The organism is Micromonospora sp. ALFpr18c (assembly GCF_008868155.1).
GTDB lineage: Bacteria > Actinomycetota > Actinomycetes > Mycobacteriales > Micromonosporaceae > Micromonospora.
In genome coordinates this window covers 57672-156124 of record NZ_WBKR01000001.1, presented here as the reverse complement: position 1 = coordinate 156124, position 98453 = coordinate 57672, and the positions used below count along the sequence as shown (strand labels likewise).

Sequence of the window (98453 nt, the reverse complement as noted above, 5' to 3'; positions counted from 1 at the left end):
TCTGTCCACCACCGACCGCCCCGTGCGCTGTCCGTGGACCGTCCCCTGATGTCCGTCGCCGACGCGCGTAAGGTGGAAGGTCGGCGCAGACATCGTTCGACAGGAGCTTTCATGACCAGCACCCTCCCGGCGTCCGCCAGCGGTACGCCGTCCGAGGCCCGGCCGAGCACGCTCGCCGAGGGCGACTTCAAGGTGGCGGATCTGTCGCTCGCCGAGTTCGGGCGTAAGGAGATCCAGCTCGCCGAGCACGAGATGCCCGGCCTGATGGCGATCCGTCGGGAGTTCGCCGAGGCGCAGCCGCTCGCCGGCGCGCGGATCACCGGTTCGCTGCACATGACCATCCAGACCGCCGTCCTGATCGAGACGCTGGTGGCCCTCGGCGCGCAGGTGCGCTGGGCGTCCTGCAACATCTTCTCCACGCAGGACCACGCCGCCGCGGCGATCGTCGTCGGCCCGGACGGCACCCCCGAGGCCCCCGCCGGCGTCCCCGTGTACGCCTGGAAGGGCGAGACGCTTCCGGAGTACTGGTGGTGCACCGAGCAGGTGCTCCTCTGGCCGGACGGCCACGGCCCGAACATGATCCTCGACGATGGTGGCGATGCCACCCTGCTCGTGCACAAGGGCGCCGAGTTCGAGAAGTCGGGGGTCGTCCCGCCGGTCGAGTCCGCCGACTCCGAGGAGTACGCGGTCATCCTCGAGCTGCTGCACCGTTCGCTCGGCGAGGACGGCCAGCGCTGGACGCGGATCGCCGCCGACATCAAGGGCGTGACCGAGGAGACCACGACCGGCGTGCACCGGCTCTACGAGATGCACCGCGCCGGCACCCTGCTCTTCCCGGCCATCAACGTCAACGACTCGGTGACCAAGAGCAAGTTCGACAACAAGTACGGCTGCCGGCACTCGCTCATCGACGGCCTCAACCGGGCCACCGACGTGCTGATCGGCGGCAAGATGGCCGTCGTGATGGGCTACGGCGACGTGGGCAAGGGCTGCGCCGAGTCGCTGCGCGGTCAGGGTGCCCGGGTCGTGGTGACCGAGGTGGACCCGATCTGCGCGTTGCAGGCCGCGATGGACGGCTACCAGGTCGCCACCCTGGACGACGTGGTCGAGCAGGCGGACATCTTCATCACCGCCACCGGCTGCTTCGACGTCATCACCAACGAGCACATGGCCCGGATGAAGCACCAGGCCATCGTCGGCAACATCGGCCACTTCGACAACGAGATCGACATGGCCGGCCTGGCGAAGCGTTCCGACGTCGAGCGGGTCAACATCAAGCCGCAGGTCGACCTGTGGCGCTTCGCCGACGGGCACGCGATCATCGTGCTCTCCGAGGGCCGCCTGCTGAACCTGGGCAACGCGACCGGGCACCCGAGCTTCGTGATGTCGAACTCGTTCGCCAACCAGACGATCGCCCAGATCGAGCTGTTCACCAAGACCGAGGAGTACCCGATCGGCGTCTACGTGCTGCCCAAGCACCTGGACGAGAAGGTGGCCCGGCTGCACCTGGGCGCGCTCGGCGCCAAGCTGAGCACGCTCACCAAGGAGCAGGCCGCGTACCTGGGTGTCTCCCAGGAGGGTCCGTTCAAGCCGGACCACTACCGCTACTGATCGACGTTTCCGGACCGGGTCGGCTGTTCGCAGCCGGCCCGGTTTCGTCGTATCCGGGTCAGGGGCGGCGACGCGCGGGCCGGAACCAGGTCCAGACGCACCAGGCCAGCCACGAGAGTGACACGACGGTGGCCAGTGCCCGCAGGCGCAGCGCGCTGAGCAGCAGCACCACGGCCAGGACGGTCAGCCACGGCAGGAATCCCTTCACGGCGGGATCCTCCCACAGTCGGCGAGAGTGAGCTTGTCATGAACGACTTGACGAGCGCCCTGAGCAGGGAGGAAGGTATGGCTGCCCTAAGTTAGCTGAGGCGTGCCTAACGAACACGGAGCCCGGATGTTCGCCACCTACCTGATCGGCCTGCGGGAAGGCTTGGAAGCGACCCTGGTGGTCAGCATCCTGGTGGCGTTTCTGGTGAAGTCGCAGCGTCGGGACCGGTTGCCGCAGGTCTGGGCGGGCGTCGGCCTGGCCGTGGCGCTCTCGGTGCTCTTCGGCTGGCTGATCGAGTACACGTCGACCTCGCTGCTGGCCCGCTCCGAGGACCGGGAGCTGTTCGAGGCGATCACGTCCGTCGCCGCCGTGGTCTTCGTCACCTGGATGATCTTCTGGATGCGCCGTGCCGCCCGGACCATCGCCGGCGAACTGCGCGGCAAGCTCACCGAGGCGCTGGCCGTCGGATCCCTCGCGGTCGCCGGCATGGCCTTTCTCGCGGTGATCCGCGAGGGCCTGGAGACCGCGCTGATCTTCTACTCCGCGGCCCAGGGCGCGGCCGGTGACAGCGGGCCGCTGCTCGCGTTGATCGGCGGCATCGTCACCGCCGTGGTGCTCGGCGCGCTGCTCTACGCCAGCGCCCTGCGGATCAACCTCAGCAAGTTCTTCACCTGGACCGGCGCGCTGCTGATCCTGGTCGCCGCCGGCATCCTCAAGTACGGCGTGCACGACTTCCAGGAGGCCGGCGTGCTGCCGGGCCTCAATGACCTGGCCTTCGACATCACCAGCGCGCTCGACCCGACCACCTGGTACGCGGCACTGCTGGCCGGGATGTTCAACGTGACGCCCGCGCCCACCGTGCTGGAGACCATCGCCTGGGTCGGGTACGCGGTGCCGGTCCTCCTGCTTTTCCTGCGCCCGACCCGGCGTAAGCCGACCTCCACCGCGACCACCGGCACCGAGCGCGGGGCCGACACCGGCACCGAGGCCGAGGCGGCGACCACGCCGCAGCCTGCCTGACCCCCACGAGGAGAGACAGCTCAGATGCGTACCACCCGCTTTTTCGCGCTGGCCGCCGCCGGCGTGCTGGCGACGGCCGGTGTGGCCGGTTGTTCCGACTCCGACAAGGGTGACGCGGCCGGCGCCGGCGGCCCGATCGTGGTCAAGGCCAGCGACACGGCCTGCGAGGTCGGCGCCACCGACCTCGACGCCGGCACCGCCACCTTCAAGATCACCAACTCGGGTGCCAAGGTGACCGAGTTCTACGTGTACGCCTCCGGCGACCGGGTGATGGGCGAGGTGGAGAACATCGCCCCCGGCCTGAGCCGCGAACTGCACGTCGAGCTGCCGGCCGGCACCTACGAGACGGCCTGCAAGCCGGGGATGAGCGGCAAGGGCATCCGGGGTGCGCTCAAGGTCAGCGGGTCGGCGCAGCCGCTGACCGCCGACGCCGCGCTGGCCGGCGCCACCGAGAACTACCAGCGCTACGTCAAGAGCCAGACCGACGCCCTGCTGGTCAAGACCGAGGAGTTCGTCGCCGCCGTGAAGGCCGGCGACGTGGCGAAGGCCAAGGCTCTCTACCCGGTCGCCCGCACCTACTGGGAGCGGATCGAGCCGGTGGCCGAGATCTTCGGCGACCTCGACCCCAAGATCGACGGCCGCGAGGAGGTCATCGAGGAGGGGATGGAGTTCACCGGCTTCCACCGGATCGAGAAGGACCTCTGGCAGTCCGGCGACATCAGCAAGGACGGTCCGATCGCCGACCGGCTGCTGGTCGATGTCAAGGAGATCGTGGCCAAGGCCAACGCCGAGAAGCTCTCCCCGCTGCAACTCGCCAACGGTGCCAAGGAACTGCTCGACGAGGTGGCCAGCGGCAAGATCACCGGCGAGGAGGACCGCTACTCGCACACCGACCTGTGGGACTTCGCCGCCAACCTGGAAGGTTCCAAGGCGGCCGTGTCGGCCCTCCGGCCGGCGCTGGAGCAGCGCTCGCCGGAGCTGGTCACGCAGTTGGACACCGAGTTCGCCAACGTCGAGGCGCTGCTCGGCAAGCACCGGGACGGCGACGGCTGGAAGCTGCACACCGCGCTGAGCAAGACCGAGCTCAAGGACCTGTCCGACGGGATCAACGCGCTCGCCGAGCCGATCAGCAAGGTCGCCGCGGCCGTCGCTCGGTGACCGGACCTCAGGGGGAGTCGAAACCGATGAGCGGGAGCAGGGTGACCCGGCGGCGGGCGATCACGCTCGCCGGCGCCGGGGTGGCCGGTGTCGCCGGAGTGGCGGTCGGTGCGGGAGCGCTGGTCAGCGGCTCCCGTGGCCCGGCCGCCGCGAGCGACCACCCGGCCGGGGCGGTGCCGTTCCACGGTGAACACCAGGCCGGCATCGTCACCCCGGCCCAGGATCGGCTGCACTTCGTCGCCTTCGACGTGATCACGAAGGACCGGGCCCGGCTGGTCGAGCTGCTCGAGGAGTGGACCGCCGCCGCCGCCCGGATGACCACCGGGCGCGACGCCGGTGTGCTGGGCGCGGTCGGTGGGATGCCGGAGGCGCCGCCGGACGACACCGGCGAGGCGCTGGGCCTGCCCCCGTCGCAGCTCACCCTGACCATCGGTTTCGGGCCGACGCTGTTCCGCGACGCCGACGGCCGGGACCGGTTCGGCATCGCCGACCGGCGCCCGGCCGCCCTCGCCGAGCTGCCCCGGTTCCCCGGCGACGCGTTGCAGCCGCAGATCTCCGGCGGCGACCTCTGTGTGCAGGCGTGCGCGAACGATCCGCAGGTCGCGGTGCACGCCATCCGCAACCTGGCCCGGATCGGCATGGGCGTGGTGAGCGTCCGCTGGTCGCAGCTCGGCTTCGGCCGGACCTCGTCGACCTCCCGCGACCAGGCCACCGCGCGCAACCTCTTCGGCTTCAAGGACGGCACCGCCAACCTCAAGGCCGAGGACACCGCCCTGCTGCGCGACCAGTTGTGGGTGCAGCCGGGCGACGGGCCGGACTGGATGACCGGCGGGTCGTACCTGGTCACCCGCAAGATCCGGATGCTCGTGGAGACCTGGGACCGGACGTCGTTGTCCGAGCAGGAGGAGATCGTCGGCCGGACCAAGGGCAGCGGTGCCCCGCTGGGCCGGACCGACGAGTTCGACGAGCCGGACTTCGCGGCGCGCGGCGCGGACGGCAAGCCGGTGATCGCCGAGCACGCCCACGTCACACTGGCCCACCCGAGCCGCAACAACGGCGCCCACCTGTTGCGTCGCGGCTACAACTTCGTCGACGGGTCGGACGGCCTCGGCCGCCTCGACGCGGGCCTGTTCTTCATCGCCTACCAGCGTGATCCACGCCGGCAGTTCGTGCCGATCCAGACCCAGTTGGCCCGCCACGACGTGATGAACGAGTACCTGCGGCACGTCTCCAGCGGCCTGTTCGCCTGCCCGCCCGGCGTCCGTGACGGGGGCGACCACTGGGGGCGGGCGCTCTTCGGCTGACCGCCGTCCGGATCACGACAGGGCGACCGGCTGGAGGCAGCGGTGGCGCTGGGCGGCGCCGACGGGGGATCATGGGGGCAGCCCGGCCCGGGATCCACCCGACGCCGGTCCCACCGAACTGAACGGGGATGCAATATTAATCCCATGAGAGCCCGGGTACTGGTGGTCGACGACGACCCCGCACTCGCCGAGATGCTCGGCATCGTGCTGCGCAGTGAGGGTTTCCTGCCCTCGTTCGTGGCCGATGGTGAGCGGGCGTTGGCCGCGTTCCGCGACAGCCGGCCCGATATCGTCCTGCTCGACCTGATGTTGCCCGGGATGAGCGGTATCGACGTGGCCCGGTCCATCCGGGCCGAGTCCGGCGTGCCGATCGTCATGCTGACGGCCAAGAGCGACACCGTGGACGTGGTGCTCGGCCTGGAGTCCGGCGCCGACGACTACGTGGTCAAGCCGTTCAAGCCCAAGGAGCTGGTCGCCCGGATGCGGGCCCGGCTGCGCCGGGGCGAGGACGTGGCGCCGGAGATGTTGACCATCGGCCCGCCCGGCAACCAGATCACCATCGACGTGCCCGCGCACACGGTGAGCCGCAACGACGAGGAGGTGAAGCTGACGCCGCTGGAGTTCGACCTGCTGGTCGCGCTCGCCCGCAAGCCGCGTCAGGTCTTCACCCGCGAGGTGCTGCTCGAGCAGGTCTGGGGCTACCGGCACGCGGCCGACACCCGCCTGGTCAACGTGCACGTCCAGCGACTGCGGGCCAAGATCGAGCCGGACCCGGAGCGACCGGAAATCATCCTCACCGTGCGGGGCGTGGGCTACAAGGCGGGGACCGGATAGCCTGGTCACACTGTGTTGACCTCGCCGCCCCCGCACCCCTCGACCACGGCTACCCGCCGGCCCACCGCCGGTGGGGAGTTCTGGCGTGCCGTGAGTGGTCGCGCCGCCCGGGTGGTGGCCCGGGTGCACCAGACGTGGCGTCGCTCGCTGCAGGTGCGGGTGGTCACCATCACGCTGGTCGCCTCCAGCCTGCTGGTCGGCGGGTTCGCGTTCCTGATCGCCGACAAGATCACCACGATCCTGCTGGACAACGCCCGCACCGACGTCCGGCTGCGCGTGAACAGCGGTGCCAGCTACGCCGCCAAGCAGGTCTCGCTGTACGGCCAGGCGCAGGAGGCGCAGCTCCAGGAGACCATCGACGGCACGGTCAACTACCTGGCCGGCGGCGACCCGCAGCAGACCAGTGGCGTGGTGGTGGCGATCACCGCGGACAACTACCCCAACGACATCCAGACCCGCACGGCACCGTCGGTGAACGTCCAGCCACTGATCAGCCCGGAGCTGCGGGCCGCGGTCGCCGACGGCAAGGTGGCCAGCCAGATCCGCACCGGCCGGCTCACCGGGCAGAGCACCAAATACCTGGTGTACGGCTCTCCGGTGCCCACCCGCTTCGGCCAGATCGAGCTCTACTACCTGGTGCCGTTGACCCGGCAGGACTCCACCGCCGCCGACGCCCGAGCCACCGTGGTGGCCACCGGCGTCGCCCTGGTGATCCTGCTCGGGCTGCTCGCCGCGCTGGTCACCCGCCTGGTGGTCAACCCGGTCCGGGTCGCCGCGCGTACCGCCCAGCGGCTCTCCGCCGGCCTGCTCGACCAGCGGATGGTGGTCAACGGCGAGGACGACCTGGCCCTGCTCGCCGCCTCGTTCAACCAGATGGCCACCAACCTGCAACGGCAGATCCTGCGCCTGGAGGAGATGTCCCGGTTGCAGCGTCGGTTCACCTCCGACGTTTCGCACGAGCTGCGTACCCCGTTGACCACGGTCCGGATGGCAGCCGACCTGATCTTCGCCGAGCGCGACGAGTTCGACCCCGCGGTGGCCCGCAGCGCCGAGCTGCTCCAGGCCGAACTGGACCGATTCGAGGAACTGCTCACCGACCTGCTCGAGATCAGCCGGTTCGACGCGGGCTTCGCCATGCTGGACGCGGAGCCGACCGACCTGGTGCCGGTGGTGCACCGGGTGGTCGAGCGGCTGGCCGGCCTGGCCGAGCGGGTGGGCGTACCCATCGAACTCGACCTGCCGGGTACGCCGGTGATTGCCGAGGTCGACCCGCGCCGGGTCGAGCGTGTGCTGCGTAACCTGGTCGGCAACGCCGTCGAGCACGGTGAGGCCCGGCCGGTGCTGATCACCCTCGGCATCGACGACACCGCCGTGGCGATCACCGTGCGGGACCACGGAGTGGGCCTCAAGGCGGGCGAGGAGAAGCTGGTGTTCAACCGGTTCTGGCGGGCGGACCCGTCCCGGGCGCGGCAGACCGGGGGCACCGGTCTGGGCCTGTCGATCAGCCTGGAGGATGCCCGGCTGCACGGCGGCTGGCTGGAGGCGTGGGGCGCTCCGGGTCAGGGTGCCCAGTTCCGGCTCACCCTGCCGGCCCGTGCCGGCGACCGGTTGACGACCTCGCCGCTGCGGCTGGTGCCGGCCGACGCCGCGTTGCCGTTCGGCGGCCCCCGCGACGGTGGCCCGCTGGCCATCGGCCCCGGCACCGGTGGGGCGTTGGCGATCGGCCCGGCACCGGCCGGGGACGGGCAGCGGGCGGAGGTGGGTTCGTGAAGCGGCCGGCCCTGCTCGGAACACTCGGCGTGGTGCTGATGGTCGGTGCCGCCTGCGGCATCCCGGCATCGTCGGACGTGCGGGTGGACGGCAAGGGCGGGGCCGCGACCGAGGCCGGCTCGGTCGACGGCCGGCGGAGCGAGCCGCCGTCGCGGACGGCCAGCGGCAGCTCCAACGAGGCGTTCGTCCGCAACTTCCTGTCCGCCGCCGCCGGCGAGCCGGACCGGGCGTACGAGCGGGTCAAGGCGTTCATCCTGCCGCAGGACCGGCCCCGCCTGCAGGACAAGAAGGGCAGCGAGGTCGCGCTGACCGTGGTCCGGTTGCGGGAGTCGGTCTACACGCTCAACAGCGACTCGACCACCACGGTGAAGATCACCGTGCAGCAGCTCGGTGTGCTGCGGGCCAACGGCACCCTGGCCCCGCCGGTGGCCACCGAGACGGAGTACGAGTTCCGGCTGCGCAGCGGTGCGGTCAACGGCGCCGGCACCGACGAGCGGGCCGGCCTGTACGTGCTCGACCCGCCGAACGTGCTGCTGCTCAGCGACATCGCCCTCCAGCAGTACTACAAGAGCGAGTCGATCTACTTCTGGAGTTCCGACCGCACCCGGCTGGTGCCTGATCAGCGCTACCTGCCCGAGGCGGTGCCGGAGGAGCGCCGGGTCAACGAGGTCGTGAAGTGGCTGGTCGGCGGCCCGTCCGACTGGCTGCGCCCCGGTGTCGTCGGGCTACCCGACCGCACCGAGCTGATCAACAACGCCACCGGCGCGAACGACCGGTGGGAGGTCAACCTGGACATGTCCGGCGATGACCAGAACACCATCGACCAGCTGGTCACCCAGCTCGCCTGGTCGCTGGGCGACCTCGCGGGCGAGCTGGAGTTGAAGATCCGCAACAACTCGCAGCCCGTGCAGGACCTGAGCGCCCGCCGGGCGGCACAGCGGCTCTACCCGATCAGCGAGAACCCGCAGCGGTTCTGCGTGTACGAGGGCACGATCCGTCCGCTCGACTTCGTCGGCGAGCTCAGCGGCGCGGTCCCGCTGGCGGCCGAGGTCAACCGTGGCATCGTCTCGGCCAGCATGGCGCGGGCCGACAACCGGATCCTCGCCGCGATGGTGCTGACCGGCGGCAAGAGTCGCCAGCGGCTCGCGGTGGGCACCGGGCCCGCCCCGATCACCACGATCACGCGCAGTACGAGCGAGTACGCCTCGATCAGTCGTCCGGTCTGGTTGCGGATGGCCGACTCCCGGCCCGGTCGGGGTCTGGTGGTGGCCGATGGCCAGCTCTACCGCTTCGACGAGGGCGCACGGATGTACCCGGTGCCGCTCAACCTGCCCTCGGCACCGGTCACCGCGGTGGCCGCCGCGCTGGACGGTCAGCGCGTCGCGTTGATCGCCGGCGGCCGGCTCTACGTCGCGGCGGTCAACCTCGACGGCGGTGGGGTCTCCATCGGCCCGCCCCGGCAGTTGATCACCTCGCTGTCCGGCCTCACGACGGTGGACTGGGGTCGGGAGGACCAGCTGGTGGTGGGCGGGTCGGCCGGCCAGCCGGCGATCTACGAGATCAGTGTCGACGGCGTCCTGGAGACACCGCTGCGCACCGACGTCGGTGCCAAGGTCAACCACCTGGCGGCGTACCCGACGAACCGCAGCGTGCCCCTGCCCAGCGGGGCGTACATGTACGAGGCGAACGGGGTGGCGTACCGCAGCAGCCCGTTGGAGCGGATCGGGCTCGAACGGGTACGCGACATCGCCCCGCCGTCGGCCGGCGTCCGGCCGAACAACCCGTCCGCCCCGTTCTTCCTCTACTGACGCCGTGCGCGGGCTCTGGGCGGACCTCACCGACCTGGTGCTGCCCGCCGACTGCGCGGGCTGCCGGGAGAGCCGGTCCGGCCTGCGGCACGGCGTCTGCCCCGCCTGCGTGGCGACGCTGAACGCGCTGCGTCCCGGGCCGGTGCGTCCCACCCCCGTCCCGGCGGGCATGCCACCGTGCGTCGCCCTCGGTCCGTACGCCGGCCCGTTGCGCGAGGCCCTGCTGGCGTACAAGGAGCACGGCCGGCACGGGTTGGCCCGTCCGCTCGGCGGGCTGCTCGCGGAGGTCGTCGCGACGGCGGTCGGCGACGTCCGCCGTCCGGTGGCGCTGGTGCCGGTGCCCGACACCGCCGCGGCGGCCCGGGCCCGGTACGGCGACCACCTGGACCGGTTGGCGCGGCACTGCGCGGCCCGGCTGCGCCGGGGTGGCTGGTCGGTCCGGGTACGCCGGCCGCTGCGCGCCCTACCCCGACCCGACTCGGTGACGCTGGACAGCGTGGGCCGGGCGGCGGCCGCCGAGGCGGCGTTCCGACCCCGCTCCCCGGTCGGTGCCGGCGCGGCGGTCGTGGTGCTGCTGGACGACATCGTGACCACCGGGGTCACGCTGGCCGCGGCGGCCCGCGTGCTGGGCGCGACCGGTTCGGCACCGAGTGTCGCGGCGGTGCTCGCGGCGACCGAGAAAAGACGCCGTTTGTAACCGACCGTGTTTCCGTTTCACCCGTTGGTGTATGAGCTGCGAAAATCCTGGGCGGTCTCGGCAACATGGGGTGACTGCCGGGCAAACAGGCGTTAGCGTTTTGCTGTCGGGGGTAGGAGGTCGTTCCACCCGCCCCCGGCGGTGAGAGGAGGCGTAGCCGTACTGACCGGTCGACGCCAGCGGGTCTCCCACGGCGCGCGACCGGGTTACCGGATCGAAGACCATCCGAACAAGGGAGGTCACGTGGACATCGTGGTCAAGGGCCGTAACGTCGAAGTGCCGGACCATTACCGGGTACACGTAGCCGAGAAACTCGCAAAGATCGAACGCTACGATCACAAACTGATTCGTGTCGATGTCGAGCTGTTTCACGAGCGCAATCCGCGCCAAGCCGACCACTGCCAGCGGGTGGAGATCACCTGCATTTCCCGCGGCCCGGTGATGAGGGCCGAGGCCTGCACGAACGACTTCTACAGCGCACTCGACGCCGCTATCGCGAAGCTCGACACCCGGCTGCGTCGCGCGGCCGATCGCCGCCGCGTACACCGGGGTCGGCACGCGCCGATCTCCGTCGCCGCCGCCACCGCTGGCCTACCGGTCGCGGACCTGGTGGCCGCTCCGCTCAGCGCGCCGGGTGACGGCGCCCGCGCCGGCACCGCCGTCGCGGAGCGGGTCGACGATGAGGGCGACGACCGGCAGCCGTGGCACATCGCCCGGGAGAAGGTGCACCCGGCGGAGCCGATGACGATCGACGACGCGTTGTTCGAGATGGAACTGGTCGGCCACGACTTCTACCTGTTCCAGGACAAGGAGTCCGGCCGCCCCAGCGTCGTCTACCGGCGCCACGCCTACGACTACGGGATCATCTCCCTCGCCACCTGACCGGTCGCGGAGCCATGTCGATCATGGAGTTGTGGTGGGCGACCACCACAACTCCATGATCCGGCGTCACCGGAGGTCGGCGGGCAGCAGCGCGAAGGTGAGGTCGTCCAGGCGGCCCCCGGCCAGGCCGGGGAGACTCGCGCGGTGCAGGGCCTCCCGGTGGAAGCCGGTCCGCTCCAGCACCCGGTGCGAGGCGGTGTTGTCCGGCACGGTGCCGGCGGTCAGCCGGGCGACTCCGGCCGAGCCGAACGCCCAGGCCGCGATCAGCCGGACCGCCCGGGTGGCGTACCCCCGGCCCCGCCAGTCGGGGAGCAGCGCGTAGCCCACCGACGCCTCGCCCCGCGCCACGTCGGTGTACGACAACCCGCAGCTGCCCACCGGCTCGCCGCTGGCCACGTCGGTGATCAGCAACCGGGCGATGTCACCGGTCAGCCACCCGCTCTCCGCGAGCCGGCAGCGCCGCTCGATCGCCTCCCGCGTCGGCGGTACCGGCGGCGCCTGGTTGGCGACGACCTCGGGCCGGCTGTGCAGCCGGTACATCAGCTCCGCGTCCTCGGGCGCCAGCCGGCGCAGGGTAACCACCTGATCGGTGAGCACCCCGCCGGGTAGGTCGGGCAGCAGCCGGGCGGCCGGGCCGGGCGGATCGTCGGCGAGGCGTACCCAGGCCAGCAGATCGTGCCGGTCGCCGCCGCGGCCGGACCCGGCCGACCGGCGCGAGCCCTCGTAGTGGAAGCCGGCGGCCAGTGCGACACGCTGGCTGGGGGCATTCGCCGGGTTGGTGAGCAGCTCCAACCGGACGGTTCCGGTGGCGAACGCGTGTTCGCTCAACGCGCGGGTCGCCGCCGCGGCGACGCCGCGTCCGCGCGCCGACGGCCGTACCCAGTAGCCGATCTCGGCCTGGCCTCGCGCGGGCACCGGATTGCTGAGACCCACCGTGCCGAGCAGGCGGTCGGTGGCCGGGTCGGCGACCGCGTACGCGGTGCCGCCGCCGGCCCAGGCCGCCGGGGCCCCGGCGTCGATCCACCGGCGGGCGTCGACCTCGGTGTACGGGGCCGGCAGGCCCGTCATGAACCGCTGGCTGACCGGGTCGGCCAGGCCGTCGACCACGTCGGCCGTGTCCTCGGGGCGAAACGGCCGCAGCCGCACCCCGTGCGCCTCGACGACCTCCTGCGGCGTCATGCCAGATCCTCGGCCAGCAGCGCGGCGATCCAGACGTCGGCCCGCTCACCCCGGTGCGGCACGCCACCCCGGGCGACCCCCTCGAACGTGAAGCCCGCCTTGTCCGCGACCCGGCGGGAGGCCGTGTTGCCCACGTTCGCCTTCCACTCGATTCGGGCCAGGCCCAGGGCGGTGAAGCCCCAGGCGCTCAGCGCGAGCAACGCGGCCGGCATGTAGCCCCGACCCCGGACCTCCGGGGCGGTCATGAACCCCACGTCGGCCAGCAACGGATCGCCGGGGGAGAGCCGCAGGTCGATGGTGCCGGCGTACCGGTCGTCCGGGTCGGCGATCGCGAAACACGCGGCGTCGCCGCGCGCCCAGAGCTCTCGACCGTATCCCTGGTACCACTGCGCGTCGGCATGGTCGTACGGGTCCGGCACGGTGGTCCAGCGGACGCTCTCCGGGTCCTGGCAGGCCCGCACCACGGCGTCCAGATCCTTTGCCTCCATCGGCCGCAACCGCAGCTCGCCGGCGCCGGCGGTGGCGAAGAGGGTCGGCTGCGGGCGGCCGAAGACGGCGGCCCGTCGGGCGGCCAGGGTGCCCGCTCCGGCCGGCCCGGTCGACCCCGGCTCGGGCACCTCGCCGGGCAGCAGCGAGCCGACCCAGCCGTCCGACGCTGGTGGGGAGAGCCGCAGCCGGCCGTCGATCCGGAAGCCGGCCCGGAGCGCGACCAGGCGGGAGGCGTGATTACCCACCTCGGCCCGCCAGAGCAGTCGGCTCAGCCCGAGCGTCCCGAACGACCAGCGGGCCACGGCCCGGGTCGCCCGGACGCTCACCCCCCGGCCCCGCGCCCACGGGGCCGTCCAGTAACCGACCTCGCCGGTGCCGGCACCGGCGATGGAGACCAGACCGCACGAGCCGAGCAGCTCGCCGGAGGCCGGATCGCAGACCGCGAACGGTGCGCCGGTGCCCTCCGTCCAGGCCCGTCCGCTCAGCTCGGTGACGAAGCCGTGAGCGTGTTCGGGCCGATATGGGCGCGGTACGCTCGTCCAGTGCTGAATGTCCGGATCCTGGCACGCTCGGTGTACGGCGTCGGCGTCGGCCTCCTGCCAGGGGCGCAGCAGCACGCCGTCCTCGATGATCTCCACGGGCTCCACTCGTGCATCGTGCCGGAACGTTCGCCGACGGCGTAACCGGATAACGTCCAGCGCACGGCCAGGACGTGACTTATGTCGGGTTCGGTGTGACGGACCACCGCCACCAGTGACCATGGCGCCGATGGAGCGCCTACGATGGTTCGAGACTGTCTAGGGGAGCGTTGATCCGTGTCGATTCTGGAAAAGGTCCTTAACGCGGGCGAAGGCCGCATGGTGCGCCGGCTCAAGGCCATCGCCAATGCCGTCAGCTCGATCGAGGACGACTACGTCAACCTCACCGACGAGGAGCTGCGCGGCATGACCGAGCAGTTCCGGGAGCGGCTCGCCGACGGCGAGACCCTCGACGACCTGCTGCCGGAGGCGTTCGCCGTGGCCCGCGAGGCGGCCGCCCGGGTGCTCGGCCAGCGGCCGTACGACGTCCAGGTGATGGGTGGAGCGGCGCTGCACTTCGGCAACATCGCCGAGATGAAGACCGGTGAGGGCAAGACGCTGACCTCGGTCATGGCCGTCTACCTCAACGCGCTCTCCGGCGACGGCGTGCACGTGGTCACCGTCAACGACTACCTCGCCCAGCGCGACGCGGCCTGGATGGGCCGGGTGCACGAGTTCCTCGGGCTGACCGTCGGCGTGGTGCTGCCCAACCGGCCGGCCAGCGAGCACAAGGCCGCCTACGAGTGCGACATCACCTACGGCACCAACAACGAGTTCGGCTTCGACTACCTCCGCGACAACATGGCCTGGTCGAAGGACGAACTGGTCCAGCGCGGCCACAACTTCGCGGTGGTCGACGAGGTCGACTCGATCCTGATCGACGAGGCCCGTACCCCGCTGATCATCTCCGGTCCGGCCGAACACTCGGCCCGCTGGTACGGCGAGTTCGCCGGCGTGGTGGCCCGGCTCCAGCCCGGCACCGACGGCGAGGGCGACTACGAGGTCGACCACTCCAAGCGCACCATCGCGGTGACCGAGCGCGGTGTCGCCAAGGTCGAGGATCGGCTCGGCATCGACAACCTGTACGAGTCGGTGAACACTCCGCTGGTCGGCTACCTCAACAACGCCATCAAGGCCAAGGAGCTGTACAAGCGCGACAAGGACTACATCGTCAGCGACGGTGAGGTCCTGATCGTCGACGAGTTCACCGGTCGCATCCTGCACGGTCGTCGCTACAACGAGGGCATGCACCAGGCGATCGAGGCAAAGGAGGGGGTGGAGATCAAGCAGGAGAACCAGACCCTGGCCACCATCACCCTCCAGAACTACTTCCGCCTCTACAACAAGCTGTCCGGGATGACCGGTACGGCGCAGACCGAGGCGAGCGAGTTCAACAAGGTCTACAAGGTCGGCGTCGTGAGCATCCCGACGCACCGCCCGATGGTCCGCGAGGACCGGCCGGACGTCATCTACAAGACCGAGAAGGCCAAGTTCAACGCCGTCATCGAGGACATCGCCGAGCGGCACCAGCTGGGCCAGCCGGTGCTGGTCGGCACCGTCTCGGTGGAAAACTCGGAGATCCTCTCCCAACTGCTGCGCCGCCGCGGCATCCCGCACAACGTGCTGAACGCCAAGTTCCACGCCCGGGAGGCCGAGATCGTCGCCCAGGCCGGGCGAAAGGGCGCGGTCACCGTGGCCACCAACATGGCCGGCCGCGGCACCGACATCCTGCTCGGCGGCAACCCCGAGTTCCTCGCGGCCAACGACCTGCGCCAGCGCGGTCTCGACCCGCTGGAAAACGAGGAGGAGTACGCCAAGGCGATGGAGGAGGTCCTGCCCACCTGGAAGCAGGCCTGCGACGCCGAGGCGGACGAGGTCTCCGCCGCCGGTGGCCTGTACGTGCTGGGCACCGAGCGGCACGAGTCCCGTCGGATCGACAACCAGCTGCGCGGTCGCGCCGGCCGGCAGGGCGACCCGGGCGAGTCCCGCTTCTACCTGTCGCTGCAGGACGAGCTGATGCGGCGCTTCCGGGCCGGCGCGGTCGAGGCGGTGATGGAGCGCTTCAACATCCCGGAGGACGTGCCCATCGAGTCGAAGATGGTCACCCGCCAGATCAAGAGCGCCCAGGCCCAGATCGAGGGCCAGAACGCCGAGATCCGCAAGAACGTGCTGAAGTACGACGAGGTGCTCAACAAGCAGCGCCAGGTCGTCTACGCCGAGCGGCTGCGGGTGCTCAACGGTGAGGACCTGTCCGACCAGGTCCGCAACATGATCGACGACACCGTCGAGGCGTACGTGCGGGGTGCCACCTCCGAGGGCTACGGCGAGGACTGGGACCTGGAGCAGCTCTGGTCCAGCCTCAAGCAGCTCTACCCGGTCGGCGTGACGATCGAGGAGCTGGAGGAGGACGCCGGCGGCTCCCGGGCCGGCATGGATGCCGACTTCCTGGTCGCCCGCCTCAAGGAGGACGCGAACGCCGCGTACGACCGCCGCGAGGAGCAACTCGGCACCGAGGGTGTGCGCCAGCTCGAGCGGATGGTGCTGCTGCAGGTCATCGACCGCAAGTGGCGCGAGCACCTCTACGAGATGGACTACCTCCAGGAGGGCATCAACCTCCGGGCGTACGCCCAGCGTGACCCCGTGGTGGAGTACCAGCGCGAGGGCTTCGACATGTTCGCCACCATGATGGACGGCATCAAGGAGGAGACGGTCGGCTTCCTCTACAACGTGGACGTCCAGGTGACCGAGCCGGAACCCGCGGAGTCGGAGGAGGTCACGCTGCTCGACAAGCCGGTGGAGATCCGGGCCAAGGGTCTCAACCGCGCCCCGCAGCGCCAGGGCCTGCAATACTCGGCCCCCACCATCGACGGTGAGGCCAGCCCGGGTGCGGTGGCGGTCGAGCAGGCCGAGCAGCAGGCGCCCGCGCTCGGTGTGGGCCGTCCGGCCCAGGCTGCACCGGCGGCGCCGGGGCAGACCGCACCGTCCGCCCCGCAGCGGCCGGCCTCCGGGCTGCGTGGCCCGGCGCTCCCGACCGCCGGCTCCCGACGTCCAGCGCCGAACCAGGCGGACGCCGGCAACGGCCCGTCGCGCAACGCGCCGTGCCCGTGTGGCTCGGGCCGCAAGTACAAGCGCTGCCACGGCGCCCCCAACGGCGGCAACTGACCGACAGCAGTCCCGACGGGCCCCGGCCGATCTGGCCGGGGCCCGTCGGCGTCTCCAGCCTCGCGCGCCCGGCCCGGCCCGGCCTCGCCGACTGGCCCCGCGTCGGTGTCGGCCGCTTGAGAAGTGCCCGCGTCGGAGGGCTCTCGAAGGGCCCGTCGGCCGGGGTGCTGGCCGTGGCGGCGGGCGGTCAGAGGACGTGTAGGGCGGTGCAGAGCCAGCGGCCTCGGCGGTGCTCCAGGCGGAGCGCCATTGCCCAGCTCCGCCCGCCGTCGCCGGTGAACACGGCGGCGGCCTCCACCGCCGCGTCCCGAGGTTCACAGACGCGAAGACGGAGCAGCCGGGCCAGCGGCCTCGTACCGCGGCGGCGGGGCGTCCCGGCCCGCCCGGACGCCCGTGCCAGTTCGATCAGCAGGTCGCCGGACCGGGTCGGGTCGAGCAGTGGCCGGACCTGTGCGGGCGAGCGGTAACCGTTGACCGCCTCCAGACACGTGCTGACGAAGCGGTGCGCGGCCCGGGTCGCCTCGGAGACCGTCGCGGACGGCAGCGGCGCACCCGGGTGGCCGGCGGGCCGACCGGGCACCGGACGCAGCGAGCGGCGGCGCTCCGGCGGTCGGGCCTGGTCCTGTCGGGACGCGGCGAACAGGTCGAGGGCGAGCTGGCCGTGGGTCGGCGCCGGCCAGTACGCTCCGTCGGCCTCGTCGGTGTACGGCGGATCGATGGGTGGGGCGGGGCGCAGCCGTACGGGTGGTCGGGACGGACGCTCACTCATCGCAGCCCTCTCGATCTTGCGTTTGCCTTCGTTTGCCTCCGACACCATAGATTGTGAGCGATGGGCGGCACCGGGGTCAATGGCAACAGTGGGGAGGGACGCGCCGTCGCAGCGCGTGATCCGCGTCGTTTCGCCAGTGGCGGGTTGTCCAGGCCGCGCGGATACCGCGACATCGGTGAGACGGAGTGGATTCTTACTCCGGATCGCGGTCGACCAGGGGATTGCTCTGCACCCACTCGGCGGTCTCGTCGTACTTGCGGGCTATGTACTCCTCCAGTCGAGCGCGCTCGACACGCCACTGGCCGCGCCCACCGATCTTGATCGCCGGCAACTCTCCGCTGCGCACCATGTGGTAGACCTGCGAGTCCGACACGTTCAGCTCGGTGGCGACGTCGGACAGCAGCAGGAACCTGGGCTCCACAGAAACTCCCGGGGTTGATGTCGTTTGGCTCAGTTTGCCACCGACAGCGCCGACCGCCCAGCACCGTAACAGCACCGGTCCCGGACCGGCGTCGGCGGACACACCGGCGGGGAGCTTCCGCCGACCGGAGGTGCGGTGTATGACGGTCACGGCGTGCGGCATGATCTGCGCCCGTGCCGGCGGCCGCCGGCGCAGGACCGAGCGGGGAGACGACCGGTGAACCACGAGCTTGTCCGGGTGTACGTAGCGGCGACCGTACCGATGCTGGCCCGGCTGCGTGAGCAGGGCCTGAGCGCCGACCAGGCGCACGCCGTGACCCCGGCGCTGCGCGAGTGGTACGCCGAGGGCGACGAGGAGGAGCTGGAGTACGTCGCGTTCACCCGGGCCGCCCAGGACGCGCTGCACCTGCTCCGGGACGACCCGAGCGCACCTCGCCGCCGGGTGGTCGTCTCGGCCGACCTGCCGCCGGCCGCGCTCGGGCGGGGCGACGGCGAGCTGGGATCCAGCACGGTGACGTTGGCCGACGTCGTGCCGGTCGGTGCCGTGGCGGCGATCCACGTGGACGGCGCGGACGCCGCCGAGGAGGTCGCCGCGGCGGCCGACGTGGTGGCCGAGGCCGCCGCCGGTGACCCGGACGCCCAGTTCACCGTCGACGGCGCCGAGGACCACGAGCTGGAGTGGTACGACGTGACGGAACTGGACCTGCTGCTGCACGCGGCCAGCTGAGCCGGCCGTCGGTCAGCGCGCCGGGTCCGTTTCGACGGCGTCGACCTCGCCCGCGTCGGTGGGGGAGTCGGCGGGTTCGTCGTCGGTGTGCGCCGGCCCGAGTGTGCGGCCGAACGCGATGAGCGCGGTCAGCGCGCCCACGAAGAGCACCCAGATGCCGTTGTCCACCCGCGAGGTGCCCAGCGAGGTCTGCGCCACCGCGTCCGCCTCGCTGAGCGCGCTGGCCAGGTCCAGCAGTGACCGGCCGCCGATCCGGATGATCACCTCGGCGACCAGCAGGAGCAGCCCCGGCCCGGCGCCGGCGAGCAGGTACGCCGGCCAGCGCGGCGCGGGCGTCGCCGGATCGCGGCGGACGACCCGCCGGCGTGCCCAGGTCAGGTAGCCGAAGGCGAGCAGTCCGGCGAGCAGTCCGGCGACGAGCGATTCGGTACGCGACACCCACTTTGCCGCGTTGACCATCGACTCCTGGCTGTCGCCCGCGCCGAAGAGGTCGAACAGCGGGTCCCGGGCCTGGCTGAACGCCACCACGAAGAGCAGGGTGCCCAGGGCGGCGGTCACCACGGCGCCGACCGTCGGGGCCGAGCGCGCGCCGGCGATCGCACCACCGATGACCGCGGCGGCGGCGGTGGTGCCGGCGATCACGTTGGTGATCGAGGTGTCGAAGTAGGTCAGGTTGATCGCCAGCGCGGCGGCCAGCCCGACCACCATTCCGACGCCGATCGCCCCGACGAAGCGCAGGGTGACCCAGTCGCCGTAGCGGCGGGCCAGCAGGTTGCCGCCGGCCAGCGCCATGGCCGCCCCGGCCACCAGCGCGGCCGAGATCACGCCGGGCAGGGCGAACGCGGAGAGGCTGATCGCGGTGATCCCGGCCGAGGCCGAGGTGATGGCCTCCCGGGTCGACCAGAGCATGGCGGTCAGCCAGCCCAGCGCCAGCAGCGCGAGCACCGCAGCGCCGGGGGCGGGTGCCGGACGGCCGTTGGGGATGGCCGCATCGACCGCCGCTTCGTTCGACTCCGCGGCCGTGACGCGGCCGGGCTGCTTGGTCATCGTCTTCCCTTCGACGCGGCAGGTCACCGACCACTCAGGGTACGCGGGCCCGCGGGCCAGTCCGTCGCCCCGGGACGGTCCGCGCCGGCTGGGAGCCCTCGGCGTGCCGGCCGGGCTGCCCGGCGTCCAGCGTCGGCCGGCCACCCGGCGTCCGGTGTGGGCCGGCCACCCGGCGTCCGGTGTGGGCGGCTACCCGACGCAGGGGCGGATCGTCGGATCGAGCCCGATCGGTAAGGAGAGAAGGGGTGGGCCGGTCCTTGGCCCAGGGAGGTGGCCCAGGTGGAGCGGGTGGCCTCGCATGGGAGAATCCTGGGAGGTCCCGCCGCTGCTCGGCCCTCCCGTGCGGCGTCCGGTGTCCGGCCGTCCGGTCGGTGCCCGCGGGTCCGGTTTCGCCACTGCTGTCGAGATCGCCAGGAGCCTTGATGGATGCCGTGTTCTCCGTACCCGAGCCGCGCAACGAGCCGGTTCGTAACTACGAGCCGGGCAGCACCGACCGGGAGCGGCTCCAGCGGCGGCTGACCGAGCTGGCTGCGGAGCGCGTCGACCTGCCGATGACCATCGGCGGCGAGCAGCGGATGGCCGCCGGCGATCCGATCAACGTGGTGCAGCCGCACAGGCACGCGCACGTGCTGGGCGTGACCGGGCACGCCACCCACGACGACGCCCGCGCCGCGATCAAGGCGGCCAAGGACGCTGCCCCGATGTGGCGGGCGCTGCCGTTCGAGGAGCGCGCGGCGATCTTCCTGCGCGCCGCCGAGCTGCTCGCCGGCCCGTGGCGCGACACCCTGAACGCCGCCACCATGCTCGGCCAGTCGAAGACCGCGATCCAGGCGGAGATCGACTCGGCCTGCGAGTTCATCGACTTCCTGCGGTTCAACGTGCACTTCGCCCGGCGCCTGCTCGAGGAGCAGCCGGCGTCGTCGCCGGGCGTCTGGAACCGCTTCGACCACCGCCCGCTGGAGGGCTTCGTCTACGCGGTCACCCCGTTCAATTTCACCGCGATCGCCGGCAACCTGCCGTCGGCGCCGGCCCTGCTGGGCAACACGGTGATCTGGAAGCCGGGCCCGACCCAGCAGTTCGCCGCGCACTTCACCATGCGCCTGTTCGAGGCCGCCGGCCTCCCGCCCGGCGTGATCAACATGGTCACCGGCCGGGGTGAGGAGGTCTCCGACGTCGTGCTCGCCGACCCGGACCTGGCCGGCATCCACTTCACCGGGTCGACGAAGGTCTTCCAGCAGTTGTGGCGGACCGTCGGGGAGAACATCGCCCGCTACCGGGGCTACCCGCGGCTGGTCGGCGAGACCGGCGGCAAGGACTTCGTGGTCGCGCACACCAGTGCCGACGTGGACGCCCTGCACACCGCGCTCATCCGCGGCGCGTACGAGTACCAGGGTCAGAAGTGCTCGGCGGCCTCGCGGGCGTACGTGCCGCGTTCGCTCTGGGAGGGTGGGCTGCGTGATCGGCTGGCCGCGACCACCGACTCGTTGACCTACGGTGACGTCGCCGACTTCAGCAACTTCGGCGGTGCGGTGATCGACGACAAGGCGTTCGCCCGGCACACCGCCGCGCTGGAGTTGATCGCCGGCGACGACAGCTGCCGGGTGCTGGCCGGCGGCACCGCCGACGACTCGGTCGGCTACTTCGTCCGGCCGACCCTCTTCGAGTGCGGCGACGCCGCGCACGAGACGTTCACGACCGAGTATTTCGGGCCGATCCTGGGCGTGCACGTGTTCGACGACGCCCGCTTCGACGAGGTGGTGGCGCAGGCCGAGTCGATCGCCCCGTACGCGCTGACCGGGTCGGTGTTCGCCACCGACCGGCAGGTGGTCGACGCGGTCGCCGAGCGGATGCGGTACGCGGCCGGCAACTTCTACATCAACGACAAGCCGACCGGCGCGGTGGTCGGGCAGCAGCCCTTCGGCGGTGCCCGGGCCAGTGGCACCAACGACAAGGCGGGCTCCTGGCTGAACCTGGTCCGCTGGGTGTCGCCGCGCACGATCAAGGAGACGTTCGTGCCGCCGACCGACCACACGTACCCCCACATGGGCTGACCGTCGACGACCCGCCGGCGGCGCGCGTGGCGCCGCCGGCGGTCGGCCGATCGTCCCAACTCATCGATAGTCCTCAACGGACAGTCTGCCGCCGACAGTGCACTTAGGAAGTCCTGTCGGGTGGCAAACTGCCAAATCCTGGACGCCGCGTGCGCAAAGTGGCAGCGTAGTGGCCATGGCGGAATCCGGAGTCAACCCTACGGCGGCGGCCCTTCTCGGCCTCCTCCACGAGGGCCCGATGACAGGCGGCCAGTTGATGGCCGCCGCTGAGCGCCGACTGGCGCCGTACTGGTCGATGACCCGCAGTCAGGTCTACCGCGAGTTGCCGGTGCTGGCGGAGCGGGGTTTCGTGCGGCTCGGCAAGCCGGGGCCGCGAATGAGCCAGCCGTACGCACTCACCGCCAGCGGGAAACGGACATTTTCTCGTTGGCTGGCGGAAAACCCGGGGCGGGACACCATCCGCAACCCGATAGCGCTCCGGATGGCCTTCGGCAACCTGCACTCCGCCAGCCAGTTGAAGGGCCTGTACGCCTCCGCCAACGAGTACCACACGGAGGCTCTCGCCCAGGTACGCGAACAGGTCAAAAACGCCAAACGGGACGGCGAGACCTACGACGCCAGCGCGCTGGAGTTCGCGGTCGCCTACCACCGGGCGGCCCTGTCGTGGCTGAAAACCGCCCCCGTCGGGTGACGATCGGCGGGTTCCCGCATACGCGACGAGCTGGGCTGCCTACGGCACAGTACGCTTGTCTGTCGTGACCGCTGCCGATTACGCCGAACAGCTCAAGGAACTCGACGCGACCCTGCGAAACATCGAGGCCGTCCTCAACATCGACCGTCTCCACGAGGACAAGGCCCGCCTTGAGCAGGAGGCGTCCGCCCCTGACCTCTGGGACGACCAGGCCAAGGCCCAGCAGGTGACCTCGCAGCTGTCGTACGTCAACGGCGAGATCAGCAAGCTGGGCAGCCTGCGCGCCCAACTCGACGACGCCCGGGTGCTGCTGGAGCTGGCCGAGGCCGAATCCGACCCGGGTGTGCTCACCGAGGTTGAGGCGGAGATCACCGGGTTGACCAAGTCGATCCAGGAGATGGAGGTCCGCACCCTGCTCTCCGGCGAGTACGACTCCCGGGAGGCGTTGGTCGCCATCCGGGCTGGTGCGGGTGGCGTGGACGCGGCGGACTTCGCCGAGATGCTGCTGCGGATGTACCTGCGCTGGGCGGAGCGCCACGGCTACCCGACCGAGGTCTACGAAACCTCGTACGCCGAGGAGGCGGGCCTCAAGTCGGCCACCTTCGCGGTCAAGGTGCCCTACGCGTACGGGACGCTCAGCGTCGAGTCGGGGACGCACCGCCTGGTCCGGATCAGCCCGTTCGACAACCAGGGCCGCCGGCAGACCAGCTTCGCGGGCGTCGAGGTTCTGCCGGTCACCGAGCAGACCGACCACATCGACATCCCGGAGAACGAGGTACGGGTCGACGTCTACCGCTCCTCCGGCCCCGGTGGGCAGAGCGTCAACACCACCGACTCGGCGGTCCGACTCACCCACATCCCGACCGGCATCGTGGTGACCTGCCAGAACGAGAAGTCCCAACTGCAGAACAAGGCGTCCGCGCTGCGGGTGCTGCAGGCCCGGCTGCTGGAGCGCAAGCGCCAGGAGGAGCAGGCCAAGCTGGAGGGGCTCAAGGAGAACGCCGCCGGCTCGTGGGGCGACCAGATGCGCTCCTACGTCCTGCACCCGTATCAGATGGTGAAGGATCTCCGAACCGAGCAGGAGACCGGCAATCCGAGCGCGGTCTTCGACGGCGAGTTGGACGGGTTCATCGAGGCGGGTATCCGTTGGCGCAAGCAGCGTCAGCTCGCTGGCGACGGTGCGTGACGGCTCGCGGGCGGAGCGCGTCGTCGATCTCCAGGTAGAAGCCTGATTCGACGACGCGCGCCGGATCTGTGGGGCGTGGGGCTTGGCTCAGTTGTTACACCGCGTAGACTCACCACCCGTGATTCAGCTTGAGCAAGTGACGAAGACGTACCCGAAGGCGTCCCGGCCTTCGCTCGACAACGTGTCCGTCTCGATCGAGAAGGGCGAGTTCGTCTTCTTCATCGGTCCATCCGGCTCCGGCAAGTCCACAATCATCAAGATGCTGCTGCACGAGGTCGCCCCCAACAAGGGCCGCGTCGTCGTCAACGGCAAGGACGTCACGTCGATGCGCTCGTGGAAGCGACCCCACTTCCGGCGTTCGATCGGCTGTGTCTTCCAGGACTTCCGGCTTCTGCCGAACCGCACCGCCTACGAGAACGTGGCGTTCGCTCTCGAGGTGATCGGCAAGACCAAGGCGGTTGCCCGCCGGGTCGTGCCGGAGGTGCTGGAGCTGGTCGGTCTCGGTGGCAAGGAGCACCGCTACCCGCACGAGCTCTCCGGTGGTGAGCAGCAGCGGGTCGCCGTCGCCCGGGCGTTCGTGAACCGTCCGCTGATCCTGCTGGCGGACGAGCCCACCGGAAACCTGGACCCGGACACCTCGATCGAGATCATGCGCCTGCTGGACCGGATCAACCGCACCGGCACGACCGTCGTGATGGTCACCCACGACTCCAACATCGTGAACCAGATGCGCCGCCGCGTCGTCGAGATCGAGAGCGGTCGCATCGTCCGTGACCAGGCCCGCGGCGTCTACGGGTGAGCCGGCGCTCCACCCCTGCGCAGCCTGACGACGAACACCTCATGCCGGAGACCCGGAGGAAATCCCGATGCGCGTGAAATACGTCCTGTCCGAGGTACTGGTCGGACTGTGGCGCAACGTGACCATGTCCATCGCGATGATCATCACGATGGCGGTCTCGCTGACCATGCTCGGCGCCAGCGGTCTCATGTACCGCCAGGTCGACGACATGAAGGACCTCTACTACAAGAACATCGAAGTCTCGATCTTCTTGAACCAGGAGGTGAGCGAGCAGGAGCGCACAGAGCTGCAAACCAAGCTCGACGGCGACCCTCTGGTGAAGGACGTCCTTTACGTCAACAAGGACGAGGCGTACAAGCGCTTCAAGGAGATGTACCAGGACGCTCCGGACCTGGTGAACGCCGTCAAGCCGGACCAGCTGCCCGAGTCGTTCCGGCTCAAGCTGAACAACCCGGAGCAGTACAAGGACATCTACGACCAGTACAAGGACACGGCGGGCGTCGACGAGATCGTCGACCAGAGCCGCCTGCTGGACAAGATCTTCAACATCCTCACCTCGATCCAGAACATCGCGCTGGCCGCGGCCATCGTGATGGCGATCGCCGCCCTGCTGCTGGTCGCGAACACCATTCAGGTGGCCGCGTACAGCAAGCGGCGCGAGGTGGCGGTCATGAAGCTCGTCGGTGCGTCCAACTGGTTCATCCAGGCGCCGTTCGTGCTGGAGGCCGTCGTGGCCGGCCTGATCGGCTCGCTGCTCGGTCTGGTCGCTCTCGTCGCGGCGAAGTATCTGCTCTTCGACGGGTCGCTCAGCGCGTTGCAGGGCCTGCTCTCGCCGATCAGCTGGGGTGACATCCTGTTCATCTTCCCGCTGATGGCCGGCGTCGGTGGCCTCGTGAGCGCCGCCACCGCCTGGATCACCCTGCGCTTCTACCTGCGGGTCTAGGCACCGTACGGGTCGTCCCGTCGTCTCCCGGGGACCCTCCCGCGGCCGGAAATAAACGGCGCGGGAGGGTCCTTGTCATTCAGGTAACATGATCGGTTGTCCGGCCGGGGTGACCCCGGCCGAGGACGACGCAGGAGAGGGGGTGGCACCGATGCCACGGGAAAAGGGGCGCAAGGTGGTCGCCTCCAACAAGAAGGCACGCCACGACTACTCGATCCTCGACACGTACGAGGCGGGCATGGCGTTGACCGGCACCGAGGTCAAGTCGCTGCGGGCCGGGCGGGCGTCGCTGGTCGACGCGTTCGCCCAGGAGCGCGACGGCGAGTTGTACCTGCACGCCATGCACATCCCGGAGTACACGCAGGGCACCTGGACCAACCATGAGCCCCGGCGTACGCGCAAGCTGCTGCTCAACCGTGTCGAGATCGACAAGCTCGTCGGCAAGACCCGCGAGGGCGGTTTCACCATCGTCCCGTTGCAGGTGTACTTCGCCGACGGCTGGGCCAAGGTGGAGATCGCCCTGGCCAAGGGCAAGAAGTCGTACGACAAGCGTCAGGACCTCGCCAAGCGGGACGCGGACCGGGAGATCGCCCGGGTGTCCGGTCGACGCGGTAAGGGAATGGACGACTGATTCATCCCGTTTGTCCTGGTCGGCACGCCCGGCCCGGGCCTCGGGATGAAAGGCGTTGCGGCAGGCGTTAGTCTTGTCAGTGCCGCCACATCGGTGGCCTGTCGAGGGGGTGACTGGTTTCGACTTCGTACGCAGCGACAGGGGAAGCGAGCCGAGGAAGCCGACGTCGTCTCGAGAATCGGTCGTCGGAAACTTATAAGCGCCAAGAACAATCGCGCTGACTTCGCTCTCGCCGCCTGAGGCGAGTAGCTAAGTCTGTCGGCCTGGGAACGCCTTCGTCCCAGTAGCCGGCATCAGCTAGAAGGCTGGCCAATCGGACCCGGTCGCGGGGTCCGTGCGGCGAGATCAATCAGCGACTGGGCCCGTCACACCAACTTGCTCGCGTGAGCGGTGGGGCCGAGTAGAGGCACAGCGAGCTGCGCTCGGAGAAGCCCTGACAAACCGGCGAAGGACCCGGGTTCGATTCCCGGCACCTCCACCACCTCGAGCGAAGCGCCCCGGCCCACGGCCGGGGCGCTTCGTCGTGTGGACGCTGGCCCTCACTCGCCTACGCTGCCGGTGTGACGAACCAGCAGCTGCGCCTGTCGGTCGGCGCTCCGCCCGGCCGGCGTGCCGTCGCGATGGTGGTCGGCGTCCTGGTGGCGGGCGTCGGTGCGGCGTTCGTGCTGCTGCCCCTGATCGCTGGCGGGCTACTGCGTCGGCTGACCGGCCCGGGTGACGCGCTCGCCTCCTACGAGGAGGCTCGCGACCTGCCGCCGGGGATGCTGCCGCCCGCGTTGCGGGAGTCCGGCGGCGGCTCGGGAGGCTCCGGCCCGTTCATCGGGCTGTGCGGCCTGCCGTTCGTCCTGCTCGGCGTCTACCTCGTGCTGCGGGTGCTCCGCACGGCCGCCTGGCTGGACGGCAGCTCGCTGCGGGTGCGCGGCGCGTTGCGCACCCGCACCGTCGACCTCGCCACGGCCCGGATCGAGGTCGCGTCGCACCGCGAGGCGGTCGACGACCCGCTAGCGCGCGGGCACCGGTCACCGAGCCTCGTCGCCACCGATCGGGACAGCGGGCGCCAGGTCACGGTGCCGCTGCGGGGCATGGGGCTGCCCACCCTGCCGCCGTCCGAGTTGCGGGCGCTGGCCGACGCGATCGCGGCGAGCCGACCCGACGACCGACCCGATGGCGACGTGGCCGGCGAGCTGCGCCGCCTGGCGGAGCGCCCGTCAGGCGACTGAGCGCATCGCCGGACCCGCTCGGCGGAAGGACGCGGGGACGGTGACCGAAGGAGCAGATGGGGGCTCTTGAGCCCCTGGACAGGGACGGCGGGCGGGTTCACCATCGCGGTATGGGGTAGCAGCGCCGCGCGGGAGGTGCCATGGTCACCGGTCCGGTCCACCAGCCGTCACACGTGCTCTCCGCTCCCGATCCGTACCCCGCTGGTCTTCCCGGCGAGCCCCGGCCCGCCGGGCTCGCCGGCGACGTGCACGCCCTCGCCCGGGCGGTCGCCGTCGCGACGTCCGAGCCGCGCTGGCGCGAGGACGTGCTGCTCCGCCTGCGACCGGTCGAGCAACGCTTCGCCGAGCACGTCCGGGTCACCGAGGGCCCGGCCGGTCTCTACCGGGAGCTGCTCGCCCACTCGCCCCGCCTGCACCACGGGGTACGGCTGTTGACCCGGGAGCACGCCGGGATCGTCGCCGCCCTCCGGGCCGTGCGACGGCTGGCCGAGCACTGCGACGCCAGCCCCGACGAGGTGCGGCACCGGGCCGGGTACCTGCTGCGGACGCTGGCCCGCCATCGGCGACGCGGCGCCGACCTGCTCTGGCAGGCGTACCAGACGGATCTGGGTGGCGAAACCTGAGCGTCGGCCCGGGAACCGGGGTGTCGACGGGCGCGTCGAACCGGCATGCGTCGACCGGCTCTGCTGCTCGTACTCCCGCTGCTGCTCGCCGCGGGCTGCGCCCCGACTGGCGCCGGCCCGGCGGTCGGGCCCACCGATCCGGCAGAGCGGTCGGCGGCGTTCGACCAGCGGGCCACCGAGGTCGCGCAGGCGTGGCGGCCTGACGCGAGCTGGCGAAGCGGGTACGTCCCGTTGCAGGGCCCGACCGTGCTTGTCGGCGATCCACGCTTCACTCCCGACACCGAGGCGGCGTTCCGGGCCGGCTGGTACCGCGAGCAGGTCCCGATCACGCCCATGCGGGTCGGCGGGGAGATCCAGTTCCCGGACGGTCGCCTCACCGTGCCGCTGGTCAACGCGGTCGAGGCGTACCGGCAACTCGACCAGGGTGATCCGCCACCCTGCCCCGGGCGACCGAAACGGCCCGGCCTGCCGAGCCCCGGTGGCCCCACCGTCGAACCAGGACCGGACGGCTGGGCCACCAGCACGACGCAGACCGCCTGCCTGCCGCTGACCGTCACCGGCGTCACGTTGGGGGCCGTGCCGGTCCACACCAGCCGGGGCGAGGCGCAGGTGCCGGCCTGGCTGTTCACGATCGAGGAACTGGCCGTCCCGGTGGCCCGGCTCGCCGTCGCGCCGACGGCGGTGACGGCGGTCCCCGAGCCCACCGTGCCGCCCCGGCCCCTGCCGGACGGGCTGGTCGGTGCGCAGGACCTGGTGGCCGTCGACGGGGCACGGGTGACCGTCCGGCTCGGCGTCGGCGCCTGCGACACCGGGATCACACCGCTGGTGCGGGAAGGACCCGACGCCGTGGTGGTCGGTGGCGCCGTCACCCGATCCACCGGAGTCTGCATCGACCTGCTCAAACTCGAACCGGTCACGGTGACCCTCGCGGCACCCCTGGGTGCCCGGCCGGTGCTGGACGCCTTCACCGGAGCTCCGCTGTCGATCGCCGCGCGCTGAGGTGGACCGGGTCAGAGGATGCTGGGCACGTCGGTGCTGATCGGCACCGGCAGGACGGTGGGACGGTCGGCGCGCAGCCCGGCGGCGAGCGCCGCGCCGAGCTGGTCGGGTGTCTCGGCCACCTCGGTGGCGCAGCCGTAGCCGGCCGCGATGGCGGTGATGTCCAGCCCCGGCAGATCCAGGCCGGGCACCCCGGGCGTCTCCTTCAGCTCGGCGAACGCCTTGAGGATCGCGTACTGCTGGTTGACCGGGACGACGACCACCACCGGCAGTGCCAGGCGCGCGGCCGTCCACAGCGCCTGCACCGAGTAGTGGAACGAGCCGTCGCCGATCACCGCCACCACCGGCCGACCCCGCCCGGTGTCCCGCTCGGCCAGCGCCACGCCGATCGCGGCCGGCAGACCGTAGCCGAGGCCACCACTGGCCATCGTGAAGTACGACGCGGGCCGGGTGACCCGCAGCTGGCGGCGCAGCGCGGCCAGGTTGGACGGTGACTCCTGCACCAGCACCCCGTCGGTCGGCCAGTGCGCGGCCAGCGCGGCGAACAGGGCGTCGGCGCTCAACGGCACGGTCACCTCCGGCGCCGCCGGCGTGGCGCGGGGTGCCGGGGCGGGCCGGTCGGTCTGCGGTATCCGGTCGAGCAGCGCGGCCAGGGTCAGCCCGGGGTCGCCGAGCAGGCTGTCGCCGACCGGCGCGCGGGCGGCCTCGTCCGGGTCGTCCGTGACGTGCAGCAGACGGGTGCCTGAGGGCAGGTGCTCGCCCGGCACGTACGGGTAGTAGCGGAACACCGGGGCGCCGACGACGAGCACCGTGTCGTGGCCGCTCAGCGCCTCGGCCAGCGGCCCGATCGCGAACGGCAGCACCCCACGAAAGTGCGGGTGGTCCTCCGGGAAGACGGCCCGCTCCGGTGCGGGCACCGACCAGACCGGTGCGGCCAGCCGCTCGGCCAGCGCGACCGCGCTCGCCCAACTGCCCGAACGGTCCACTCCCGGCCCGAACACCAGCACCGGGTCGCGGCTGCCGGCCAGCATCCGGGCGAACTCGTCGAGCCGCTGCGGATCCGGGCCGAACCGGGTGGCCACCGAGCGCTGCTCGGGCGTCGTGCCGGCCGGCTGGGCCCAGTCGTCCATCGGCAGCGAGAGATAGACCGGGCCGGCCGGCGGTTGCACCGCGGTGGCGTACGCCCGCAGCACCGCCGCCGGGATGTCCTGCGCCCGGGCCGGCTCGTAGGCCCACTTGACGTACGGCTGCGGCAGCTCGGTGGCGCGGCGGCTGGTCAGCCGTGGTTCGAGCAGCAGCATCTCCCGGGTCTGCTGGCCGGCGGTGACGATCAGTGGGGTCTTGTTGTGCCAGGCGGTGACCAGGTTGCCCATGCCGTTGCCGGTGCCCGGGGCGGTGTGCAGGTTGACGTGCGCGGGCACACCGGCGGCCTGGGCGTAGCCGTCGGCCATGGCGACCGCCGTCGCCTCGTGCAGGGCGTGGACGTAGTGGAAGTCGGCCGGGAAGTCCCGCAGGAACGGTTCCTCGGTGGAGCCGGGATTGCCGAAGACGGTGGTCATGCCGAGGGTGCGGAGCACGTCGTACGTGGCGTCCCGGACCGTTGCCATCGCCGCCTGCCTCCGTATCGCGCGCAGGGGCGACCGTGGTCGCCCTCCCGATCAACCGAATCTATCGGGATGTGACGGACCTTTCGGGCGTTTCCCGGGCGTCCGTGGCGACGCGCTCGTGGGCGCGTCGGCTCAGGGCAGCGCGAAGGGCAGGGTGATGCCGTCCAGCGCCCGGCCACAGGCGCAGTCCTGAGCGGCCGGCAACGCCGCCAGCGCGTCCAGCAGCACGTCCCGCAGCCGGTCGGTGTTCGCCGCGAAGACCCGGAACACCTCGTCCTGCGTCACCGACTCGCCCGCCTGCACCCCGGCGTCCAGATCGGTGATCAGCGCAATCGACGAGTAACAGACGGCCAGTTCCCGGGCGAGGACCGCCTCCGGGTGGCCGGTCATGTTGACGACAGTGCCGCCGATCGAGGCGAACCAACGCGACTCGGCCCGGGTGGAGAACCGGGGGCCCTCGACCACCACCACCGTGCCGCCGTCCACGGCTGAGACGTCCCGGCCCACCGCGGCGGTGAGCAGCGAACGCCGGCCGTTCGGGCAGTACGGGTCGGCGAACGGCACGTGCACCGCGCCCCGGTCGTAGTAGGTCTGCGCCCGACCGCTGGTCCGGTCGATCAGCTGGTCCGGCACCACGAACGTGCCCGGCCCCAGCTCAGGGCGCAGCCCGCCGACCGCGCACGGGGCGAGCACCTGGCGTACGCCCAGGGAGCGCAACGCCCAGAGATTGGCCCGGTAGGGGATCAGGTGCGGTGGATACCGGTGGTCGCGACCGTGCCGGGGCAGGAACGCGACCCGCCGCCCGGCGACCTCGGCGATGGTCACCGCATCCGACGGTGGGCCGTACGGGGTGTCCAGCTCATGCGTGGTGCCGTCGAGGAGCGCGTACAGGCCCGAACCGCCGATCACCGCCACGTCCGCCGTCGGTGCCATTGACCCTCCGTCTCAACTGTCCGATCACCTGCCGGTCAGACCTTAGCCAGCGCCCGGGACGCAGGCTATGGTGCCAGGCATGGCGTTGACAGCGCGGCTGATCCCGGTGCACCGTGCGGATCCGGTGGGTGACGGATCCCCGGTGCGGGCTCACGGTTGACGGGTGTGTGAGATGCAGGGAGAGGGCCAGGCGATCGGCGGACGAGCGATGGAGTCGATGACCGGGCGGCTGCTGGTCGCGACTCCGGCGCTCAAGGACCCGAATTTCGACCGTACGGTGGTGCTGCTGGTCGCCCACGAGCCGGGCGGCGCGCTCGGCGTGGTGCTGAACCGGGCCACCGAGGTGCCGGTGGCCGACGTGCTCGGCGACTGGAGCGACCTGGCCCGCCACCCGGCGGTGCTCTTCGAGGGCGGCCCGGTGCAGCCCGACTCGGCGATCTGCCTGGCCCGGATGCGGCACCCGATGCGCCGGGTCAAGGGGTTCCACCAGGTCTCCGGGGCGGTCGGCACGATCGACCTGTCGGTCGACCCGGAGCGGCTGCGGGAGAGCATCGGCGGCATCCGGGTGTTCGCCGGCTACTCGGGGTGGGGCAGCGGGCAGTTGGAGCAGGAGATCGCGGACGGCTCCTGGTTCGTGCTGGACGCGCTGCCCGGTGACGCCTTCGTCGACCGGCCGGACGACCTGTGGCCGATGGTGCTGCGCCGGCAGGGCGGGATGATGGCCGCCGTCGCCCACTTCCCTCCGGACGTGGCGCTGAACTGACCCCGGCCCGGCGGTGACCCCCGCGAGATGACCATGCCGGCCGGTCTGTGTATAGTTTCCCAGTGCCCGGGCGACCGGGACGACCGCAAGGGGCCGTGGCGCAGCTGGTAGCGCACCACACTGGCAGTGTGGGGGTCAGGGGTTCGAGTCCCCTCGGCTCCACCTTGCGAAGACAGGCCAGCGGCCCGGTTGATGATCATCAACCGGGCCGCTGTCTGTGCTGCACCCGACCTGCGGGTCAGGCGGGGCTGCCGGTCACCGACGTACCGGCCTTCGTCACGCGGTACGTGATCTGCGTGCCGCTCCAGAAGTGGAACGTCAGGGTGACCACACCGTCGTTGACCTCGGCGAAGAACTCCGGCTTCATGATGATCGTGTTCGCGCCGTAGTCGGGTTGGAAGCTGCTCCAGAACTCCTTGTACGAGGTCCAGTTGGCCGGGCCGGCGGGGCTGCCGTCGGCGTACGTGGCCTCCATGGTGGCGAGCTGGTCACCGCGGAACTGGGTGGGGATGACGAGTGAGCTGGTCGTCCCGTTTGCAGCGGTCTGCGTCGGGGGGTCGTAGGAGATGATGCTGATCGACCACGGCACACCCTGCGAGAAGGTCGCTTCCAGGCTGGCGTTGACGCCCGGCGCGCGGTTGCCGACCAGCCGGGTCAGCGCCGCGCTGGTCAGGGTCAACGTGTTGCCGGACACGGTGTAGTCGGTGCCGTTGGTCAGGACGGTGCTGCCGTGGCGCAGGCTCCGGAACGAGGCGCCGTTGAGGTTCAGCGTGAGGGACCTGCTGGTGATGGTGCCGCTCCGGCGTACGTAGATCTGGTCCGACGACGCCGTGGCCGAACGGGTGGTCCAGCTCGCCTTCATCAGCGCGTACAGGCCGGGGTCGCGCCACTGCAGGTCGTTGCGGTTGAGGAACGAGCCGGCGTCCCAGAGCATGGTGGTGAGCTTGCGGATCCGCGCCTGGTAGCCGACCGCCTCGAAGTACTTGAGCAGTTCGCCGCGTTCGATGATGCCGGGGCGGGTGTAGTCGTAGCTGAGCAGGGCCCACTCGCCGACGATCACGGGGATGCCCCGGGCGACGAGGGTGTCGTGCACCCGGTCGAAGCCGTCGACCATGTCCTGCTCGACGTTGGCGTCGTAGCGGGTGCCGCCGGCGATGTTGACGCTGAACGGCCACCATCCGTAGAAGTGGACGGTCGCCGCGATGTTCCTGTCGCCCAGCTGGCTGATCGTGGTCGCCAACGCGTCGAGCTGGGCCTGGTTGGAGTTTGTGTTCAGGGTGGGCAGCACCAGCAGCCGGGTGGCGTTGTTCCCGCCGGACTGGCGCAGGAGGAGGACGAACGCGACGTTCAGCTCGCGCAGCACCTCGTCGCTCTGGGCGTCGCCGGACGTGCCGGTGAACTGCGGTTCGTTGATGCTCTCGAACACGAGCTTCGATGAGTGGTTGCGGAACGTGGTGGCGATCTGGGTCCACAGCGCGGTGTAGCGGTTCATGACGGTCGTCCGGTCACCGGGATAGCCGTTGATCCACTGCCAGGAGTCGTGATGCAGGTTGACCAGCACGTACAGGCCCTCCGCCAGCGCCCAGTCAACGATCTGGCGTACGCGGCCCATCCAGGCCGCGTCGATGGTGTAAGTCGGGGCCGGTCCGTGGTGGTTGCTCCAGGTCACCGGGATCCGGATGCTGTTGTAGCCCTGCGACTTGATTTGGCGCAACAGGGCCTGGGTGACCAGCGGGTTGCCCCACGCTGTCTCGTCGGGAATGGCGTCGAGGGTGTTGCCGAGGTTCCAGCCGGGCTGCATTGCCGCCACCGTCGCCATCGCGTCACCGGCCGGTGGTGGGGGATCGGTGGGGGTCGGTGTCGGGGTCGGCGTGCCGACGGTCCCCGTGCAGGTGACCCCGTTGAGGGCGAACGACGTCGGTGCGGTGTTACCGCCCGACCATGATCCGTTGAAGCCGAAGGAGACCGTCGCGTTCGTGGCGATGGCCGCGTTGTAGCTCATGTTCCGCGCGGTGACCTGGTCGCCCGACGACGTTACCGTCGCGTTCCACGCCTGGGTGACCCGCTGGCCGGACGGGAACGTCCAGGTCAGGCTCCAGCCGTTGACCGCGTCGCCGAGGTTGGTGACCTTCACGTCGGCGGTGAAGCCACCCTGCCACTGCGACGGCACGGCGTACGTCACCTGGCAGCCGGCCGCCGCCTGGGCGTTGCCGGCGACCATCAGGCCCGCTGTGAGCAGCGCGAGCACCGCGCCGACGACGAGGGCGACCCGCCGGCGTGCTGTTCGGAGGTACTGCGAATTCATCAGGGAACTCCTCGCCATGGTGGCGCCTGTGATGGTGGTCCGGCCGTCCCGACGGCATGTGCCGTCGCGGCGGACCCGAGGGGGGTGTGCGGAGTTGGCTCGCGGTGAATCGGGCGGTCAGCCTGACCCGGTGGCGTGCGACGCCGACCGGGACGCCCGGAGTGACCTGCCGTGTTGCCCGTGGGCCGCGTCGGCGGCCGGTGCGGGCCCGGTGAAGCGTGGAAGCGTGCCCTTCGCCTCTGCGGCGACGGTAGCTGTTACCGCTAACATTGACAAGCCATCGATGGCTGTGACTGGATCCGCGAGGCCGCGCGGGCGCGGCCGGCACCTAGCGGATGATCGGTGACCACTCCCGCTGGCTGACGATCGTCACTCCCGAGGTGCGGTAATACGGGTCCTCGGCGACGATCGCGGCGAACGCCTCGGCGTCCGGGACGTCGAAGACGAGCAGCGCGCCGGAATCGTCGGAGAACGGCCCGGCCATCACGAGCAGGCCCTCCCCGTGCAGGGCCTGGAGACGCTCCCGGTGCGCCGGTCGGGCGGCGAGCCGGTCGGGGTCGTCGCCGAAGGACAGCTCCAAGATGAACACGAGGTCCCCCTCACCGGGCCGACTCTTCCGAGGCACCCTAGTTCGGCGACAGCGCCGTCGCCAGGGAGTTCACCGCGACGGCGTCGAAGAACCGGGTCTGGACGTACGCCGGGTTGCTGGGCCAGCCGTCGATGAGCTGCCGGATGCTCAGCGGGACCTGGGCCGGCGGCGACGTCCGGGCGTGGGCGGCGGCCGCCCGGGTCGACCGGCGTGAGACCCGCTGCTGGCCCAGGCGGACCAGGTGGGCGGTGGCGTCCGGGTCCAGTCGCAGCACGCGGGCGAGCGCCTCCAGGACCTGCACCGACGGGTTGCGGTCCCGGCCCTGCTCCAGCCGCAGGTAGTAGTCCGAGCTGATGCCGGCGAGCAGGGCGACCTCTTCCCGGCGCAGGCCCGCGCCGGCGCCGATGCCGACGTCGTCCGGCCGGACCAGCTCACGTCGGGCCCGGAGGAACTCCCCGAGCGGGTTGTCGCCGTCCATGCCACCAACGGTAGGTCTTTCCCCCGTTGTCACGGGCGTCCGGGTACGCGAAAACGCCCCGACCGGAGTGACCCGGTCGGGGCGTTCGTCGACTGTGTGTCCGGTTGGGGGGTTATCAGCCCTGGCGGCTCTTCCACTGCGGGTTCGCGCGGTTCACCACGACCACCCGGCCACGACGGCGGACCACCACCGAACCCGGCTTCTGCTTCAGTGCACGCAACGAGCTACGTACCTTCATGTCTGCCTCCTCGGTGCAAGCGGTTCCGAGTATCGAAACGCTGGGCACCCCCGCCGGATTCCCGGCCATCCGGCGTCGAACCTTTGGCCCCCCGCGCCCGTACCACTGCTGGGAGGTCACGTCATGACCATGCGCCGAGTGCTCGCCGCCGTACTGGTCGCTGCCGCGACGGTGCCGCTGTCCGCCACGCCCGCCGCCGCGCACGGCGCCCCGACCGACCCGATCAGCCGGGCCGCGGCCTGCGGACCCGAGGGCCGGTACGCGGCCACCGCCGCCTGCCGGGCCGCTGTCCAGGCGGGCGCCGCCGTCCGCGAGTGGGACAACGTGCGGGTCGCCGCGATCAACGGCCGGGACCGGGAACGGATCCCGGACGGCGAGCTGTGCAGCGGCGGGCTGTCCGCGTACCGGGGACTGGACCTGCCCCGGACCGACTGGCCGTCCACCGAGGTGACCAGCGGCGCGACGTTCACCTTCCGGTACCGGACCACCATCGAGCACCGGGGCGCCTTCCGGCTTTACGTCACCCGGCCCGACTACGACCCCCGCGCACGGCTCACCTGGGCGGACCTGGAGGCGCGCCCCTTCCTGACGGTGACCGACCCGCCGGTGCGGGCCGGGGCGTACCAGTTGGCGGGTCGACTGCCGGCGGGCCGCGAGGGGCGGCACCTCATCTACACGATCTGGCAGAACTCCAACACCCCGGACACCTACTACTCCTGCTCGGACGTGGTGTTCCGCACGGCGAAGAGCGGCACGGCGAAAAGTGGCGCGGCGAAGAGCGCGCCGGCTGCTCCGCGTACCCCCGCGAGCCGGCCGCCCGCCACCGAGCAGGCGGTGGCGGCGGCGGCCGACCCGGGCGTCTCGGTGGCGTCGGTGACCAACCTCAGCGCCCGCTGGCCGGTGCTGGCCGGCGCCGCTGTCGTGCTCGTGCTGGCACTGCTGATCGGCGCGAGCCGGCGACGTCGCAGCGCCGCCGCCCCGGTCGGCCGGCAGTGCGAGGTACGCAACCACCGGGCCGGGCGGCGCCGGATCTGGTGACCCGGGCCGCCCGCACCGATCAGCCCAGGAGGCCGTCGATCTCGGTCAGTTCCTCGCCGGTGAAGTCGAGGTTGTCGAGCGCGGCGATGTTCGTCTCCAGCTGCTCCACGCTGCTCGCCCCGATGATCAGGCTGGTCATCCGCGGGTCCCGCAGCGCCCACGCGAGAGCGAGCTGCGCGAGGGACTGGCCGCGCCGCTCGGCGACCGCGCCGAGCCCCCGGATGGTGGCCATCCTGTCCTCGCTGAGGTCGCTCTCGTTGAGGAAGACGCTCGTGCGCACCCGCGAGTCCGCCGGGATGCCGCCCAGGTAACGGTCGGTCAGCAGGCCCTGGGCCAGCGGGCTGTACGCGATGCACCCCGCCCCGACCTGCTCCAGCGTGTCGAGCAGGCCGTCGTCCTCGGTCCAGCGGTTGAGCATCGAGTACGACGGCTGGTTGATCAGCAGCGGTGTACCCAGCTCACGCAGGATCGCGGCGGCACGAGCGGTCTGCTCCGAGTTGTAGTTCGAGATGCCCACGTAGAGCGCCTTGCCGGAGCGCACGACGGCGTCCAACGCGCCCATCGTCTCCTCCAGCGGGGTGTCCGGGTCGAAGCGGTGCGAGTAGAAGATGTCGACGTAGTCGAGCCCCATCCGAGCCAGCGACTGATCCAGCGAGGAGATCAGGTTCTTGCGCGAGCCCCACTCGCCGTACGGGCCGGGCCACATCAGGTAGCCGGCCTTGCTGGAGATGACCAGCTCGTCGCGGTACGGCTTGAGGTCGGTGGCGAGCAGCCGGCCGAAGTTCTGCTCCGCCGAGCCGGGCGGCGGCCCGTAGTTGTTGGCCAGGTCGAAGTGGGTGACACCCAGGTCGAAGGCGCGCCGGACGATGTCACGCTGCCGGTCGAACGGGCGATCCGGGCCGAAGTTGTGCCACAGCCCGAGCGAGACGGCGGGCAGCCGCAGGCCACTGCGTCCGCTGCGCCGGTAGGTCATGGTGTCGTAGCGGTCATCCGCGGCGAGGTAGGTCACGATCATGAGCCTAGCTCCGGCCGATGGTGCCGGGGATCGGGTGTGCGAACCGGGACATCGGGGTAGTTTCGACGCCATGCGGTTCGCCCGCCTCGCCGGGCCATGGGGAAAGTGAGCACAGTGGACGACATCACCGCGTTGATCCTGGACGACCACGCCGCCTTCCGGCGCGGCTTCGCCCGCCTCGACGATGCCCGCGACGAGCAGGAACTGCTCGCCATCTGGGACGCCCTCAACCTGCACCTCGACATCCACGCCGAGGCGGAGGAGGCGATCCTCTACCCGCACCTGGTGAAGCACGGCGACGACGGCGAGGACGAGACCGCCGACGCGATCGGCGACCACAACAAGATCCGCGACGCCATCGCCGAGTCGAAGCTGCACCCGGTCGGCTCGAAGCCCTGGTGGGAGGCGGTCGGCACGGCCCGCCGGGAGAACAGCGAACACCTGGCCGAGGAGGAGGACGAGGCGCTGCCCGACTTCCGCCGGCACGCCAGCTTCGAACTGCGCGCCGAGCTGGGCCAACGCTGGCTGACCTTCTACGGCGAGCACAAGAACGGCCGTAACCTGCCGTTCCGCGACAAGGACCCGAAGGAGTACGTCGCCGACCACCGCTGAGATCTCCCCGGTGCGGGGGAGTCGCACCCCGGGACGCGGCAGCAGAATGACCGGATGAGCTTCCGAGCGGCGCTGGGCCCGCTGGTTGCCGGCACCACCTGGCGGCGCGGAGTGTTCCTGCTGCTAGGCGGGGTGCTGGCGCTGCCGTACGGGCTGCTCGCGGTGATCTTCGCCCAGCTGCTCGCCGACTCGGAGATCCCCCGCCCCCTCGTGTACGCCCTGCTGGTGATCGCGGCGCTGATCGCCGTGGTGCCGCTGCTGCTGGACGGCAGCCGGGCCCTGGAGATCGCCGCCGTACGGGCGTTGCTCGGCGTCGATCTGCCCGAACCCGCACCGGGCCACCGTGGCGACCGGGAGACCCGGCTGCGCAGCGCGCTCTGGATCGCCACGCACCTCATCGTCGGCGCTCTGGTGATGATCGCGCTGTTCAGCGCCCTGCCGATGGCGTTGGCGTTCATCGCCCAGCAGTTCGGCATCGGCGTCGAACTGACCAGCCGGGAACAGTTCGGCCCGCTGGACGGGCGGGACGGCGGGTGGGCTGCTGCTGGCCGGTGCGGTGCTCGCCTGGCAGCGCCGTACCGCCGGATCCTGCGTCGGGTGCGGCCGCGACGACACCGACCAGGGCTGGACCACCCCGGCCGCCGCCACGCGCTGGGGTCGGTGGGCCGCCGGCATCGCCGCGGCCATCCCGCTGGCGTACGCGTCGACCCGGTTCGCCTGGGCGGCCGGCATTCCGCTGGGCATCTCCCGGGAGTTCCTGACCGAGATGCAGGACACCGGGCTGGTGTGGGCCGGGTTCGGGTTGGGGGCGTTCGCCACCGTCGGCGCGATCCTCACCCTCGGGCTGGTGCAGAGCTGGGGCGAACGGTTCCCCCGCTGGATGGTCGGGCTCGCCGGTCGCCGGGTGCCGGTGACGCTGGCCGTGGTGCCGGCCACGCTGGTCGCCATCGCGGTGACCGCGGCCTCGTTGGGACTGCTCAGCAACCCCACGTTCTGGGAACTCACCGGCGGGATCAGCCTGACCGGGGCGCCGATGCTGCTCTGGCCGGTGTGGGGTGTGGCGCTCGGTGCGGCCACGTACGCGTACCACCTGCGTCGCCGCGGCGCGTGCCGGCGCTGCGACCGGGCGTGATTCCGGCGGTGGGGGCGCCCCGCGATGCCCGGGGCGCCGTGGTAAATGTGAGCTAGCGTGGGTCGGGTGACTGCGCCTAACCCGGTAATCCCGGTTCCACCGGCCGACCTGCCCGGCACGCTCGGCGCGCTACGGGCGGCCGGTCACCAGTACCGCACCGTCAAGCAGGAACTCCGCGACAACCTCCTCGCCCGGATGCGTTCCGGCGAGCCCCGTTTTCCCGGCATCGTCGGCTACGACGACAGCGTCCTGCCCGAGGTCGAGCGGGCCCTGCTCGCCGGGCACGACATGGTGCTGCTCGGCGAGCGCGGCCAGGGCAAGACCCGACTGATCCGCGCACTCGGCGGCCTGCTCGACGAGTGGACCCCGGTGATTGCGGGCTCGGTCCTCAACGAGCACCCGATGCACCCGCTCACCCCGGCGTCCCGCGCCCAGGTCGCGGAGGCCGGCGACGACCTGCCGGTCGGCTGGCTGCACCGCTCGATGCGCTACGGCGAGAAGTTGGCCACCCCGGACACCAGCGTCGGTGACCTGATCGGTGACGTCGACCCGATCCGGATCGCCCAGGGTCGTACCCTCGGTGACCCGGAGACGATCCACTTCGGGCTGGTGCCGCGCACCAACCGGGGCATCTTCGCCGTCAACGAACTTCCCGACCTGGCCGAACGCATCCAGGTGGCCCTGCTCAACGTGCTCGAGGAGCGGGACATCCAGGTCCGCGGCTACCAGCTGCGCCTCCCCCTGGACCTGCTGCTGGTGGCCAGCGCCAACCCGGAGGACTACACCAACCGGGGTCGGATCATCACCCCGCTGAAGGACCGGTTCGGTGCGGAGATCCGTACCCACTACCCGGTCGACCTGGAGTTGGAGCTGGCGCTGATCCGCCAGGAGGCTGACCTGGTCGCCGACGTGCCGGAGCACGTACTGGAGGTGCTGGCGCGCTTCGCCCGCGCGGTGCGGGAGTCGCCGTCGGTGGATCCGCGCTCCGGCGTCTCCGCCCGGTTCGCCATCGCCGCCGCCGAGACCGTCGCCGGTGCCGCGTTGCGCCGCGCCGGCCTGCTCGCCGCCGTCGGCACCCCGGAGGACCGCCCCGAGGCCGCCGTGGCGCGCGTCGGTGACGCCGTGTCGGTGACCAGCACGTTGCGGGGCAAGGTGGAGTTCGAAAGCGGCGAGGAGGGGCGGGAGATCGAGATTCTCGCCCACCTGCTGCGGACCGCGACCGCCGAGACGTTCCGGGCGCACCTGGCCGGGCTGGACCTGTCCGGGTTCACCGCCCTGGTCGACGACGGCGCCGCCATCGAGACCGGAGAGCTGGTCAGCTCCGCCGAACTGCTGCGCCAGGTCGGCACCGTACCCGGCCTGGCGAAGGTCCTGGACCGGCTCGGCCTGGGTGACGCGCCCACCCCGGAGGAGGCCGCCGCCGCCGTCGAGTTCGTGCTGGAAGGACTGCACCTCACCCGACGGCTCGGCAAGGACGTCACCGACTCGGGGCGCACCGTCTACGGCGGCCGGGGCTGACCGTGGCCGGCAACCGGTTCCGGTACGGGCAGTGGAACGGCGGGCCCGACCCGCTCGCACCCCCGTACGACGTGCGTGAGGCGGTGGACGCGGTCGGCGCCGAGGTGCTGGCCGGCGGCAGCCTGCGGGAGGCGCTGCGTGATCTGCTGCGCCGTGGTCCGCAGGGACGCGGTGGCCTGGACGACCTGGCCGCCCGGGCCCGGCGGCTACGCCGAGAGGCGCTGCGTCGGGGTGATCTGGACGGCGCGGTGACCCGCGCACAGGCACTGCTCGACCAGGCCCTCGCCGCCGAGCGGGACGAGCTGCGGGGTCGCGACGACGACGCCGCGCGGTTCGCCGAGTCGGTGCTGGACAACCTGCCCCGTTCCACCGCTCGTGCGGTGGAGGAGCTGTCCGGCTACCAGTGGGCCAGCGACGATGCCCGCCGCTCGTACCAGCAGATCCTCGACCAGCTCCGCGACGACGTCCTCGGTCAGCGGTTCGCCGGGCTGCGCGACGCGGTGCGCGCCTCGGCCGACCCGGCCGCCCAGCAGCGGCTCGCCGAGATGATGGGCGACCTGAACGACCTGCTGGCCCGGCACGCCCGCGCGGAGGACACCACCGACGCGTTCGCCGAGTTCATGCGCCGGCACGGCGACTTCTTCCCGGAGAAGCCGGAGACCGTGGACGAGCTGATCGACGTCCTCGCCCGCCGCTCGGCGGCCGGCGAGCGGCTGATGAACTCGCTGTCCGACCGGCAGCGGGCCGAGCTGGCCGGCCTGATGCAGCAGTCGCTCGGCGACCGCCTCGCCGGGGAGCTGTCCGCGCTCGACGCGAACCTGCGGGCGCTGCGGCCCGATCTGCGGTGGGGGCGCGGCGAGCGGGTCCGCGGCGAGCAGCCGCTGGGCTACGCCGACGCGGCCGGCGCGTTGGGTGAGATCGGCGACCTGGACGACCTGCTGGATCAGCTCGACCAGGAGCACCCCGGGGCCACCCTCGACGACGTGGACGTCGACGCCGTGGCCCGGACACTGGGCCGGGACGCCGCCGACGACGTCCGCCGCCTGCGCGAGCTGGAGCGCGAGCTGCGCCGGCAGGGCTGGGTGAGTCGGGACGCGGAGGGGCTCACGCTGAGCCCGAAGGCGCTGCGCCGGCTCGGCGGGACCGCGCTGCGGCGGGTCTTCGCCGAGCTGACCGCCGGGCCACGCGGCCAGCACGACCTCCGCTCGGCGGGTGCGGCGGGCGAGGTCAGCGGCGCGTCGCGCCCCTGGGAGTACGGCGACGAGCAGCCGCTGGACGTGGTCCGCACGCTGACCCGGGCGGTTCGCCGGGCCGGGCCGACGGTCCCGCTGCAACTCGCCGTGGACGACTTCGAGGTGGTGGAGACCGAGAAGCGGGCCTCCGCCGCGGTGGTGCTCTGCGTCGACCTGTCGTACTCGATGATCTCCCAGGGTCGTTGGGGGCCGATGAAGCAGACGGCGCTGGCGCTGGCGCACCTGATGGAGACCCGTTTCCCGCAGGACGCGTTGCAGATCGTCGGGTTCGGCCGGGAGGCGATGACGCTCACCCAGCAGGAGTTGGCGGCCGTCGAGCCGGACATGGAGCAGGGCACGAACCTCCAGCATGCGTTGCGGCTGGCCGGACGGCACCTGCGTCGACACCCGGACGCCGAGCCGGTGGTGCTGGTGGTCACCGACGGCGAACCGACCGCCCACCTGGACCCGGACGACGGGGAGGCGCTGTTCCACTGGCCGCCGCTGCCGGAGACGATCGAGGCGACGGTCCGTGAGGTGGACCGGCTCAGCCGCTACGGCGCCACGCTCAACCTGTTCATGCTCGGCGACGACCCGGGCCTGCGGCGCTTCGTCGACGCGGTGGCCCGCCGCAGCCGTGGCCGCATGTTCACCCCGGACACCGACGACCTGGGCGAGTACGTGGTCAGCGACTACCTCCGCTCCCGCCAATCCCGCCGCTAACCCGCGCCGGGACGGGTTGACTGGGGGGATGGAGAGCGGGGGTTTGCGGCGGGCCTACGGCGCGGTGTTCGCGGAGATTGACGCGGGTTCGTTCGGGGCGGCGCCGGAGGGGCAGCTCAGCGCCGAGCAGATCGTCGCGCATCTGGTGGCCAACGACGAGCTGATGATCCAGGCCACCGAGGCGTTGCTGGCCGGGTCGCCGTTCGCCTACTACGAGCTGGAGGAGGACGTGCACCGGCCGCAGCTCGACGCGCTGGTCGCCGAGCAGGGCGGTCTACGCGGCGTGACGGCGCTGCTGCACGGCACCAGCGACCGCCTGTGCGCCCTGGTCGACCGGCTCGGCCTGGCCGTGGAAACCCCGGTCGAGACGCATCTACGCGAGGGCTTCGACCTCGTCGTCGACGAGCCGCTGCCCTGGTCCCGCACCCTCGACCTGCACGCCCGGGTCCACCTCCCCAAACACCAGTCCCAACTACACCTGCTCCGGGCCTGAGCAGCGGCGGTCGTGCGCCGGCCGGTCAGGGTGGGGCCGTCCTGGTCTATTGAGCGTGATGCCTGTGAGTCATCAAGATGACTCACAGGCATCACGCTCGAAGTAGTACTGCCCCCCGACCGGAGAAGCCCGGCAACCGGGCGACAGCATGTGCACGGTCGCGGGAAGCGGGTCGCGGGAAGCGGGAAGCGGGAAGCGGGTGGCGGGTCAGCCGTTGATCAGCTCGGCGCGGGGGTGGAAGGTGCGGCGGTAGGTCGAGGGCGCCACGCCGATGCGCTGGTGGAGTTGTTGGCGCAGGGCGGCCGTGGTGCCGAAGCCGCTGCGGTGGGCGATCTGGTCCACGGTGAGGTCCGTCGTCTCCAGCAGCAGCCGCGCGTGGTCCGTGCGCTGTTGCAGCAGCCACTGTGCCGGGCTCAGCCCGGTCTCCGACCGGAACCGCCGGGTGAGGGTGCGCACGCTCATCCGGGCCTGCTCGGCCAGGTCGCGCAGGGCGATCGGCTCGTGCAGCCGCTGCCGGGCCCATTCGCGGGCGGTCGCGGTGCTGGCGTCGCTGACCTTCGGCACCGGCTGTTCGATGTACTGCGCCTGCCCGCCGTCGCGCCACGGCGGCATCACGCAGCGGCGGGCCGCCCGGTTGGCCACCTCACTGCCGTGGTCGAGGCGGATGACGTGCAGGCAGAGGTCGATGCCGGCGGCCACTCCGGCCGAGGTGAGCACCCGGTCGTCGACGATGAAGAGCACTCCCGGGTCGAGGTCCACCCGCTGGTGCAGGCGGCGGAACTGCTCGGCGTACGCCCAGTGGGTGGTCGCCCGACGCCCGTCGAGCAGGCCCGCGGCGGCCAGCACGAACGCACCGGTGCAGATCGACATGATTCGGGCGCCCCGCTCGTACGCCGCGCGCAGCGCCTCGGCCACCTCCGGCTCGACGATGCCCGAGGTCAACGCGCTGCCGGCGTGGATGCCCGGCACGATCACCGTGTCGGCGGTCTCGAGCAGCTCCAGACCGTGGTCGGGGACCACCTGAAAGCCGGCGGTGCTGCGGACCGGCTGCCCGCCCGGGGTGCACACCCGCACGTCGTAGAAGGGTGCCCCGTCGGTGCCCCGGGCGGTGCTGAAGACCTGGGACGGAGTGCCCAGGTCCAGGCCGACGACGTGGTCGAGGGCGAGGACGGCGATCCGGTGCGGGCGTACGCTCATGGCCCGATTATTGCGCATGATGGCTTTCCGGCCACTCGCCGCCGTCCTCGGTGCCGCCCAGACTTGTCGCGTGACCAAGAACCGCCGCCTGCATCCCGCCTGGCTCGTCGCCGCCGTCGCCTTCGTGGCGCTGGTCGGCGCGGCCGGTTTCCGCGCCACACCGTCGGTGCTGCTGCACCCCCTGCACGAGGAGTTCGGCTGGCCACTGGCCACCATCTCCGCCGCCGTCTCGGTCAACCTGCTGCTCTACGGGCTCACCGCGCCGTTCGCCGCCGCGCTGATGGACCGGTTCGGCATCCGTCGGGTGGTCTCGGTGGCGCTGCTGCTGGTCGCCGCGGGCAGCGGGTTGACCGTCTTCATGACCGCGAGCTGGCAGTTGTGGCTCTGCTGGGGTGTGCTGGTCGGTCTGGGCACCGGCTCGATGGCCCTGGCGTTCGTGGCCACCATCACCGGTCGCTGGTTCGTCCACCGCCGGGGCCTGGTCACCGGTGTGCTGACCGCCGGCGGCGCGGCCGGGCAACTCGTCTTCCTGCCGCTGATCGCCGTGCTGGTGCGCGACCACGGTTGGCGCACGGCGGCGCTCGTCGTGGCCGGAGCCGCGCTGGTGGTCGTACCCCTGGTGGTGTGGCTGCTGCGCGAGCACCCGGCGGATCTCGGGCTGCCGGCCTATGGCGCGACCGAGGTCGTCGCGGCGCCGCCGCCGGCCGGCGGCGCGGCGAGCCGGGCGTTGGGCGCGCTGGCCGCCGCGGCCCGGACCCGGCCGTTCTGGCTGCTGGCCGGCGGGTTCGCGATCTGCGGCGCGACCACCAACGGCCTCGTCGGTACGCACTTCGTGCCGGCCGCGCACGACCACGGCATGGCCGAGACCACGGCGGCGGGGCTGCTCGCGCTGGTCGGGTTGCTCGACATCGTCGGCACCATCGCCTCCGGCTGGCTGACCGACCGGGTGGACAGCCGGCTGCTGCTCGGCGCCTACTACGCGCTGCGCGGGCTGTCGCTGCTGGTGCTGCCGAGCCTGTTCGCGGGCACCGCCAGGCCGAGCATGCTGGTGTTCATCATCTTCTACGGCCTGGACTGGGTGGCCACCGTGCCGCCGACGGTGGCGCTGTGCCGCGAGTACTTCGGCGGCGCGGGAGCGGTGGTGTTCGGCTGGGTGTTCGCCGCGCACCAGCTCGGGGCGGCGGTCGCGGCGACGGGTGCGGGGCTGGTGCGGGACCGGCTCGGCGACTACGCGCTGGCCTGGTACGTGGCCGGCGCCCTGTCGATCGGTGCCGCCGGTCTGTCGTTGCTGCTGCGTCACCGGCCGGGCCGACCGGTGTCGGAGGCCGTCCTGGCCGCCGCGACCGCACCCCGGGCCTGGAGCTACCGGGGCTGAGCGGGCGGTCAGCCCACGATCCACTGTTGGGCTGGCCGTCCGTCACAGGGCCGCTGCCGGACGTCGTCCCCGGCCTCGACCCCGTCGTCGTCGACCTGCCCGCACTTGCCGCTGTGCACCGCCACGAGCAGCACCGGACCGGCGCCGGTGGCGGGCAGCCGCCACTGCTGGTTGGGCTCACCGTGGCAGGGGAACTGCTGCAACCGTGCCCCGTCCTCGCCGCTGCCGCCCTCGACGTCGAGGCACTGCCCGTGGGCGGCGTTGGTCAACGTCACCGTGTCCGGGCCGATCGGGCTGACCACCCACTGCTGCTCCGGGCCACCGGTGCAGACGGCCAACTCGGCCTCGGCCTTCTCACCGTCACCGTTGAGCCCCAGGCAGAGCCCGGAGACCGACCGCAGCACCCGGGGCCCGGTGGCCGGCGCGGCCGGGGTGGTCGCCGAGGGGGTCGGCGACGGCTCGACCGAGGGCGTCGGGCTCGGCTCGGCCGCCGGCGTGGTGGGCTCCGCCGCACTGGACGGCACGCCGACCGTGGACGGCACCACCGGCTCGTCGTCACCGCCGAGCAGCCCGGTGGCGAAGACCACCCCGAGGAGTACGCCCACCAGCCCGACCGCCAGCGCCACCCGCAGCAGCGGATCGGCCAGCGGGCCGGAGCGCGCCGCCCGTCGGCTGCCGCCGTAGACGGTGCCGGCGGGGTCGGGGCGATTCTCGGGCGCGGGCATACGGGACATCCTCACCCACCGCCGCCGGCCACGGCCAGCCCGGGCGGTCAGTCGACGACCCGGACGTCCTTCCAGAACGCCACCCGGTCACGCACCATCTCGGCGTCCGGCTTGGGCTCCGGGTAGTACCAGACCGCGTCCTCGCTGGTGCTGCCCTCGTGCGCGAGGGTGTAGTACGAGGCGGTGCCCTTCCACGGGCAGACGGTGTGCGTCGCGGACTCGCGGATCAGGTCGTCGCGCAGGGCGGAGCGGGGGAAGTAGTGGTTGCCCTCCACCAGCACGGTGTCGTCGCTCTCGGCGATGACCAGGTCGTTCCACACGGCTTTCGGCATGCCCCCAACACTAGGCCGTCGCACCGACGACGACATCTCCCAGCGGGTCGGCTGCACCTCTCAGCGGGTGGGCTGCGGATCGGTGACGTCGGCCACGGTGGCATCGAGGGCGGTGATCGCGGCATCCGCGTCGATCGCGACGGCGAGGCCACGCTCGCCGGCACCCAGGGTGATCTGCCGGCCGCGAATCCGTTCGTCGGCGATCACCGGCCAGGCCGTGCTCGCGCCGAACGGGGTGATGGTGCCGCGCTCGTACCCGGTCGCGGCCAGGGCGCCGGCCGCGTCGGGCATGGAGAGCCGGTGCACCCCGAGCAATGCGCGCAGCTTCGGCCAGGAGATCACCCGGTCCCCGGGGGTGAGCACGAACAGGTGGTCATCCTCACCCCGACGGACCACGATCGTCTTGACCACGTCGGCGACGGCGACGCCCCGGACGGCGGCGGCCTCGGCCAGACTGCCGACCGCACCGTGGCTGACCAGCCGGTATGGCAGTCCGGCGGAGTCCAGGGCGACGATCGCGGGCGATGGCATGCCCGCCACGGTAACCGCCGCATCCGCTGCCGGACGGGAAACGGCCACCGTCGACATCCCACCGTTTCCGGAGTGCAGGCGTAAGGTGATCACATGCGCGCGGAGCGTGTGGATCACCCCATTGACCATGTTCAAGCGGTGGACACGCTGCGGCGGTCGTACGCCGCGGTGCCCACGGGCGAACCTGTCCGGCTCGCCAAACGCACCTCCAACCTGTTCCGCCCCCGGTCCGCTCTGCGGACCCCGGGCCTCGACGTCAGTGGCCTCAACCGGGTGCTCTCGGTCGATCCGACCGGGCGCACCGCCGATGTGCAGGGCATGTGCACGTACGAGGATCTGGTCGACGCGACGCTGCCGCACGGGCTGATGCCGTTGGTGGTGCCGCAGTTGCGCACCATCACGCTGGGCGGCGCGGTGACCGGCCTCGGGATCGAGTCGACCTCGTTCCGCAACGGCCTGCCGCACGAGTCGGTCCAGGAGATGGACATCCTCACCGGCACCGGCGAGATCATCACGGCCCGCCCGGACGGAGAGCACGCCGACCTGTTCACCGCGTTCCCCAACTCGCTGGGCAGCCTCGGTTACGCCACCCGGCTGCGCATCGAGCTGCAACCGATCGGTCGGTACGTGGCGTTGCGCAACATCCGGTTCACCCAGTTGGAGGCGCTCACCGACGCGATCGCCGAGGTGACCGCCACCCGGGCCTGGGCCGGTGAGCCGGTCGACGCGATGGACGGGGTGATGTTCAGCCCCGGCGATGCGTACCTGGTGCTGGCCACGTTCACCGACGCGGCGGACCCGCCGAGCGACTACACCGGTCAGGCGATCTACTACCGGTCGCTGCGTCAGCGCACCCGCGACGTGCTCACCGCGTACGACTATCTGTGGCGCTGGGACACCGACTGGTTCTGGTGTTCGGCGGCGTTCGGCGCGCAGCACCCGGTGGTGCGCCGGCTGTGGCCGTCGCGGTATCGGCGTAGCGACTTCTACCACCGGCTGGTGCGCCTGGAGCATCGGCACCAGGTGGCGGCACGGATCGACCGGTTGCGCGGCCAGCCCGCCCGGGAACGGGTCGTGCAGGACGTGGAGATCCCGCTGGAACGTACCGCCGACTTCCTGCGCTGGTTCGCGGCCAACGTGGGGATGAACCCGGTGTGGCTGTGTCCGTTGCGACTGCGTGAACCGGCGGGTCCCGGTTCCGCGCGGTCCTGGCCGCTGTATCCGCTCCACGCGGGTCAGGACTACGTCAACATTGGGTTCTGGGGGAGCGTGCCGATCGCGCCGGGCGCCGCCGACGGCGACGTCAACCGCACGATCGAACGCAGGGTGTCGGAGTCGGGCGGCCACAAGTCGCTCTACTCCGACGCGTACTACGACCGGGATGCCTTCGATCGCCTCTACGGCGGCGACACGTGGCGGGCGGTGAAGGACCGCTACGACCCGGACCACCGGCTGACGGGACTGTACGAAAAGGCGGTAGCACGAGCATGAGCCTGACCGACCGAGACCAGGGGGCGGCGAGCGTCCCCGCCACCCCGCCGGCGGGGGGCCGGCACGCGGGTCCGACCGTCGCGGATGTCGTCCGCGCGGTCACCGCCGGGCCGTTGCCGGTGCGGATCACGGGGTACGACGGCAGCGCCGTCGGCCCGTCCGACGCGGGCATCACCCTGGCGATCCGTAGTGAGCGGGGATTGTCCTACCTGCTCACCGCCCCCGGTGATCTGGGCATGGCCCGGGCGTACGTCAGCGGCGACCTGGCGTTGCAGGGGGTGCACCCGGGTGACCCGTACGAGGCGTTGCGGGTGCTCAAGGACGAGCTGCGGTTGCGGCCACCGTCGCTGGCAGACGGGCTGGCGCTGGTCCGCGGGTTGGGGTGGGAGCGGCTGATGCCGCCGCCAGCTCCACCGCAGGAGGCGCTGCCGCGGTGGAAGCGGGTGATGAACGGGCTGCGGCACTCGCGGGTGCGCGACAGCACCGCCATCTCGCACCACTACGACGTGTCGAACGCCTTCTACGAGAAGGTGCTCGGCCCGTCGATGACGTACACCTGCGCGGTGTACCGGTCGCCGGACGACACCCTGGAGCAGGCGCAGGCGGCGAAGTACGACCTGGTCGCCGCCAAGTTGGCGCTCAAGCAGGGGATGCGGCTGCTGGATGTGGGCTGCGGCTGGGGTGGCATGGTGCGGCACGCCGCCCGCGAGTACGGGGTGAAGGCGCTCGGGGTGACCCTGTCGAAGGCGCAGGCGCAGTGGGCGCAGGCGGCGATCGAGCGGGAGGGGCTGACCGGGCTGGCCGAGGTGCGGCACCTGGACTACCGGGACGCGCCGGCGGAGCAGTTCGACGCCATCTCGTCGATCGGGCTGACCGAGCACATCGGGGTGCGCAACTATCCGGCGTACTTCGGGGCTCTGCGGGACCGGCTGCGACCGGGCGGGCGGCTGCTCAACCACTGCATCACCCGGGCGGACAATCGGGCGCCGCACCGCTCCGGGGCGTTCATCGACCGGTACGTCTTCCCGGACGGTGAGCTGGCCGGCCCGGGTCGCCTGATCAGTGAGGTGCACGACGCGGGGCTGGAGGTGCACCACGAGGAGAACCTGCGTCAGCACTACGCGCTGACGTTGGCCGCCTGGTGTCGCAACCTGGTCGAGCACTGGGACTTCTGCGTCTCCGAGGTGGGCGCGGGCACCGCCCGGGTGTGGGGTCTGTACATGGCCGGGTCGCGGATGGCGTTCGAGCGCAACGGCATCCAGCTGCACCAGGTGCTGGCGACCCGTAACGGCCCGGACGGGGTGAACGGCTACCCGCTGCGTCCCGACTGGTTGCCCTGACCATCCGCTGACCGTTGCCTGAAGCCGCGCCGAGAAAGTCGGCGCGGCTTCTCGCGAAGCGATTGACAAACAAGTTTTGTACGTACAAACTTATTTTGCCATGAGAGATGTCCTGTACCTGGAGCAGATCGAGCAGGCCGAAGTCCTGCTCAAGCCGCAGCGCGTCGAGGTGCTGCGGCAACTGGCCGAACCGCGCACCTGCACCGAGGTCGCGGCCCGACTCGACCAGACGCCGCAGCGCGTCTACTACCACGTCAAGCAGCTCGTCGCGGCCGGCCTGGTCGAGCTGGTCAACGAGCGCAAGGTCCGCGGGATCACCGAGGGCATCTACCAGGCGGCCGCCCGGTCGTACTGGCTCTCGCCGCGGCTGGTCGGCCGGATCGGGCTGCGCCGCGCCCGTGACGAGCTGAGCCTGGGCTACCTGCTCGACCTGATGGAGGAGGTCCAGGCCGACATCGCCGCCCTGGACCGGGCGGCGCCCGAGCTGCCCTCGATCGGGGTGGCCGGCGAGATCCGGGTGCCCGCGGAGCAGCGCCAGCAGTTCCTGCACGACCTGCAGACCGCACTACAGGATCTGTTCACCCGCTACGGCGGCAGCGAAGGAGATGCCTTCAAGCTGGCCGTGGCCTGCTATCCGAAAGGGACCGAACATGAGTGAACCGTTGAAGGTGCAGGCCCGCCTCTCCGCGTCGGTGGGACGCGTCCGCGAGGCCCTGACCGACCCCGCCGCGCTGCGACTCTGGCTGGCCGAGCACGCCGAGGTCGAGCTGCCGCAGCGGTACGAGTTCTGGGGCCGCTACACGCCCGAGGGCGACGCCCCGCACCAGCGGCTGCTGCACGCTGACGACGACACGCTGCGCTTCGGCTGGCTGCTCGACGGCGTGGAGACCACCACCGAGTTCCAGCTCACCGCCGACGGCCCGGACGCCACCGTGCTGACGCTGACCCAGAGCCACTTCGACTTCGCCGAGGCGATGAGCGGCTCCAGCATCCGGGGTGTGCTCCAGACGTACTGGGCGCTGTCCATCGCCAACCTGGCCGCCCACCTGGAGGGCCAGCCGCTGCTGCCCCGCACCGACTTCACCTCCGCCGACCTGCGCGGCGAGCTGGTCATCGCCGCCCCCGCCGACAAGGTCTGGGAGTCGCTGACCGACTCCGAGCAGGCCAGCGCCTGGTTCGGCTACCCGATCGGCATCGAGCCGTGGGTCGGCGGCCGGTACGCCATGGGCGGCTTCGAGGCCGGGTACGCGGCCAAGATCGTCGACCTGGAGCCGGGTCGGAAGATGTCCGTCGACTGGGGACCCACCGGCGTCAGCACGTGGGAGCTGGCCGAGTCCGGTGGCAAGACCACGCTGACCTTCGTGCAGAGCGGCTTCGACGAGGCCAACCCGCCGTACGCGGCCTGGAGCGGGTCGGTCGCCGGGCTGTTCGAGCTGCGCCGCTACCACGAGATGGTGGCCTGGCAGCCGATCTGGATCGCTGAGGAGGTGCCGGGCCTGGAGCCGGCCAGCTGACGCGCCGCACCCCTTGATCGTGCGTCGGCGGCGCGACGGGGCTGTGCTGATCCGCCTGCGGAATTCGGTGACTTTTCGCGGTGGAGTGGGTACTGGCGGGCGATGTTCTTCATCCCCCTCATCCCGATCCGCACCCGGTACGCGCAGCAGTGCACGTTCTGCGGGGCGGAGTACGAGATCTCCCGGTCCGACGCCGAGCGCCTCCCGGTCGGCTGATCCGCCGATGGAACGTTTCCTCTGCTGGCTGATCGGCCGGCCACCGCCGTCGGCCGGCCCCGCCGTGCACACCGTGGCGCGCCCGCCCTGCACCCCTGGCCGGCGCGGACGCCGCCGCGCCCGCCGTCCGTCGGCCGGCACCACGCTGCCCCGCTCACCCTGGAACCGCTCCGCCGGCCGCTGACCGACCGGCCGCGACGCGTACCCCGACGGGCCGGTCGGGGGCGCGGTCGGTCGTGGCCGGACCGGCGCGGACGTTCGGCCCTGGCGGCCTAACCGGGCGGTAGCTAGGCTTTCGGGGTTTGCCGTGGAGCGGTCCGCCCGACTGTGCACACACGACGAAGAGCCGGAGCGACCGTGTCGCGACAGGACGTGAAGCAGGCCGCGGGGCAGCTCCATCCCGCCGGCCCGATTCTCGCCGCCACGGTCCTCGTCCTGGAGGCGGGCTGGCTGGTCGCCGCCCTGCCCGGCGCCGCGCTGGTCAGTGACGTCGGCGCGCTGCTGGTGGCCGGCTGGGCGACCGTCGCCTGTGCCGGGGTGGCCCGTCGCCATCCGGCTCCGCTGCGCCGGTTCTGGACGCTGCTCGCCGTCACCATGGCCCTCGCCGCGTGTGGCCGGGCGATCTGGACCGTGCAACGGCTCGTCGGCGGTGACCTGCCGCACACCCCGCTGGTCGGTGTGGTCTTCACCGCCGGCATCCTCACCGGCACGGCCGCGCTGCTCAGCTCACCCTCCGCGCCACGGAGCGGGGTCGGGCGGGCCCGGACGCTGCTGGACGGGGTGATCGTCGCGCTGGCCCTGGTGCCGGTCGGCTGGGTGCTGGTGTTCCAGGGGGTGGCCGCCGCCGAGCTGGCCGATCCGGCGCGCACGTTGGGGTTGCTCTACCCGATGTTCGACCTGATGCAGCTCACCATCCTGGTGGCGGTCTCCGGCCCGGCGCGGCCGATGTGGCGGCCCATGAGCATGCTCGCCGCGAGCCTCACCATCCGGGTGGTCGCCGACGTCGTCTACGTCTCGCTGGTGGCGCGCGGCGACTATGCCGCCGGGCATCCGATCGACCTGTGCTGGCCGTTGAGTTACCTGCTGATCGGGCTGGCCACCCGGTACCCGCCGCCGCCGGACTGCGACGGCACCGACGACACCGTCGAGTCGCCGTTGCCGCCCTGGTGGCGGGTCGCCCTGCCGTACCTGCCGGTGGGTGGGGCGATCATCGCGGTGCTGCTGGCCCGGCGGCCCACCGGGCAGACCCCGCAGCTGGTGTTCGTCACGATGATGGCGTTGCTCGCCACCCTCGCCCTGCGCCAGGGGCTGGCGTCCAACGAGAACCTGCGCCTGGTGGTCCGGCTGCGTCGGCTCGCGTACGGCGATCAGCTCACCGGGCTGCCCAACCGGCTGTTGTTCAACCGGCTGCTGCGGCTGGCCCTGCGCGATGGCCGACCGGTGGCCGTGCTGCTGCTCGACCTGGACGGGTTCAAGCAGGTCAACGACCGGTTCGGGCACGCCACCGGCGACACCCTGTTGACCGGCCTGGCGGCGCGGATGCGGGCCGCCGTGGACGACGACGGCATGATCGCCCGTCTGGGCGGGGACGAGTTCGCGGTGCTGGTCGACGGTGACCGGCCGGTGTCGCCGGAGCGGCTCGCCGAGCGGCTGCTGGACGCCCTGCGCCCCTCCGACGGCGACGACGACGTCGGCGTGCATCCGTCGGCGAGCATCGGCATCGCCGAGTACGGCCCGCAGCACACCTCGCACACCGACCTGCTACGCGACGCCGACATCGCCATGTACGCGGCGAAGGCCGCCGGGAAGTCCGCGTACCGGACGTGCACCCCCGCACTGCGCGAGTCGGCCGTGTCCCGCGCCGAGTTGATCGCCGACCTGCGCCGGGCCGTCGACGAGGAGCAGCTGCACCTGGAGTTCCAACCCATCGTCGACCTGACCACCGGCGTGGTCCGCAGCGCGGAGGCCCTGGTGCGGTGGCGGCATCCTCGGCTCGGCATGCTGCCGCCGGCGAGGTTCCTGCCGCTGGCCGAGGAGACCGGGCTGATCCTGCCGATCGACCGCTGGGTGATCCATGAGGCGTGCCGGGCGGCGGCGACCTGGCGGGTGCGGGCACCGGAGGCGACCGTGGCGGTGAACATCGCGGCCGCGCACCTGCGCCGGCCGGACCTCATCGCCACGGTCACCGAGGCCACCGCCGGCGCCGGGTTGGCACCGCGCGCCCTGACCCTGGAGTTGACCGAGTCGGCGCTGATCGAGGGCACCGACGCGGTGCTGGAGCGGCTGCACCAGCTCCGGGAGCTGGGCATCGCGATCGCCATCGACGACTTCGGCACCGGCTACTCGTCGCTGAGCTACCTGCACCGCATCCCGGCCACCGAGCTGAAGATCGACCGGTCGTTCGTGGCCCGGCTCGGGACCGACGACCGGGCGTACGCCACGGTGGAGATGGTCACCCGGCTGGCCGGGGCGTTCGATCTGGCGGTGGTCGCCGAGGGGGTGGAGACCGAACGCCAGCACGAGGCGGTCACCGCGATCGGCTGCCCCCGAGGTCAGGGCTATCTGTACGGGCGACCGGACGGCGCCGCCACGGTGGGTCAGAATCGGGCTTGACCCTGACGTAGCGGCAGGCGGGAGCGTGGTTCCCGGAAGGGAGGGGAACCATGGCGTACACGGTGGGTCAGGTGGCGCGGGTCGCCGGCGTGACGGTGCGGACGTTGCACCACTACGACGAGATCGGCCTGCTCTCGCCCAGCGGGCGCACCTCGGCCGGTTACCGCCGCTACGACGACGCGGACCTGCAACGGCTGCAACTCGTCCTGTACTACCGGGAGCTGGGTTTCCCGCTTGAGGAGATCGCCGCGATCGTCGCCGACCCGGCGGCCGATCCGGCCGCGCACCTGCGCCGTCAGCACGAGCTGCTGACGGTCCGGATCAAACGGTTGCAGGAGATGGTCACGGCGATCGAGTTCGCGATGGAGGCGAGCAAGTTGAACATCCAACTCACGCCCGAGGAGCGGTTCGAGGTCTTCGGCGACTTCACGCCGGAGGAGCACGAGGCCGAGGCGGAGCAGCGGTGGGGTGATACCGACGCGTACCGGGAGTCGAACCGGCGGGCGTCCCGTTACGGCAAGGAGGACTGGCTGCGGATCAAGGCGGAGACCGAGGACTGGGGTCGGCGGATCGTCGCCGCGCTGGCCTCGGGTGCGCCGGCGGACGGCCCGGAGGCGATGGACCTGGCCGAGGAGCACCGGCAGAGCATCAGCCGCTGGTTCTACGAGTGCTCGTACGAGACGCACACCGGCCTGGCCGACATGTACCTGGCCGATGAGCGGTTCACCGCGTACTACGAGAACCTCGCGCCGGGCCTGGCGGCGTACCTGAACGAGGCGATCCACGCCAACGCGATCAGCCGCGCCTGATCGGCCGGGAGGCCGACCCGGAACAGCAGTGCGGGCGGTCCGGCTAGTCTGGCCGGACCGCACCCGCCCCCGGGGAGATGACCGTGCAGAAGCCGAAGCTGATCGCCGCTGTCGCCGTGCTCGCCGTGGTGGTCGGCGGTGGGGTGTGGGCACTGGTCGCCGCCGGCGACGAGCCGGACGCGGGTCGTCCGGCGGCCGACGCCCCACCGCTGCCCAGCGATCCGGTCGCTGTGCTGAAGGCGGCCGCCGCGAAGGCCGACGAGCAGCCGTACAAGTTGACGGTGGGCACCGGCGGGACGGCCGACGGGGGTGACAGCACGGTGGTGCTCTGGGATCCGAAGGCGAAGCGTGGTCTGGAGACCACGTCGCTGAAGGTGCCCAACGGCGCGGTGAAGATCGAGCGGTTGACCACCGGGCCGGACGTCTACGTGCGGGTCACCGCGCCGGACCGCCGTGTCCCGGTCTGGGACGGCAAGACCTGGTGGCACGTGGGCGCGCCGGGTGTGCCGGCCGCGAAGCAGGGTCTGGACAACACCCGGTTGGCCGGCACGCTGGCTGCGCCCGCGGGGGTCCGGCAGACCGGGGTACGGGAGTACGCCGGCACCCTGGACCTGCGGGGCAGCGGCGAGGTGCTGGGCAGTGGCGTCGGCACCGTGCTGGGTGACCGGGCCGGCGCGGTGCCGTTCACCGCGTCCGTCGACGAGCAGGGGCGGTTGGTCCGCTACCGCATCGAGTTGGCCAGCGAGCAGTCGCAGACGGCCCAGCTCGACCTGACGTACTCGGATTTCGGGCTGTCGGTGACGGCCGACCCGCCGGCCGCGGACCTCATCGGCGAGGACCCGCCGGCGAACATCCCGGGCGCCTGACGCCGGCTCACTCTTCGACCGCGCCGTCGGCGGGGGTGACCAGGAAGTCGTAGACGGTGCGGGCCATCCGGCGGACGGTTTCGTCGCCGGTGGCCATCGGCCCGGCAGTGAGGAACGCGACGGCGGTCTCGGTGCCGGGGATCAGGTAGTAGCCGACGTCGTGGGAGGCGTCGGGCAGGTCGCCGGTCTTGTGCGCGACCGGCACCCCGGGTGGCAGTGCCGCCGGAATTTTGGTGTTCAGGGTCTGCTCGCGCATGAAGCCGATCATCAGGTCGCGGGAGGCGGGAGTGAGGATCTCGCCGTCCCAGACCGCGCCGAGCAGGGACACCACGTCGTCCGGGCTGGTGTAGTTCTCCTCGCCGCGCTGGGCGGCCGCGCTGTCGAGCATCCGCCGGGCCAGGATGGTGGACCGCTGGTTCATCGAGTCGATCAGCGCGTTGACCGGGGCGAATCCGCCCAGGTAGGTGATGAGCACGTTCGCGGCGATGTTGTCGCTGTACTTGATCAGGTATTGCGCGAGCCGGTGCAGGGTCACCACCTGCGGAAACGTCTCGAACTGGAGCTGGCCGGTGCCGCCGACCACGTCGGCCGGTGTGACCAGCACACCCTCGTCGAGCGAGACCTGTCCACAGTCGACACGGCGGAGCAGCTCGACCAGGATCCACAGTTTGATCACGCTGGCGGCCTTGGGGCGCAGTGCGCCGTTGACCGCGATCTGCTGGTCGCCGTACCGGCCGGACAGGTCGCGGACGGTGGCACCGGCCGGGTTGAGGCTGGCGTCGGCGACGACCCGGGCGAGCTGCCCGCTGAGCGGGAACAGCCGGGCTCCGGCGACCGGGTCGGTGGGCGGCTGCGGGCTGGTGACCACCACGCCGGTCAGCTCCACCGGCTGTGCCTGCGGCCCGGACACCACGACCGTGCCCTGCGTACGCCCGACGAGCGGCACCCGGTAACGGAAGCTGCGGCCCTCGACGGTCACCTCGCCGCTGGCCACTCCGGCGGCGACCCGCAGGTCCGGGTCGGCGACCCGGCCGGTGTCCCCGTCGCACGCCCGGTAGCGCACGGTGTGCCCGAGCGGGTCCACGGCGAATGCGCCGCCGGGGAACGACAGCCAGGACACCTCGCTGGTGGGTGCCCGCTCCGGCGTCGGCTCCAGGCCGGGCTCGTGGCTCTGCCCCTCGGCCGCGTACCCCGGTGTGCTCGGGTGGTCCGGCTCCGCGGAGGCCCCCGGGCCGTCCGCGGTGGCCGGCCCGGTCGTCGCGACGACCGCGAGCGCGACCGCCGCCGTCAGCCATTTCAGGGGTACGCGGGGATGTTTGTCGCTTTTACTCACGTTTGCACGATAAGAAGCGCGAGAGGTCGCTGAGGCCGCCGGGAACGCCGTCACCCGTCCGGGCGGCGTTGTCCCCATCGGTGTGATGACTCAGGGGTATAAATATGACTCTGTGGCATCACGCGCATCAGCGTCCCCCGACCCGAGGGGCGCCCGTGTTGATCATTGCTGGGAGTCTGCGCGTCGAGCCGGGCGCGCGCGACGACTACCTGTCCGAGTGCGACGCGGTCATCGCGCAGGCACGGGCGACCGCCGGTTGTCTGGACTTCCTGCTCGCGGCCGACCCGCTCGACCCGGAGCGGATCCACGTCTACGAACGCTGGGAGTCCGCCGAGCAGTTGGCGGCGTTCCGGGGCTCCGGGCCGAGCGATCCGCAGACGGCGGCCATCCTCGACGCCGACGTGCACCGTTACCTGATCTCCGGCGTCGAGGCGGCCTGATCCGGTCCGCTACAGCAGCAGGTCGAGCAGGAGAACGCCCAGGAAGCCGGCCACCGAGATGATCGTCTCCATCACCGACCAGCTCTTGATGGTCTGCCCGACGGTCAGTCCGAAGTACTCCTTGCGGCGATGACGAGTTGGGCGTCGCCGGCGCTGGTCACCGGTTCGGCCGGGGCGGCGAGGATGGTCAACGGTTCGGTGCGGGTGAGAGCGGCGTGTGGCGGCACGGGGATCACGACCTTCGGGACGGGGTCGACCCTTGTCGGGCCGGCCGAAGGGTCACATCGGGGGTCCTGCTGAGGGCTCCGGCTCCGCGGGCAGGCCGGGTGCCATCCGGCGCATCGAGGTGAACGTGGGCACCAGCGCGTCGTACAGCTCGGCGAAGAGCGGCAGCAGCGCCGCGTACGTGGCGGACGCGGCCGGGTCGGGCCGGACCGTCTCCTCGATCCGCACCAGGTCGGCGGCGACGTCGATGCTCGCGATCAGGCCCAGCGCCTGCATGCCGAGCAGCGCCGCGCCGAAGCTCGACCCCTCGTGCGCGGCCGGGAAGCTCACCGGCAGGCCGAGCACGTCGGAGAGCATCTGCCGCCACAGGCCGCTGCGGGCGAAGCCCCCACCGGCGCGGATCTCACGGACCTCGTTGCCGGCCGCGCGTACCGAGCTGAGCACCAGCGCGAGCTGCTGGCAGACCCCCTCCAGCGCGGCCCGCACCAGATGCTCGCGGCGGTGCCCGTGGGTCAACCCGACGTACGCGCCGCGCGGCAGGGCGCTCCAGTGTGGCGCCCGCTCGCTGTGCAGGTACGGCAGCATGATGAGCCCGCCCGAGCCGGCCGGGGCACGGGCGGCGATGGCGACCAACTCCTCCTCGGCGTGCTCGCCCAGGTCCGGGGCGAGCGCCTCGCCGGCCCACTTAAGCACGATGCCGCCGTTGTTGATGGCACCGCCGACCGTCCAGCGGTCCTCGGTCAACGCGTAGCAGAACACCCCGCCCAGCGGGTCCACGCCGGGCTGCTCGACCATCACCCGCATCGCGCCGCTGGTGCCGATCGAGCAGGCCACCATGCCGGGGTGCACCGCGCCGAGGCCCAGGTTCGCCAATGGCCCGTCGCCGGCGCCGACGACCACCGGGGTGCGCTGCGGCAGGCCGGTCGTGGCTGCGGCCTGCGCGGTGAGCCCGGGCAGGACGGCGGTGGTGGCGACCAGCTGGGGGAGCTGCTCCTCGGTGATGCCGGCGATGCGGAGCGCCTCGCTGTCCCACTCCAGCCGGTGGATGTCCATCAGGCCGGTGGCCGAGGCGATCGAGTGGTCGACGACCAGTGCCTCGCAGAGCCGCAGCAGCACCCAGTCCTTGATGCCGACCCAGTGGGCGACGCTCTCGAAGAGCTTCGGCTCCTGCTCGGCGAACCACAGCAGCTTGGGCAGTGGCGACATCGGGTGGATCGGCGTGCCGGTACGGCGGTGCAGCGCCAGGCCGGACGGCACCGCCCGCAGCCGCTCGGCCTGCCGGGTCGACCGGGAGTCGGCCCAGGTGACCGACGGCGTGAGTGGGTTGCCGTCCGCGTCCAGCCCGATGAGGCTGTGCATGGCGGAGCTGAACGACAGCCCGGCCACCGGATCGACCAGCTCCGCGACGACCATGCTGATCGACTTGAGCACCGCGTCGAGGATGAGCTGCGGGTCCTGCTCGGCGTACCCGGGTTGCGGGTCATTGAGGGGATAGCCGACCGAGTGGCTGGCGAGCTGCCGCCCCTCGGTGTCGTACGCGACGGCCTTGGTGCTGGTGGTGCCGATGTCCACGCCGACGACCACGGCCGGCCGGGTGCCCTGCGACATGACGCTCACCCCCTCCGTACGGCGGTGCGGCGGCATCGCCACCCGGCTGCGGCTGACGTTACCGAGCCGGCGACCGCCGCGCACGACAGAGCAAAATGTGAATCGACGCAGCAGTATCGCCCTATCGTGCGGGTTGCTCCGCCGATCGGGTAATTCGTCCGTACTTGGCGTTTCCGGGCACCACGCCGCGCCTGTTAACACGGTGACAACCCAGATTGGTGGCCTACGCGGCGAAGGAGTCGGCGTGGCAAAGACTGATTCGACGGGTTCCACATGGCGGTACCGGTGGGCGCACCGGCAGAACGTGCGGCGGGTCAGCACGTACCGCGGCGCCGAGGCGGCCTGGCGGCGACGCGACGACGAGTTACGCCGGTTGCGCGCCCTCGCCGCCGACTTCGCGGGCTCCGCCGCGGCCGGCGAGGGCCTGCCCCTGGAGTTGGGTGCCGACGAGGTGGTGCTCTGGGCGCTGCCCGCCGTGCAACTCGTCGAGGTACGGCACACCACCGTGCTGCCCGCCCCGGACCTCACGGTCGCCCCGCCGTCCGGGCCGCTGCGCCCGCGCCGCCCGGACGGCGTACGCGTCATCGACGCCGGCATGGCGGTCATCACCAGCCGCCGGCTCGTGCTGCTCGGCGGACGCGGCCGGCGCGACTGGGCGTACGGCAGGATGACCGGCCTGGCCCACGACCCGGCGGCCCCGGTCACCCTGATCCAGGTGCTGGACCGGCGGCGTACCTCCGGCCTGCTGCTGCCCACCGACGCGGCACCGGATTTCCGGTTCAAGCTGACGTTGGCGTTCGCCGACGCGATCGAGCAACGCGCCGCGGTGCTCGCGCAGCTCGACGAGCTGATCGCCGAACATGCCCAGCTCAAGCCGTTCCGGCCGGCCGTGGCCACACCGGCGCAGGCCCGGCTCACGGCGTTCGTGCCCGGTGGGCGGCGGACCGTCGCGGTGGCCGCGGCCGTCGCGTTGCTGGTGCCGGCGGCGCTGATCGAGTCGGACCCGTCCGACCCGACCGGAGGCGCCGAGGTCGCCGCCGCCGCCACCCCGGCGCTCACGCCCAGCGTTGCCCCCGCGCTGATCCGCCCGGCGGCTCCCCGGCAGGGCACGACGCCGAAGCCGACGAAGTCACCCCGCCCGTCGCCGAGCACGAGCCGCGACGCGCGCTGCGGCGCCCCGGACAATCCCCTGGGGTACGACTTCTGCGCCGGCACCCGCATCCGTCAGCCCGCTGCCGAGGTCTGCGACTGGTTCGACTGCGTGCCCGGCTTCTGGGCCGGTCGCGGGTACCTCGTGCAGTGCCGGGACGGCTCGGTCAGCCTGACCGGCGGCCGGGCCAACGCCTGCGCCGACCACCGGGGAGTACGTCGTACCATCGCGAAGTGACCGATTTGGGGACGAACGTCCCCTTCGGTCGGCGACAATGATCGAATGGAGATCCGGTCTGACGACGGCGCGCGGGTACGGATCCGCCCGATCGGCTACCAGCCCGGCATCGACCCGCCCGACGACCCCGACGTGGCCGCGCCCGGCTGGCGCGACTGGCTGCTCATCGAGGTCGACGCCCGCACCGCGGACGGTCAGACCTGGTCGCACCACTACCCGAGCCTCCTCGTCGAGGAGGCCCGCGCGCTCGGCGGATGGCTGCACGGGCAGGCATCCGCGGCGCTCGGGTCCGACTCGCCACCCGCGACGGTCCGCTTCACCGAACCCAACCTGGTCCTGCGCACCCGGATGATCCGCCGTCGACGGCTGGAGCTGACCGTCGAGTTCTCCGCCGAGTCGTTGCCGCCGTGGATGCGCCGCCCGGTCACCGCCGTCTACCCGCTGGTCCTCACCGTCTCCGCGGACGCCCTCGCCGTCGCCGCCGAGCAGTGGGCGGCGCACTGCGAGGCGTACCCGCCGCGAACCCGGTCGCGGTTTCCCGCCCGCGACCCGCTACCGCACCGCCGGCGCGCCGGTTGACCGTGTGAGCTGAGGCAGTTCTTCACCTCGCTCCGCGGGTGATGCGCGGCGGCGGAGCCGAGCCCAGCGTGGCCGGCTCCGCCGCTGCCGGTCGTTGCCTGTAATTCTCTCCTTTCGGGACCAAAGGGGAGCATCGATTGCGTCCGCGTTCCCTGTCACGTACGTGAGCGGTTGTACCGCGTGTGACCGTGACCTCACTGGCATCTTCACCGTGGCGGACCGCCTGGGCCGAACGCGAGAACGACCGGCGTCGGCGCGCGTACCGCGACGCCACCGACTCCTGGCGGCGCCGAAACGACCACCTGGTCAGGCTGCGGATCGAAGCCGCCGGCTTCCTCGGGTGTACGCAGCCGCGCACCGGCCTGCCCGTGGATCTCGACGACGACGAACTCGTCTTCCGCGTCGTCCCCGTCGCCGAACTGGTCGAGGCCGAGGCGCGGCATATTCCTGGGCTGCCCACGCCGGGCGGTCACTGTGCCTTCGCCGACGTTGTGCGCGAAGCGCTGCCAACGGGCCTGCGGGTCGTCGACGCGGGCCTGGCCGTCGTGACCAGCCGACGGGTGGCGTTCGCCGGCCGCGAGTGCCGGCGCGAGTGGCGGTACGCGGACCTGGTCGGCGCCGCCCATCACCCCGACGTGCCGGTGACCCTGCTGCACGACCACGGTGGACTCTCCGGGCTGCTCGTCCCGGTCAACGCGGTGGTGAACTTCCGCTTCTACCTCACGCTCGCCGCCACCGGGGACCGCGCCGCCCTCACCGCCCACCTCGACGCGCTGCTGTCGGCCCACCAGGCCGCCCGGCCCACACCGCTGCCGATGGTGGGGCCTGACGAGGCACCGCCGACCGCGGTACGCCCCGATCGACGAATGACCGCCGTCGCCGCCGTCACGGCGGTGGTGATCGCGACGTTGGGGCCGGGTGCCTTCGGGGCGGAACAGCAGGGACGCTCGGCGCAGGCGAGCCCGGTCGCGGACGTGCCGGCAGCCGTTCAGGTCCAGGTGCCGGCCCGTCCCATCGGGCCGGTTCTGCCTGGCGGCCCGGCGTCACCGGTCCGGCCGGCCGCTCCGGGTGGGCCGGCCGCCCCGGTGCCGGTGGTGCCTCCGGCCGGTGTGGTGGGCCGTGCCGCGCCGAGTGCGCCCGCCCGGCCGGTGGTCCAGGCGGCCCGCCCGGTGGCGGTGGCTCCGACCCCGGCGGTCGTACCGTCGCCCCCGCCGGTGCCGACCCCCGGCCCGGCTCCCACGGCCTCGCCCACGCCGGCGCTCCCGATGCCCAGCGCATCGGTCACACCGAGCGCGCCCGCCGCGAGCCCGACGCCGTCCCCGTCGGACTCCACGCTGGTGACGGTCTGCCTGGACCCCCTTCAGCTCCCGCTGCTGTGCCGGTCCGCAGCGCGGTGAGCGTCTTGTTGTCCGGCCTCAGGTGGTGGCGCTGAAGTCGGGCAGGGTCAGGGTGCCGTCCGGGCCGAGCTGGAAGCCGGGGTTCCAGGCGATCTCCCACAGGTGGCCGTCCGGATCGGCGAAGTAGCCGGCGTAGCCGCCGTAGAACGTCTCCCGCGCCGGTTGGGTCACCTCGGCACCCGCCTTGCTCGCGGTGGCGATCACCTCGTCGACCTCCTCCCGCGAACGGACGTTCTGGGCCAGGCTCATCGCGCCCGTACCCGGATTCCGGACGCCGGCGTCGTCGGCCAGTTTGTCCCGGCTCCACAGCACCAAGGCCAGACCGCCGGCCTGGAAGAAGACCGTCTCCTCGACCTCCTGGCCCCGCCAGCCGAGCTGCTCGTAGAACGCTTTGGCGCGCGGCACGTCGGTGACTCCGAGGGTGATCAGGCTGATCCGCTGCTCCATCTTCGTAACCTAGCGCGCTCCGCTCCGGGATCCGCGGAGGTAGACCAGAACATTCCAAGGAATCTACAATCGTCTCTGTTAACGCTCACACTCGTCCCAGTGCTGAGGCAGTGACGCCATGCCGATTGACGATCGGCGCGCGGCCGGCCCATGCCCTCGGCCAGCTCGACCAACCAAGGGAGAGATCCATGCGAACGAGGGCACGATGGCTCACGACGCTCGCCGCGCTCGGTGTCGTGGTCGCCGGAGTGGTGACACCCGCCGGCCCGGCCAACGCGGAGTCCAACGGCGGGGTACGGGTGATGCCGCTCGGCGACTCCATCACCGAGGGCACCCAGGTGCCGGGCGGGTACCGCATCGGGCTGTGGCAGCGCCTCGCCGCCGGCCGGTACACGGTGGACTTCGTCGGGTCGCAGTTCAACGGGCCGGCCAGCCTGGGCGATCACGACCATCAGGGGCACCCCGGCTGGCGGATCGACCAGATCGACGCCACCATCGTCGGCTGGCTGAACACCCAGCGGCCGCAGACCGTCCTGCTGCACATCGGCACCAACGACATCCTGCAGAACTACAACGTGAGCACCGCGCCGAACCGCCTGTCCACGCTCATCGACAAGATCACCAACACCGCGCCCACCGCCGAGGTGTTCGTGGCGCAGCTCATCCCGCTCTCCAACAGCAACCAGGAGGCGGCCGTCCGCACGTTCAACGCGGCGATACCCGGCATCGTGCAGAGCAAGGTGAACGCCGGCAAGCGGGTGCACCTGGTCGACATGCACAGCGCTCTCACCACCGCCGACCTGATCGACGGCGTCCACCCCACCGCCGGCGGCTACGACAAGATGGCCGCCCGTTGGTACAGCGCGTTGCAGTCGGTGCCCGGAAGCGTCGGCAACCCGGGCAGCGGCGGCGGACAGACCACCGCCATCGTGGGCACGCTGTCCGGCAGGTGCGTCGACGTCCCCGGGTACTCCACCACCAACGGCACCCAGCTGCAGCTGTGGGACTGCCACGGCGGCACGAACCAACAGTGGACCTACACGACCGGCAAGGCGCTGACCGTCTACGGCAACAAGTGTCTCGACGCCGCCGGTTACGGCACCTCCCCGGGCACCCTGGTCACCATCTACGACTGCCACGGCGGGACGAACCAGCAGTGGAACGTCAACGCCAACGGCACGATCACCGGAGTGCAGTCCGGCCTCTGTCTGGACCCCGTCAACCAGGGCACCGGCAACGGCACGAAGCTCGTCCTCTGGACCTGCACCGGTCAGACCAACCAGCAGTGGAGCCGCCGATAGCTCGTCGGACGCCGGCAAGATCGCGCAAGATCCTGGTTGTAGTGGTATCGGCGCGTCGGTGAGGCCACTACATCCTGGTTCGAGCGTGACCTTGACGGCGGTCGGCGTCCCGCCCGGACCGCCGCGTAGCTCTGCCCTGGGTGCGGCGGGCTACGCGGCGATGGTCCCGGCGGTGGCGTACACGTCGGCGGGCAGGGGGTGGTGGAGCTGCCACAGGATGCGCATCGGCCGGTCGCCGGTGTGCGACTCGGTGCTCCGCTGGGGCGGCTGTTCAGCGCGGGTGAAGTGATCGCAGAGCCTCGTTGACCACGTCCCACCGGCGCCGCCCCGGCGCCGGGTTCACTACTTTGCCCTCAGCGACGACAACACCGGCAGCGCGCAGTACCGCCACGTGACCTGCGTACGCCGGATGCGCGGCCAACTCCGCCTTGACATGTGGGAAGGCGACGATCGGTAGGCCCGCGCCCAGCGACTCGTTGAGGACACCGAGCGCCAGGGTGTCGTTGATGCCGAGTGCCCACTTCGTCATCGTGTTGAACGTGACCGGCGCAGCCACCACCACGTCGGCCGGCGGGTGCGGCTCCGGGTCGCCGGGCATCCGCCATTCGACGCGTACGAGATAGCCGGTCTTGTCGTGCAACGCCGCCCGGTCGAGCCACGGCGCGGCGGTGGGGCTGACGATCAGGCACACCCGCCATCCGTCAGCGATCAGGAGGTCGACCAGCTCGTCGATGTGTTCCGCGGGACCAGCAGCGCAGACGACCAGATACAGCACCGGGCGTTCCGTCATGCTGGCAGTTTGCCGGAGTCGGACGACCCACAGGTAGGCGGATACGGAATGCGCGGCAGCGTCGCGCTGGCCACGGCGGCGTTCGCGCTCACCCTGCTCGGGCCGGGTACGTCGAATGTCGGGGCTGTGGCCAGCGGCGAGGTCGGCCCATCGGCCTACCCCTGCAATGTCTGGAACCAGGACTGCTGGCCGATCGAGCTGTGACCGAAGGTCACCCTCGGTTACCGGGTGCCTGAATACCCGATAGCTGGTTCGGAGGATGCCGTTCCCACAGATCACACTGACCGGGGAACGGCATCCTCATCAGTACGGATAGCCGGGGACGTTGAGTCGCACGCTGTACAGGCCGGAGTCGTTCCTCGGGCCTGAGGTGATGTAGAGGGTCTGCCGGTCGGGGCCGCCGAACGCCACGTTTGTCGTACCGGAGGTGCCGGAGCGGATCGTGCCGAGCGGGGTGCCCGTGGGGGAGTAGACGTGGATCAGGGAGTCCGAGCCGGACGCCCAGTACACGTTGCCGGCGCAGTCGATCGTGACGCCGTCCGGCCCGCCGAGGTAGTTCACGAAGACGCTGCGGGCGCCGGTGCTGCCGTCGGGCTGGACGGCGTACCGGTAGATCCTGTTCTCGGAGTAGGCGCCCACGTACAGCGCGGTGCCGTCCGGCGAGAGCGCGATGCCGTTGGGCTGGCGCAACCGGTCGTCGACCAGGGACACCTGACCACCGGAGACGCGGAAGACGCTGGTACGCCCGCTCAATTGGTCCGGGCGGTTGCCGCGCTGGAAGGTGGGGTCGGTGAAGTAGGCGACGCCGTCGGAGCGGACCGCCACATCGTTGGGCGTGTTGAACGCCCGACCCTGGTAATTCGTGGCGACGGTGCTGCGGGCCCGGTCGCTGATCCGGTACGCGGACACGTTGCGCTGGTCGTGGGTGGCCGCGATGATCTGCTGGGCGTCGGTGCTGAGGGCCAGGCCGTTGCTGCCGGCGTTGGCGAGGAACGTGTCGAAGGTCGCCGGCGGGGTGAACCGGCGGATCGTGGACGGCTGGACGTTGTACGGCCCGGTGCCGGCCGCCATGTCGGAGAACAGCAGATAGCCGCCGTCGGCGACCCAGACCGGGCCTTCGAGGAACGAGAAGCCACTCTGGATCTTCGTGGCCGTCACGGAACTGGTCGGCAGCGGCGGACCGTAGCCGGTCCCCGTCGGGCAGACCCCCGGTGGTGTGCCGGGCGGATTGGCGAGGGCCGCGCCGGCGGGCAGTGACGCGGTGCTGAGCGCGACGCACAGGCCGGCCAGCGCGGCAATGGTGGGACGCCAGGTCATCGAAATACTCCAAGGGACGGGTCGGTGCCTCCGCGGGCTGTCTCCGCCCGGCGTGACGAATGGGTACGTCAGGCGTTCGTGTCACCGAACTCGCGTACCCCGTCGACGTCCAGCGTGATCCGCCCGTTCTCGGTCCACTGGCCGGTGGCGGGGAGCCAGCTCGGGTCGTCGCGTTCGTCGATGTCGCTCCAGCTGTGCCGGTGGTGCCGTAGCTGGATCGGCCCGGTCGACGCGCCCGGTGCGAGCGTCCCGCTGGTGAAGGTCAGCTCGACCCAGCCGGGGACGGGCGTGCCCGGCGGCGGGTAGGGCGGCGCTGGCGTCGACATCGTCGACGGCGCGCCCGGTGGGATGAAGAACTGCACGGTCTGCCGGATCCTGTCGCAGCCCAGCGTCGCCCAGTCACAGTTCGGCACCAGCGAGGTGTTGCCGCCCTCGAAGCGCAGGTGGTAGCGCACCCGCACGGTCGTCAGGTCCAGTGGTCCGGTGCCGGTGTTGGTGACCCGCAGGAGGTGCTGGATCTGGTTGTTCGTCGGCGCCCAGTCGAGGTTGAGGTAGTTGACCGTGGCGCGGCCGGAGGCGGTGCGCACGGTGGTGGCGGGCGAGCTGTCGGAGTAGCCGCCGAGTGCGCGGGCGGCAACCGCGATCCGGTACGTCGTGCCGGGCGCCAGGTCGGTCAGCGTGATCGTGGTGTCGGTCGTGGTGCCGAGCCAGCGGTACGTGTTGGGGCCCAGCGGGACCTGCACCTCGTAGTTGATCGGCTGCTCGGCGGCCGGATCGCCGATCCAGGTGGAGGGTGCCCAGCTGAGGGTGAGCTGGTGAGGTTGGTTCACCACCACCGTCGGGCTGCCGGGGGTGCTGATCGCCGGGCCGTCGGCGCGTGCGGCGTTGACGGCGAGCAGGCTCGCCACCGTGGCTACGGCGACGGCGGCGATGACACGGCGAGCGGACATGGTCCGAATGCTAGGGCGATCCGGAGCTAATTCATAGCCACATGTCAATATGTGGACGGGCCTCGTCCGTTACACGACGTAGTCGGCTTGAAGATAATGCCTGGTCAGTCGACTACCTACCGTGAACCCTGTCATCACCAACGGCCTCGGCGTCGGCGACCCAACGGCCGCCGCGGGGCCTCTGACGGGAGAAACACATGTGTGCTCAGAAGCAGACCCGGCGAGCGTCCGTACTCGTGCTCGGTCTCGTCGTGGCCGGGGCGGTGGTCGCCCCGGCGAGCCCGGCGTCCGCCGCAGTCCCCGGTCTGGTGCGGATCGCCGTGACCAGCGTCAACACCTCCGCCGACTTCCACAGCGCCACGGCGACGTGCCCGGCCGGCAAGGTGCTGACCGGCACCGGCTACGAGCTGAACGGCGTCACCGGCGAGGGCGTCGTCGACGACCTGCGCCCCAACGGCGGCCCGGCGACCGCGCCCACGGCCGTCACCGTCGGCGCCTACGAGGCGGAGGCGTTCGCCGGCACCTGGTCGGTGACGGCGTACGCGATCTGCGCGAACCCGCTGCCCGGCCTGGTGCGGGTCTCCACGGCCAGCGTCAGCGACTCGGCCGACTTCCACTCCACCACCGCCGCCTGCCCGGTCGGCAAGGTGCTGACCGGCACGGGTTACGAGCTGAACGGCGTCACCGGTGAGGGCGTGGTCGACGACTTCCGCCCCAACGGCGGCGTGGCCGCGGCGCCGACCTCGGTCAACGTCGGCGCGTACGAGGCCGACGCGACCGCGCTCAACTGGTCGGTGACCGCGTACGCGATCTGCGCGAACCCGCTGCCCGGCCTGGTGCGGGCGTCCACGGTCGGTGCCAGCAACTCCCTCGACTTCCGCAGCGTCGTCGCGGGCTGCCCGGCCGGCAAGGTGATGACGGGAGCCGGCTACGAGCTGAACGGCGTCACCGGCGAGGGCGTGGTCGACGACTTCCGCCCCAACGGCGGCCCCGCGACCGCGCCGACAACCGTCGATTCGGGCGCGTACGAGGAGGATGCGTTCGCCGGCAACTGGTCCGACACGGCGTACGCCATCTGCGCGACGGCGTAGGAAACCGCTCAACCGGTGCGGCCGCCCCGCGAACGCGCGGTGCGGCCGCACCATCGACTGATCGGCTCAGGAGCCGCCCTGGCGCTGAATCCGCCCGTCGCCCGAGACCTTGGCCCGGCCCAGGCCACCCTCGGTGCCGGCCGGGCCGGTCGCGGTACGGCGGTGCCGTTGGTCGGGCGAGTGTTCCATGGTCGAGCCCTGGCGGCCCGGAGCGCCGCTGCCCGAATGCCGCCGGCCTCGCGCCGACTCGCCGCCGCTGTCGTGTTTGTTCTGCTTGTGGCTACCCATGGCTCGCGCGTACCCGGTCACCGGGCGGCTAGTCACCAGCGCCGAACAGCTTGCCCGGCCCCGTACCCGGCGGTGCGTTCGACCCGCCGATCTGACCGTGCTGCGGATCCGGGTCGGGCAGAGCGTGCTCGATACCGCGATATGGCGTCGTCGCCAGCCGCCTCCCCGCCGACGCCGGTGTGGGCCGCCGGAACGGCTGGTCGGCCGAGGAGTGGCTGGCCTATCTGCGCTGGGCGGCCGCTCAGGGCCAGGCCCGGGGCGTGGAAACGGACGCGGTGGAGATGGCGCTACGCCGTGGCGCGGAGACGGGCGTCGAGGGCGTCGAGGTCGGGGACGAACCAGATGTGCTCGGCCTTGTTCGACTCGTGCACCAGGGCGCGGAGCGCCGAGCTGCCCTCCAGCCGCGCCGAGATGTCACCGACGACGGCCAGGCGCAGCCGGTAGTTGACGAACTTCTGCATCACCTCGCCGGCGAAGCGGGTGCCCAGCGAGAAGAAGCGTTCGTCGAAGCGGTCAGCCGGCACGGCAACCACCTGGGCGCCGGCGAAGGCCGCGCCGATCAGGTCCAGCGCGTCCTGCTCGGTGGCGACGGTCGGTCCGGCCGGGTCGCAGACCAGCACCTGCACGCCCGCGCGTTTCTGGATCTCGTCAGGCATCGGGGACCTCCCGGTCGAGTAGGCCGTTGTCGGCGTTGAGGACGGCGTCGAGCAGGTGCAGCAGTTCGGCGGTGGCGGCGGGAGCACCCAAAATGATGATCTTCAAGCGGTGGCGCTCCTCGTCGTGCACCGTCTGCACCCGCAGCGGGTTGGCCTGATCGTGGCCGGTGTTGGCGCTGGCCAACATGAGCGTGCCGAGGCGGTCGGCGGCGGCCCGGTCGACCCCGTCGATCTGCACGATGCTCGACACCTCCGCCGGCCCGACGACGCTGGTCGCCGCCGGGCGCTGCCCGGTGAGCGCGTCGAGATCGGTGGCGGCGATCCGGTACTGCTTGCCGATCCGCACCGCCCGCAGCCGACCCGAGCGGATGTAGCCGCGCACCGTCCGCACGTGTAGGCCGAGCCGGTCGGCGACCTGCTCCACCGAGTACATGTCTTCCGTCATCGTTCCCTACGGTAGCTCGGCTAGGGAACTTTAGGTAATGACGCGGCCTGATTCGTCGACGGCATCAACTCCAAAGGGCCCGCAACAACCCCACCCCGCCCTTGAGACGGCGAGGTCGAGCGCGCCGAGAACGCCGGGTACGCCAAACCAACCGCGCCCGCGCTGTCGGAGCGTTCCAGTACCGTCTGGAAACCATGGACGCGCGGCTCGGCGACGCCATCATCGGGCGGGATCACCCCGCGGGTCTGCTGCGCGCCGAGCTGGACCGGGCCGCCACCAGCCACGGGGGTCTCGTCCTGGTCACCGGGGAGCCCGGCATCGGCAAGACGACCCTCGTCACGTCGGCGGCGCGGCAGGCCCGCCAGCGCGGCGCGCTCGTGCTCGGCGCCGCCTGCTGGGATTCCGACAGCGCTCCCGGCTACTGGCCGTGGGTGCAGGTGCTGCGCGCCCTGCGGCGCTCCGCCGACGACTGGGCGGTCGCACGGCCCGACGCGGAACCAGCCCTCGCGGCCCTGCTCGGCGAGACGGCGAGCACCGACGACCTGCGCAGGCTCGCCGACGGCTGGGCGCCCGAGGACGCCGGCCGGGACGTCGCCGACCAGGAGGCGTTCGCCCTGTACGACGCGGTGACCGCCGCGCTGGTCGCCGTCTCCCAGCGCCGGCCGGTCGTGGTCGTGCTCGACGACCTGCACTGGGCCGACCCGGCCTCGCTGCGGCTGCTCGGGTTCGCCGCCCAGCACACCTGGTTCGAGCGGCTGCTGCTGATCGGCACCTACCGCGACGCCGAGGTCGAGTCAGGCGAACATCCGTTGCGCCCACTGCTCATGCCGCTGGTCGCGAAGTCCACCACGATCACGCTCACCGGCTTGGCCCGTGACGAGGTCGCCGCCCTGATGGCACGGACGGCCGGACGGGAGCCCGACGCAGGCCTGGCCGACGAGGTGCACCGGGCGGTGACCGCCCGGCTGGTGGCCGCCCGAGGTGGCGGCCGGTTCGCCTTCGCTCACGACCTCGTCCGGGAAACCCTCTACGACGGGTTGACCGACGACGACCGGCAGGCCCGGCACGCCGACGTCGTCCGGGCCGTCGACGACCTCCGCGAACTCACCGATCGACTGGTCCCGGCCGACCTCGCCCGCCACGCCTACCTCGCCGGCCCCGCGCTCGACCGCGCCCGGGTGGCCACCCTGCTGGTCGCCGCCGGCCGGGACGCGTTCGCCCGGCTGGCCACCGACGAGGCGGCCGTGCACTTCCGCCGGGCGTTGGAAGTCGTCGAGGACCGGGCGCAACGGGTGCGGATCCTCGTCGAGTTCGGTGAGGCGCAATACCACCACGCCGGCCGGGACGAGGCCGGCCAGCTGCTCACCGAGGCCGCGACGCTGGCCCGCACACTCGACGACCCGGTGCTGCTGGCCCGCGTCGCCCTCATCGTGAACCGCGCCCGCCAGGTCGAGACCGCCGACTCCGTCGAGGCGGCGGAGCTGGTGCGCGAGGCGTACCGGCAACTGATCGGCGAGCCGGACGCCACCGCGTCGGTCGGCACGCTGATCGCCGACCTGATCACCGCCACCGAGACCATCGCCCGGCGAGGGCAGGACGACGAGGCACTCACCTTCAGCCTCTGGGCCCGCCACGACACCACCTGGGGGCTGGGCACCGCGGCGGCCCGTGCCGCGCTGACCACCGAGATCCGGGACGTGGCCCGTCGTACGGGAGACCGGGAAACCGAGCTGTGGGCCACCTCGTTGCGTTGGGTGGCGCTCCTGGAGCTGGGCGACCCCCGATTCGTCGACGAGTTCACCACCTTCGTCACCGCCAACGAGCAGGGCGACCTCGCCCGACACCGGATGGCGGCGGCCGTGGACAGCGGGATCATCGCGGCCTTCCGAGGTGACTTCGCCGAGGCCGACGAGCGGTTCACCGACATCACCGACGTCGCCGACCCGAGCCACGCCGAGTTCGGGTTCATGGGTCATCACCTGCGCTGGTCCCGGCTGGTGCTCCAGGGCCGGTTCGCCGAGGCCGGCACCCTGCTGGACGCGCTGGCCCCCATCGACTACCCCTACCGGGAGCTGCTGCGGGCCATCACCGCCGCCGAAGGCGGCGACGCCGAGACGGCGATCCGGCTGACCGCCGGCATCGAGGCGACCGGCACCCGCTACCCGCGTCCGGTGTCGCCGCTCTGGCTGCGGTTACGCGCGCAGGTCGCCGCCGCGTCCGGTGACCCGCGCCGCTGCGACGACGTGCGGGCCGCGCTCGCCCCGCACCGCGGCCAGTGGGCGGTGGGGCTCTTCGGCTGCGACATCAGCGGTCCCGTCGACCACTGGCTGGCGTTGATCGACGCCGCCCAGGAACGCTGGGACGACGCCATCGCCGGCTTCACGGCCGCCCGTGACTCCGCCGACCGGATGGGCTCCCGGCCCTGGTCGCTCATCGCCCGGGCCGGCCTCGCCAACGCCGTGGCGGGCCGGGGCCACCCGGGCGACGCCGCGACGCTGGCCGAGCTGCGCGCCACCACCGCCCGGGAGGCCACCGCCCTCGGCATGACGCAGGTGCCGCACCGGCTCGCCAACCCGACCCCGGCCGCGGCCCAGGCCAGCCCCGCACGGCAGGCCGTCGCGCCGGCCATCGAGGGGTACGAGTTTCGGCGCGACGGGCCGGTGTGGCAGCTCGCGTACGCCGGTGTCGTGGTGCACCTGCCCGACGCCAAGGGGCTGCACGACCTGCACCTGCTGCTCAGCCGCCCCGGCAGCGACGTGCCGGCGGTCGAGCTGCTCGACCCGGCCGCCGGCCCGGAGCTGGTGGCCGCCCGCCGGATGGGCGGCGACCCGATCCTCGACGACGAGGCGAAGGCCCGCTACCGGCGGCACCTGGCACGCCTCGATGAGGAGATCGACCGGGCCGCCGCACGCGACGACGAGCGGAAGGTGGCCGCACTGGACGCCGAGCGCGGCGCGCTGCTCGACGAGCTGCGCGCCGCGGCGGGGCTGGCCGGCCGGAGCCGCCGGCTGGGCGACGAGGCCGAGCGGGCCCGCAAGACGGTCACCGCGCGGATCAGGGACACGCTGCGCAAGCTCGACGACCGGCACCCGGCCCTCGCAGGCCACCTGCGCGAATCCGTCTCCACCGGCAACACCTGCCGCTACCTGCCCGCCAACCCACCGCACTGGCAGCTCTGAAACCCGCCGACCGGGTCAGCGGCGGTTGTACCGGTACATCGTCAGCGTGCCGAAGACGAGCACGAATCCGGCGCTCCACGCCAGCAGCCACATCATGGCCGACGGGTCCGACGCGCCGTCCATCACCGCACGGACCGCGGCCACCAGCTGGGTGACCGGGTTGACCTTCACGAACGCCTGGAGCCAGCCGGGCATGGTGCTCGGCTCGACGAAGACGTTGCTGAGGAACGTCAACGGGAACAGCACCATCATGCTGACCCCCATCACCGACTTCTCGCTGCGCAGGATCAGCCCGAAGAACGTCCACACCCAGGAGAACGCGAACGAGAAGATCACCAGCAGTCCGATCCCGGCGGCGACTCCGGCGACCCCGCCTCCGGGGCGGAACCCGAGCGCCAGCCCGACGCCCAGGATCACCAGGGCGGCGAGGATGTAGCGCAGCACGTCGCCGAAGATCATGCCGACCAGGGCGGCCGGGCGCCACACGGGCAGCGTGCGGAAGCGGTCGAAGATGCCCTTCTCGATGTCGGTGTTGAGGCCGATACCCGTGTACATGGTGATCATCACGACGCTGGTCACCATGATGCCGGGCAGGAAGAACTGCAGGTAGTCGCGCGGGCTGTCGGCGAGGGCGCCACCGAACAGGTACGTGAACATCAGCACCATGATGATCGGGAACGCGGTCACGTCGAAGAGCTGCTCCGGCACGTGCTTGATCTTCAGCAGGGCCCGCCAGCCGAAGGTCAGCGACGCGCCCAGCGCGCTCGGTCGGGGCGGCCGGGCACCCGGTGCCAGGACGGTCGCCAGCGCCTCGGCGGACGGGACGTAGACCGACGGGGCGCGTTCGGTCGTGGTGGTGGTCGCGTTGCTCATCGGGCTGCCTCCAGCTCGTCGTCGTGCTCGTCGGCCGACACGGCCGGGTGATCGGTCAGGGCCAGGAAGACCTCGTCCAGGCTCGGCTGGCCGAGGGAGAAGTCGTCGACGACGATGCCGGCGCGGGCCAGGTCGCCGAGTGCGCGGGCGGCCTGCGCGCTCGCGTCGAGGTCGCTGCCGGCCTCGCCGACACGCGCGGTCAACGCCACCGGGTCCGCGGGGAGCTGCACCGGCACGTTGAGCGCATCCCGGAGCACCTTCTCCGCCTGGGGCCGCTGACCGGGGTCGCGCAGTCGCAGGTGGACCGTGCCGGAGCCGACCGACGACTTCAACTCGCCCGGGGTGCCCTCCGCGATCACCCGGCCGTGGTCGACGACCGCGATCCGCCCGGCGAGCTGGTCGGCCTCGTCGAGGTACTGGGTGGTCAGCAGCACGGTCGTCCCGTGCGACACCACGGCCCGGACGATCTCCCACACCTGGTTGCGGCTGCGCGGGTCCAGACCGGTCGTCGGCTCGTCGAGGAAGAGCAGGTCGGGCGTGCTGAGGATGCTCGCGGCGATGTCGATGCGCCGCCGCATCCCGCCCGAGTACTTCTTCACCTGCCGGTCGCTCGCCTCGGTCAGACCGAACGCGGCGAGCAGGGCGGCGGCGCGTTCACGGGCGGCCGGCCTGGGCAGGCCGAGGAGGCGGGCGAGGAGCACCAGGTTCTCCGTACCGGTCAGGTCCTCGTCGACCGAGGCGTACTGCCCGGTGAGGCTGACCCGGCTGCGGACCTTGTCGGCCTCGGTGACCACGTCGTGCCCGAAGACCCGGGCGGTGCCGCCGTCGGGGCGCAGCAGCGTCGCGAGCACCCGGACGGCCGTGGTCTTGCCCGCCCCGTTCGGGCCGAGCAGGCCGTAGACGGTGCCGGCGGGGACCTGAAGGTCCATGCCAGCCAACGCCCGGGTCTCCCCGAACGAGCGGGTGAGACCCTCGGCCTCGATGGCCAGGCCGGTGGTGCGTCTATTCATGATCCTTACCTTTCGTCGGGCGTGTTCAGGAGACGTAGGGCCGTGCCGCGCGCCCGTCGCGCAGCGCCAGACCCCACCAGCGCAGCTGGTCGAGCAGGACGCCGGCGTCGTGGCTCAGCTCGTCGGTGCACTGCGGTGTCGGTTCGCCGGCGAGCAGGTCGATACCGACGACGTCGCGCACCGTCATCGCGTGTAACGCGGTGAAGACCGTCCGTAGGTGATCGACCGCGTGCAGGCCGGTGGACCGGCAGCCGTACGACACGAAGCCGACCGGCTTGGCCTGCCACTCGTCGTACGCATAGTCGATCGCCTGTTTCAGGGGTGCCGGGAAGCTGTGGTTGTACTCGGGGGTGACCACGACGAACGCGTCGGCCCGGCCCACCTCGTGCACGAAGGCCTTGATGGACGCGGTCGGCGCGGCCGGGTAGCTGGCCGGGAAGTCGTACTCGCTGAGGTCAACGACCGTCACCGTCAGGTCGTCGTGCCGTTCAGCCTGCTCGACGAACCAGTTGGCGACCCGGTCGCCGGCCCGCCCCTCCCGGGTGCTGCCGACGATCACGGCGATCCGCAACGGTGTCACATCGTCACCTCCTCCCTTCCTGAAGGCGCGAGGTGACGGCCGCCGCCCGCTAGATCGGATCTAGCGGGCGGTGTTTTGGGGCCGCGATGTCGGTGGGATCGGCTTGACTGGGGTCGACGGACGGGGGAATCGGATGGCACAGGCACACATCGAGCCGTGGAGTGAGAGCGATCTCGACCTGCTGCGACAGCTCAACTCACCGGACACCCGCAAGCACACCGGCGGCCCGGAGACCGACGAGCAGGTGCTCGCCCGGCACGACCGGTACGTGCACTTCGCCGACACCGGGCAGGGGTGCATGTTCACCCTGGTGTTGCCGGACGGCGCGCGGGTGGGCAGCGTCGGCTACTGGGCCCGCGAGTGGCGCGACCAGCCGGTGTACGAGCTGGGCTGGGCGGTGCTGCCCGCGTACCGGGGGCAGGGGCTGGCCACCGTCGCGGTGCGCGCGGCGCTCGACGTGGCCCGCGCCCGGCGGGACCGGCGCTACGCGCACGCGTACCCGTCGGTCGACAATTACGCCTCGAACGCGGTCTGCCGCAAGGCCGGGTTCACGCTGCTCGGCGAGACGAGTTTCGAGTACCCGCCGGGGCGGATGATGCGCTCCAACGACTGGCAGCTCGACCTGGCCGCCCCGCCGACCGGGGGCTGAGGTCGGCGGGGCGGTTCACGCCGGTCACCAAGAGCCCGGCCGAGGCTGGGACCGGCGGTACCACCCTGGGTGGTCCTGCCCCGGGCATGCTGGACGCATGACGAGCAGCGGCCTGCGGCGTGACGAGCTGGCGGCGTTCCTGCGTACCCGTCGCGCCCGCCTGCGCCCCGCCGAGGTCGGCCTCCCCGACGGGGTACGTCGGCGCACCCCCGGCCTGCGTCGGCAGGAGGTCGCCCAGCTCGCCGGGATGTCGATCGACTACTACATCCGGCTGGAGCAGGGCCGGGGGCCGCGCCGCGTACCAGGTATTGGCCTGGAACCGTCTGGCCACGTACTTCGTGGGAGATCTCGCGGCCGTGCCGGACGCGGACCGCAACATGATTCGCTGGACGTTCCGCCAGCCGGTGACCGACGCGCACTGGACCGATGCCGACGCACGCCGGTTCGTGCACAGCACGGTGGCGGACCTGCGGGCCGCCTACGGCCGCTACCCGGGCGATCCGGCGATTCGTGAGCTGGTCACCGAGCTGCTGGGCACCTCGCCCCGGTTCGCCCGGCTCTGGGCGGAGCACGACGTCGAGGAACGCCGTCCCATCGTCAACCGGGTGCCGCATCCCGACCTGGGGTCGCTGGAGTTCGAGTGCCGCGTGCTGCTGGTGCCGGAGACCGAGCAGCGGCTGATCGTCTACGTGCCCGCGCCCGACTCGCCGACCCAGGCGGTGTTCCGTCGGCTCGCCGAGCGCGTCGGCACCTGAGCCGTCCGGGGGAGCCGCACCGCAACGAGCGTGATGCCCCACAGTCATCAAGATGACTGTGGGGCATCACGCATTGGAGCGAGCGGTCAGCGGGGGACGTAGGCGAAGGTGTCCGGGTTCGGGCCCTGCCGCCCGGCCTCGCCCTTGTTCAGGTCGGTGATCCGCTCCATCGCCGCGTCGTCCAGCTGGAAGTCGAAGATCCGGGTGTTCTCCTCGATCCGCTTCGGGGTGGTCGACTTCGGGAAGATGATGTCGCCGCGCTGCACGTGCCAGCGCAGCACCACCTGCGCCGGGGTCCGGCCGACCTGCTCGGCGATGTCGACCACCGCCGGGTCGTCCAGCACCTTGCCCTGCGCGATGGGTGACCACGCCTCGGTCAGGATGTTGTGCTCGCGGCCGTACGCGCGAACCTCGTCGTTGGTGAAGTACGGGTGCGCCTCGATCTGGTTGACCGCCGGCACGACGCTCGCCTCGTCGGCGAGCCGCTGCAGGTGCGACACCTGGAAGTTCGACACACCGATCGAGCGGGCGCGGCCGTCGCGCTGGAACTCCTCCAGCACCTTCCACGTCGAGACGTAGTCGCCGTCGTACAGCGTCGGCAGCGGCCAGTGGATCAGGAACAGGTCGATGTAGTCCATCTTGAGCGCCGCGAGCGTCGAGTCGAACGCCTTGCGCGCGTCGTCCGGGCGGTGGAAGCCGTTGTTCAGCTTGCTGGTCACGTACACCGAGGCCCGGTCGAGGCCGGACATGCGCACCGCCTCGCCGACCTCGGCCTCGTTGCCGTACATCTCTGCGGTGTCGATGTGCCGGTAGCCCGTCTCAAGCGCGGTGGTCACCGCCGCGACGGTGTCCTTCGGCTCGATCTGGTACACCCCGAAGCCGAGCTGCGGAATGGTGGTGCCGTCGTTCAGGCTGATGTCGGGAATCGTGTTGGCCACTGCGGCTCCTTCGCTTTTTTCGTTACCTGTTCATCCATACCCGCGCGGGTGGGCGATTCACCGCCCAAATCAAGGTGACGAGCGCAACGGCGGTTCGGTTCACCCTGTCGTGTCGAAGAGCACCGGCCACGGCCGCGCCCCCGCCGCGGAGGGCGGCGCGAGCGGGGTGGGCTCGGCGGCGGCCAGCACCTCGGCGGCGAGCTGCCCGACCATCGGCGCGGCCGGATGCGCCGACCGGTGCGGCCAGGCCGCGGACGTCCGCTTGACCACCGGCGTGTCGGCGATCGGTCGCCACGCGATCCGAGGTTCCCGCCGGGCGACCGTCGCCGGCTCCACGGCCGCCGCGCCGCCGGCCAGCACCAACCCGAACAGGAACTCCGGGTTGCGGGCCGGTCGGACCCGGGCCGGTCGCCAGCCCTGCCGGCGGCACACCGCCAGCAGGTGGTCGTGCCAGCCGGGCGCGGTGGCGCGGGGCGCGGCCACCAGGTCCAGGCCGGCCAGCGCGGCGAGCGGCACCTCCCGGCCGCGGGCCAGCGGCGAGGCGCGCGGCAGCAACACCCCCCAGGGGTACGTCGACCGGTGCGCCGAAGCGCAGCCCGTCGGCCGTCACCGGATGGTGCACCAGACCCACGTCCAGGGTTCGCTCGCCGAGCATCCGTACCTGCTCGGCGGTGGTCAGCTCGTGCAGCTCCACGTCCAGGCCGGGTGCTCGGGTGGTGAGTTCGTCCAGCAGCGCCCGCAGCGAGCGCGGTGAAGGGTGGGGAGGTGCTCGACTTCGGCGACCACACCATCGAGGTGGTCGGCTCGCTGCACAGCCGCAACCCGTCGTACTCGGTGGCGTTCCCCGGGGTGCGGGTGAGCCAGCCGGCGCTGCCCGCGACCATCGAGGACCTGCCGGAGGGGGACACGCTGGGCTACCTGCTGCGGGTCGAGCACGGTCCGTCGGTCTACTTCACCGGCGCCAGCGACGTCGCCGAGCGCAAGCTCACCGGGCTGGCGCCGGACGTGGCGATGGTGGCCATGCAGAGCGCCACCACCACCGGCGACTACCTGCCCCGGCTGCTGGCCGGCCTGGACTACCCGAAGGTCGTGGTGCCGGTGCACTACGACAACTTCGAGACCCCGCTGCGGAACCCGCCGGTCGTCGCGCCGGCCGACCGCGCCCGCCTGGACGACATGATCGCGGCGGTGCGCCGGATCTCACCGCGGAGTCGGGTGCTGGTGCCCGAGTACGAGACCGCGTACCACTTCTGACCGGTGCCGGCGGACGTGGCCGCTGCCGGCTCAGGCGGCGGCCATGTCGGCCAGGGTGCGCACCGACTTCCCGTTGCGGGTGGTGGCCACGACGGCGAGCTTCTTCTCCAGGTACGCGTTGGTGAACTTCGACCGGCCGTAGCCGCCGTCGGGGAAATGCAGGTAGACCTCCCGGCCGGTCACCGTGAACGCCACGTTCTCGCCCCCGGGCACGGTCAGCGCGTCCACTGTGGCCTTCGCCGGAGCGGTCGCGAGGAAGGCCACCAGCAACCTCGTCGGGTCGGCCTCGACCTCGGCGTACGGGTTGCCGCCGGCCACCGCCGCCAGCTCCCGGGCGCTGCGCACCAGCACCGGCACGGTCAGGCCCAGCTCGTCGGTGAGCGCCCGCTCGATCCCGCCGGCCAGCTTCTCGGCGTCACGCACGGTGCTGCCGAACACCACGTTGCCACTCTGCAGGTACGTCCGGACGTCGTCATGCCCGAGGTCGGTGACGATCCGGCGCAGGTCGGCCATCGCGAGCCGGGTGGTGCCGACGTTGACCCCACGCAGCAGGGCGACGTACCGGGTCATGGGCTCCTCCTCGGTGCGGGCCGACCCGCTCAGCGTAGGGCGACCGGCCCGAGATGTGCGGGCTGCCGGGCCGAGCCTCTGACGGCTACCGTCCAGGAATGCGATCCGCGCGCCCGATCGGGCTGCTTCTCTCCGGTGCCGCCGTGCTGCTCTGGGCGGTCGGGATGACGGTGCTGCAACCGTTGACCGAGCCGATCGGCCCCTGGTCGGAGCGGCTGCCGGGCAACAACGCCTACTGGGCACGGGACCTGCGGTTCGTGGCGATCGTCGCGGTGGTGCTCGGGCTGCTGCTGGCCGGTCGGGGGCAGCTGAGGTGGAGCGGCCCGGCGGTGGTGCTCGGTGGTGTGTGGATCGCGGCCGACGTGGCGATCGACCGGTCCGACCCGGCCGGTACGCCGTCGACGGTGCTGCTCGCCGCGGGCGGCTGCGCGGTGCTCGGTGCGCTGGTGGCGGTCCTGTCGTGGCGGGAGCGCGGCGCGCCGCCCAGCACCGACCGGAGGGCGGTGACCGGCACGGCCTGCGTGGCCGGGGTGCTCGCGGTGGTGGCCGCCGGGATCGAGTCACCGACCGACCGGGAGCCGGAGCTGACCCCGGCGGCCTTCGTGACCGGCGTACTCCTGGTCGCCCTGACCGCCGTCGCCGCCCTGGCGGCGGCCCCGGCCCGCACGCGGAGCCGCGGCCTGCTGGCCGCCGGGCTCGGCGCGGTCGCCGTCGCCGGTGTCGCGCTGATCCGGGCGGTCCCGCCCGGCACGCGAATCCTGCCGATGGTCGCCCTCGGCGCGGTGCTGCTCACCGGTGTCACCCTGCTGGCCTGGGACTGGCCGGGAGGCCGGCCGGTCTGGCGGCATCACACCCTGGCGGGTTTCGCCTCGCTGGTCGGGCCGGTGCCGATGCTGCTGGTCGCGGGTGTCGCCATGATGGGGCTGCTGCCGATCGGCCCGACGTTCACCGCGCTGGCCGGCAACAGCCCGATCAACTCCGCCGATTCCGACGTGCTGCTCTCGCTGGCCGGGCTGCTCGCCGGGCTCGGCATGGCGCTGCTGCTGGCCTGGCCGGCCGCGCTCGGCCACCGGCCCGGCCCGCCGAGGTAGCGCGGCTCACTCCACGACCGGCAGGACGACCTCGTTGCGGCGCAGGAACCACGGTTTCCACGGCGGGTCGTAGCGGGCGTACCGGATGGCACCGGTGGGTTGCAGGCCGGCCGCGGTGACCGACCGGCCGAGCACGGTGGCCCGCTGGCCGAACGCCCGCTCGGTCCACCGGCCGGAGAAGCGCACCGCGGCCGCGAGCTGCGGTGGGATCTCCCGGATCCGGACCCGGGGATCCACCGGCTCGGGCAGGGTGGCGGCGGTGAAGGCGGCTGGCATGACGAACTGGATCAGGTACGCGCCCGGCCGCTCACCCTCCTCCTGGACCACCGGTACGGTCATCGCGATCCTCGTCGTCCCGGGGGCCGCCCGCGTCACCGGGGTGGTCGTCCCGATCGGCTGGCGGACCCGGTTGGCGCCGCCGATGTAGCCGGCCAGGGGTCGCAGCGCCTCGATCGGCGCCCGGATGAACGACGACTGGACCCGTACCTCGGCGACCAGGTGGGCCGGATAACGGCGTAGCTCGAAGCCGGGGTGTCGGGACACCACCCGGTACGGCTGCTGTTCGGTCATCGCGCGCTCCCAGGATCTCTGGGACGAACGCTACCGCCCTCCGGGCTCCCGCTCGGCCGAAGTCGGCCGGCCCGACCTCGGGGTGACGGCCCGCCAGTACTGTCGTTTGCCCTCGTCGCGCAGCACCACCCCGATGCGGCCGAGTTCGCGGCGCAGCTCCCTCGCGTCGTCGCGGCGGTCCCGTCCGAGTGCCCGCTCGCGGGCCCGCAGCAGGGCGTCCGCGCCGGCGGGCAACCCGGGCAGGTCGGGCACCCAGAGTCGGTACGCCGACCGGTGCGGGTCGGCGTCCGCCCAGCCCCAGCCGTGGGTGCGGAACGCCGCCGCGAGCTGGGCGGTCGGCAGGTCCGTCGATTCCCGGGCCAGTTCCGCGTCGTCGGCGTCGAGCAGAACCAGGTGCTTGTCGTCGACGAAGACGACCCGGGTCTCCGCCCGTGCGACGCTCCGGTCGCTGCCGGCGCGGCGCAGCCGGACCTGCGCCGCGTCGACGGTGACGATCAGCCGCTCGGCGGTGCCGATCGCGCCGACGACCAGACCGCCCAGGACGCCCACCGCGGTCGTGCCGATGGTGGCCTGCGGCTCGGGCAGCCGGTCCAGCAGCGTGATGAAATCCTGGAACGGCACCCAGGGCAGGCCGGCGAGCCAGCCCGTCGTGGCCGCGAGGAGCCATCCGGCGCCGGCGCCGAGCAGCGGGAAGCCGCCCCACAGGACCGCCAGTTCCAGCGGCCCGCCGGTGACCACGGTGCGTGGGCCGTAGCCGTCGCCGGCCATGCTCAGGACACCTCGCGACGGAGCGTCCGGACCAGACCAGCGGCCATCGGCAGGACCAGCCAGACCAGCAGCGACACGGCCAGTCGGCCCCACTGCCCGCCGGTGAGGTGGTCGGTGAAGAGCGGTTCCATGGTCCGGCTGGTGTCCAGCCAGCCGGCCGGGCCGCGCAGCGGGCGTACCAGTTCGCTGAGCACCGACCAGAGGGTGGGCAGCAGCAGGTAGCCGACGATGGCCAGCGGCGGGTTCAGCAGGAGCAGGCCGAAGGCGGCGCCCATCAGCACGTTGGCCACCTGGAAGATGACCGCGTTGCCGATCAGGGCGGCCTCGACCCGCCAGGTGCCGGCGCCGCCGGTGGCACCGGCGACCAGCGTCCCGGCGGCGGCGATGGCCAGGCTGGCCAGCACCGAGGCGAGCGCGGTCAGCACCACGGCGATCAGCTTCGCGGCCACGACGCGTTCCCGGCGGGGCACCAGCGCGTACGTGGTGAGGGCGGTGCGTTGCGACCACTCGCTGGTGATCGACAGGATGCCGAGCACCGGCAGCAGCACCCCGACCGGCAGCAGCGAGGGCGTGAAGAAGTTGACGAACGTCTGGTCGGCGTCCTTCGCGTAGATCAACTGAAGGGTGACGATCGCGGCGGCGATCAGGCCGATGGTGATCAGCAGCCAGCGGCCGGCCCGGGTGTCGACGAGCTTGCGCAGCTCCACGACGGTGAGCCGGACCAGCGACGGCCGGTCTGCCGGGGCGTGCTGCCGGGGCGCGACGGCGCCGGCGGCGGGCGCGGTGGTGGTGGTCATCGGACGGCCTCCTTGGTGGATTCGCCGGCGGTCAGGGTGAGGAAGAGCTGTTCGAGGCCACCGCTGCCGGCGGGCCGCAGCTCGGCCAGCGCGACGCCGGCGTCCGCGGCGGCCTGGCCGACCGTCTCGGCGTCGGCCTGCACGAGCAGGCCGTCGGTGCCGTCGGCGGCGCTGAGGTTGGCCGCGTCCAACGCCCGACGCAGCGCCGCGCCGTCGCGCGCCCGCACGAGCGTGCCGCCACCGGCGAGCAGTTCGTTCTTGTCGCCCTGGGCCACGATCCGGCCGCCCCCGATCACCACCAGCCGGTCCGCGACCGCCTCCACCTCGCGTAGCAGGTGGGAGGAGAGCAGCACGGTGCCGCCCCGGTCGGCGAAGTCGCGCAGCAGCCCGCGCATCCAGAAGATGCCCTCCGGGTCCAGGCCGTTGGCCGGCTCGTCGAGGATCAGCACCCGGGGGTCGCCGAGCAGCGCCTGGGCCAGGCCGAGCCGCTGGCGCATGCCCAGTGAGTACGCCCGTACCCGCCGCTTGGCGGCCACCGCGTTCAACCCGACCAGGTCGAGCTTCGCGGCGACCTCGCGCCGGTCCAGACCCATGGTGTACGCGGACAGCGTCAACGCCTCGCGGCCGGTGCGCCCGGCGTGCTGGGCGGAGGCGTCCAGCAGCACCCCGACCTCCCGTCCCGGGTTGGGCAGCTCCCGGTAGGGGCGGCCGGCGACGGTGGCGCGACCGGCGGTCGGCGCGGTGAGCCCGGTGATCATCCGCATGGTGGTGGACTTGCCGGCGCCGTTGGGGCCGAGGAAGCCGGTGACGGTGCCCGGCTCGCAGTGGAAGGACACGTCGTTGACGGCCGGATGTGGCCCGTACCGCTTGGTGAGGTTCTCCACGGTGATCATGCGGTCGAGCGTGCCCGCGCCGCCCGGCCATCCGCAGCGGCCGCCGGTCGGTGCCGCACCGACCTTGGTCGACCGCGGGGTCTCGACTTTGGTAGCTGGTTGTCGGCGCCCGTGCTGCCTAGCATGGGCGCGTGACCAGCGTCGCCGTCCCGGAGCACCCCTGGCTGCTGCCAGGGGAGCTGGCCGTGCCGGTCGACCGTGCGCGTACCCATCCGCGTCGCACCACCCGCGACTGGATCGTGGACGGCCTGGCGTTCCTGCTCGGGCTGCTCTGGGTGCTGTTCGTCACCGTCGACAGCCTGTCGCCGGCTCCCGAGACGGCGATCCCGCTGCCGCACGACTGGATGGTCGGCGCGGACGCGCTGCTCGGGCTGGCCTGCTGCGGGCTGCTCTGGCTGCGCCGACGGTGGCCGCTCGGGCTGGCGGTGGCCACCCTGCCGCTCACCCTCTTCTCGTTGGCCGCCGCCGTCCCGCTGCTGATCATGTACTTCACCGTGGTGGTGCACCGGCGGACCGCCGTCGCGATCGCGATCACCGGTGTCGGCCTCCTCACCAACCTGGTCTTCAGTTGGCTGCGCCCGGACCCGGCATGGCCGTACTGGGCCACCGTGTCGTGGGGTGTGGTGATCACCCTCTCGGTGCTGGCCTGGGGGATGTTCGTCCGGGCCCGCCGGCAGTTGATCGTGTCGCTGCGGGAGCGCGCCGAGCGGGCCGAGGCGGAGCAGCAGCTCCGGGTCGCCCAGGCCCGCCACCTCGAACGCACCCGCATCGCCCGGGAGATGCACGACGTGCTGGCCCACCGGATCTCGCTGCTCAGCCTGCACGCCGGCGCGTTGGAGTTCCGCCCGGACGCTCCGCCGGACGAGGTGGCCCGAGCCGCCGGGGTGATCCGGGGCAGCGCCCACGCCGCTCTGCAGGACCTGCGTGAGGTCATCGGGGTGCTCCGGGCCGAGGGCGGCGGCGACGCCCCGGAACCGCCGCAGCCCACCCTCGCCGACCTGCCGGCCCTGATCGCCGAGTCGCGGGCGGCCGGGGTGCGGGTGAACGTGAACGACGGCGTCGTCGCGCCGCAGGACGTGCCCGCCGCGCTGGGCCGGGCCGCGTACCGGATCGTGCAGGAGGGGTTGACCAACGCCCGCAAGCACGCGGCCGGGGCGGTGGTCACGGTGGACCTGGCCGGTGGGCCGGGCACCGGGCTGACCGTGGCGATCTGCAACCGGTGGCCGGTGGGCGCACCGGCCGGCGACACCCTCCCGGGGGCCGGCACCGGCCTGGTCGGTATCACCGAGCGGGTCACCCTCGCGGGCGGCCGGGTGGCGTACGGCCGCGACGACGCGGGCGACTTCCGGCTGGCCGCGTCGCTGCCGTGGCCGGCGTGACCGGGCCGTCCGGCGGGCCTTCCGGCGTGGCCGGGCCCTCCGGCCCGGCGGGGGAACCGGTCGCGTCGCCGGTGCGGGTGCTGATCGTCGACGACGACGCACTGGTCCGCGCCGGGCTCTCGATGATCCTCGGCGGCCTGCCGGACCTGACCGTGGTGGGCGAGGCGGCCGACGGCGCTGAGGTGCCCACCGCGGTCGACGCGTACGCCCCGGACGTGGTGCTGATGGACATCCGGATGCCACGGGTCGACGGGTTGACCGCCACCGAGGCGCTGCGCGCCCAGCCGCACCCACCGGAGGTGCTGGTGTTGACCACCTTCGACGCCGACGAGCAGGTGTTACGGGCGCTGCGTGCCGGCGCCGCCGGGTTCCTGCTCAAGGACACTCCGCCGGCGGAGATCGTGCACGCGGTACGTCGGGTGGCCGCCGGTGAGGCGACGCTGTCCCCGTCGGTGACCCGGAAGCTGATCGCCCACGTGACCGCCCCCGGCACCCCGGCCGGTCCCGACCCGCGCCGCGAGCGTGCCTCGCGGCTGCTCAGCGGGCTCAGCGAGCGGGAGCGGCAGGTCGCGGTCGCGCTGGGTCGGGGCCGTACCAACGCCGAGATCGCGGGGGAGTTGTTCATGAGCGTGGCGACCGTGAAGGCGTACGTCTCGCGGCTGTTGACCCGCCTCGACCTCAACAACCGGGTCCAGGTGGCCCTGCTCGTCCACGACGCCGGCCTCGTCTGAGCAACCTCATCCGTGTCATTCCGCTGCGGAGGATCTGCTTACCGCGTAGGGGAATTGAACTTTCGTCCGGTGCCGGCCGTACCTATGGCAGAGGATGTCGGTGCGGTGGGTCCGCCGTACCGCTGCCGAACTGCGGGAGGCCTGCCGTGCGAGTTGGTGAGCAGTCGACGGATCCCATCGATCAGGTACTGGGTGAGGTGCCGGTGCCGGCACCGCTGACGCCCGAGGATGTTCGGCTCGCGGTCCGGGCGGTGGTGGTGCACACCGCCGAGGAGTGGCCGACCGGGCCGCTGTGCCGCAACGACGGCGCCTCCTACCCGTGCCGCCTGCACCGCTGGGGGCGGCGGGTGCTGGAGACGCACGGGCTCAACGAGCGGCAGATCGAGGCGTTGATCCGGCACGGCAACCCGTTCGTGCACGTACCCTTCCCGTTCACGGCGACCGGGCCGTCGCGGCAGCAGGCCGCGCGGGTCGTCCCGCCCGGGGTACGACCGACCGCTGCTGGCCGGCCGGTGACTCCCCCCGTCACCGCGCCGCGCTGGCCCCGGGCGAGCTGAGCGCGGCACCCCTCCGCCCGCCCGACCCGGGGCACACGACGTCGGCCCGCCGCGAAGATTCCCCCTCCGCGTCGGGCCGACGTCGCTCCGGCCGATCAGCTCAGTTGCCGACGCCGCAGTCCGGCGCGGACCAACTCGTGGTGTTCGAGCTGCGGTCGCTGTTGTTCTCCCGCCGCGAGTCGACGTGCACGTGATCGTCGTGGTCGGGGTAGCCCGGCCCGTAGATGCCGCTGAAGCCGTTGTTGCGGGCACCGCGGGCGACCTGGCACAGCGACGACGTCCGCGAGGTGACGTCGGCCGCGTTGCCGTAGAGGTGCTGACTGTCCGACACCCCGCCGACCTGGTCGTTGCAGGTGCGGCTACGGAATCCGCTGGACACGTTGAGAGGCTTGTCGCCGAGGCTCTTGCGCAGCGCCTCCAGCTTCCACATGGTGCGCAGCGCGTTCTGCTTGGTCTGGGCCGCCGACAGGGGGCCGCCGCTCCACCCGCTTGCGCCGCACCCGTTGTCCAGCTCGCTGTAGCTGAAGTGGGCGGGCGTGCAGTCGTTGTCCTGTAGCTGGTACAGCTTGGTGAAGGTCTGGGGGCCGGCGATCCCGTCGGCGCGTAGCCCGTACGCCTGCTGGAACCGTTTGACCGCGGCGGCGGTCTTGGGTCCGTAGCGGCCGTCGTTCTCCACGATGTCCCGGTAGCCGGCCCAGCCGGCGACCCGGATCTGCAGCTGGCGGACGTCGTCGCCCGAGCGCCCCTGGGTCAGGGTGCGGTTCCACGTGTAGCAGCCGTCCGCATGCGCCGCCGGCGCGGCGACCACCGCGGCGATCGCTGCCCCGGGCAGCGCCAGGGCGAATGCGACGGCGGCTCGCTTCCAGGTGTTTACGCGCACAGAAGTCCTCCCGATAGGAGAGCGAATGGGGTGGCTTCGGGACATCGACCGAGGCGTCCCGCGATTTCCACCCTCGCACTGATCGCGGCGGTTGGCGGCAATTAACGAGAATTGTCCTCACGAACCGTGATCCCTGGGCCTTGGCTGTGAATTCGGCTGATTTGCGAAACAGCCATTTACTCCCGATCACCCCTGAGTTGACCAAGTGCCACCGAACGTCACAATCGACCCCACCGAGGGTGATGTTCCTCGGCGTCCGGCGCGCGGTACCGTCAGCGCGGGCGGTGGACTGGCGGAGGTGCACGTGGCACGCGGTGGTGTCTTCTGTGTCGAGGGTCAGTGGCACCGCGACCTCAACGAGCGGGGCTCGGTGCTGCCCACCCTCGAGTTGCTGGAGCGGCTCGGCAAGATCCGCTTCATCCACAAGGACGCGGCCACCCGCGACGAGCTGTTCTACTTCCTGGACCGGTGGCTGCTCAAGCAGTACGCGGACCACCGCGTCGGCTTCTTCGCCATGCACGGCGAGCCGAGCCGACTCTGCCTCACCGACTGGCAGTCGGTGGAGTTGAGCGAGGTCGCCGATCTGATGGCCGGCCGGTGCGAGGGACGCCGACTCTATTTCGGCAGCTGTTCCGTGCTGCGCGCCTCGGACGCTGTGCTGCGCGAGTTCCTGGACGTCACCGGAGCCGCTCTGATCTGCGGTTTCACCCGAGAAGTGGACTGGGTCGAATCGGCGGCCTTCGAAACCGTGCTCCTCGACGTGCTGGCCAACGGGCAACGACACAATGCCGCCGAGCTGCGGATGGGCTCGGCCCACTGGGCGCCGCTCGCCTCGTACCTCGGCTTCCGGGTGATCTACGCCAACGGCCGGGCCTGGCGCCCGTCCGGCCGCCCCCGGGTGCCCACCCAGGCCGTGCACCGCACGGCGGCCCCGCCCCGCTGACCCGTCGCCGTCGCCCTGCCGCCACCTCGGCGCCGTCAGCCTGGTAGGAACGAGGAATGGCGCGCAGCATCGCGAAGAACACCCGGGTCGACCGGGACACCCTGCTCGACTTCCTCCGTCCGCGACACCGCGTCGTGCTGATGACCACCCGGGCCGACGGCCGCCCGCAGTCGTCCCCGGTCTCCGCCGGCATCGACGAGCAGGGTCGGCTGGTCGTCTCCACCTACCCCGAGCGGGCCAAGGTGACGAACATCCGCCGCGACCCCCGGGTGTCGGCCTGCGTGCTCAGCGACGACTGGAACGGCCCCTGGGTGCAGATCGACGGCACCGCCGAGGTGCTGGACCTGCCCGAGGCACTGGAGCCGCTCGTCGACTACTTCCGCAGCATCTCCGGTGAGCACCCGGACTGGGACGACTACCGCGCGGCGATGGTGCGCCAGGGCAAGTCGCTGATCCGGGTCACCATCGACTCGTGGGGGCCGATCGCCACCGGCGGCTTCCCCGCCCGCCTCGCCGACTGACCGCTGCCGGTCAGTCGACCAGGGCGGAGTAGACGAGCTGGCGCAGGTGCGAGCGCAGCGGGTACGTGCTCGACGGCATCAGCTGGGTGAACAGCAGCGCGGTGACCTCCTCGGCCGGGTCCACCCAGAACGCGGTGCTGGCCACTCCACCCCAGTAGTACTCGCCGACGCTGCTCGGGACCCGGCTGGGGATCGGGTCGCCGGTGACCGCGAAGCCGAGCCCGAAGCCGATCCCGTCCAGGGTCGTCTCGGCGAAGCCGCCGGTGGACAGGGTGCCCAGGTCCTGTCCGCCGGGCAGGTGGTTGCGGGTCATGAACCGCACCGTGCGTGACCCGAGCAGGCGGACCCCGTCCAGCTCGCCGCCGCGCAGCAGCATAGAGGTGAAGCGGTGGTAGTCGGCGGCGCTGGAGATCAGACCACCGCCGCCGGAGAGCAGGCCGGGCTTGCGGTACGCGAGCGCGCCGAGGCTGTCGTGGCGGACCGCCTGACCGCTGCGGGGGTTCGGTACGTAGAGCGCGGCCAGCCGGTCCGCCTCGTCGCCGTCCACCCACCACCGGGCGTCGGTCATGCCGAGCGGGCCGAAGATCCGGTCGGCGAAGAACGCGTCGAGACTCTGCCCGGAGATCACCTCGACCAGCCGACCGAGCACGTCGGTGGCGACCGAGTAGCCCCAGGCGGTGCCCGGCTGGAACAGCAGCGGCAGCGCACCGAAGGCCGCGCAGGCGCCCGCCAGGTCGACGTCCGCCGGCGGGTACAGGTCGTATCCGGCGGCCCGGTACAGCCCGTCGACCACCGAGGTCTGCATGAAGCCGTACGTCAGGCCGGCGGTGTGGGTGAGCAGGTGCCAGACTCGGATCGGCTCGACCGCCGGCACGGTGTACGGCTTGAGCGTCGAACCCTTGGAATAGACCCGCAGGTCGGCGAACTCCGGCAGCCAGCGGCTGATCTCGTCGGTCAGCTCGAACCGGCCCTCCTCCCACAGCATCATCGCCGCGACCGAGGTGACCGGCTTGGTCATCGAGTAGATCCGCCAGAGCGTGTCGGCCTCGACCGGGGCACCCGACTCCCGGTCCCGCAGCCCGTACGTCGAGGAGTGCGCGACCTCGCCGCGGCGGGTGACCACCACCTGCCAGCCGGCCAGCCGGCCGTCGTCGACGTACCGGCCGAAGTGCTCGTCGATGCGCGCCAACCGCGCCGGGTCGAAACCGAGCTGATCCGGGTCCATGCTCCGAGCGACACTCACGTCGCCGAACCTACTAGCCGGTACGCCCGCACCGGAAGGGGGCAGCCTTCAGCCTGCCCGTCCACGGGCTGTCGGTGGCCGCCACTAGCCTGACCGGATGCCGGAGCGGATCTGCGCGGCGTCCGCTTCACCGACGTCCGGATGCGCGAGGCCGACCTGACCGGGGCCAACCTCACCGGTGCCACGGTGACCGGCGTCGACCTCTCCGGCGCGCAGCTGCACCACAGCCGGCTGGGCGGTGCCGACCTGCGTCGCAGCGACCTGACGGCGCTCGACCCCACGACTGTCGAGCGGGTCAGTGCCATCGTCGACGCCGATCAGGCGGTGCTCATCACGCAGGCGCTCGGCTTCCGGATCGGCTGAGGCGGGGCCGCGCGGGCGGGCCGCCGGGCGCGGCCCGGTTGTCCGATACCGTCCGGTTCCGGACTGGACAGGTCCGCCGGTCCGGATCTAGCGTGTCGTCCACGCCGGTGCAAACGTCAAACGGCCCACAGTGGATGGTGCGATCCGCGACGGTCGATGGTGGCCGGGCGGTGGAGGTGGAGGGTCGGTGGCGGACGAAGACCGCGTGCGGGCGGATTCCCGGGCCGGAGGCGAGCAGTCCGACGTGCCGGCATCGCACCGATGGCGGGCCGTCACCGCCGGGCAGACCCGCAGCACACTGCGCCGAATCGCCCGCGCCCGGCAGCGCCGACGCTGGGCGGTGGAGGGGCTGGCCGTCCTCGCCTGCCTAGCGGCGCTGGGCACGTACCTGGCCACCCGGTCCGGCCCGGAGCCCGGCGACGGCCTGGCGGGTCGCTCGGGCGTGCCCGCCGGGGCCACCCGACCCTCCGGCTTCCCCGCGGCCGAGGGACGCACCGGCGACGTCGGGCCGGCGACGCCCGGCCTGCGCCCCCGCCAGCGTCCACCGTCGCCCGACCCGACGCCGTCGGCCAGCGCGCCCGCGGCCCCGCCACCGTCGACGGCGCCCACCCTGTCGGTGAGCCGGGCCGAGGCTCCCGGCGAGATCGATCTCACCGCCGTGGGCAGCCGGGACTGGATGCACTGGGGGTTGCACGGCGGCACGTCGACGGTCCGCAAACGCGGCGGATCCGGGGAGATCGTCGACGGGGGAGGCAAGGGTGCCAGGGTCGGCTGGGACGGCAACCAGGAACTCGTCAGCTGGCGCGACGGCACGCCCGAGCGGTCGGAGAGCGACAGCTCGAACGGTGTCTACACCTGCGGTGCCGGCAACGGCTTCAGCCTCGCGATCGCCGGCAGCGGTGAACCACGCACCGTCCAGGTCTACGCCGGGACCTGGATGGCACGGGGTCGGCTGGACGCGTGGCTGTCCACCGGTGGGCCGGTGAGCAAGGTGCGGTTGGAGGACCCGTACACCAGCCAGAGCGCCCAGTTCACCATCCGTTTCCAGCTGCCGAAGGGTGCCCGGCTGCTGTTGAGCTGGACGGTGGAGAGGTCCTTCACCCCGCACTGCGGCAACGTTGGCCTCCAGGCCGTGGCGGTGCGCTGACCGACTGCTCCGCGGGACAGTTTGTCCGTCGCGTACCGTCGATGGCGTCGTAACTTTCTGCTGTCCCCGTGCAACCATCCATTGTGGAGGCAGCGCAGATGAGCAGCAGTACCGCGCACCGCGTCCGTCCCGCCGCCCCGTCCGGCGCCGGCGAAGCGTCCGGGGAGGTGCTCCGCGACATCCCCCTGCCGCCGTACGTCACTGTGGAGGACGCCCAGTTCGCGGTACGGGCGGTGGTGGTGCACGCGCCCCGGCGGTGGTCCGGTGGCGTGGTCTGCCGCAACGACGCCAGCCCACACCCGTGCCGGCTGCACCGCTGGGGCACCCGCGTGCTGGCGTTGCGCGGGCTGCGGGCCGCTGAGATCGCCGCGCTCATCGAGCGCGGCGATCCCACGGCTGTCGTCCGTCCACCCGACCGCCCGGCCTGAGCGTCCCGCCGGCCGCGGGGGCGGTCAGCAGGTGATCGGCTTGATCCAGGAGCACTCCACGCCCTCCGGCGTCCGCGGCGTCTCCGGTACCGCCGGGGCTGCCATCCGGGCCGTGGTCGTCGCGCCCTCGCGGTAGCCGGCCAGCGTCACCGCGATCTGGTCCTCCAACGCCTTGACCGACGCGGTCAGGTAGTTGTTGAGCAGGATGGAGAACGCCAGCAGGTGGCCATCGGCGCTGGTGACGTAGCCGGACAGCCCGGACACGCCGGTCAGGCTGCCGGTCTTGGCGTGCACGTTGCCCGCCGCCGGGGTGCCGGCCATCCGGCTGCGCAACGTGCCACCGACGAACCGTTCCGGCTGTCCGGCGATGGGCAGCGCCTCGTACCAGGTGGCGAACCAGGGTTCGGCCCGGACGGCGGCCAGCAGGTCGACGAACTCCGCCGCCGGCACCAGGTTGCGTCGGGACAGGCCGGAGCCGTCGCGTTGGCGCAGCGAGCCGGTGTCCATGCCGGTGTCGGCGACGTACTCGCTGATCGCGGTGATGCCGGCGGACCAGGTGCCCGAGCCGGACAGCACCCGGCCGATCTCCTTGGTCAACACCTCGGCATGCCCGTTGTTGGAGAGCTTGAGGAACGGCGTCATCAACTCGCCCAGGCTCATCGAGTCGTGCCGGGCCACCGGGTGGGCCGCCTCCGGGGTGGGCTGACCGAGCACGGTCCGGCCGAGCACCCTTACGCCGTGTCGTTTCAGGGCCGCGCGGAACACGTCGGCCGCGTAGCCGGTGGGTTCCCAGACCGTCACCCAGTCACTGGCCGGGTCGTCACCGAGCGCGATCTGGCCGGTCACCACGACCGTGTTGCCGCCGTGCTCGCGCTCGATCGAGATCGAGGTCTCGCCCTCGGCGACCGTCTCGGCGCGGTTGTCGATGCGGACGTACCCGGTGGCCGGGGTGGTGCTGACCACCGCCGGGGCGCCGGCCCGGGCGGCCGGCGCGGCGTTCACGATCACGGTGCCCGCGTCGTAGTCGGTGTCCGGCGCGACGCTCAGCGCGGAGACCTGCGCGGCGTAGTAGTAGGGCTCGTCGTCCCAGGTCCAGTCGGGGCCGAGGCGGGTGCGGTCGTAACGGGTGTCATCGGCGATCAGGTTGCCGGTCACGACCCGTACGCCGTCGGCGGCCACCTGCGCGGCGAGCGCGTCGTAGTCGGCCGCGAGCATGGTCGGGTCGCCGCCGCCGCGCAGGTAGAGGTTGCCGGAGAGCAGGCCGGCGCGACGCGTGCCGGTGGTCCGTACGTCGGTGGTGAAGTGGTGCCCGGGGCTGAGCAGCGCGAGCGCCGCGGTCGAGGTCAGCAGCTTGGTGTTGGAGGCCGGGATCAGCCGCCGCTCCCCGTTGCGGTCGTAGAGGGTCTGGCCCGTGCTGGTGTCGACCACGACCACGGACGCCTGCGCGCCACCCAGTCGGGTGTCGGCGAGGATCGTGTCGATGGTGGCGCGAAGTTGGGTCGTCGCGGGGGTCGGCGACTCGGCGGTGGCGCCGGGCGCGCCGGCGGTGGCCGCGGTGGCGACCAGCGCGAGCAGCGCGAGCGCCCGAGGAAAGAGACGGCGATGCATGGGCTGATGCTGCCACGAAGGTATTCGCCGGAAAAGGGCCTCTGGCGAAGGTTATTGCCGACCGTGTCTACGTCGGCCGTCCGACGGACCGGTCGTGCCCGCCCCAGTAGTGCCGCTGCGCACCCATGATCAACGGTGCCACCAGTGCGGCGATCGCCCCGCCGAGCAGGGGAAAGACGATGAACAGCCAGAGTTGGCGCAGGGCGACGCCGCCCTCGAAGACGGCCGGGCCGAAGGCGCGGGCGGGGTTGACCGCCGCGCCGGTGAGCGTCACGCCGACCAGCTGGGTGGCGGCCAGGGCCAGACCGATGGCCACGCCGGCGACGCCCGGATCTTCGCTGCGGCTGGTCACCACCAGGACGACCAGGACGAAGAGGAACGTCAGGATGAGTTCCAGTACGGCCGCTCCGCCCCGGTTGATGTGCGCGCCGTACCCGTTCGCGCCGAGCGCGCCGGTCTGGTCCGCCACCTCGCCCCAGCGGGTCAGTGCCCAGAGCGCGAAGCCGGCCACCGTCGCGCCGGCGAACTGGGCGATCCAGTACGCCACCGCGCCGATCACCGTGATCTTGCCGGAGAGCAGGACGCCGAGCGTGACGGCCGGATTGACGTGGCTGCCGGACAACGGGCCGATCGTGTACACCAGGGCCAGCATGACGAAGCCGAAGGCCAGCGCGACCACCACCACGCCGCCCTGCACGCGTGCCGCGACGGCGGAACCGACGCCGAAGAACACCAGCAGCAGAGTGCCGAGGAACTCGGCAGCTGCGCGACGGGAATCTTCCATTTCCCCAGCGTAAGGACAATCTGGGCAGGCTGGGCGGGATTGCTGGTCTGTGATCGACGCGACGACCGATGCCGGGCAGAGCGGGCCGCCGCCCGGCGTTGCACCCGGGCGTGGACACCCACTGCGCCGACGTCGTGGTCATCGGTGCCGGCCAGGCCGGCCTGAGCGCCGCGTACCACCTGCGCCGCACCGGCTTCGCCCCGGGCAGCGGCTACGTCATCCTCGACGGTGACGACGGCCCGGGTGGGGCCTGGCAGCACCGCTGGCCGACGCTCGTCTTCGACCGGGTGCACGGCTTCCACGACCTGCCCGGAATGCCGTTCCCCACCGTCGACCCGCGGCGTCCGGCGGCCGAGCAGGTCAGCGCCTACTTCGCCGCGTACGAGAGGGCATTCGACCTGCCGGTACGCCGGCCCGTGCGGGTCCGCGCGGTGCACTCCCGTCCGGACGGCTGGCTGGACGTCGACACCGACCGCGACCGGTGGACGACGCGCGCACTCATCAATGCCACCGGCACCTGGACCAGGCCGTTCTGGCCGCACTACCCCGGCCGGTCGTCGTTTCGCGGGCGACAGCTGCACACCGCCGACTACCGGGGGCCGGGCGAGTTCGCCGGCCTGCGGGTGGTGGTGGTCGGCGGCGGCACGTCGGCCGTGCAGTTGCTCGGCGAGGTCTCCACCGTCGCGGCGGCCACCACCTGGGTGACCCGTCGACCGCCGGTGTTCCGCGATGAGGAGTTCGGCCCGGAGCTGGGCCGGGCCGCCGTGGCCCGGGTGGACGAGGCGGTACGGGCCGGGCGCCCACCGGGCAGCGTGGTGGGGGTGACCGGGCTGCCGGTCACTCCCGAGGTGCGTCGGCTCCGCGAGCGTGGCGTACTCGACCGACTACCCATGTTCGACCGGATCACGCCCGACGGGATCGCCTGGTCCGACGGCCGGTCCGTGCCGGCGGACGTGATCCTCTGGTGCACCGGCTTCCGCGCGGCCCTCGACCATCTCGCACCCCTGGGGCTGCGCGCACCGGGCGGCGGAATCAGGATGGACGGCACCCGGGTGGTCGCCGACCCGCGGCTCCACCTCGTCGGGTACGGCCCCTCGGCGAGCACCATCGGCGCCAACCGGGCCGGCCGCGCGGCGGTCAACGAGATCCGCGCGTTGCTCGCCCCCGCCGCCGCACTCGACTGATCCCGCTCTATTTGACGGATGGCCTGGTAGCGGGCACCGTTGGCCAGGACGGGGCCTGTCAGCTGCCCCGATGCCGCGATGCGACGGCGACGATTGTCGTCGTGCAGGTCGCCTCCCACGTGTGCTCGTACGCGGACCGACTGTCCGGTCTGCGCGGTGACCGACCGCGAGCCGAGATTCCACGAGGAGTTCCGCCAATGCTCACCATGACCGACAACGCCGTGCTCGTCATCCGTGACCTCGCCAACCAACAGGACGTCGCCGAGGACGGCGGGGTGCGGATCGCCGCCGACGCCGAGGCCGGGTCGCTCACCGTGGAACTGGTGCCCGAGCCGGAGCAGGGCGACCGGGTGGTCGACAACCAGGGTGCCCGGATCTTCCTCGACGCGGATGCCGCCGAGTTGCTCGGCGACGCCTCCGTGGATGCCACCGTCGACGACGAGGGCATCATCCAGTTCGGCTTCACCGAGCGGCAGTAGGGCGGGCTCAGCCAGTCCGGCGGGTCGCTCCGCCGTGCGGCCGACCTCGCTGCGGCGAATCCGGTCGGTGCCGGAACCCGGTGTCACCGACCGGGCGCAGCAGGGCGGTCAGCACGTGCGCCAGATGATGCGACGTGCTCCACGCCGCCCAGTTGGCGGCCGATCCGGCGCCGGCTCCGCGCCGGGCCCGACGCAGCAACTCGTGGTCGCCCCAGGAGAAGGCCGCGCCGGCGCTCGGCCAGTGCGGCGCCGACACCAGGGTGCGGCACAGGTCGGCGAACCGCCCGTCACCCCGCCCGCCCCGGCGTGACCAGCGGTAGACCCACCAGTCGCCGTCGGCCGTGTACCGAACGGTGGGCAGCCGGTCGCCGGCCTCGCCGGTGCCCGGCACGGCCGGCCCGACGCCGTAGTCGCCGTAGCCGACCCCGGTGTCGGTCAGCCGCTGCCAGAGCTGCCAGTCCCAGCGGTCCAGCCGGACCGGCTCGTCGGTGGGCAGGCGGGACGGCGTCGGCGGCATCCCGCCCGCAGCCACCGTCACCGATCGCCAGGCGTGCCGGCGTGCCCACTCCAACAGCCGGCGTACCCGGGCCTCGGCGAGGCGTACGTCCGCCCGGCAGCACACGTCTCCCGCGTCCACCAGCAGGTCGCACTCGTCCGGCGCCAACCCGGTGAGCCGCCAGATCCGCTCCACGGAGGCGGTGCTCGCGTCCGGCCCGGCCCGGTCCTGGCCGGTTCGCAGCCGGATCAGCGCACGCCGGCCGTACGCCCGCGCCGCCGCGCCGTGCGCGACCAGCCGGCGGTCGCTCTCCGCGAGCCCCAGCACCGGCACCAGCGGTACGCCCCAGCGCACCAACTCCGTGTCCGGGCCGTCGGCCAGGGCGGTGACGTCGACGGCCGGCAACAGCCCGACAGGCAGCCGGCGCAGGGTGTCGATTGTGGATCGGACCGCCGCACCGACCTCCAGGATCGGGGCGAGCAGCGGGACTGCGGCCGGGTCGAGGTGGTTCAGTGCCTCCAGCTCCCCGCGCCGGCCGGCGAGGATGGGACGGTAGACCGGTTCCGCCGCGCGGCTTTCGTGGGCGGGCACCATACTTCAATCTAGCCAGGTAAATGCATGTCTCCCAGGTCGTCGAGGTGGAATCCGGGTGCCCGGCTGTCGGGTCGGCGACTACGCTCGCCCGATGCGCACGCCACCCCGCCGCTACCGATCCGAGGACGAGGACAGCGGCCGGTGGATCGGCTTCCCGTTCCGGGCCGGCGACATCGTGATCAGCACCCGGTCCAAGAGCGGCACCACCTGGATGCAGATGATCTGCGCGCTGCTGGTGCGGGGCACCACGGAGTTGCCGGCGCCGCTGACCGAACTGTCACCCTGGCTGGACTGGCTGGTCGAGCCACGGGACGTGGTGTACCGCCGGCTGGCCGCGCAGCCGCACCGGCGGTTCATCAAGACGCACACCCCGCTGGACGGCGTACCCCTCGACCCCCGGGTGCACTACGTGGTGGTGGCCCGGCACCCGCTGGACATGGCGGT

General features: G+C 72.0%; 101 protein-coding genes, 1 tRNA gene, 1 other RNA gene and 4 pseudogenes (1 of these 107 only partly in view). 62 read left to right on the top strand and 45 right to left on the bottom strand.

What is annotated here, in order from left to right:
• Positions 1 to 111 precede the first annotated feature (111 nt).
• A complete protein-coding gene (ahcY, locus tag F8271_RS00755) occupies positions 112 to 1611 on the top strand; it encodes an adenosylhomocysteinase (protein WP_151487640.1) in 1500 nt (499 codons plus the stop codon).
• A gap of 58 nt (positions 1612 to 1669) precedes the next feature.
• Here the strand turns inward: ahcY and F8271_RS32100 are convergent, their stop codons facing one another.
• Complete coding sequence (locus tag F8271_RS32100; RefSeq protein WP_192580080.1) at positions 1670 to 1819, bottom strand: hypothetical protein; 150 nt, start codon at positions 1817 to 1819, stop codon at positions 1670 to 1672.
• Positions 1820 to 1945: 126 nt separating this feature from the next.
• Between F8271_RS32100 and efeU the strand changes: the two genes are divergently transcribed.
• From efeU to hpf, 8 genes are all read left to right on the top strand, one after another.
• Positions 1946 to 2839, top strand: coding sequence for an iron uptake transporter permease EfeU (gene efeU, locus F8271_RS00750; RefSeq protein ID WP_151487639.1), 894 nt, complete (start codon positions 1946 to 1948; stop codon positions 2837 to 2839).
• A gap of 24 nt (positions 2840 to 2863) precedes the next feature.
• Positions 2864 to 3997 carry an iron uptake system protein EfeO gene (gene efeO, locus F8271_RS00745; protein WP_151487638.1) on the top strand — a complete coding sequence of 378 codons (1134 nt, stop codon included), beginning with the start codon at positions 2864 to 2866 and terminating at the stop codon, positions 3995 to 3997.
• Positions 3998 to 4023: 26 nt separating this feature from the next.
• Entirely contained in the window at positions 4024 to 5301 is a 1278-nt protein-coding gene (gene efeB / locus F8271_RS00740; protein ID WP_151487637.1) for an iron uptake transporter deferrochelatase/peroxidase subunit, read from the top strand.
• 144 nt (positions 5302 to 5445) lie between these two features.
• Complete coding sequence (gene mtrA / locus F8271_RS00735) at positions 5446 to 6135, top strand: MtrAB system response regulator MtrA (protein ID WP_007455837.1); 690 nt, start codon at positions 5446 to 5448, stop codon at positions 6133 to 6135.
• A 12-nt stretch (positions 6136 to 6147) separates the two neighbouring features.
• Positions 6148 to 7905 (top strand): MtrAB system histidine kinase MtrB, encoded by a 1758-nt coding sequence (gene mtrB, locus F8271_RS00730; RefSeq protein ID WP_151487636.1) that lies wholly within the window; start codon positions 6148 to 6150, stop codon positions 7903 to 7905.
• Positions 7902 to 9713, top strand: coding sequence for an LpqB family beta-propeller domain-containing protein (locus tag F8271_RS00725; protein WP_225854079.1), 1812 nt, complete (start codon positions 7902 to 7904; stop codon positions 9711 to 9713). Before mtrB ends, F8271_RS00725 begins: the two co-directional genes overlap by 4 nt.
• A 37-nt stretch (positions 9714 to 9750) precedes the next feature.
• Positions 9751 to 10410 (top strand): ComF family protein, encoded by a 660-nt coding sequence (locus F8271_RS00720; RefSeq protein ID WP_151487649.1) that lies wholly within the window; start codon positions 9751 to 9753, stop codon positions 10408 to 10410.
• Between the two features lie 243 nt (positions 10411 to 10653).
• On the top strand, positions 10654 to 11292 hold the full coding sequence (gene hpf / locus F8271_RS00715) for a ribosome hibernation-promoting factor, HPF/YfiA family (RefSeq protein ID WP_151487635.1): 639 nt from the start codon (positions 10654 to 10656) through the stop codon (positions 11290 to 11292).
• Positions 11293 to 11358: 66 nt separating this feature from the next.
• Here hpf and F8271_RS00710 read toward each other — a convergent pair whose 3' ends face one another.
• Together F8271_RS00710 and F8271_RS00705 are read right to left on the bottom strand one after the other, a co-directional pair.
• On the bottom strand, positions 11359 to 12471 hold the full coding sequence (locus F8271_RS00710) for a GNAT family N-acetyltransferase (protein WP_151487634.1): 1113 nt from the start codon (positions 12469 to 12471) through the stop codon (positions 11359 to 11361).
• Positions 12468 to 13607, bottom strand: a complete 1140-nt coding sequence (locus tag F8271_RS00705; RefSeq protein ID WP_151487633.1) for a GNAT family N-acetyltransferase — start codon at positions 13605 to 13607, stop codon at positions 12468 to 12470. The genes F8271_RS00710 and F8271_RS00705 overlap by 4 nt, the downstream gene beginning before the upstream one ends.
• Before the next feature lie 168 nt (positions 13608 to 13775).
• On the opposite strand from F8271_RS00705, the gene secA reads away from it, so the two are divergent.
• On the top strand, positions 13776 to 16700 hold the full coding sequence (gene secA / locus F8271_RS00700) for a preprotein translocase subunit SecA (RefSeq protein WP_151487632.1): 2925 nt from the start codon (positions 13776 to 13778) through the stop codon (positions 16698 to 16700).
• Positions 16701 to 16887: 187 nt separating this feature from the next.
• Here secA and F8271_RS00695 read toward each other — a convergent pair whose 3' ends face one another.
• The gene (locus F8271_RS00695; RefSeq protein ID WP_151487631.1) at positions 16888 to 17469 is read right to left on the bottom strand and encodes an Rv3235 family protein; all 582 of its coding nucleotides are present in this window, start codon (positions 17467 to 17469) and stop codon (positions 16888 to 16890) included.
• A gap of 193 nt (positions 17470 to 17662) precedes the next feature.
• Positions 17663 to 17890, bottom strand: a complete 228-nt coding sequence (locus F8271_RS00690) for a helix-turn-helix domain-containing protein (RefSeq protein ID WP_088946326.1) — start codon at positions 17888 to 17890, stop codon at positions 17663 to 17665.
• Positions 17891 to 18106: 216 nt separating this feature from the next.
• Here F8271_RS00690 and F8271_RS00685 point away from each other — a divergent pair, with 216 nt between their 5' ends.
• Positions 18107 to 18616: a hypothetical protein gene (locus F8271_RS00685; RefSeq protein ID WP_151487630.1), complete on the top strand. Its 510-nt coding sequence runs from the start codon at positions 18107 to 18109 to the stop codon at positions 18614 to 18616.
• 12 nt (positions 18617 to 18628) lie between these two features.
• On the opposite strand, the gene F8271_RS00680 is transcribed toward F8271_RS00685, so the two are convergent.
• Entirely contained in the window at positions 18629 to 19663 is a 1035-nt protein-coding gene (locus tag F8271_RS00680) for a hypothetical protein (RefSeq protein WP_151487629.1), read from the bottom strand.
• 422 nt (positions 19664 to 20085) lie between these two features.
• Here F8271_RS00680 and pruA point away from each other — a divergent pair, with 422 nt between their 5' ends.
• The 10 genes from pruA (at position 20086) to F8271_RS00630 (ending at position 28806) form a co-directional block, all read left to right on the top strand.
• Positions 20086 to 21714, top strand: a complete 1629-nt coding sequence (pruA, locus tag F8271_RS00675) for an L-glutamate gamma-semialdehyde dehydrogenase (protein ID WP_151487628.1) — start codon at positions 20086 to 20088, stop codon at positions 21712 to 21714.
• A 175-nt stretch (positions 21715 to 21889) separates the two neighbouring features.
• Entirely contained in the window at positions 21890 to 22405 is a 516-nt protein-coding gene (locus F8271_RS00670; RefSeq protein ID WP_151487627.1) for a PadR family transcriptional regulator, read from the top strand.
• Positions 22406 to 22469: 64 nt separating this feature from the next.
• Positions 22470 to 23591, top strand: coding sequence for a peptide chain release factor 2 (gene prfB, locus F8271_RS00665; RefSeq protein ID WP_151487626.1), 1122 nt, complete (start codon positions 22470 to 22472; stop codon positions 23589 to 23591).
• A gap of 118 nt (positions 23592 to 23709) precedes the next feature.
• Entirely contained in the window at positions 23710 to 24390 is a 681-nt protein-coding gene (gene ftsE, locus F8271_RS00660) for a cell division ATP-binding protein FtsE (RefSeq protein WP_030331491.1), read from the top strand.
• A 67-nt stretch (positions 24391 to 24457) separates the two neighbouring features.
• The gene (ftsX, locus tag F8271_RS00655; RefSeq protein WP_151487625.1) at positions 24458 to 25333 is read left to right on the top strand and encodes a permease-like cell division protein FtsX; all 876 of its coding nucleotides are present in this window, start codon (positions 24458 to 24460) and stop codon (positions 25331 to 25333) included.
• 151 nt (positions 25334 to 25484) lie between these two features.
• On the top strand, positions 25485 to 25964 hold the full coding sequence (gene smpB / locus F8271_RS00650; RefSeq protein WP_151487624.1) for an SsrA-binding protein SmpB: 480 nt from the start codon (positions 25485 to 25487) through the stop codon (positions 25962 to 25964).
• Between the two features lie 105 nt (positions 25965 to 26069).
• Positions 26070 to 26445: a transfer-messenger RNA gene (gene ssrA, locus F8271_RS00645) on the top strand.
• Positions 26446 to 26524: 79 nt separating this feature from the next.
• Complete coding sequence (locus F8271_RS00640; RefSeq protein WP_151487623.1) at positions 26525 to 27184, top strand: hypothetical protein; 660 nt, start codon at positions 26525 to 26527, stop codon at positions 27182 to 27184.
• 140 nt (positions 27185 to 27324) lie between these two features.
• On the top strand, positions 27325 to 27807 hold the full coding sequence (locus F8271_RS00635; protein ID WP_151487622.1) for a hypothetical protein: 483 nt from the start codon (positions 27325 to 27327) through the stop codon (positions 27805 to 27807).
• Between the two features lie 45 nt (positions 27808 to 27852).
• The gene (locus F8271_RS00630; RefSeq protein WP_151487621.1) at positions 27853 to 28806 is read left to right on the top strand and encodes a hypothetical protein; all 954 of its coding nucleotides are present in this window, start codon (positions 27853 to 27855) and stop codon (positions 28804 to 28806) included.
• An 11-nt stretch (positions 28807 to 28817) separates the two neighbouring features.
• On the opposite strand, the gene mdlC is transcribed toward F8271_RS00630, so the two are convergent.
• Together mdlC and F8271_RS00620 are read right to left on the bottom strand one after the other, a co-directional pair.
• The gene (mdlC, locus tag F8271_RS00625; RefSeq protein WP_151487620.1) at positions 28818 to 30413 is read right to left on the bottom strand and encodes a benzoylformate decarboxylase; all 1596 of its coding nucleotides are present in this window, start codon (positions 30411 to 30413) and stop codon (positions 28818 to 28820) included.
• 132 nt (positions 30414 to 30545) lie between these two features.
• Complete coding sequence (locus F8271_RS00620) at positions 30546 to 31346, bottom strand: S-methyl-5'-thioadenosine phosphorylase (protein ID WP_151487619.1); 801 nt, start codon at positions 31344 to 31346, stop codon at positions 30546 to 30548.
• Positions 31347 to 31518: 172 nt separating this feature from the next.
• Between F8271_RS00620 and F8271_RS00615 the strand changes: the two genes are divergently transcribed.
• On the top strand, positions 31519 to 32109 hold the full coding sequence (locus F8271_RS00615) for a YqgE/AlgH family protein (RefSeq protein WP_151487618.1): 591 nt from the start codon (positions 31519 to 31521) through the stop codon (positions 32107 to 32109).
• A gap of 89 nt (positions 32110 to 32198) precedes the next feature.
• A tRNA-Ala gene (locus tag F8271_RS00610) sits at positions 32199 to 32271 on the top strand.
• Positions 32272 to 32347: 76 nt separating this feature from the next.
• On the opposite strand, the gene F8271_RS00605 is transcribed toward F8271_RS00610, so the two are convergent.
• From F8271_RS00605 to F8271_RS00590, 4 genes are all read right to left on the bottom strand, one after another.
• A complete protein-coding gene (locus tag F8271_RS00605) occupies positions 32348 to 34414 on the bottom strand; it encodes a cellulase family glycosylhydrolase (RefSeq protein WP_151487617.1) in 2067 nt (688 codons plus the stop codon).
• Between the two features lie 328 nt (positions 34415 to 34742).
• Entirely contained in the window at positions 34743 to 35003 is a 261-nt protein-coding gene (locus tag F8271_RS00600; RefSeq protein ID WP_151487616.1) for a YciI family protein, read from the bottom strand.
• Positions 35004 to 35040: 37 nt separating this feature from the next.
• Positions 35041 to 35481, bottom strand: a complete 441-nt coding sequence (locus tag F8271_RS00595) for a helix-turn-helix transcriptional regulator (RefSeq protein ID WP_151487615.1) — start codon at positions 35479 to 35481, stop codon at positions 35041 to 35043.
• Between the two features lie 115 nt (positions 35482 to 35596).
• Positions 35597 to 35719 carry a 50S ribosomal protein L36 gene (locus F8271_RS00590; RefSeq protein ID WP_030490864.1) on the bottom strand — a complete coding sequence of 41 codons (123 nt, stop codon included), beginning with the start codon at positions 35717 to 35719 and terminating at the stop codon, positions 35597 to 35599.
• A gap of 123 nt (positions 35720 to 35842) precedes the next feature.
• On the opposite strand from F8271_RS00590, the gene F8271_RS00585 reads away from it, so the two are divergent.
• Positions 35843 to 36757 carry a lytic polysaccharide monooxygenase gene (locus tag F8271_RS00585; RefSeq protein ID WP_151487614.1) on the top strand — a complete coding sequence of 305 codons (915 nt, stop codon included), beginning with the start codon at positions 35843 to 35845 and terminating at the stop codon, positions 36755 to 36757.
• Between the two features lie 19 nt (positions 36758 to 36776).
• Here F8271_RS00585 and mgrA read toward each other — a convergent pair whose 3' ends face one another.
• A complete protein-coding gene (mgrA, locus tag F8271_RS00580) occupies positions 36777 to 37772 on the bottom strand; it encodes an L-glyceraldehyde 3-phosphate reductase (protein ID WP_151487613.1) in 996 nt (331 codons plus the stop codon).
• A 105-nt stretch (positions 37773 to 37877) separates the two neighbouring features.
• On the opposite strand from mgrA, the gene F8271_RS00575 reads away from it, so the two are divergent.
• Positions 37878 to 38384 (top strand): hemerythrin domain-containing protein, encoded by a 507-nt coding sequence (locus F8271_RS00575; protein WP_151487612.1) that lies wholly within the window; start codon positions 37878 to 37880, stop codon positions 38382 to 38384.
• 123 nt (positions 38385 to 38507) lie between these two features.
• On the opposite strand, the gene F8271_RS32095 is transcribed toward F8271_RS00575, so the two are convergent.
• Positions 38508 to 38777 carry a hypothetical protein gene (locus tag F8271_RS32095; protein WP_192580079.1) on the bottom strand — a complete coding sequence of 90 codons (270 nt, stop codon included), beginning with the start codon at positions 38775 to 38777 and terminating at the stop codon, positions 38508 to 38510.
• 163 nt (positions 38778 to 38940) lie between these two features.
• On the opposite strand from F8271_RS32095, the gene F8271_RS00565 reads away from it, so the two are divergent.
• The 4 genes from F8271_RS00565 to F8271_RS00550 are packed head-to-tail and all read left to right on the top strand — an operon-like array spanning position 38941 to position 43482.
• The gene (locus F8271_RS00565) at positions 38941 to 39516 is read left to right on the top strand and encodes a hypothetical protein (protein WP_192580078.1); all 576 of its coding nucleotides are present in this window, start codon (positions 38941 to 38943) and stop codon (positions 39514 to 39516) included.
• Between the two features lie 57 nt (positions 39517 to 39573).
• The gene (locus F8271_RS00560) at positions 39574 to 41034 is read left to right on the top strand and encodes a sigma 54-interacting transcriptional regulator (RefSeq protein ID WP_151487611.1); all 1461 of its coding nucleotides are present in this window, start codon (positions 39574 to 39576) and stop codon (positions 41032 to 41034) included.
• Between the two features lie 2 nt (positions 41035 to 41036).
• Positions 41037 to 42989, top strand: coding sequence for a VWA domain-containing protein (locus F8271_RS00555; RefSeq protein WP_151487610.1), 1953 nt, complete (start codon positions 41037 to 41039; stop codon positions 42987 to 42989).
• A gap of 28 nt (positions 42990 to 43017) precedes the next feature.
• Entirely contained in the window at positions 43018 to 43482 is a 465-nt protein-coding gene (locus F8271_RS00550; protein WP_151487609.1) for a hypothetical protein, read from the top strand.
• A gap of 207 nt (positions 43483 to 43689) precedes the next feature.
• Here F8271_RS00550 and F8271_RS00545 read toward each other — a convergent pair whose 3' ends face one another.
• Entirely contained in the window at positions 43690 to 44697 is a 1008-nt protein-coding gene (locus tag F8271_RS00545) for a GlxA family transcriptional regulator (protein WP_151487608.1), read from the bottom strand.
• A gap of 1 nt (position 44698) precedes the next feature.
• Here F8271_RS00545 and F8271_RS00540 point away from each other — a divergent pair, with 1 nt between their 5' ends.
• Positions 44699 to 46054 (top strand): MFS transporter, encoded by a 1356-nt coding sequence (locus F8271_RS00540; RefSeq protein ID WP_370461833.1) that lies wholly within the window; start codon positions 44699 to 44701, stop codon positions 46052 to 46054.
• 8 nt (positions 46055 to 46062) lie between these two features.
• Here the strand turns inward: F8271_RS00540 and F8271_RS00535 are convergent, their stop codons facing one another.
• From F8271_RS00535 to F8271_RS00525, 3 genes are read right to left on the bottom strand one after another with little or no spacing between them, the layout of a single operon-like run.
• Positions 46063 to 46779, bottom strand: a complete 717-nt coding sequence (locus F8271_RS00535; protein WP_151487606.1) for an RICIN domain-containing protein — start codon at positions 46777 to 46779, stop codon at positions 46063 to 46065.
• A 47-nt stretch (positions 46780 to 46826) separates the two neighbouring features.
• Positions 46827 to 47111 (bottom strand): DUF427 domain-containing protein, encoded by a 285-nt coding sequence (locus tag F8271_RS00530; RefSeq protein ID WP_151487605.1) that lies wholly within the window; start codon positions 47109 to 47111, stop codon positions 46827 to 46829.
• 60 nt (positions 47112 to 47171) lie between these two features.
• Entirely contained in the window at positions 47172 to 47642 is a 471-nt protein-coding gene (locus F8271_RS00525; protein ID WP_192580077.1) for an aminoacyl-tRNA deacylase, read from the bottom strand.
• Between the two features lie 93 nt (positions 47643 to 47735).
• Here F8271_RS00525 and F8271_RS00520 point away from each other — a divergent pair, with 93 nt between their 5' ends.
• From F8271_RS00520 to F8271_RS00485, 8 genes are all read left to right on the top strand, one after another.
• Positions 47736 to 49133, top strand: coding sequence for an FAD-binding oxidoreductase (locus F8271_RS00520; protein ID WP_151487603.1), 1398 nt, complete (start codon positions 47736 to 47738; stop codon positions 49131 to 49133).
• Positions 49130 to 50473, top strand: a complete 1344-nt coding sequence (locus tag F8271_RS00515; protein ID WP_151487602.1) for a class I SAM-dependent methyltransferase — start codon at positions 49130 to 49132, stop codon at positions 50471 to 50473. Before F8271_RS00520 ends, F8271_RS00515 begins: the two co-directional genes overlap by 4 nt.
• A gap of 100 nt (positions 50474 to 50573) precedes the next feature.
• The gene (locus F8271_RS00510; RefSeq protein ID WP_151487601.1) at positions 50574 to 51131 is read left to right on the top strand and encodes a helix-turn-helix domain-containing protein; all 558 of its coding nucleotides are present in this window, start codon (positions 50574 to 50576) and stop codon (positions 51129 to 51131) included.
• A complete protein-coding gene (locus F8271_RS00505) occupies positions 51124 to 51987 on the top strand; it encodes an SRPBCC family protein (RefSeq protein ID WP_151487600.1) in 864 nt (287 codons plus the stop codon). Before F8271_RS00510 ends, F8271_RS00505 begins: the two co-directional genes overlap by 8 nt.
• Before the next feature lie 223 nt (positions 51988 to 52210).
• Positions 52211 to 52387, top strand: coding sequence for a hypothetical protein (locus F8271_RS32090; protein ID WP_192580076.1), 177 nt, complete (start codon positions 52211 to 52213; stop codon positions 52385 to 52387).
• A gap of 173 nt (positions 52388 to 52560) precedes the next feature.
• Complete coding sequence (locus F8271_RS00495) at positions 52561 to 54816, top strand: bifunctional diguanylate cyclase/phosphodiesterase (protein WP_225854076.1); 2256 nt, start codon at positions 52561 to 52563, stop codon at positions 54814 to 54816.
• Positions 54817 to 54866: 50 nt separating this feature from the next.
• Entirely contained in the window at positions 54867 to 55625 is a 759-nt protein-coding gene (locus F8271_RS00490) for a MerR family transcriptional regulator (protein WP_151487599.1), read from the top strand.
• Between the two features lie 83 nt (positions 55626 to 55708).
• On the top strand, positions 55709 to 56491 hold the full coding sequence (locus F8271_RS00485; protein WP_151487598.1) for a hypothetical protein: 783 nt from the start codon (positions 55709 to 55711) through the stop codon (positions 56489 to 56491).
• 7 nt (positions 56492 to 56498) lie between these two features.
• Here F8271_RS00485 and F8271_RS00480 read toward each other — a convergent pair whose 3' ends face one another.
• A complete protein-coding gene (locus F8271_RS00480; protein ID WP_192580074.1) occupies positions 56499 to 57824 on the bottom strand; it encodes a serine hydrolase in 1326 nt (441 codons plus the stop codon).
• A 155-nt stretch (positions 57825 to 57979) separates the two neighbouring features.
• Here F8271_RS00480 and F8271_RS00475 point away from each other — a divergent pair, with 155 nt between their 5' ends.
• Positions 57980 to 58264 carry a putative quinol monooxygenase gene (locus F8271_RS00475; protein WP_151487596.1) on the top strand — a complete coding sequence of 95 codons (285 nt, stop codon included), beginning with the start codon at positions 57980 to 57982 and terminating at the stop codon, positions 58262 to 58264.
• 9 nt (positions 58265 to 58273) lie between these two features.
• Here the strand turns inward: F8271_RS00475 and F8271_RS33965 are convergent.
• The 3 genes and pseudogenes from F8271_RS33965 to F8271_RS00465 form a co-directional block, all read right to left on the bottom strand.
• A pseudogene (locus F8271_RS33965) lies at positions 58274 to 58387 on the bottom strand (hypothetical protein); the annotation flags it as partial.
• Positions 58369 to 58491 (bottom strand): hypothetical protein, encoded by a 123-nt coding sequence (locus F8271_RS33750; protein ID WP_255473618.1) that lies wholly within the window; start codon positions 58489 to 58491, stop codon positions 58369 to 58371. The gene F8271_RS33750 and the pseudogene F8271_RS33965, both read right to left, overlap by 19 nt.
• 52 nt (positions 58492 to 58543) lie before the next feature.
• The gene (locus F8271_RS00465) at positions 58544 to 60097 is read right to left on the bottom strand and encodes a gluconokinase (RefSeq protein ID WP_151487595.1); all 1554 of its coding nucleotides are present in this window, start codon (positions 60095 to 60097) and stop codon (positions 58544 to 58546) included.
• Positions 60098 to 60341: 244 nt separating this feature from the next.
• On the opposite strand from F8271_RS00465, the gene F8271_RS00460 reads away from it, so the two are divergent.
• The 3 genes from F8271_RS00460 (at position 60342) to F8271_RS00450 (ending at position 63460) form a co-directional block, all read left to right on the top strand.
• Positions 60342 to 61484: a hypothetical protein gene (locus F8271_RS00460; protein ID WP_151487594.1), complete on the top strand. Its 1143-nt coding sequence runs from the start codon at positions 60342 to 60344 to the stop codon at positions 61482 to 61484.
• 45 nt (positions 61485 to 61529) lie between these two features.
• Positions 61530 to 62063 carry a hypothetical protein gene (locus F8271_RS00455; RefSeq protein ID WP_151487593.1) on the top strand — a complete coding sequence of 178 codons (534 nt, stop codon included), beginning with the start codon at positions 61530 to 61532 and terminating at the stop codon, positions 62061 to 62063.
• A 188-nt stretch (positions 62064 to 62251) separates the two neighbouring features.
• The gene (locus tag F8271_RS00450) at positions 62252 to 63460 is read left to right on the top strand and encodes a hypothetical protein (protein WP_151487592.1); all 1209 of its coding nucleotides are present in this window, start codon (positions 62252 to 62254) and stop codon (positions 63458 to 63460) included.
• Positions 63461 to 63478: 18 nt separating this feature from the next.
• Here the strand turns inward: F8271_RS00450 and F8271_RS00445 are convergent, their stop codons facing one another.
• Entirely contained in the window at positions 63479 to 63907 is a 429-nt protein-coding gene (locus F8271_RS00445; protein ID WP_151487591.1) for a VOC family protein, read from the bottom strand.
• A gap of 188 nt (positions 63908 to 64095) precedes the next feature.
• Here F8271_RS00445 and F8271_RS00440 point away from each other — a divergent pair, with 188 nt between their 5' ends.
• The gene (locus tag F8271_RS00440) at positions 64096 to 65208 is read left to right on the top strand and encodes a ricin-type beta-trefoil lectin domain protein (RefSeq protein ID WP_151487590.1); all 1113 of its coding nucleotides are present in this window, start codon (positions 64096 to 64098) and stop codon (positions 65206 to 65208) included.
• Positions 65209 to 65479: 271 nt separating this feature from the next.
• On the opposite strand, the gene F8271_RS00435 is transcribed toward F8271_RS00440, so the two are convergent.
• A complete protein-coding gene (locus tag F8271_RS00435) occupies positions 65480 to 65998 on the bottom strand; it encodes a flavoprotein (RefSeq protein ID WP_151487589.1) in 519 nt (172 codons plus the stop codon).
• Positions 65999 to 66046: 48 nt separating this feature from the next.
• Between F8271_RS00435 and F8271_RS32085 the strand changes: the two genes are divergently transcribed.
• Positions 66047 to 66202 (top strand): hypothetical protein, encoded by a 156-nt coding sequence (locus F8271_RS32085; protein ID WP_192580073.1) that lies wholly within the window; start codon positions 66047 to 66049, stop codon positions 66200 to 66202.
• Between the two features lie 99 nt (positions 66203 to 66301).
• Here F8271_RS32085 and F8271_RS00430 read toward each other — a convergent pair whose 3' ends face one another.
• Both F8271_RS00430 and F8271_RS00425 read right to left on the bottom strand, forming a co-directional pair.
• Complete coding sequence (locus tag F8271_RS00430; protein ID WP_151487588.1) at positions 66302 to 67315, bottom strand: SMP-30/gluconolactonase/LRE family protein; 1014 nt, start codon at positions 67313 to 67315, stop codon at positions 66302 to 66304.
• 68 nt (positions 67316 to 67383) lie between these two features.
• Complete coding sequence (locus F8271_RS00425) at positions 67384 to 68265, bottom strand: cellulose binding domain-containing protein (protein WP_151487587.1); 882 nt, start codon at positions 68263 to 68265, stop codon at positions 67384 to 67386.
• A 197-nt stretch (positions 68266 to 68462) separates the two neighbouring features.
• Between F8271_RS00425 and F8271_RS00420 the strand changes: the two genes are divergently transcribed.
• On the top strand, positions 68463 to 69356 hold the full coding sequence (locus F8271_RS00420; RefSeq protein ID WP_151487586.1) for a hypothetical protein: 894 nt from the start codon (positions 68463 to 68465) through the stop codon (positions 69354 to 69356).
• 66 nt (positions 69357 to 69422) lie between these two features.
• On the opposite strand, the gene F8271_RS00415 is transcribed toward F8271_RS00420, so the two are convergent.
• The 3 genes from F8271_RS00415 to F8271_RS00405 form a co-directional block, all read right to left on the bottom strand.
• Positions 69423 to 69644 carry a hypothetical protein gene (locus F8271_RS00415; RefSeq protein ID WP_151487585.1) on the bottom strand — a complete coding sequence of 74 codons (222 nt, stop codon included), beginning with the start codon at positions 69642 to 69644 and terminating at the stop codon, positions 69423 to 69425.
• A gap of 287 nt (positions 69645 to 69931) precedes the next feature.
• Positions 69932 to 70300 carry a DUF4180 domain-containing protein gene (locus F8271_RS00410; protein WP_151487584.1) on the bottom strand — a complete coding sequence of 123 codons (369 nt, stop codon included), beginning with the start codon at positions 70298 to 70300 and terminating at the stop codon, positions 69932 to 69934.
• Positions 70293 to 70745: a helix-turn-helix domain-containing protein gene (locus tag F8271_RS00405; RefSeq protein ID WP_151487583.1), complete on the bottom strand. Its 453-nt coding sequence runs from the start codon at positions 70743 to 70745 to the stop codon at positions 70293 to 70295. Before F8271_RS00405 ends, F8271_RS00410 begins: the two co-directional genes overlap by 8 nt.
• 194 nt (positions 70746 to 70939) lie before the next feature.
• Between F8271_RS00405 and F8271_RS00400 the strand changes: the two genes are divergently transcribed.
• Positions 70940 to 73924, top strand: coding sequence for an AAA family ATPase (locus F8271_RS00400; RefSeq protein ID WP_151487582.1), 2985 nt, complete (start codon positions 70940 to 70942; stop codon positions 73922 to 73924).
• A gap of 15 nt (positions 73925 to 73939) precedes the next feature.
• Here F8271_RS00400 and F8271_RS00395 read toward each other — a convergent pair whose 3' ends face one another.
• Genes F8271_RS00395 through F8271_RS00385 form a run of 3 tightly spaced genes read right to left on the bottom strand, consistent with a single transcriptional unit; the run spans position 73940 to position 76387 of the window.
• A complete protein-coding gene (locus F8271_RS00395) occupies positions 73940 to 74797 on the bottom strand; it encodes an ABC transporter permease (protein WP_151487581.1) in 858 nt (285 codons plus the stop codon).
• A complete protein-coding gene (locus tag F8271_RS00390) occupies positions 74794 to 75807 on the bottom strand; it encodes an ATP-binding cassette domain-containing protein (protein WP_151487580.1) in 1014 nt (337 codons plus the stop codon). The genes F8271_RS00395 and F8271_RS00390 overlap by 4 nt, the downstream gene beginning before the upstream one ends.
• Before the next feature lie 25 nt (positions 75808 to 75832).
• Complete coding sequence (locus F8271_RS00385) at positions 75833 to 76387, bottom strand: NADPH-dependent FMN reductase (protein ID WP_151487579.1); 555 nt, start codon at positions 76385 to 76387, stop codon at positions 75833 to 75835.
• Positions 76388 to 76520: 133 nt separating this feature from the next.
• Between F8271_RS00385 and F8271_RS00380 the strand changes: the two genes are divergently transcribed.
• The 3 genes and pseudogenes from F8271_RS00380 to F8271_RS00375 all read left to right on the top strand — a co-directional run bounded on the left by F8271_RS00380 (position 76521) and on the right by F8271_RS00375 (position 77791).
• On the top strand, positions 76521 to 77036 hold the full coding sequence (locus F8271_RS00380) for a GNAT family N-acetyltransferase (RefSeq protein WP_151487578.1): 516 nt from the start codon (positions 76521 to 76523) through the stop codon (positions 77034 to 77036).
• Positions 77037 to 77133: 97 nt separating this feature from the next.
• A pseudogene (locus F8271_RS32865) lies at positions 77134 to 77271 on the top strand (transcriptional regulator); the annotation flags it as partial.
• A gap of 73 nt (positions 77272 to 77344) precedes the next feature.
• A complete protein-coding gene (locus tag F8271_RS00375; protein WP_225854074.1) occupies positions 77345 to 77791 on the top strand; it encodes a hypothetical protein in 447 nt (148 codons plus the stop codon).
• Between the two features lie 86 nt (positions 77792 to 77877).
• Here F8271_RS00375 and F8271_RS00370 read toward each other — a convergent pair whose 3' ends face one another.
• The 3 genes and pseudogenes from F8271_RS00370 to F8271_RS33745 form a co-directional block, all read right to left on the bottom strand.
• A complete protein-coding gene (locus tag F8271_RS00370; protein WP_151487577.1) occupies positions 77878 to 78729 on the bottom strand; it encodes an aldo/keto reductase in 852 nt (283 codons plus the stop codon).
• Between the two features lie 99 nt (positions 78730 to 78828).
• On the bottom strand, positions 78829 to 79287 hold the full coding sequence (locus tag F8271_RS00365) for a LysR substrate-binding domain-containing protein (protein WP_255473616.1): 459 nt from the start codon (positions 79285 to 79287) through the stop codon (positions 78829 to 78831).
• An 85-nt stretch (positions 79288 to 79372) separates the two neighbouring features.
• Positions 79373 to 79459: pseudogene (locus F8271_RS33745) on the bottom strand (hypothetical protein); the annotation flags it as partial.
• 20 nt (positions 79460 to 79479) lie between these two features.
• Here F8271_RS33745 and F8271_RS00360 point away from each other — a divergent pair.
• Positions 79480 to 79983 carry a hypothetical protein gene (locus tag F8271_RS00360; protein ID WP_225854073.1) on the top strand — a complete coding sequence of 168 codons (504 nt, stop codon included), beginning with the start codon at positions 79480 to 79482 and terminating at the stop codon, positions 79981 to 79983.
• Between the two features lie 30 nt (positions 79984 to 80013).
• On the opposite strand, the gene F8271_RS00355 is transcribed toward F8271_RS00360, so the two are convergent.
• Positions 80014 to 80553, bottom strand: coding sequence for a DUF1697 domain-containing protein (locus tag F8271_RS00355; protein WP_151487576.1), 540 nt, complete (start codon positions 80551 to 80553; stop codon positions 80014 to 80016).
• Between the two features lie 98 nt (positions 80554 to 80651).
• Between F8271_RS00355 and F8271_RS00350 the strand changes: the two genes are divergently transcribed.
• Positions 80652 to 81644: a hypothetical protein gene (locus tag F8271_RS00350; protein WP_151487575.1), complete on the top strand. Its 993-nt coding sequence runs from the start codon at positions 80652 to 80654 to the stop codon at positions 81642 to 81644.
• 6 nt (positions 81645 to 81650) lie between these two features.
• Here F8271_RS00350 and F8271_RS00345 read toward each other — a convergent pair whose 3' ends face one another.
• Genes F8271_RS00345 through F8271_RS00330 form a run of 4 tightly spaced genes read right to left on the bottom strand, consistent with a single transcriptional unit; the run spans position 81651 to position 84672 of the window.
• On the bottom strand, positions 81651 to 82214 hold the full coding sequence (locus F8271_RS00345; RefSeq protein WP_151487574.1) for a heme-binding protein: 564 nt from the start codon (positions 82212 to 82214) through the stop codon (positions 81651 to 81653).
• Between the two features lie 30 nt (positions 82215 to 82244).
• Entirely contained in the window at positions 82245 to 82982 is a 738-nt protein-coding gene (locus tag F8271_RS00340; protein WP_151487573.1) for a hypothetical protein, read from the bottom strand.
• Between the two features lie 2 nt (positions 82983 to 82984).
• The gene (locus F8271_RS00335) at positions 82985 to 83779 is read right to left on the bottom strand and encodes an ABC transporter permease (protein WP_151487572.1); all 795 of its coding nucleotides are present in this window, start codon (positions 83777 to 83779) and stop codon (positions 82985 to 82987) included.
• Positions 83776 to 84672, bottom strand: coding sequence for an ABC transporter ATP-binding protein (locus F8271_RS00330; RefSeq protein ID WP_151487571.1), 897 nt, complete (start codon positions 84670 to 84672; stop codon positions 83776 to 83778). Before F8271_RS00330 ends, F8271_RS00335 begins: the two co-directional genes overlap by 4 nt.
• A gap of 131 nt (positions 84673 to 84803) precedes the next feature.
• Between F8271_RS00330 and F8271_RS00325 the strand changes: the two genes are divergently transcribed.
• The 3 genes from F8271_RS00325 (at position 84804) to F8271_RS00315 (ending at position 87339) form a co-directional block, all read left to right on the top strand.
• Complete coding sequence (locus tag F8271_RS00325; RefSeq protein WP_151487570.1) at positions 84804 to 86051, top strand: sensor histidine kinase; 1248 nt, start codon at positions 84804 to 84806, stop codon at positions 86049 to 86051.
• 26 nt (positions 86052 to 86077) lie between these two features.
• Positions 86078 to 86782, top strand: coding sequence for a response regulator transcription factor (locus F8271_RS00320; RefSeq protein ID WP_151487646.1), 705 nt, complete (start codon positions 86078 to 86080; stop codon positions 86780 to 86782).
• A gap of 146 nt (positions 86783 to 86928) precedes the next feature.
• Positions 86929 to 87339 (top strand): hypothetical protein, encoded by a 411-nt coding sequence (locus F8271_RS00315; RefSeq protein ID WP_151487569.1) that lies wholly within the window; start codon positions 86929 to 86931, stop codon positions 87337 to 87339.
• Positions 87340 to 87439: 100 nt separating this feature from the next.
• Here the strand turns inward: F8271_RS00315 and F8271_RS00310 are convergent, their stop codons facing one another.
• A complete protein-coding gene (locus F8271_RS00310; RefSeq protein WP_151487568.1) occupies positions 87440 to 88219 on the bottom strand; it encodes a D-Ala-D-Ala carboxypeptidase family metallohydrolase in 780 nt (259 codons plus the stop codon).
• A 304-nt stretch (positions 88220 to 88523) separates the two neighbouring features.
• Here F8271_RS00310 and F8271_RS00305 point away from each other — a divergent pair, with 304 nt between their 5' ends.
• Entirely contained in the window at positions 88524 to 89162 is a 639-nt protein-coding gene (locus F8271_RS00305; protein ID WP_151487567.1) for a DUF6642 family protein, read from the top strand.
• Positions 89163 to 89218: 56 nt separating this feature from the next.
• Positions 89219 to 89683, top strand: a complete 465-nt coding sequence (locus F8271_RS00300) for a PPOX class F420-dependent oxidoreductase (RefSeq protein ID WP_151487566.1) — start codon at positions 89219 to 89221, stop codon at positions 89681 to 89683.
• A 10-nt stretch (positions 89684 to 89693) separates the two neighbouring features.
• On the opposite strand, the gene F8271_RS00295 is transcribed toward F8271_RS00300, so the two are convergent.
• The gene (locus tag F8271_RS00295) at positions 89694 to 90926 is read right to left on the bottom strand and encodes a serine hydrolase (protein WP_151487565.1); all 1233 of its coding nucleotides are present in this window, start codon (positions 90924 to 90926) and stop codon (positions 89694 to 89696) included.
• A 102-nt stretch (positions 90927 to 91028) separates the two neighbouring features.
• Between F8271_RS00295 and F8271_RS00290 the strand changes: the two are divergent.
• From F8271_RS00290 to F8271_RS00280, 3 genes and pseudogenes are all read left to right on the top strand, one after another.
• A pseudogene (locus F8271_RS00290) lies at positions 91029 to 91289 on the top strand (pentapeptide repeat-containing protein); the annotation flags it as partial.
• Positions 91290 to 91476: 187 nt separating this feature from the next.
• The gene (locus F8271_RS00285) at positions 91477 to 92436 is read left to right on the top strand and encodes a hypothetical protein (protein ID WP_192580072.1); all 960 of its coding nucleotides are present in this window, start codon (positions 91477 to 91479) and stop codon (positions 92434 to 92436) included.
• 98 nt (positions 92437 to 92534) lie between these two features.
• Complete coding sequence (locus F8271_RS00280; protein ID WP_192580071.1) at positions 92535 to 92864, top strand: hypothetical protein; 330 nt, start codon at positions 92535 to 92537, stop codon at positions 92862 to 92864.
• Positions 92865 to 92888: 24 nt separating this feature from the next.
• Here F8271_RS00280 and dacB read toward each other — a convergent pair whose 3' ends face one another.
• Together dacB and F8271_RS00270 are read right to left on the bottom strand one after the other, a co-directional pair.
• Complete coding sequence (dacB, locus tag F8271_RS00275) at positions 92889 to 94472, bottom strand: D-alanyl-D-alanine carboxypeptidase/D-alanyl-D-alanine-endopeptidase (RefSeq protein ID WP_151487564.1); 1584 nt, start codon at positions 94470 to 94472, stop codon at positions 92889 to 92891.
• Between the two features lie 67 nt (positions 94473 to 94539).
• On the bottom strand, positions 94540 to 95256 hold the full coding sequence (locus tag F8271_RS00270; RefSeq protein WP_151487563.1) for an MIP/aquaporin family protein: 717 nt from the start codon (positions 95254 to 95256) through the stop codon (positions 94540 to 94542).
• Between the two features lie 68 nt (positions 95257 to 95324).
• On the opposite strand from F8271_RS00270, the gene F8271_RS00265 reads away from it, so the two are divergent.
• Complete coding sequence (locus F8271_RS00265) at positions 95325 to 96440, top strand: NAD(P)-binding domain-containing protein (RefSeq protein WP_151487562.1); 1116 nt, start codon at positions 95325 to 95327, stop codon at positions 96438 to 96440.
• Between the two features lie 197 nt (positions 96441 to 96637).
• Entirely contained in the window at positions 96638 to 96919 is a 282-nt protein-coding gene (locus tag F8271_RS00260) for an adhesin (protein ID WP_139583212.1), read from the top strand.
• A 7-nt stretch (positions 96920 to 96926) separates the two neighbouring features.
• Here the strand turns inward: F8271_RS00260 and F8271_RS00255 are convergent, their stop codons facing one another.
• Positions 96927 to 98009 carry a hypothetical protein gene (locus tag F8271_RS00255; RefSeq protein WP_192580070.1) on the bottom strand — a complete coding sequence of 361 codons (1083 nt, stop codon included), beginning with the start codon at positions 98007 to 98009 and terminating at the stop codon, positions 96927 to 96929.
• A gap of 91 nt (positions 98010 to 98100) precedes the next feature.
• Between F8271_RS00255 and F8271_RS00250 the strand changes: the two genes are divergently transcribed.
• Positions 98101 to 98453, top strand: the beginning of a protein-coding gene (locus F8271_RS00250; protein ID WP_151487561.1) for a sulfotransferase domain-containing protein. The gene runs 535 nt beyond the window's last position; the window shows 353 of its 888 coding nt (coding positions 1-353); its start codon is at positions 98101 to 98103; its stop codon lies beyond the right edge, outside the window.

What these genes read in the sequence shown, in the direction of transcription:
- F8271_RS00280 (WP_192580071.1), top strand. Translation starts at nt 92,535, where the DNA reads ATGAGCAGCAGTACCGCGCACCGCGTCCGTCCCGCCGCCCCGTCCGGC.
- F8271_RS00490 (WP_151487599.1), top strand. Translation starts at nt 54,867, where the DNA reads ATGGCGTACACGGTGGGTCAGGTGGCGCGGGTCGCCGGCGTGACGGTG.
- F8271_RS00265 (WP_151487562.1), top strand. Translation starts at nt 95,325, where the DNA reads ATGCCGGGCAGAGCGGGCCGCCGCCCGGCGTTGCACCCGGGCGTGGAC.
- F8271_RS00710 (WP_151487634.1), bottom strand. Translation starts at nt 12,471, where the DNA reads ATGACGCCGCAGGAGGTCGTCGAGGCGCACGGGGTGCGGCTGCGGCCG.
- F8271_RS00390 (WP_151487580.1), bottom strand. Translation starts at nt 75,807, where the DNA reads ATGAATAGACGCACCACCGGCCTGGCCATCGAGGCCGAGGGTCTCACC.
- F8271_RS00445 (WP_151487591.1), bottom strand. Translation starts at nt 63,907, where the DNA reads ATGGAGCAGCGGATCAGCCTGATCACCCTCGGAGTCACCGACGTGCCG.
- F8271_RS00585 (WP_151487614.1), top strand. Translation starts at nt 35,843, where the DNA reads ATGACCATGCGCCGAGTGCTCGCCGCCGTACTGGTCGCTGCCGCGACG.
- F8271_RS00620 (WP_151487619.1), bottom strand. Translation starts at nt 31,346, where the DNA reads ATGGCACCGACGGCGGACGTGGCGGTGATCGGCGGTTCGGGCCTGTAC.
- F8271_RS00400 (WP_151487582.1), top strand. Translation starts at nt 70,940, where the DNA reads ATGGACGCGCGGCTCGGCGACGCCATCATCGGGCGGGATCACCCCGCG.
- F8271_RS00340 (WP_151487573.1), bottom strand. Translation starts at nt 82,982, where the DNA reads ATGGCCGGCGACGGCTACGGCCCACGCACCGTGGTCACCGGCGGGCCG.
- F8271_RS00540 (WP_370461833.1), top strand. Translation starts at nt 44,699, where the DNA reads ATGGCTTTCCGGCCACTCGCCGCCGTCCTCGGTGCCGCCCAGACTTGT.
- F8271_RS00380 (WP_151487578.1), top strand. Translation starts at nt 76,521, where the DNA reads ATGGCACAGGCACACATCGAGCCGTGGAGTGAGAGCGATCTCGACCTG.
- F8271_RS00440 (WP_151487590.1), top strand. Translation starts at nt 64,096, where the DNA reads ATGCGAACGAGGGCACGATGGCTCACGACGCTCGCCGCGCTCGGTGTC.
- smpB (WP_151487624.1), top strand. Translation starts at nt 25,485, where the DNA reads ATGCCACGGGAAAAGGGGCGCAAGGTGGTCGCCTCCAACAAGAAGGCA.
- F8271_RS00355 (WP_151487576.1), bottom strand. Translation starts at nt 80,553, where the DNA reads ATGACCCGGTACGTCGCCCTGCTGCGTGGGGTCAACGTCGGCACCACC.
- F8271_RS00270 (WP_151487563.1), bottom strand. Translation starts at nt 95,256, where the DNA reads ATGGAAGATTCCCGTCGCGCAGCTGCCGAGTTCCTCGGCACTCTGCTG.
- F8271_RS00605 (WP_151487617.1), bottom strand. Translation starts at nt 34,414, where the DNA reads ATGAATTCGCAGTACCTCCGAACAGCACGCCGGCGGGTCGCCCTCGTC.
- F8271_RS32085 (WP_192580073.1), top strand. Translation starts at nt 66,047, where the DNA reads ATGCGCGGCAGCGTCGCGCTGGCCACGGCGGCGTTCGCGCTCACCCTG.
- F8271_RS00535 (WP_151487606.1), bottom strand. Translation starts at nt 46,779, where the DNA reads ATGCCCGCGCCCGAGAATCGCCCCGACCCCGCCGGCACCGTCTACGGC.
- F8271_RS00255 (WP_192580070.1), bottom strand. Translation starts at nt 98,009, where the DNA reads ATGGTGCCCGCCCACGAAAGCCGCGCGGCGGAACCGGTCTACCGTCCC.
- F8271_RS00550 (WP_151487609.1), top strand. Translation starts at nt 43,018, where the DNA reads ATGGAGAGCGGGGGTTTGCGGCGGGCCTACGGCGCGGTGTTCGCGGAG.
- F8271_RS00430 (WP_151487588.1), bottom strand. Translation starts at nt 67,315, where the DNA reads ATGACCTGGCGTCCCACCATTGCCGCGCTGGCCGGCCTGTGCGTCGCG.
- F8271_RS00590 (WP_030490864.1), bottom strand. Translation starts at nt 35,719, where the DNA reads ATGAAGGTACGTAGCTCGTTGCGTGCACTGAAGCAGAAGCCGGGTTCG.
- F8271_RS00420 (WP_151487586.1), top strand. Translation starts at nt 68,463, where the DNA reads ATGTGTGCTCAGAAGCAGACCCGGCGAGCGTCCGTACTCGTGCTCGGT.
- F8271_RS00300 (WP_151487566.1), top strand. Translation starts at nt 89,219, where the DNA reads ATGGCGCGCAGCATCGCGAAGAACACCCGGGTCGACCGGGACACCCTG.
- F8271_RS00260 (WP_139583212.1), top strand. Translation starts at nt 96,638, where the DNA reads ATGCTCACCATGACCGACAACGCCGTGCTCGTCATCCGTGACCTCGCC.
- F8271_RS00545 (WP_151487608.1), bottom strand. Translation starts at nt 44,697, where the DNA reads ATGCGCAATAATCGGGCCATGAGCGTACGCCCGCACCGGATCGCCGTC.
- efeO (WP_151487638.1), top strand. Translation starts at nt 2,864, where the DNA reads ATGCGTACCACCCGCTTTTTCGCGCTGGCCGCCGCCGGCGTGCTGGCG.
- F8271_RS32090 (WP_192580076.1), top strand. Translation starts at nt 52,211, where the DNA reads ATGGAACGTTTCCTCTGCTGGCTGATCGGCCGGCCACCGCCGTCGGCC.
- mtrA (WP_007455837.1), top strand. Translation starts at nt 5,446, where the DNA reads ATGAGAGCCCGGGTACTGGTGGTCGACGACGACCCCGCACTCGCCGAG.
- F8271_RS00405 (WP_151487583.1), bottom strand. Translation starts at nt 70,745, where the DNA reads ATGACGGAAGACATGTACTCGGTGGAGCAGGTCGCCGACCGGCTCGGC.
- F8271_RS00635 (WP_151487622.1), top strand. Translation starts at nt 27,325, where the DNA reads ATGGTCACCGGTCCGGTCCACCAGCCGTCACACGTGCTCTCCGCTCCC.
- F8271_RS00425 (WP_151487587.1), bottom strand. Translation starts at nt 68,265, where the DNA reads ATGTCCGCTCGCCGTGTCATCGCCGCCGTCGCCGTAGCCACGGTGGCG.
- F8271_RS00510 (WP_151487601.1), top strand. Translation starts at nt 50,574, where the DNA reads ATGAGAGATGTCCTGTACCTGGAGCAGATCGAGCAGGCCGAAGTCCTG.
- F8271_RS00520 (WP_151487603.1), top strand. Translation starts at nt 47,736, where the DNA reads ATGCGCGCGGAGCGTGTGGATCACCCCATTGACCATGTTCAAGCGGTG.
- F8271_RS00695 (WP_151487631.1), bottom strand. Translation starts at nt 17,469, where the DNA reads ATGAGTGAGCGTCCGTCCCGACCACCCGTACGGCTGCGCCCCGCCCCA.
- F8271_RS00630 (WP_151487621.1), top strand. Translation starts at nt 27,853, where the DNA reads ATGCGTCGACCGGCTCTGCTGCTCGTACTCCCGCTGCTGCTCGCCGCG.
- F8271_RS00410 (WP_151487584.1), bottom strand. Translation starts at nt 70,300, where the DNA reads ATGCCTGACGAGATCCAGAAACGCGCGGGCGTGCAGGTGCTGGTCTGC.
- F8271_RS00415 (WP_151487585.1), bottom strand. Translation starts at nt 69,644, where the DNA reads ATGGGTAGCCACAAGCAGAACAAACACGACAGCGGCGGCGAGTCGGCG.
- F8271_RS00680 (WP_151487629.1), bottom strand. Translation starts at nt 19,663, where the DNA reads ATGACCAAGCAGCCCGGCCGCGTCACGGCCGCGGAGTCGAACGAAGCG.
- F8271_RS00350 (WP_151487575.1), top strand. Translation starts at nt 80,652, where the DNA reads ATGCGATCCGCGCGCCCGATCGGGCTGCTTCTCTCCGGTGCCGCCGTG.
- efeB (WP_151487637.1), top strand. Translation starts at nt 4,024, where the DNA reads ATGAGCGGGAGCAGGGTGACCCGGCGGCGGGCGATCACGCTCGCCGGC.
- efeU (WP_151487639.1), top strand. Translation starts at nt 1,946, where the DNA reads ATGTTCGCCACCTACCTGATCGGCCTGCGGGAAGGCTTGGAAGCGACC.
- F8271_RS00395 (WP_151487581.1), bottom strand. Translation starts at nt 74,797, where the DNA reads ATGAGCAACGCGACCACCACCACGACCGAACGCGCCCCGTCGGTCTAC.
- F8271_RS00345 (WP_151487574.1), bottom strand. Translation starts at nt 82,214, where the DNA reads ATGACCGAACAGCAGCCGTACCGGGTGGTGTCCCGACACCCCGGCTTC.
- F8271_RS00670 (WP_151487627.1), top strand. Translation starts at nt 21,890, where the DNA reads ATGGCGGAATCCGGAGTCAACCCTACGGCGGCGGCCCTTCTCGGCCTC.
- F8271_RS00525 (WP_192580077.1), bottom strand. Translation starts at nt 47,642, where the DNA reads ATGCCATCGCCCGCGATCGTCGCCCTGGACTCCGCCGGACTGCCATAC.
- F8271_RS00455 (WP_151487593.1), top strand. Translation starts at nt 61,530, where the DNA reads ATGGAGATCCGGTCTGACGACGGCGCGCGGGTACGGATCCGCCCGATC.
- ahcY (WP_151487640.1), top strand. Translation starts at nt 112, where the DNA reads ATGACCAGCACCCTCCCGGCGTCCGCCAGCGGTACGCCGTCCGAGGCC.
- F8271_RS00330 (WP_151487571.1), bottom strand. Translation starts at nt 84,672, where the DNA reads ATGATCACCGTGGAGAACCTCACCAAGCGGTACGGGCCACATCCGGCC.
- F8271_RS00530 (WP_151487605.1), bottom strand. Translation starts at nt 47,111, where the DNA reads ATGCCGAAAGCCGTGTGGAACGACCTGGTCATCGCCGAGAGCGACGAC.
- mgrA (WP_151487613.1), bottom strand. Translation starts at nt 37,772, where the DNA reads ATGATCGTGACCTACCTCGCCGCGGATGACCGCTACGACACCATGACC.
- F8271_RS00615 (WP_151487618.1), top strand. Translation starts at nt 31,519, where the DNA reads ATGCAGGGAGAGGGCCAGGCGATCGGCGGACGAGCGATGGAGTCGATG.
- mdlC (WP_151487620.1), bottom strand. Translation starts at nt 30,413, where the DNA reads ATGGCAACGGTCCGGGACGCCACGTACGACGTGCTCCGCACCCTCGGC.
- dacB (WP_151487564.1), bottom strand. Translation starts at nt 94,472, where the DNA reads ATGCATCGCCGTCTCTTTCCTCGGGCGCTCGCGCTGCTCGCGCTGGTC.
- ftsX (WP_151487625.1), top strand. Translation starts at nt 24,458, where the DNA reads ATGCGCGTGAAATACGTCCTGTCCGAGGTACTGGTCGGACTGTGGCGC.
- F8271_RS00505 (WP_151487600.1), top strand. Translation starts at nt 51,124, where the DNA reads ATGAGTGAACCGTTGAAGGTGCAGGCCCGCCTCTCCGCGTCGGTGGGA.
- F8271_RS00465 (WP_151487595.1), bottom strand. Translation starts at nt 60,097, where the DNA reads ATGTCGCAGGGCACCCGGCCGGCCGTGGTCGTCGGCGTGGACATCGGC.
- pruA (WP_151487628.1), top strand. Translation starts at nt 20,086, where the DNA reads ATGGATGCCGTGTTCTCCGTACCCGAGCCGCGCAACGAGCCGGTTCGT.
- F8271_RS00515 (WP_151487602.1), top strand. Translation starts at nt 49,130, where the DNA reads ATGAGCCTGACCGACCGAGACCAGGGGGCGGCGAGCGTCCCCGCCACC.
- F8271_RS00435 (WP_151487589.1), bottom strand. Translation starts at nt 65,998, where the DNA reads ATGACGGAACGCCCGGTGCTGTATCTGGTCGTCTGCGCTGCTGGTCCC.
- F8271_RS00335 (WP_151487572.1), bottom strand. Translation starts at nt 83,779, where the DNA reads ATGACCACCACCACCGCGCCCGCCGCCGGCGCCGTCGCGCCCCGGCAG.
- F8271_RS00595 (WP_151487615.1), bottom strand. Translation starts at nt 35,481, where the DNA reads ATGGACGGCGACAACCCGCTCGGGGAGTTCCTCCGGGCCCGACGTGAG.